The 115,343-nt window shown below is 62.3% G+C and carries 97 protein-coding genes and 2 pseudogenes (2 of these 99 only partly in view); 39 read left to right on the top strand and 60 right to left on the bottom strand.

The features are described 5' to 3' along the window. Both WDO72_13735 and WDO72_13730 read right to left on the bottom strand, forming a co-directional pair. On the bottom strand, positions 1-772 hold the 5' portion of the coding sequence (locus WDO72_13735) for a hypothetical protein (protein ID MEJ0086743.1). Its footprint begins 536 nt before the window's first position; the window shows 772 of its 1,308 coding nt (coding positions 1-772); it begins with the start codon at positions 770-772; its stop codon lies off the left edge, out of view. Beyond that, complete coding sequence (locus tag WDO72_13730; protein MEJ0086742.1) at positions 769-2,286, bottom strand: hypothetical protein; 1,518 nt, start codon at positions 2,284-2,286, stop codon at positions 769-771. The genes WDO72_13735 and WDO72_13730 overlap by 4 nt, the downstream gene beginning before the upstream one ends. 262 nt (positions 2,287-2,548) lie before the next feature. Between WDO72_13730 and WDO72_13725 the strand changes: the two genes are divergently transcribed. The 3 genes from WDO72_13725 to WDO72_13715 are packed head-to-tail and all read left to right on the top strand — an operon-like array spanning position 2,549 to position 6,710. Continuing rightward, positions 2,549-3,286, top strand: a complete 738-nt coding sequence (locus tag WDO72_13725) for a methyltransferase domain-containing protein (protein MEJ0086741.1) — start codon at positions 2,549-2,551, stop codon at positions 3,284-3,286. Positions 3,287-3,305: 19 nt separating this feature from the next. Continuing rightward, on the top strand, positions 3,306-5,258 hold the full coding sequence (locus WDO72_13720) for an acyltransferase family protein (protein ID MEJ0086740.1): 1,953 nt from the start codon (positions 3,306-3,308) through the stop codon (positions 5,256-5,258). A gap of 57 nt (positions 5,259-5,315) precedes the next feature. Beyond that, on the top strand, positions 5,316-6,710 hold the full coding sequence (locus tag WDO72_13715) for a glycosyltransferase family 87 protein (protein MEJ0086739.1): 1,395 nt from the start codon (positions 5,316-5,318) through the stop codon (positions 6,708-6,710). Here WDO72_13715 and WDO72_13710 read toward each other — a convergent pair. Next, positions 6,602-7,954: an amino acid permease gene (locus WDO72_13710; protein MEJ0086738.1), complete on the bottom strand. Its 1,353-nt coding sequence runs from the start codon at positions 7,952-7,954 to the stop codon at positions 6,602-6,604. The genes WDO72_13715 and WDO72_13710 overlap by 109 nt on opposite strands. 65 nt (positions 7,955-8,019) lie before the next feature. On the opposite strand from WDO72_13710, the gene WDO72_13705 reads away from it, so the two are divergent. Further along, complete coding sequence (locus tag WDO72_13705; GenBank protein MEJ0086737.1) at positions 8,020-9,189, top strand: P1 family peptidase; 1,170 nt, start codon at positions 8,020-8,022, stop codon at positions 9,187-9,189. A 6-nt stretch (positions 9,190-9,195) separates the two neighbouring features. Here the strand turns inward: WDO72_13705 and WDO72_13700 are convergent, their stop codons facing one another. From WDO72_13700 to WDO72_13665, 8 genes are all read right to left on the bottom strand, one after another. Then, positions 9,196-11,712: a CehA/McbA family metallohydrolase gene (locus WDO72_13700; GenBank protein MEJ0086736.1), complete on the bottom strand. Its 2,517-nt coding sequence runs from the start codon at positions 11,710-11,712 to the stop codon at positions 9,196-9,198. Then, positions 11,660-13,030, bottom strand: coding sequence for an acetyl ornithine aminotransferase family protein (locus WDO72_13695; protein ID MEJ0086735.1), 1,371 nt, complete (start codon positions 13,028-13,030; stop codon positions 11,660-11,662). Before WDO72_13695 ends, WDO72_13700 begins: the two co-directional genes overlap by 53 nt. Continuing rightward, a complete protein-coding gene (locus WDO72_13690; protein ID MEJ0086734.1) occupies positions 13,027-14,598 on the bottom strand; it encodes an aldehyde dehydrogenase family protein in 1,572 nt (523 codons plus the stop codon). Before WDO72_13690 ends, WDO72_13695 begins: the two co-directional genes overlap by 4 nt. Before the next feature lie 168 nt (positions 14,599-14,766). Further along, positions 14,767-15,597: a hypothetical protein gene (locus WDO72_13685; GenBank protein MEJ0086733.1), complete on the bottom strand. Its 831-nt coding sequence runs from the start codon at positions 15,595-15,597 to the stop codon at positions 14,767-14,769. Positions 15,598-15,705: 108 nt separating this feature from the next. Further along, positions 15,706-16,914, bottom strand: coding sequence for an aminomethyltransferase family protein (locus WDO72_13680; protein ID MEJ0086732.1), 1,209 nt, complete (start codon positions 16,912-16,914; stop codon positions 15,706-15,708). Beyond that, the gene (locus WDO72_13675) at positions 16,911-18,476 is read right to left on the bottom strand and encodes an NAD(P)/FAD-dependent oxidoreductase (GenBank protein MEJ0086731.1); all 1,566 of its coding nucleotides are present in this window, start codon (positions 18,474-18,476) and stop codon (positions 16,911-16,913) included. Before WDO72_13675 ends, WDO72_13680 begins: the two co-directional genes overlap by 4 nt. Further along, positions 18,469-20,091: an NAD(P)/FAD-dependent oxidoreductase gene (locus tag WDO72_13670; GenBank protein ID MEJ0086730.1), complete on the bottom strand. Its 1,623-nt coding sequence runs from the start codon at positions 20,089-20,091 to the stop codon at positions 18,469-18,471. Before WDO72_13670 ends, WDO72_13675 begins: the two co-directional genes overlap by 8 nt. 140 nt (positions 20,092-20,231) lie before the next feature. Further along, positions 20,232-21,536: an aminotransferase class III-fold pyridoxal phosphate-dependent enzyme gene (locus WDO72_13665; GenBank protein MEJ0086729.1), complete on the bottom strand. Its 1,305-nt coding sequence runs from the start codon at positions 21,534-21,536 to the stop codon at positions 20,232-20,234. A 42-nt stretch (positions 21,537-21,578) separates the two neighbouring features. Here WDO72_13665 and WDO72_13660 point away from each other — a divergent pair, with 42 nt between their 5' ends. Then, positions 21,579-22,409, top strand: a complete 831-nt coding sequence (locus WDO72_13660; protein MEJ0086728.1) for a 3-keto-5-aminohexanoate cleavage protein — start codon at positions 21,579-21,581, stop codon at positions 22,407-22,409. A gap of 104 nt (positions 22,410-22,513) precedes the next feature. On the opposite strand, the gene WDO72_13655 is transcribed toward WDO72_13660, so the two are convergent. Next, on the bottom strand, positions 22,514-23,020 hold the full coding sequence (locus WDO72_13655; GenBank protein MEJ0086727.1) for a DUF805 domain-containing protein: 507 nt from the start codon (positions 23,018-23,020) through the stop codon (positions 22,514-22,516). A 358-nt stretch (positions 23,021-23,378) separates the two neighbouring features. Here WDO72_13655 and WDO72_13650 point away from each other — a divergent pair, with 358 nt between their 5' ends. Next, a complete protein-coding gene (locus WDO72_13650; protein ID MEJ0086726.1) occupies positions 23,379-25,916 on the top strand; it encodes a discoidin domain-containing protein in 2,538 nt (845 codons plus the stop codon). Positions 25,917-25,994: 78 nt separating this feature from the next. Here WDO72_13650 and WDO72_13645 read toward each other — a convergent pair whose 3' ends face one another. The 4 genes from WDO72_13645 to WDO72_13630 form a co-directional block, all read right to left on the bottom strand. Further along, positions 25,995-27,047 carry a heme-binding protein gene (locus WDO72_13645; GenBank protein ID MEJ0086725.1) on the bottom strand — a complete coding sequence of 351 codons (1,053 nt, stop codon included), beginning with the start codon at positions 27,045-27,047 and terminating at the stop codon, positions 25,995-25,997. 460 nt (positions 27,048-27,507) lie between these two features. After that, on the bottom strand, positions 27,508-28,011 hold the full coding sequence (locus WDO72_13640; protein ID MEJ0086724.1) for a hypothetical protein: 504 nt from the start codon (positions 28,009-28,011) through the stop codon (positions 27,508-27,510). Positions 28,012-28,018: 7 nt separating this feature from the next. Continuing rightward, the gene (locus WDO72_13635; protein MEJ0086723.1) at positions 28,019-28,243 is read right to left on the bottom strand and encodes a hypothetical protein; all 225 of its coding nucleotides are present in this window, start codon (positions 28,241-28,243) and stop codon (positions 28,019-28,021) included. Between the two features lie 92 nt (positions 28,244-28,335). Then, entirely contained in the window at positions 28,336-28,989 is a 654-nt protein-coding gene (locus tag WDO72_13630) for an FHA domain-containing protein (protein MEJ0086722.1), read from the bottom strand. A 114-nt stretch (positions 28,990-29,103) separates the two neighbouring features. Here WDO72_13630 and WDO72_13625 point away from each other — a divergent pair, with 114 nt between their 5' ends. Then, the gene (locus WDO72_13625; protein MEJ0086721.1) at positions 29,104-30,084 is read left to right on the top strand and encodes a hypothetical protein; all 981 of its coding nucleotides are present in this window, start codon (positions 29,104-29,106) and stop codon (positions 30,082-30,084) included. Between the two features lie 25 nt (positions 30,085-30,109). On the opposite strand, the gene WDO72_13620 is transcribed toward WDO72_13625, so the two are convergent. Both WDO72_13620 and WDO72_13615 read right to left on the bottom strand, forming a co-directional pair. Continuing rightward, positions 30,110-32,776, bottom strand: a complete 2,667-nt coding sequence (locus WDO72_13620) for a protein kinase (protein ID MEJ0086720.1) — start codon at positions 32,774-32,776, stop codon at positions 30,110-30,112. Positions 32,777-32,916: 140 nt separating this feature from the next. After that, the gene (locus WDO72_13615) at positions 32,917-33,084 is read right to left on the bottom strand and encodes a hypothetical protein (GenBank protein ID MEJ0086719.1); all 168 of its coding nucleotides are present in this window, start codon (positions 33,082-33,084) and stop codon (positions 32,917-32,919) included. A 193-nt stretch (positions 33,085-33,277) separates the two neighbouring features. Here WDO72_13615 and WDO72_13610 point away from each other — a divergent pair, with 193 nt between their 5' ends. Together WDO72_13610 and WDO72_13605 are read left to right on the top strand one after the other, a co-directional pair. Then, a complete protein-coding gene (locus WDO72_13610) occupies positions 33,278-33,703 on the top strand; it encodes a hypothetical protein (GenBank protein MEJ0086718.1) in 426 nt (141 codons plus the stop codon). Positions 33,704-33,851: 148 nt separating this feature from the next. After that, positions 33,852-34,148, top strand: coding sequence for a hypothetical protein (locus WDO72_13605; GenBank protein ID MEJ0086717.1), 297 nt, complete (start codon positions 33,852-33,854; stop codon positions 34,146-34,148). A gap of 50 nt (positions 34,149-34,198) precedes the next feature. Here WDO72_13605 and WDO72_13600 read toward each other — a convergent pair whose 3' ends face one another. Beyond that, positions 34,199-34,867, bottom strand: a complete 669-nt coding sequence (locus tag WDO72_13600; GenBank protein ID MEJ0086716.1) for a TetR/AcrR family transcriptional regulator — start codon at positions 34,865-34,867, stop codon at positions 34,199-34,201. Between WDO72_13600 and WDO72_13595 the strand changes: the two genes are divergently transcribed. Then, positions 34,854-35,501, top strand: a complete 648-nt coding sequence (locus tag WDO72_13595; GenBank protein ID MEJ0086715.1) for a hypothetical protein — start codon at positions 34,854-34,856, stop codon at positions 35,499-35,501. The two genes, WDO72_13600 and WDO72_13595, sit on opposite strands and share 14 nt — an antisense overlap. Positions 35,502-35,624: 123 nt before the next feature. Here WDO72_13595 and WDO72_13590 read toward each other — a convergent pair whose 3' ends face one another. The 5 genes from WDO72_13590 to WDO72_13570 all read right to left on the bottom strand — a co-directional run bounded on the left by WDO72_13590 (position 35,625) and on the right by WDO72_13570 (position 41,191). After that, positions 35,625-36,815 carry an ABC transporter permease gene (locus tag WDO72_13590; protein MEJ0086714.1) on the bottom strand — a complete coding sequence of 397 codons (1,191 nt, stop codon included), beginning with the start codon at positions 36,813-36,815 and terminating at the stop codon, positions 35,625-35,627. A gap of 4 nt (positions 36,816-36,819) precedes the next feature. Next, positions 36,820-37,956, bottom strand: coding sequence for an ABC transporter permease (locus tag WDO72_13585; protein ID MEJ0086713.1), 1,137 nt, complete (start codon positions 37,954-37,956; stop codon positions 36,820-36,822). A gap of 108 nt (positions 37,957-38,064) precedes the next feature. Further along, positions 38,065-38,952: an alpha/beta hydrolase gene (locus tag WDO72_13580; GenBank protein ID MEJ0086712.1), complete on the bottom strand. Its 888-nt coding sequence runs from the start codon at positions 38,950-38,952 to the stop codon at positions 38,065-38,067. 114 nt (positions 38,953-39,066) lie between these two features. After that, on the bottom strand, positions 39,067-39,969 hold the full coding sequence (locus WDO72_13575) for a hypothetical protein (protein MEJ0086711.1): 903 nt from the start codon (positions 39,967-39,969) through the stop codon (positions 39,067-39,069). Positions 39,970-40,009: 40 nt separating this feature from the next. Continuing rightward, the gene (locus WDO72_13570) at positions 40,010-41,191 is read right to left on the bottom strand and encodes an immunoglobulin-like domain-containing protein (protein MEJ0086710.1); all 1,182 of its coding nucleotides are present in this window, start codon (positions 41,189-41,191) and stop codon (positions 40,010-40,012) included. 76 nt (positions 41,192-41,267) lie between these two features. On the opposite strand from WDO72_13570, the gene WDO72_13565 reads away from it, so the two are divergent. Both WDO72_13565 and WDO72_13560 read left to right on the top strand, forming a co-directional pair. Then, positions 41,268-42,101, top strand: a complete 834-nt coding sequence (locus WDO72_13565; protein MEJ0086709.1) for a dienelactone hydrolase family protein — start codon at positions 41,268-41,270, stop codon at positions 42,099-42,101. 6 nt (positions 42,102-42,107) lie between these two features. After that, positions 42,108-42,251, top strand: a complete 144-nt coding sequence (locus WDO72_13560; protein ID MEJ0086708.1) for a hypothetical protein — start codon at positions 42,108-42,110, stop codon at positions 42,249-42,251. A 14-nt stretch (positions 42,252-42,265) separates the two neighbouring features. Here WDO72_13560 and WDO72_13555 read toward each other — a convergent pair whose 3' ends face one another. From WDO72_13555 to WDO72_13545, 3 genes are all read right to left on the bottom strand, one after another. Beyond that, positions 42,266-43,735 (bottom strand): YdiU family protein, encoded by a 1,470-nt coding sequence (locus tag WDO72_13555; GenBank protein ID MEJ0086707.1) that lies wholly within the window; start codon positions 43,733-43,735, stop codon positions 42,266-42,268. A gap of 121 nt (positions 43,736-43,856) precedes the next feature. Beyond that, on the bottom strand, positions 43,857-44,525 hold the full coding sequence (locus WDO72_13550; GenBank protein MEJ0086706.1) for a hypothetical protein: 669 nt from the start codon (positions 44,523-44,525) through the stop codon (positions 43,857-43,859). A gap of 39 nt (positions 44,526-44,564) precedes the next feature. Further along, entirely contained in the window at positions 44,565-45,020 is a 456-nt protein-coding gene (locus WDO72_13545) for a DUF4440 domain-containing protein (protein MEJ0086705.1), read from the bottom strand. Positions 45,021-45,104: 84 nt separating this feature from the next. On the opposite strand from WDO72_13545, the gene WDO72_13540 reads away from it, so the two are divergent. Then, positions 45,105-45,932: an SDR family oxidoreductase gene (locus tag WDO72_13540; GenBank protein MEJ0086704.1), complete on the top strand. Its 828-nt coding sequence runs from the start codon at positions 45,105-45,107 to the stop codon at positions 45,930-45,932. A gap of 11 nt (positions 45,933-45,943) precedes the next feature. Here the strand turns inward: WDO72_13540 and WDO72_13535 are convergent, their stop codons facing one another. The 4 genes from WDO72_13535 to WDO72_13520 all read right to left on the bottom strand — a co-directional run bounded on the left by WDO72_13535 (position 45,944) and on the right by WDO72_13520 (position 49,082). Next, the gene (locus WDO72_13535; GenBank protein MEJ0086703.1) at positions 45,944-46,432 is read right to left on the bottom strand and encodes a hypothetical protein; all 489 of its coding nucleotides are present in this window, start codon (positions 46,430-46,432) and stop codon (positions 45,944-45,946) included. A 152-nt stretch (positions 46,433-46,584) separates the two neighbouring features. Beyond that, positions 46,585-46,878: a type II toxin-antitoxin system RelE/ParE family toxin gene (locus WDO72_13530; protein MEJ0086702.1), complete on the bottom strand. Its 294-nt coding sequence runs from the start codon at positions 46,876-46,878 to the stop codon at positions 46,585-46,587. Continuing rightward, positions 46,866-47,147, bottom strand: coding sequence for a hypothetical protein (locus WDO72_13525; protein ID MEJ0086701.1), 282 nt, complete (start codon positions 47,145-47,147; stop codon positions 46,866-46,868). Before WDO72_13525 ends, WDO72_13530 begins: the two co-directional genes overlap by 13 nt. Positions 47,148-47,279: 132 nt before the next feature. Next, positions 47,280-49,082 carry an RICIN domain-containing protein gene (locus tag WDO72_13520; protein MEJ0086700.1) on the bottom strand — a complete coding sequence of 601 codons (1,803 nt, stop codon included), beginning with the start codon at positions 49,080-49,082 and terminating at the stop codon, positions 47,280-47,282. A gap of 458 nt (positions 49,083-49,540) precedes the next feature. On the opposite strand from WDO72_13520, the gene WDO72_13515 reads away from it, so the two are divergent. Further along, positions 49,541-53,017 (top strand): tetratricopeptide repeat protein, encoded by a 3,477-nt coding sequence (locus WDO72_13515; GenBank protein ID MEJ0086699.1) that lies wholly within the window; start codon positions 49,541-49,543, stop codon positions 53,015-53,017. A gap of 226 nt (positions 53,018-53,243) precedes the next feature. After that, complete coding sequence (locus tag WDO72_13510; protein MEJ0086698.1) at positions 53,244-54,053, top strand: PEP-CTERM sorting domain-containing protein; 810 nt, start codon at positions 53,244-53,246, stop codon at positions 54,051-54,053. 110 nt (positions 54,054-54,163) lie between these two features. On the opposite strand, the gene WDO72_13505 is transcribed toward WDO72_13510, so the two are convergent. Continuing rightward, positions 54,164-54,361, bottom strand: coding sequence for a hypothetical protein (locus WDO72_13505; GenBank protein ID MEJ0086697.1), 198 nt, complete (start codon positions 54,359-54,361; stop codon positions 54,164-54,166). 624 nt (positions 54,362-54,985) lie between these two features. Here WDO72_13505 and WDO72_13500 point away from each other — a divergent pair. From WDO72_13500 to WDO72_13475, 6 genes are all read left to right on the top strand, one after another. After that, positions 54,986-55,843, top strand: a complete 858-nt coding sequence (locus WDO72_13500) for a hypothetical protein (protein MEJ0086696.1) — start codon at positions 54,986-54,988, stop codon at positions 55,841-55,843. A gap of 110 nt (positions 55,844-55,953) precedes the next feature. Next, complete coding sequence (locus WDO72_13495; protein MEJ0086695.1) at positions 55,954-57,456, top strand: hypothetical protein; 1,503 nt, start codon at positions 55,954-55,956, stop codon at positions 57,454-57,456. Between the two features lie 3 nt (positions 57,457-57,459). Then, positions 57,460-59,322, top strand: a complete 1,863-nt coding sequence (locus WDO72_13490) for a hypothetical protein (protein ID MEJ0086694.1) — start codon at positions 57,460-57,462, stop codon at positions 59,320-59,322. A gap of 5 nt (positions 59,323-59,327) precedes the next feature. Beyond that, positions 59,328-60,089 carry a M15 family metallopeptidase gene (locus WDO72_13485; GenBank protein MEJ0086693.1) on the top strand — a complete coding sequence of 254 codons (762 nt, stop codon included), beginning with the start codon at positions 59,328-59,330 and terminating at the stop codon, positions 60,087-60,089. 72 nt (positions 60,090-60,161) lie between these two features. Continuing rightward, complete coding sequence (locus WDO72_13480; GenBank protein ID MEJ0086692.1) at positions 60,162-61,217, top strand: hypothetical protein; 1,056 nt, start codon at positions 60,162-60,164, stop codon at positions 61,215-61,217. A 158-nt stretch (positions 61,218-61,375) separates the two neighbouring features. Next, complete coding sequence (locus WDO72_13475) at positions 61,376-63,019, top strand: patatin-like phospholipase family protein (GenBank protein MEJ0086691.1); 1,644 nt, start codon at positions 61,376-61,378, stop codon at positions 63,017-63,019. Positions 63,020-63,183: 164 nt separating this feature from the next. On the opposite strand, the gene WDO72_13470 is transcribed toward WDO72_13475, so the two are convergent. Beyond that, on the bottom strand, positions 63,184-63,393 hold the full coding sequence (locus tag WDO72_13470) for a hypothetical protein (GenBank protein MEJ0086690.1): 210 nt from the start codon (positions 63,391-63,393) through the stop codon (positions 63,184-63,186). Positions 63,394-63,425: 32 nt separating this feature from the next. Beyond that, the gene (locus tag WDO72_13465) at positions 63,426-65,384 is read right to left on the bottom strand and encodes a PQQ-binding-like beta-propeller repeat protein (protein MEJ0086689.1); all 1,959 of its coding nucleotides are present in this window, start codon (positions 65,382-65,384) and stop codon (positions 63,426-63,428) included. A gap of 393 nt (positions 65,385-65,777) precedes the next feature. On the opposite strand from WDO72_13465, the gene WDO72_13460 reads away from it, so the two are divergent. Next, the gene (locus tag WDO72_13460; GenBank protein MEJ0086688.1) at positions 65,778-66,512 is read left to right on the top strand and encodes a hypothetical protein; all 735 of its coding nucleotides are present in this window, start codon (positions 65,778-65,780) and stop codon (positions 66,510-66,512) included. Between the two features lie 41 nt (positions 66,513-66,553). On the opposite strand, the pseudogene WDO72_13455 reads toward WDO72_13460, so the two are convergent. From WDO72_13455 to groEL, 6 genes and pseudogenes are all read right to left on the bottom strand, one after another. Beyond that, positions 66,554-66,877 (bottom strand): annotated as a pseudogene (locus WDO72_13455) (TCP-1/cpn60 chaperonin family protein). 43 nt (positions 66,878-66,920) lie between these two features. Next, positions 66,921-67,721 carry a TonB C-terminal domain-containing protein gene (locus WDO72_13450; protein MEJ0086687.1) on the bottom strand — a complete coding sequence of 267 codons (801 nt, stop codon included), beginning with the start codon at positions 67,719-67,721 and terminating at the stop codon, positions 66,921-66,923. 80 nt (positions 67,722-67,801) lie between these two features. Further along, complete coding sequence (locus WDO72_13445; protein MEJ0086686.1) at positions 67,802-68,164, bottom strand: hypothetical protein; 363 nt, start codon at positions 68,162-68,164, stop codon at positions 67,802-67,804. Continuing rightward, the gene (locus WDO72_13440; GenBank protein ID MEJ0086685.1) at positions 68,161-74,298 is read right to left on the bottom strand and encodes a SpvB/TcaC N-terminal domain-containing protein; all 6,138 of its coding nucleotides are present in this window, start codon (positions 74,296-74,298) and stop codon (positions 68,161-68,163) included. Before WDO72_13440 ends, WDO72_13445 begins: the two co-directional genes overlap by 4 nt. A 26-nt stretch (positions 74,299-74,324) precedes the next feature. Beyond that, positions 74,325-77,327: a fibronectin type III domain-containing protein gene (locus tag WDO72_13435; protein ID MEJ0086684.1), complete on the bottom strand. Its 3,003-nt coding sequence runs from the start codon at positions 77,325-77,327 to the stop codon at positions 74,325-74,327. A 444-nt stretch (positions 77,328-77,771) separates the two neighbouring features. Beyond that, positions 77,772-77,975: pseudogene (gene groEL, locus WDO72_13430) on the bottom strand (chaperonin GroEL). Between the two features lie 370 nt (positions 77,976-78,345). Here groEL and WDO72_13425 point away from each other — a divergent pair. Further along, positions 78,346-79,335 (top strand): hypothetical protein, encoded by a 990-nt coding sequence (locus tag WDO72_13425; GenBank protein MEJ0086683.1) that lies wholly within the window; start codon positions 78,346-78,348, stop codon positions 79,333-79,335. Positions 79,336-79,487: 152 nt separating this feature from the next. On the opposite strand, the gene WDO72_13420 is transcribed toward WDO72_13425, so the two are convergent. The 6 genes from WDO72_13420 to groES all read right to left on the bottom strand — a co-directional run bounded on the left by WDO72_13420 (position 79,488) and on the right by groES (position 86,756). Next, positions 79,488-81,026 carry a DUF2779 domain-containing protein gene (locus WDO72_13420; GenBank protein MEJ0086682.1) on the bottom strand — a complete coding sequence of 513 codons (1,539 nt, stop codon included), beginning with the start codon at positions 81,024-81,026 and terminating at the stop codon, positions 79,488-79,490. A 157-nt stretch (positions 81,027-81,183) separates the two neighbouring features. Next, positions 81,184-81,387, bottom strand: a complete 204-nt coding sequence (locus WDO72_13415) for a KTSC domain-containing protein (protein MEJ0086681.1) — start codon at positions 81,385-81,387, stop codon at positions 81,184-81,186. Between the two features lie 25 nt (positions 81,388-81,412). After that, positions 81,413-83,182, bottom strand: coding sequence for an ATP-binding protein (locus WDO72_13410; protein MEJ0086680.1), 1,770 nt, complete (start codon positions 83,180-83,182; stop codon positions 81,413-81,415). An 8-nt stretch (positions 83,183-83,190) separates the two neighbouring features. Continuing rightward, a complete protein-coding gene (locus WDO72_13405; GenBank protein ID MEJ0086679.1) occupies positions 83,191-84,426 on the bottom strand; it encodes an SIR2 family protein in 1,236 nt (411 codons plus the stop codon). A gap of 387 nt (positions 84,427-84,813) precedes the next feature. Beyond that, complete coding sequence (gene groL / locus WDO72_13400; GenBank protein ID MEJ0086678.1) at positions 84,814-86,460, bottom strand: chaperonin GroEL; 1,647 nt, start codon at positions 86,458-86,460, stop codon at positions 84,814-84,816. Between the two features lie 2 nt (positions 86,461-86,462). Continuing rightward, positions 86,463-86,756 carry a co-chaperone GroES gene (gene groES / locus WDO72_13395; protein MEJ0086677.1) on the bottom strand — a complete coding sequence of 98 codons (294 nt, stop codon included), beginning with the start codon at positions 86,754-86,756 and terminating at the stop codon, positions 86,463-86,465. Positions 86,757-87,017: 261 nt separating this feature from the next. Between groES and WDO72_13390 the strand changes: the two genes are divergently transcribed. The 14 genes from WDO72_13390 to WDO72_13325 all read left to right on the top strand — a co-directional run bounded on the left by WDO72_13390 (position 87,018) and on the right by WDO72_13325 (position 101,735). After that, positions 87,018-89,228 (top strand): protein-disulfide reductase DsbD, encoded by a 2,211-nt coding sequence (locus WDO72_13390; protein ID MEJ0086676.1) that lies wholly within the window; start codon positions 87,018-87,020, stop codon positions 89,226-89,228. Positions 89,229-89,305: 77 nt separating this feature from the next. Further along, positions 89,306-89,962: a TlpA disulfide reductase family protein gene (locus WDO72_13385; protein MEJ0086675.1), complete on the top strand. Its 657-nt coding sequence runs from the start codon at positions 89,306-89,308 to the stop codon at positions 89,960-89,962. Positions 89,963-90,059: 97 nt separating this feature from the next. Then, complete coding sequence (aroQ, locus tag WDO72_13380) at positions 90,060-90,527, top strand: type II 3-dehydroquinate dehydratase (protein ID MEJ0086674.1); 468 nt, start codon at positions 90,060-90,062, stop codon at positions 90,525-90,527. Positions 90,528-90,551: 24 nt separating this feature from the next. Next, positions 90,552-91,016 (top strand): acetyl-CoA carboxylase biotin carboxyl carrier protein, encoded by a 465-nt coding sequence (gene accB, locus WDO72_13375; GenBank protein MEJ0086673.1) that lies wholly within the window; start codon positions 90,552-90,554, stop codon positions 91,014-91,016. Between the two features lie 10 nt (positions 91,017-91,026). Then, entirely contained in the window at positions 91,027-92,370 is a 1,344-nt protein-coding gene (accC, locus tag WDO72_13370) for an acetyl-CoA carboxylase biotin carboxylase subunit (GenBank protein ID MEJ0086672.1), read from the top strand. Positions 92,371-92,382: 12 nt separating this feature from the next. Then, positions 92,383-93,285, top strand: a complete 903-nt coding sequence (gene prmA, locus WDO72_13365) for a 50S ribosomal protein L11 methyltransferase (protein ID MEJ0086671.1) — start codon at positions 92,383-92,385, stop codon at positions 93,283-93,285. Next, positions 93,282-94,007: a suppressor of fused domain protein gene (locus WDO72_13360; GenBank protein MEJ0086670.1), complete on the top strand. Its 726-nt coding sequence runs from the start codon at positions 93,282-93,284 to the stop codon at positions 94,005-94,007. The genes prmA and WDO72_13360 overlap by 4 nt, the downstream gene beginning before the upstream one ends. A 1-nt stretch (position 94,008) precedes the next feature. Continuing rightward, a complete protein-coding gene (locus WDO72_13355; GenBank protein MEJ0086669.1) occupies positions 94,009-95,346 on the top strand; it encodes a zinc-ribbon and DUF3426 domain-containing protein in 1,338 nt (445 codons plus the stop codon). A gap of 13 nt (positions 95,347-95,359) precedes the next feature. Continuing rightward, positions 95,360-96,379: a tRNA dihydrouridine synthase DusB gene (gene dusB, locus WDO72_13350; GenBank protein ID MEJ0086668.1), complete on the top strand. Its 1,020-nt coding sequence runs from the start codon at positions 95,360-95,362 to the stop codon at positions 96,377-96,379. Positions 96,380-96,422: 43 nt separating this feature from the next. After that, complete coding sequence (gene fis / locus WDO72_13345; protein MEJ0086667.1) at positions 96,423-96,707, top strand: DNA-binding transcriptional regulator Fis; 285 nt, start codon at positions 96,423-96,425, stop codon at positions 96,705-96,707. A 7-nt stretch (positions 96,708-96,714) separates the two neighbouring features. Next, positions 96,715-98,280, top strand: coding sequence for a bifunctional phosphoribosylaminoimidazolecarboxamide formyltransferase/IMP cyclohydrolase (gene purH / locus WDO72_13340; GenBank protein ID MEJ0086666.1), 1,566 nt, complete (start codon positions 96,715-96,717; stop codon positions 98,278-98,280). A gap of 12 nt (positions 98,281-98,292) precedes the next feature. After that, the gene (gene purD / locus WDO72_13335) at positions 98,293-99,606 is read left to right on the top strand and encodes a phosphoribosylamine--glycine ligase (GenBank protein MEJ0086665.1); all 1,314 of its coding nucleotides are present in this window, start codon (positions 98,293-98,295) and stop codon (positions 99,604-99,606) included. Between the two features lie 30 nt (positions 99,607-99,636). Continuing rightward, positions 99,637-101,241 carry a CHAD domain-containing protein gene (locus WDO72_13330; GenBank protein ID MEJ0086664.1) on the top strand — a complete coding sequence of 535 codons (1,605 nt, stop codon included), beginning with the start codon at positions 99,637-99,639 and terminating at the stop codon, positions 101,239-101,241. Beyond that, entirely contained in the window at positions 101,241-101,735 is a 495-nt protein-coding gene (locus WDO72_13325) for a histidine phosphatase family protein (protein MEJ0086663.1), read from the top strand. The genes WDO72_13330 and WDO72_13325 overlap by 1 nt, the downstream gene beginning before the upstream one ends. 21 nt (positions 101,736-101,756) lie before the next feature. On the opposite strand, the gene WDO72_13320 is transcribed toward WDO72_13325, so the two are convergent. The 7 genes from WDO72_13320 to WDO72_13290 form a co-directional block, all read right to left on the bottom strand. Beyond that, positions 101,757-102,488, bottom strand: coding sequence for a hypothetical protein (locus tag WDO72_13320; protein ID MEJ0086662.1), 732 nt, complete (start codon positions 102,486-102,488; stop codon positions 101,757-101,759). Positions 102,489-102,556: 68 nt separating this feature from the next. Next, positions 102,557-103,426, bottom strand: a complete 870-nt coding sequence (bla, locus tag WDO72_13315) for a class A beta-lactamase (GenBank protein MEJ0086661.1) — start codon at positions 103,424-103,426, stop codon at positions 102,557-102,559. A 138-nt stretch (positions 103,427-103,564) separates the two neighbouring features. Beyond that, positions 103,565-103,822, bottom strand: coding sequence for a YheU family protein (locus WDO72_13310; protein ID MEJ0086660.1), 258 nt, complete (start codon positions 103,820-103,822; stop codon positions 103,565-103,567). Further along, complete coding sequence (locus WDO72_13305; GenBank protein MEJ0086659.1) at positions 103,819-104,538, bottom strand: DoxX family membrane protein; 720 nt, start codon at positions 104,536-104,538, stop codon at positions 103,819-103,821. Before WDO72_13305 ends, WDO72_13310 begins: the two co-directional genes overlap by 4 nt. Before the next feature lie 114 nt (positions 104,539-104,652). After that, entirely contained in the window at positions 104,653-104,745 is a 93-nt protein-coding gene (locus WDO72_13300) for a DUF2474 family protein (GenBank protein MEJ0086658.1), read from the bottom strand. A 28-nt stretch (positions 104,746-104,773) separates the two neighbouring features. Then, positions 104,774-105,781, bottom strand: a complete 1,008-nt coding sequence (gene cydB / locus WDO72_13295; GenBank protein MEJ0086657.1) for a cytochrome d ubiquinol oxidase subunit II — start codon at positions 105,779-105,781, stop codon at positions 104,774-104,776. After that, a complete protein-coding gene (locus WDO72_13290; protein ID MEJ0086656.1) occupies positions 105,774-107,204 on the bottom strand; it encodes a cytochrome ubiquinol oxidase subunit I in 1,431 nt (476 codons plus the stop codon). The genes cydB and WDO72_13290 overlap by 8 nt, the downstream gene beginning before the upstream one ends. A gap of 179 nt (positions 107,205-107,383) precedes the next feature. On the opposite strand from WDO72_13290, the gene WDO72_13285 reads away from it, so the two are divergent. After that, on the top strand, positions 107,384-107,809 hold the full coding sequence (locus WDO72_13285) for a fasciclin domain-containing protein (GenBank protein ID MEJ0086655.1): 426 nt from the start codon (positions 107,384-107,386) through the stop codon (positions 107,807-107,809). 18 nt (positions 107,810-107,827) lie between these two features. On the opposite strand, the gene WDO72_13280 is transcribed toward WDO72_13285, so the two are convergent. The 4 genes from WDO72_13280 to WDO72_13265 are packed head-to-tail and all read right to left on the bottom strand — an operon-like array spanning position 107,828 to position 111,485. Then, on the bottom strand, positions 107,828-109,333 hold the full coding sequence (locus WDO72_13280) for an FAD-binding oxidoreductase (GenBank protein MEJ0086654.1): 1,506 nt from the start codon (positions 109,331-109,333) through the stop codon (positions 107,828-107,830). Positions 109,334-109,388: 55 nt separating this feature from the next. Next, the gene (locus WDO72_13275; protein MEJ0086653.1) at positions 109,389-109,703 is read right to left on the bottom strand and encodes a chaperone modulator CbpM; all 315 of its coding nucleotides are present in this window, start codon (positions 109,701-109,703) and stop codon (positions 109,389-109,391) included. Then, positions 109,700-110,668: a DnaJ C-terminal domain-containing protein gene (locus tag WDO72_13270; GenBank protein MEJ0086652.1), complete on the bottom strand. Its 969-nt coding sequence runs from the start codon at positions 110,666-110,668 to the stop codon at positions 109,700-109,702. Before WDO72_13270 ends, WDO72_13275 begins: the two co-directional genes overlap by 4 nt. Positions 110,669-110,690: 22 nt before the next feature. Next, positions 110,691-111,485 carry a hypothetical protein gene (locus tag WDO72_13265; protein MEJ0086651.1) on the bottom strand — a complete coding sequence of 265 codons (795 nt, stop codon included), beginning with the start codon at positions 111,483-111,485 and terminating at the stop codon, positions 110,691-110,693. A 208-nt stretch (positions 111,486-111,693) separates the two neighbouring features. Between WDO72_13265 and WDO72_13260 the strand changes: the two genes are divergently transcribed. After that, complete coding sequence (locus WDO72_13260) at positions 111,694-112,575, top strand: alpha/beta fold hydrolase (GenBank protein MEJ0086650.1); 882 nt, start codon at positions 111,694-111,696, stop codon at positions 112,573-112,575. Positions 112,576-112,613: 38 nt separating this feature from the next. On the opposite strand, the gene WDO72_13255 is transcribed toward WDO72_13260, so the two are convergent. The 3 genes from WDO72_13255 to trxA all read right to left on the bottom strand — a co-directional run. After that, on the bottom strand, positions 112,614-113,501 hold the full coding sequence (locus WDO72_13255) for a hypothetical protein (protein ID MEJ0086649.1): 888 nt from the start codon (positions 113,499-113,501) through the stop codon (positions 112,614-112,616). A gap of 186 nt (positions 113,502-113,687) precedes the next feature. Next, the gene (gene rho / locus WDO72_13250) at positions 113,688-114,944 is read right to left on the bottom strand and encodes a transcription termination factor Rho (protein MEJ0086648.1); all 1,257 of its coding nucleotides are present in this window, start codon (positions 114,942-114,944) and stop codon (positions 113,688-113,690) included. A 242-nt stretch (positions 114,945-115,186) separates the two neighbouring features. After that, positions 115,187-115,343, bottom strand: partial view of a thioredoxin TrxA gene (gene trxA, locus WDO72_13245; protein ID MEJ0086647.1) — the 3' end only. 173 nt of this gene lie beyond the right edge of the window; 157 of the gene's 330 nt are visible here — the last part of the coding sequence; the start codon falls outside the window, past its right edge; its stop codon occupies positions 115,187-115,189.

The following is a 115,343-nucleotide window of genomic DNA, read 5'->3' as shown; positions in this document are numbered from 1 at the left end:
TACCCAGCAGCAATAAACCCCAGGCGGGCAACGAAGGCTGCAGTAGATAGTAGGAAACAAGGCTACCGTCGCCTCGTCCGATGAGCTTCTTTCCCTGCAGCAGAATTCCCGTCAACAAGTCCGCGGCCGGAAACGGATAGATCCAGAACAGCAGCAACACAGCCGCAATCCCACCGCCCGCGGCTGGCAGCCACTGCCGCAGCAGCTCCGGCCTTAGCAGCAGCATCGATACCGCATAGATTGCCGCGACGGTGGGTTGCGTACACGCCAGAATTCCCGCGATCGCACCGAACACCGCGTATTGCCGGTATTGAAGGGCAATCTCCGCCAGAACTATCAGCAGCACCGCAAGGGCTTCGGGCCTGAATCCAATCGCGACTTGCGCGGCGAGCGTCAGGAAAGCCATCCCGACGGCCGGCACGAATGACAAACCCCGCGCGCGCGCCAGCAGCAGCAGTACCGAGGCGCACGTCAGCAATTGAATACCCCAGGCGACTAGATAGTATCCGCGCGCCGAGCAGCCGGTATTGAGCGTCGAGTACAACATCGGCGACACGAAGCCGTGCCAGATCATGCGCGCCTGGCCCGTTGGGTCGATGGGATAGACGGTCGTGCCGAAGAACCCGTCAGAGCACAAATTGACGCTGGCCGTCAAAAAGAACTCGGAGTCGCCTACCGGCGAGGGCAGAAGGAACACGACGTCCAGCACGAAGCGCAGCAGCAATACTGCGGCGAGCGCCGTCGCCGCCGTCACGACCCGCCAGTTCATCATCGCAGCAGATTGGAAAAGCGCGGTGCGTGCACGCCCGTGAATTCCAGACCGAATGCCGGCGCCTCTGCCGGCTGCGAGCGCTTCGCCAACCACAAGTGCAGCAACCAGATCAACGCCAGTGTGCGCATCCACACCACGTACTCCACTTCGATCTGCCCACCTCTGCGCACGACCAGTTCGTAGAGTGTGACGATCAAGACGAGGACTCCGGTAATCGACGTCTGCCGCGATTGGTCGAAGCGTCCGCACACGCCTCCAAGCAGCAGACCTATCAACGTCATGCCGGTGATGACGCCGACCATGCCAAAATTCCAATACAGCTCGCCGATGTGTGTCGGAGAAATATAAGTATCGCGATCCGCGGAAAGGCGGAATTCACGGTTGAACAGCTGCGCGGAACTCTCCCCGGGTTTGTCGGACCACACCAGCCTTGGAATGAACGCGTACAGCATTGGCTCCAGAGTGCTGCCCATCCGGTAAGGATGGTCGACACCGACGTGGGCTACGAAAACCTCCACTGCCCCCTTGTCGGTGGCGCGTTGCAGAAATGTCTGGGTCTTTTGCTCGTACTTCTTACCCGTCTGGGCCACATTCCGTTCTGCAATGGCGCGCCACAGGATTTCACCGGTGCGCGAAAGCGCCTGCGCCCGGTTCAATCCAAGGCCCTCGGTCATGATGATCCGCTTTGCGGTCATCACCGGGAATGCCAGCGCCATGCCCAACGCTGCGCACACCAGCCAGCGCATCGGTACGCGGCCTGTTGTCACGAAGCGGGTCAGCAATATGACCAGCGGAGCGCTCAATGCCATTTCCTTCGTATCGATCACCCAACCCACCGCAAATTGCAGGCAGATGATGATGATCATGAGCGCACTGCCCCCGCGCGGCGCCCAGCGAGACCACCAATACGCAAGAATGACGATGCCCAGCGGCCCGGCGTAGTTCTGGATGAAGATGAGGGCTGTCGTATTCCAGACCCCCAAGCGGGAGAACCCCGCCGCGACCGCGGCGTTGCTGTTTTCGGGCTGGACCACCAAGGATAGATAGAGGCTTCCCGCGCACCCGATGGCCCAGATCACCAGGCCCACGGGCAGCAGCAGCGAACGTGGCCAGTCGCGCGCCTCCGCGGGGGTACGACCCGCGCCGAAAATGCGCACACCGGCATGAAAGCCTGCAATCTGCACGAGCGAGCCGAGCAGAATCAGGGCTTCTCCGCCGGTGAGCAGTGGGACGCCGGCCGGTTCGCGCGGCGACGGCGATAACATCGATACCGCGTCAGACATGGCGAAGGACAGGAAATAGACGCCGCACATCACCGCGAGCATCGCGTAGCTGTCGTTGAAGCGACGGATGTACGGAATCGGACTGGCGCAAACGGCGAACATCAAAGCGACGTACGGCAGGTGCTTGAAACTGCCACCGGCGGCAACCGCGCCACCTATGAGAATGACGAGAAGCAGCAGGTTGAGCGCCGCGTAGACGAGCCAGCCTGATTTTTCAAGGAATGACTTCAATCTGGTAGGTATCCGTCGGCAACGCGCAAAATCGGCGCCGTAGTTGAACGGCGGCACGTTACACGGACATGACACGTGCCCTGCGGGCCTGCGATCAACACCGCAACATCACATCCTCGTAACTTGCCGTCCATACGCTGCCACATCGACCTTCTGGCGACGGTTTCCCCACGTGAAAGCATCCGAATCGGTCAGCAACGCTCCAGGGGCCGCGGCGCTTCATCAAGTCCAAAAGACTTGGTCCCCGTACTCGAATGTATCCGTGGCCACGCGTGCGAAGTTGCGCCGTCTCTGGTCAGGCCTTGGATTCAATGACGATCTCGCATCCAAGCTCCGCTATGAAATCGACATGGTGTTGCTGCGCCTTCGATGCACGCTGAGCAGCAGCTACCGTGCACATATCCGGGAGTTGGCGGACAGGCGGGATCTGCTGGTGCATCTCGGATGCGGCAACGCGCTGCTACCAGGCTGGGTAAATCTGGATTGTTATCCGCCGCCACCTGCCAGGGATGTCGAGATCCTGACCCTGGATCTGCGGCACGGTCTCCCGCTGAAGGCGGCATCCGTTGCCGCATTGTTTTCCGAACATTTCCTCGAGCATCTGCCATTCGAAACCGTCAGCACCAAGGTGTTCCCGGAGATCAGGCGCGTGCTGCAGCCCGGCGGCAAAGTGCGCATCGGGGTTCCGAACGGCGAATACTTCGTCGACCAATACGTTGCCGCGCGGACTGGAAACAGCGAGGAGATCTTCGAGCGGCAGCGCCACGGCAAGACACGCATGACGATGCTCAACGAGATCGCCCACGGATTCGGACATTATTTTGCGTACGACTTTGAAACGATGTCGAACTTGCTCACGGCAGCGGGCTTCGTCGCGATTCGCCGGTGTGCGCCCTTCGATTCGACAGTGGAGCATTTCAAAGGCAAAGATCGTGTCGATGCGTGGCGCAATGCGATGACGCTGTACATAGAGGCTGAGGCCGCAGTTTCGAATCAGTAAGCGCGAAGGCTGGACGACCTTGCGCTATCGCACCGACATCGACGGACTCCGCGCAGTTGCGGTGTTGCCCGTCGTCGCATTCCACGCCCAGATACCGCAGGTACCCGGCGGATTCATCGGCGTCGACGTGTTCTTCGTCATTTCCGGCTATCTGATCAGTTCGATCATCTTGTCCGAAGTCGAATCCGGCCGGTTTTCCCTCGCTTCGTTCTACGAAAGGCGGATCCGCCGCATATTTCCGGCGTTGATCGCGATGCTGCTGGTTTCCAGCGCCCTGGCCTGCATCTATCTCCTGCCCACGGAACTCGAAGCCTTTGCGAAATCGCTGGCCGCGGCGATGTTCTCGGCCTCGAATTTCTATTTTTGGAGCGGTTCCGGATACTTCGACGTCGCCGCGGAACAGCAGCCGCTGCTGCATACGTGGTCGTTGGCGGTCGAAGAGCAGTTCTATCTACTGTTCCCGTTGCTGCTGATGTCGATCCGGCGAGTCTTTCCGGGCCGCCTCAGGTCAACAATCATCGCCATCGCCGTAGCTTCATTTGTCCTGAGTGAAATCGACGTGCGCACCGCCCCTGCTCGAGCTTTCTACTTCCCGCATGCCCGCGCATGGGAACTGCTGCTCGGCACGGTTCTCGCGATGAACGTCATTCCCACCATCAATGCCCGCTGGGCCAACAATTTGATATCCGCGGGCGGTCTGGGATTGATCGCTTTCGCCGTATTGACGTTTGAACCGGGCACGCCGTTTCCTGGCGCCTATGCGCTCATTCCGTGTCTCGGCGCCGCGATGATCATCCATGCAGGGCGTGATACCGAAACGGTGACGAGCCGACTGCTGTCCTGGAAGCCGCTGGTTTTCATCGGATTGATTTCCTATTCCCTCTACCTGTGGCATTGGCCGCTGATCTATTTTCAGAACAATTTTTCTATCTTGTTTGCCGGCCTTCCCGGACCTTTGGGCAAAGCGCTTCTGGTGCTGGCGTCGATTTTGATTGCCGCGATGTCATGGTGGTTCATCGAGCGCCCGTTCAGGGCCGGGCCGCTGCGGCCATCGAAACGTCTGCTGTTCGTCATGTCCGGAGCGGCTACTGCGGCGATATGCGGCATTGCCGTCGGGGTGCTGTCGTCGCAGGGGATGGGCTGGCGGTTTTCGACCGATGAGCTGCAGGCGGCGTCCTATCTAAAATATGACCCGTCGCCCGCCTTTCGCAAAGGCGACTGCTTCGCGACCAGTGACGCGGGCGATGACCCTTCGTTTGCTGAACTGAAGAACGATCCTTGTTTGCGGCGCGTCGAAGGCCGGAGGAATTTTCTCCTGTTCGGCGACAGCTATGCGGCGGATCTGTGGTTCGGTTTGTCGCACGCCATGCGAGATATCAATTGGCTGCAGGCGACCGGAGCCGGTTGCAAGCCGCTGTTCGATGCCGCAGCGCTTGATCTGCACTCATCCGAACGCTGCGCAAGATTGAGGCAGCTGATTTTTGCCGAGTACCTCGTGAAGAATCCGGTCGATGCCGTGTTGGTCGGCGGAAGCTGGACTTCGAGTGATATTCCCAAGCTCGCAAGAACACTGGATTGGGCGAACGCAGCCGGGATTCCAGTCGTGCTGCTGGGACCCAAGATTCAATATGACGCGCCGCTGCCGCGCTTGCTGGTTGCTGCGCTTGGGCAGCGCGATGTACGACTGCCCGACAGGCATCGAGTGGGCTCGTTTCGAGACCTGGACAATGCCATCGCAGGACTGGCGCGGGCGAAAGGCGTGATCTATGTGTCCTACTTCGATCTGCTGTGCGAGAACGACGCCTGCCAATATGCCGATGCCAATGGCCGCCCGTTAGCCTTCGATCGAGCTCACTTCACGAAGTGGGGATCGGTCGTTTTCGCGGAGAAGGTGCGGTCGATCGCTCTGCCTGGGCTTGTTAGGCCTGTTGGCGCGGTGGCGCTTCGGGCACCCGGCTATGAAAGCCGTTGAGGTTCGAATGAGTAGGATCGATGTAGATAGCGTCCGAGCGACTCAGGTCAAGCCAGTATGAGCAAATCCTTTGGCGTAAATTTTCTGGTGGCAGTGTTGTTGCTGGCCGGCATCGCTCTGTTCTTGCAGCGGGGCGTGTTGCGTACGTTTGATCCCGCTATCAACATGGATGCGCGGCTGGTTGCGATGGGCGCTCACGTCTGGCTGCGCGGGGAGAATCCTTATGACCCGCAAGCAGTGGCAAAGACATGGGCCGATCTGGGGGAGCCCGCGCAACGAAACCCAGGCGCTCGCGGTCGCGCGGCAATGGTTTATCCGCTAGGCACTTATGCCCTCACCTCCGGCATCGGGGCGCTGCCAGTAAACTTCTGGCGTCCAGTCTGGAACACATTAAATGTGATCCTCTTTCTTGTGACCATTTGGTTGGTGATGTCGGTATCGGACATTGCGCCGCGGTCCCGGGCGGGCGTTGCGTTCGTGGGCAGCGCGCTTCTCATGGCTCCATCGCACACCAACATCGCGCTTGGCCAAACGGGCGTGTTGGTTTGTTTCGCCATCGTACTGGCACAGTGGCAATGGTTGCGCGGCAACGCACGGAGTGCAGGGCTGGCTTCCGGCATCGCGCTCATCTTGAAGCCACAATCCGCGGCGGCATTTTTCGTCTACGACCTTTTGAGCCGCCGCACGTGGATGGTGATCATGGCCATCCTGAGCTTCGGAACCCTGATGGCGATTGGTCTCGGTGCAATGATGATTCGCGGAATCAATCCGATACCGGATTGGCTGCTCAACATTGCCGACCTTGCAAAAGTGGCTGCAAATCCCTTTGCAGCAGAAACTCCTCCCTATCAGCTGATCAACGTTGGCGCGTTATTGCATCGTTTTATCGGACCCGACGCGCAGCTCTTTGCAAGTGTGTTTGGACTTCTCATTTGCCTGGTCATTGCGTTCCTCTACGTTCTGGCTTCGCGGCGTGCGCGAACTTCGGCAACTGACAAACAGGTAATCCTGTGCGACCTGAGTATCACGGCGGTACTTTCGTTGATCCTGACCTATCACCGAATCTACGACGCCGTCGTGCTGTTGTTGCCGCTCGCCTTGGTATTTGTACAAAGGGCCGCGGGCGATCGCCGGTGGTGGATAACGCTTGCGCTATTGCTGCCCTTCTTTTTCCCCATTGCGTCGTATGTAAATATTCTGCAGGTTCAGTACGCGATCATGCCGCAGGCTCTGTACGAGAACCGCTGGTTTGTTTTGTTGCTGATGCATCAGAACTGGTTCCTGCTGTTGCTTTCCGGCTGGCTGATCATGCTTCGACGCCGACCCGCAGGATCAGTGGAATTTCATTCGCCGAACGAAGTCGACGGTTCTTCCCCTGCGCCGTCGCGGCGCAGCGTTTTCATGGCGACATACACGGGCACACCGGCGACTAACAAGCCGACGCCCCAATAAAACGCTTCCGCGCCTGCGCCGACAATCGTCCAGATCGAGTAGATCGCCCCGAGAATGGCGATCGTGGACAACACGCCGAGGCTCTTTCCCTTGACGCCGAGATCGCCCTGCCAGGCAAGCTTCAGGGTGGCCACTGAGCAGCACAGGTAGGTCACCAGGGTCGAGAGCGTGGCGATGAGCAGCATCTTGGTGAACACCACCACCATCGACGATGTGTAGTTGAACAGCACCACGATCGTGAGCAGCACGCCGGTGATGAACAGCGACGTGCCCGGTGTCCCGTACTTCGATTGCCGCGCAAAGATCTTCGGGAATACTCCCGCACGCGCCAGAGCGGCCGGCATTTCGCCGTGGATCAGGATCCAGCCGTTCAGCGCGCCGAAGCCGCTGATGAACGCGAACAGCGCGAGCAGCTTCGCGGCATTGCCGCCCCAGAACATGCGCACCACATCCGCGAACGGCGCGGTCGACTGCGCGAGCTCGGCGGTAGGCAGCAGCAGCACGACGGTCGAGCAGGCGAGGATGTAGAGCGCGGTGGTGATGGCGGTGCCCCAGAGCGTCGCGCGCGGAATCGTTTTCTCCGGATCGATCACGCTGCCTGCCGGAACCGTCGCCGACTCGAGCCCCAGGAATGCCCATAACGTCAGCGTCGCGGACGCCGTCACCGCGGCCAGGCTGAAGGGTTGCGGATCGACGCGAATGACCGACGCATCGCCTTTGCCGAGCAGCACGATCGCGAGCACGACGATCGCCAGCAACGGCATCACCTTGAGCACGGTGGTGACGATCTGCACGACACCCATCTGCCGCACGCCGCGCCAGTTGAGGAACGTCAGGATCCAGATGATTGCGCACGACACGATCGCGGGTCCCGCGACGGTCTGCTTGATCGCCGGAACGAGCTCGGCCAGGTAGGCGACCGTGCCGGTCACGATCGCGGCGTTGCCGATCCAGACCGCCATCCAATAACCCCAGGCCGTCAGGAACCCTGCGGCCTCGCCGAACGCCTTGCGCGGATAGACGTAGGGTCCCGCGGCGTCCGGATACGAGCGGGCCAGTCGGGCAAAAACAAACGCGAGCAGGACGCTGCCCGCCGCGGTGACCAGCCAGCCGAGGATGCTGTTCACGCCATAGGGCGCAAGCGATGCCGGCAGCAGGAACACGCCCGAGCCGATCATGTTGCCGATGACCAGCGCCAGGCACATCCAGAAACCGAGGCCGCGCACGGCTGACGATTTGCTCATGCCGGGAGTGTAGCGCGTGAGGCCGCGCTGCATTCATGATGGCGAGGCAACAAGGGAGAACGCCCGTGAAAACATTTGAGCGAGCCTGCTGGTCTGTCGTGGTCGCCTCGATCGGCTGCGCATTGTGCGCAACGTCGTTCGCGGACGGCGCCCGCGCCCGCGCGCTCGGCATCCCATTCGATGGCACGCCGGGCAGCTTCAACGCGATCACCGACGTCGAGGGAGTGACGGTCGGCTACAGCACGCTCATCGAAAGCGAAGGCAAGAGCGCCGTCCGCACCGGCGTGACGGCCATTCTGCCCCGCGGGCAAGCCACTACTAACAAGCCCGTGTTCGCCGGCGTGTTCAGCCTGAACGGCAATGGCGAGATGACCGGCGCGCACTGGATCGAAGAATCCGGCTTTCTCGAAGGTCCGGTGCTGATCACGAACACACACAGCGTCGGGGTGGTGCGCGACGCCGCGATCCAATGGCGCATTCGTCAGGGAGACGCGGACGCTTCCGGCTACTGGTGGTCGTTGCCGGTCGTCGCCGAAACGTGGGACGGCTACTTGAACGACATCAACGGATTCCATGTGAAGCCCGAACACGTGTTCGCCGCGCTCGACAGCGCGCACGGCGGCGCTATCGCCGAGGGCAATGTGGGCGGCGGCACCGGCATGATCTGCCACGAGTTCAAATGCGGCACGGGCACCAGTTCCCGTGCCGTGAAGATAGACGGGCACGAATACCGCCTCGGCGTGCTGGTGCAGGCTAACTACGGCATACGCGGCGAGTTGCGCATCGCCGGGGTTCCGGTCGGCAAGGTGCTGAAGAACGGCCTGCTGTGGTCGGAACCGAAGGATGACGGCTCGATCATCATCGTCGTGGCCACCGACGCGCCGCTGCTGCCGCACCAGCTGAAGCGCCTCGCGAGACGCGCGGCGCTCGGCCTGGCACGCAACGGCAGCTATTCGGGCAACGGCTCCGGCGACATTTTCATCGCGTTCTCGACCGCGAACGAGGCTGCAAACCAGTTGGCGATGAAATCTTTGACGGCGCTCGGCAACGAGCAGCTCGATCCGCTGTTCCTCGCGACGGCGCAGGCCGTCGAGGAAAGTATCGTCAACGCGATGGTCGCAGCCGAACCGATGACGGGTTACGCCGGCCACAAGGCAGCGGCGATCGACACCCAAGCGCTGATCAAGCTGCTGAAGGAACACAAGGCCATGCTGGAAAAGAAGACGGGTCGCTGACGCTGATCAGCGCCTCGCCTTCTCTTCGAACACCTCGCGACCGGCGCGTAGATAGTCCATCGTGTCCTTCTTTTCCTGCGCATCGTTGTAGTCCTGCCGCGCGTCGGCCGAGGCGATGGTCCGGTCGATCCAGCGCAGGAAGTACTCGGCATCCTTGGGCGACTTCGCGGGTCGACCGGCGATCGACACGTAGACAGGGCTCGTGCTCGCGTACGGATAGATGTCGAAGATCAGCGCATCGGGCGCGTCGTTCCACGCGCGCAGCAGGATCCAGCCGCTCTCGGTCACGGGGATCGTGCCGCTCAGATCGGCAGTGGTCGCGTCCTTCTTTCCATGGCGCGCGACGACGCGGCCGTTGTACAGCACCTCGACGTGATCGAGCGGCGCAAGCGAACGCATCGCCGCGCGGAAGTTCAGCTTGCGCCCCTGCGCGAGTTCGATCGTATCGCCGGGATTTCGTCCTTCGACCTGCAGCGCCAGCAGCGGCCCGTTGGTCGCGAAGGTATTTCCCTCTCGCAAAGCTTTGTGCAAAACCGCCGCGTTCGTGTCGCCGCCGGTCTGCAGGAACACGCGGTTCATCCCTACCGGTCCGCGCAGGCTCGCATAGTTAGCCATCGCGTCGGTGCCGGCGCCGGCCGAAAGGCGGAAACCCAGGTTCAACAGGCGGTGCCAGACCGCAGCCGTCGCCTTGTGATCCGAGAAGCCGACCACTTCGATGTAGTCCGCCTTGCCGAGTGCGACGTCCACCGGCAACGCGTTCGTCAGTGACTTCTCCTTTTCCGGCACGATCTCCCAATCGAACGGATGCACGTAACCGACGAGTGCGCCTTGCGCGTGCGCAAGGTCGGCCACAGCGCCGTTGTGCGGATAGGGAGATGTGAGCGCACTCTGTTGATAGGCGCTGAAGTCCGGCGTCAGGAAATGATCGCTCAGATCGAGAAGGCCGAGATGTCCCCAGTAGCTCGTGTGGTACTCCTGCGCCTGGAAGATCGTCACGCCCCCGTCGCGCGTCACGCTGCCACCGGCGTGGACAATGTCCGGAATGCGCTGCTCTTTGTTTACGATGGTGTTGTAGATGACGTCCAGATCCTCGGCGCGCGCCTGCGCGGACAACGTCTGCAACGTGCTTCGATAGTGGCCGCCATAGTTCATGTGCACGTGCAGGTCGGCCGAGACGCTCGCCGGTGTCCATGGCGGCATCGTGAGTCGCTTGAACGAAATATTCGCCGTGGCGCCCAGGAGGTCCTGAATTTTTTCCGTGTGCGTCGCCGCCGCGTAGCGCAGCCCGCGCCACGCGGTGATCTTCGCTTCCCCGACCGGCACATTCACGACGCATTCGCCGTGGCAGTGGAAGTAGCGCGTCTCTTCGATTTGCGTTGACGGATCGAAGCTATCGTCTGCGCTGACCCACGCATCGTTGGGCGCATACGCACGTGCATCGCCACCCCAAACGCTGACTCGCCCGGACGCTGGCTTGCCTGATTCGTCGGTCAGCTTGATCGAAAGCTGCGCGGTGGTGCGAGCATAGTGCCGGGTCTTGGGCGAGATCTGCCGTCGCGCTCCACCCGAAACCTCGCGTATCCACAGCGCAACATTGCCCGATTCGTTGCTGATGTACGCGACGCGCCGGCCGTCCGGCGACCAGCGGGCCTGCGTGACGTCGAACTCGCCGAACGTCAGCGGCAACGTGGCTTCACCCTTGAGCGTCGTCAACCACAGTTGATGCCATTGCCGGCCTTGATAGCTGCTGTACAACACCCGCCGGCCATCGGGCGCCACTTGCGGATTCGCGCGCCAGCTGGTCTCCTCGTCGATGAAACACGCCGACGCGCTGCCCGCCTCGAGCGCGACACTGCAGATCTTTCCCGAGCCGTAGGCAACCTCGCGATTGGACACGAACACCAGGCTCTTGCCGTCCGGCGCCCACGACGGATCGATCGCGTGATCGTGCGTCGAGTAGTAGTAGCGCGCGATCGAGCTCTCGCGGGGCGCGACGACGGCGCGCGGCGCCCCGAGTCCGGCCTCGTTGAGCTCCGCGACGTAGAGATTGAAGTGGCCGGTGCCCGCCGTGGAAACGAACGCGATGCCGCCGCCGTCCGGTGAATACCTTGGCTGGACCTGCACAGCCTTGGTCTGCGTGAGTTGCTGCGTCTTGCGGCTGCTCACGTCCACGCGCCACAACTCGATGGCATCGGCGTGATGACGCGCAAATACGATGAAGCGTCCGTCGGGCGACCAGTCAGGTTGATAGTCGTAACCCGGGCCGTAGGTCAGCTCGTCGGCGGAATCGGTATCGATCGCCTGCAGCCACAGCGATCCGCCCATGCTGTACACGACGCGCTGCCCGTCCGGAGAAAATGCCACACTCGACGGGCCGCTCGTGAGCTGCGGCAGGAACATCTCCCGGTAGTAATAAGCATGCGGCAGCGCGATCTGCGCGAGAACCGGGCCGCGTGCGGCGAGTGCAGGGTCAGCGACGCAGAGCGTCAACAGGCTCAGCAGCGCCGGAATCTTTCTTGTCATCGGCCAGCACCTCGTCGAGGCTCGCGGTGAGAATCGTCAATGCCTCGTCGACATCCGCGTTCGTGATCATCAGCGGCGGCATGAAGCGGATCGTGCTCTGCCCGCACATCAGCAGCAACATGCCGTTGTGATAGGCGCGAGTGACCAGCCGGTCGCACAGATCGGCGGCCGGTGTTTTGGTGGAGCGATTCTCCACCAGCTCCACGCCGAGCATGAGACCTTTGCCGCGCACGTCGCCGATGCATTCGTAGCGCAGCTTCAGCTCGCGCAGTTTGCCGATGAAATACTCGCCGACGCGCGCCGCATTGGCGGCGTACTCGCGCTCGACCAGGTCGACCGTCGCCCGCGCAGCCGCGCAGCAAATCGGATTGCCGCCGTAGGTGTTGCCGTGCGCGCCGCGCTGCCATTTTTCCATGATGGTTTTCTTCGCGACCACCATGCCGATCGGGAGACCGGAGCCCAATCCTTTCGCGAGCGTCATGATGTCCGGCGCGACGCCGAAGTGCTCCGCCGCGAACATCTTGCCGCTGCGGCCGATGCCCGACTGCACTTCGTCGAAGATCAGCAGGATGCCGTGGCGATCGCACAGCGCGCGCAAACCCTGCAGGAAACCGTCCGGCGGCACCAGATAGCCGCCTTCGCCTTGAATCGGCTCGATCAGGATCGCCGCGACTTCACTCGCCGGCACGTTCGACTTGAACAGCACGTTCTCGATGTAGTTGAGGACCGCCGCGCCCTGGTCGTCGCCCGCGAGCAGCGGGCGATAGTTGTTAGGGTAAGGAACATGCGTCACGCCCGGCATCGTCGGAAAGAAACCTTTCTGCTGGGTGTACTTGCTCGACGTGAACGAGAGTGAACCCATCGTGCGGCCGTGGAAGCCGCCGAGGAACCCGATGAAACGGCCGCGACCCGTGACGTATCGCGCGAGCTTGAGCGCGCCCTCCACCGATTCGGTGCCGCTCTGGCAGAAGAAGCTCAGCGTCGGTTCGCGCATCGGCGAAAGCGCGTTCATCTTCTCGGCCAATGCGATCTGGCCTTCGTGCCAGTAGTCGCTCGAGATATGCAGGAATTTGTCCGCCGCATCCTTGATTGCCTGGACGACCTGCGGATGCGAGTGTCCGGTCGAACACACGGCAATGCCGCCCATGAAGTCGAGGAAGCGATTGCCATCGACGTCCCATACCTCGGTGCCCTTGCCATGCGACATGACGAATGGATAGTCCCGCGGATAGGACGGCGACTCGACGCCAACGGAGCGTTTGAGCATGGCTTCGGCCTTGGGGCCGGGCAGCGCCGTGCGGATGTGAGGGGATTTCATGATTCGACCACCGTCTGGGATTGCTCGCGCAGATACTGCGCCAGGTAATAAAAGGATGCGATCGCCTTGCCCGTGTTGCCCGAGCCTTTCCAGCCGCCGAACGGCTGATAACCCGGCCACGCGCCGGTGGTCGCGCCCAAGGCGCGATTCGAATAGGTGACGCCGGCTTCGATGCGATCGAGGAACTCTGCGACGTCATCCGTCGAGCCGTAGACGCCGGCCGTCAGGCCGAGATCCGAATCGTTCGCGAGTCGGATGCCGGCGTCGAGATCCTTCACTCGATGCAGCATCAGGATCGGCAGGAACATTTCTTCGCGCCACAGCGGATGATCGAGCGCCGCTTCGGCGAGCGTCGGGGCCGCGTAGAACCCGCGCGCCAGATCGCCGCTCGAGAGCACCTCGCCGCCGAACAGCATCTTGGCGCCGCCCGTGCGCAATCGATCGACGTAGCCGCTGAATTTGCGGTGCGCGTTCTCGCTGACTACCGGACCCAGCCAGTTCTCCTTGCGCGTCGGATCGCCCACACCGATCGCCTGCATTCGCTGCACGAGTTTCTGGACCAGCGCGTCCGCGACCGACTCTTCTATATACAGACGTGACAGCGCCGAGCATTTCTGCCCGGAGAGGCCGAACGCGCTGCGCACGATGCCTGCGGCAGCCGAATCGAGGTCCGCCTTTGCGGTGACGACGCAGGCGTTCTTGCCGCCCATCTCGGCGATACAAGGTTTCGGATAGCGGCCGGCGGCGAGCTTGCGCACGATGCCCATGCCCGTGTCGTACGAGCCGGTGAACGTGATGCCGGCGGTTTGCGGATGCGCCACGAGCGCATCGCCGATCGCAGCGCCCGGTCCCATCAGGTAGTTGAAGACTCCATCCGGCAGACCGGCATCGCGCAGGCAATCCGCCAGCAGCCGGCCGGACCACGGCGTTTCGCTCGCGCCCTTGAGCACGACCGTGTTGCCGGTGACGAGCGCCGCGGCCACGGGCCCGCCAGCGAGCGCAAATGGAAAATTGAACGGATTGATGACGACCCACACGCCGTACGGTTTCATCACGCTGCGATTGCGCGACACGACGTTCGGCAGCGGATCGTCCGGCAGCACGTGATCGAACCCATTCTGCTGCTCGAAGCTGTCGCAGTAGACGTTGAAGAAGTCCGCCGTCTCCTGCACTTCGCCGAGCGCCTCCATGCGGTTCTTGCCGACCTCGAGCGTCACGGCGGCGGCGATGTGATAGACGCGCTCCTCGATGAGCTGCGCGACCCGGCGCAACAGGCGGATTCTTTCCTGCGGTGGTGTTGCACGCCACCGCGGGAACGCATCGCTTGCGGCTTGCATCGCGCGATCGACGTGTTCACTGCTCGCTTGGGCGAACGAGCCTAACAACCAGTCGCGATCGATCGGACTGCGCTTCTCTTTGAAGGCGCCCGTCTCGACGTCCTTGCCAGCGATGTGCAACGAGTGCTTGCCACCAAGGCCGCCGCGCACTTCGCTCGAGGCCGCATCGAAACGCGTGTGCATTTCCGGCGGCGGATCGAACATCGTCGAATACGTGAGCTTGTACGCCATGAAACTCCGGGCCCCGCGCAGGTCGGGTCGGAATTGTACTTCGGCCAGCAGCTCGTCGAGCAGGCTCAACGCATCGCCGAGCTCTCGTTCGCGCGTGCCGCGATCACGTACGAGCTCGATCACGGCAAAGAGGCCGGCTGCCGGCCGCGTGACCCGGCAGCCGAGCCTTCAGAGCACCGGCCTCACCGCTTCCGCGGCGCGTTTTTCCTTGTTCTGCCGATCGCGCGCGGCGTTCTCGACCATGGCGACGCTGGCCGCATAAGTCTTGCCGTGCAGCGCGCCGTTTGCGAGCGTGATCGACATGTTGAAGGCAAGGCCCGGCGTCATGCCGGCACCTGCAGGCGTCGGTTGCCACTGGGCTTGAATGAAGGTCCAGCGATCGCAGTGGAACCCGCCCGGAACCAGTAAAGAAGCGCGGCCCGCGGACACCAGCGCCAGCGGATCCTGTCCGGGCAGGTGAGCCTGGCGGCAGAGTTGCGCGTATTCGCGTGCCGCGGTGGGAGATACCCGCTTGCCTGCATCATCGAACAGCCAGTAAGCGTCGAGTAGTTCGACGCCCGCCGCCTGGACGCTCGCGGGCTGCTGCAACGAGCCGTCTTCCTTGCCGTACTTCTGACGCAGCGCCGCGATGATGTTCGTCACGGTCGGCCGGCCTTCCTCCGCATAAACCACACCGCGTCGGATGCCCCAGACGATCTTGGCATTGGGCTCCATCGCGGCCATCAGATCGATGTTTTCGCTTTGATTGAAATTGCGCATGTTCACGCCGTCTGAGAACACGACGCCCGGCAACAAGGCAGAAGATCCCACGCGCGGGTAGACATCGAGCTTGGGGTCATGGCGCTTGACGACGCCGATCGCCTCGTCCAGCGACATCCCCGCCCGGACGCCAATCACGTCGGGGGCCTCGGCCGCAAAGGCCGGTAGGCAGGCGCCGAGTAGTCCGATGGTGGCTGCCAGCGCCCGCAGCGACGCCGCAAATTTCTGGCTGTTGGTCATTCCCGCTCTCCCTTTTTTGGTCTTCGCCAGGAGAGACGGACGACATTCGTTTTTGTCAGGAGGCCCTGTCCTGCGCGGCCCTTGTTCGGGCAGGCCCGCGTAGCGTGATCAGAAATCCGCGGCCGGCGTGGCGCGACGACGCGGGGGATCGAAGAACGCGCCTTCGATCACCTTGCAGGGAACGTTGACACGAAACCACTGCAGCTCGCGCTGGTAGTAGATGTCGGCCCACAGTTCATCTCCCGGTCGGCCCCAGGGCATGTGCAGTGAAGCCAGCGCGATATTGGTTTTTGCGGAGGGCGACCACGCAGCGGTTGTCACCGTGCCGATGACCTCGCCCTTGCGCTCTTTGTTGTAGATGTAGGCGGCGCGCGCCACCTTGTTGCCGGCGATCTCGAGGCGGACGAATCTGTAGCGCGAACCGCGCTGCTGTTCCTCGAGCAAGGCCCGGCGGCCGTTGAAGTTGGGCTTCTTGAAATCCACCAGGCGCCCGAGGTCGAGCTCGAACGGCGAGCGTGAGCGATCCAGGTGGATGGCCTGGTCGGCGGGCAGGAAATCCACGTGCGCCTGGATGAATCCGGCCTCGATGCGCGCGATCTCCAGTGCATGCGTGCCCATGGGGCGGATCCCGTGAATGGCGCCCTTGTCGAACAGCGCGTCCCACAGCGGCACCGCACGCGAATTGTCGATCCACAGTTCATAGCCCAGGTCGCCGGTGAAACCGGTGCGCGACACCATCAACTCGCCGCCATGGAACGGCCAATAGCCGATGTCGAAGGGTTTGAGATTCTCCACGCCTGCGCAGCCAATGGCCTTCAGCACGGCGCAACTGGTCGGCCCCTGGAAGGCGAGGCAGGCAACGTCATGCGTTTCCTCGACGAGCTTCACGTCGAACCCGAACGCCGATCGGTCTAACCACTCGAGCTGGCGCTCCTGCGAGCAGAGCCGGTAATCGCCGGGCTTCAGATGGAAGATGGTGCCGTCATCGATCACGCGGCCGTTGTCGTCGCACCAGACGGTGTAGCCGACCCTGCCCGGCTTGATCTTCGACACGTCGCGCGTCATGAGACGATCGAGGAAGGCCAGCGCATCGGGGCCGGTGATGCGGTGCTTGGTCATCGGCGTGATGTCGAACACCGCGCAGGCATTGCGGATCGCGGCGTATTCGAGCGCCACGTTGTAGTAGGCATCCGAAACCGTGTAGTCCTTCCAGCGGTGCCACACGTTGAGCGTGTTCAGCGCGGAAGTGCGCTCGTGGAACGGCGTCGGGTACACCGCAGCCCGGAAGTGTTCCTTCTGATTCATGCGGTCATTCATTTGCGGCCCGCCTTGATCACGGCCTGCGCCGCGTTCTTGCCCGCGCAGCCCATGACTCCGCCACCCGGATGCGCTCCCGCGCCGCACAGGTACAGGCCCGTCACCGGCATCGCGTACTGCGCAGCGCCGGGCACCGGCCGCAGCATGAGGAATTGATCGAGCGCGAGCTCGCCGTGGTGCCAGTGCCCGCCGGTCAGACGGAATTCGCGTTCGAGGTCGGCCGGCAGCAGCAGCTGCGATGCGACCACCTTGCCGCGGATTCCCGGGGCATAGGACTCGAGCACGCTGAGGGTGTTCTCCAGCAACTGCGCGCGCGCTGCATCCGTGCTCGCGGCCGCGTCGTACGGCGCGTATTGAACCACCGCCGAAAGAACGTGTTTGCCCGCGGGCGCGAGCGAGCGGTCGTGCACGGTGGGAATGCTGATCTCGAGCGCCGGGTGCGGCGAGTTGTCGCCGTACTTCGCGGCGTCGAACGCATGCTCGAGATAAACGAGATCGGGCGCGACGATCAGACGCTCGCCCGCCAATGCGGCCGGCAGCCGCGAGAATTCGGGCACGGCATCGAGCGCGAGATGGAGCTTGGCCGCCATGCCCTTGCTGCGGAAATGCCGCACGCGATGCACGAAGCCGGTTTCCAGATGTCGCGCGCCGAGTAGTTCGAACAGCGTACGCTTCGGATCCGCGTTGCTCACGACCACATCGGCCGACAGCGTTTCACCGCTGGCGAGCAGGACGCCCGAGACGCGGTCGCCATTGAGCGTGATGTTCTTGACCGGTGTAGATAGACGAATGGTCGCGCCCGCGGCCGTGGCCGCCTTGGCGAACGCCTCGCTCACCGCGCCCATGCCGCCGGCCGGCAAGGACACGCCACCCGTGGTTCCGCTGGCGAGCCCCGAGAGCCGGTGCAGCAGCGCGAGCACGGAGTTGTTGGCGCGCGGCGAAAGGTTGGTACCGAGCACCGCATCGAAAGCCAGCGCGGCCTTCAGCGCCGGCGACTCGAAGGACTCTTCGACGACGTCGAAGATGTTGATGCCCGCGATGCGCATGAACTCGCGCATGTCGTCCCGGCCGAGACGGCGGATGTCGAGGCCGAGCAGCGCCGCACCGATGAAATCGGAACGTCCGCCACCCAGCAGCCGGGGCGGAATGCGGTTGTGCTGTTTGCCGAGCACGCGCGCGAACTTGAGCATCGTGGCGTGATGCGTGGCCAGCGCGGCGCGATCCGCTTCGCTCACGCGGCCGGCCTCGACGCTGCCGCCGTTCAATATCAGATGCTCGTCCGCACGCTGCAACGCAACGGTCTTGAGATTCTCGCGCGCAGACGCGAGGCCGTGGCGCGCGAGGTCGAGCTCGTTCGCAATGCGTGCGTCAAGTAGATAGGACAGATGCGCGCAGGCGGAAACCTTGAAGCCCGGTGCGAACTCGCGCGTCACCGCCGCGCCGCCGACCTGTGCCGCGGCTTCGAGCACCGTGACGCGTTTGCCCGCCTTGGCCAGATAGGCCGCGCAGGCCAGGCCATTGTGGCCGGCGCCGATGATGATGACGTTGCCGGCCTCAGTCATCGCGCCAGCCCTCGGGAACCAGGTTCGGGCGCCGCAGGTCGTGCAGGATTTCGCGTGCCGCGTTCGCGCCCGGCGCCGCCATCACGCCGCCACCGGGATGTGTACCCGAGCCGCACATGTAGAAGCCCTTGGTCGGACCGCGATACTGCGCGAAGCCGGGAAACGGCCGGTTGAACAACATCTGATCGAGTGAGAGATCGCCCTGGAAGATGTTGCCCTCGGTCAATCCCACCTCGTTCTCGATGATGTCCGGAGTGCGCACTTCGACGTGACGGATCAGCGATTTGAAGTTGGGGCTGTAGCGCCCGATCATGTCGAGCACCGTGTTCTTCCACGCATTGCGATCCTCGTCGGTCCAGTCGCGGCCGTGGATCTTCGCCGGCACGTACTGCACGAACACGCTCATCCAGTGTTTGCCAGCGGGCGCCATCGTCGGGTCGGTCATCGACGGAATCAGCAGATCTAGATAGGGCTCCTTCGACCAGGTGCCGTTCTTCCAGTCGTCGTAGGCGCGTTCGACCTGCGACAGCGATTCGAGGAAGTGCATGTCGCCGAAGCGCAGCGGATTGTCCCTACCCAGCGCCGGGAATTCCGGCAGACCGTCGAGCGCGATATTCAACTTGCCCGACGAACCGCGGATCTTGAAGTTCTGCGCGCGCTTGACGAATTCGGGCTTCAGATCCTTTGGATCGAAGAGTTTCGTGAAGGTGCGTTTGGGATCGAGATTCGACACCACGGTTTTCGCGTAGTACTCGTTGCCGTTCGCGCAGACCACGCCGGTGACGCGATTGCCGCTGACCAACACTTGTTTGACGTCCGCATCGGTGACGATCTCGCCGCCGAAGGACTTGAACGCATTGCCCAGCGCCTTCGACACCGCGCCCATGCCGCCGCGCGCAAAGCCCCACGAGCCGATCGATCCGTCCACGTCGCCCATGTAGTGATGCAGCAGCACGTAGGCGGTGCCCGGCGAATAGGGTCCCAGCGCCGTGCCGATGATGCCGCTGCCCGACAGGGAAGCCTTGATGAGATCGGAATCGAAGAACTCCGCCAGGTAGTCCGCGATGCTCATCGAATAGAAGCGGATGGTGTCGTAGATCACCTGCTCGCCGAGCTTCTTGAACTCCTTCGAGAGGAAGATCATTTCGCGGATGTCGCGCGGCCGCAGTGAAGTCGGGTCCGGCGGCGTGCGCAGCAGCAGCGGCCGGATGAACTTGCACTGGCGCATCACCTCGGTCGAGTAGCGGTCGTACGCGTCGCCGTCATGCGCATTGTGGCGCGCGAATTCGCGGCGCTTCAGCTCATGGTCGGCGTAGCTGCCGAGGATGTCGCCCTTGGAGGTGATGGTGACGCCGCCGCCGTACGGCACCACTTGCAGGCCGTGCCGCGCCAGTTCCAGGTCGCGGAAGATCTCGGGGCGCAGCAGGCTGCAGACGTAGGAGCAGTTCGAGTAGGTCCAGCCTTTCTCGATTTCCCGGCTCACCGCCGCGCCGCCGATCCACGGATTTTTCTCGAGCAGCAGCACCTTGAGCCCGGAGCGGGCGAGGTAGGTGGCGTTGGTCAGGCCGTTGTGGCCGGCGCCAACGACGATGGCGTCGTAATTCTTGTCGGGCACGATTGCTGCTGGATCCCGTGCGGAAGGCGGACGCCGGTATCCGCGTTTTTTATGTATCGCTGGACGCCGGTTGCGGTTGATTGCGCGACGGATTCTCGCTCAAGAACAGGCCGCTCGTCGACGTTTACCCACCAAACAGTTCAGAAGTGCACCGCGGCCAGCAATTCGTCGAGCAGGGTCAGCGCATCGCCGAGTTCGGTTTCGCCGATGACCAGCGGGGGCGCGAGCAGGATCAGATTGCCGCGGATGGCGAACGACACGTCGCGGTGCAACGCGTCGCGCACCAGGTGTTTCAGGGCGGGCGGTGATTCCGGCCACGCCGCCGGGGATTCGCGCGTCTGACGGTTACGCACGAGTTCGATCACTGCGAACAGGCCGTCGCCGCCGCGCACATCGCCGATGACGGAATGCTTCGCCTGCAAGGCTCTTAACCGGCCGATCATCGACGCGCCGAGCGAACGCGATCGCTCGATCAGGCGCTCGTCGCCGTAAGCTTCGACGGCCGCGACACCGGCCGCGCACGAAAGTGGGTGCCCGCAATAAGTCAGTCCGGTGTACAGCATCTCGTGCTCGAGCCGCTGGGACAGCTCCGACGAAAGCACCACCGCGCCGAGCGGCAGGTGCGCACCCGTCAGCCCCTTCGCGAGCGTCATCAGATCCGGCCGCCCCTCCTCGCCGTAGCGCTGCCACGCGAACCACTCGCCGCAGCGGCCGAACCCGCTCATGACCTCGTCGGCTATCAGGTAGACGTTGCGGCTGCGCGTCACGGCTCGCAGCGCCGGCCAGTAGTTAGCTGGCGCGACGATGCCGTTCGTTCCGGCGTTCGGCTCCATGATGACGGCGGTCACGTCCTGTCGTTCATCGATCAGCTCGCCAATGCGCGCGGCGCTGCGGCTGCCGCATTCGTCGTCGGTCGAGCTGCCGAACGGGCAGCGGTAGGCGTAGGGAGGGGGCGCATGCAGGACGCCGAACGCTTGCGGGTCGACCTGGTGCCGCGTGCGGCTGTCACCGGACATGGCCATCGTTGCGTAGCTCGCGCCGTGATAGGACCGGTCGCGCGCAATGATGCGGCCGCGCGGCTTGCCCGACGCCTGCCGCGCGAACTTCACCGCGTTTTCGTTCGCGTCGGCGCCGCCGAGCGTGAAGAACACACGGCCGCCGGTGAAGCCCGATTTCTCGAGCAGCATCTCCGCGAGCTGCGCGCGCGGCTCCGCACCCCAGGCGCTCGTGACGAAGCACAGCTTCTGCGCCTGCTCGCGGATCGCGGCGACGACCTTCGGATGCTGATGGCCGAGATTGCAGCACTCGGCGAGGCTGCTCATGTCGAGGATGGAACGGCCGTCGGCGGTGTGAATCCGCGCGCCCGCGCCGCCCACAATAGTCGGAGCGGCCCAGTCGGCCTGTTTGCACCAGCTGTGCAGGACGGTGTCGCGTTCGGAAACCATGCAGGATTGTAGCCCGCCCGGAAATTGGGGGATGATCGACACGTGACACGCCCAGCCGTCATCAGCGTCGCGATAACCGGTTCCCTGCCACAGAAGGCTAACAACCCGGCCGTCCCGATCACGCCCGAGGAGCAAATTGCCTCGACGCACGAAGCCTTCGAGGCCGGCGCGGCACTCGTGCACATCCACGTGCGGGACGACGAAGGACGGCCGTCGTCCGATCCCGAGCGCTTCGCCCGCGTTCAGGAGGGCGTCAAGAAGCATTGCCCCGGCATGATCGTGCAGTTCTCCACGGGTGGACGTGGCCGCGGGCTTGCGGAGCGCGGGTCGATGCTTTACCTCAAGCCCGACATGGCGTCGCTCGCGACCGGCTCGGTGAATTTTCCGACGTCCATCTATGAGAATCCGCCGGATTTCGTCGAGGACCTCGCGCGCGACATGATCGGCCGCGGCATCAAGGCCGAGGTCGAGGTGTTCGACGTAGCGATGCTCTACAACGCGGCGGAGCTCGTGAAGCGTGGCTTGTTGAAAGCCCCGGCACACGTCCAGTTCGTGCTCGGATTGAAGAACGCGCTGCCGGCGCGGCGGGAGTTGCTCGAGTTCCTCGTCAAGGAGCTCGAGGCGGTGCTGCCCGGAGCAACGTGGACGGCCGCGGGCATGGGCAAGAATCAACTGGTCCTGAACCGCTGGGCGCTCGAGCTCGGCGGCCACGCGCGGACGGGGCTGGAGGACAACCTGCGCTTCGATGAGCACCGGCTCGCGGCCAGCAACGCCGAACTCGTAGCACGCGTTGCGGCATTGACGAAGGAATACGGGCGCACCGTCGCGTCACCCGCGGAAGCTCGTGCGCTGCTGGGGCTGCCCGCAGCCTGAAGTGACTGCGCTGCTCGAGGATGCCCCGGACGAAAACCCCCGGCAGTTCCCGCCGGGAGTCTCCTATCTACCAGCCGGTGTCAGGACCTGGACTGGACGGATCCCTAACCACCCGCAGCGCGTCTCGTGTAGTCCGCGTACGCCGGGATGGCAATCGCCGCCACGATGCCGATGAAAAAAACAACCGGCAGCAAGAGCCCCAGGATTTTCACAATGAGGGTATTGGGCGGCGGCGGTGCTCCGTAGCGATTCGTTCCCCCGGATCCGCGCTTGAACACCCATATCAGGGCGACGAACGGAATAAGCGTGAGCAGGACCGTCCAGCCGTTCCATTCCATGTCGTGACTGCGCTGTATGGCGATGAGCACGCTGAACACGACCGCCACGAGATAAACCAGCAAGGTCACGCCCATACCCACGGACTGGCCCAGAACTCCGCTCATGACTCCTGCGACGACGCCGGCCAGCAGCGATGCGCCGGTGGCGTACGCGAGATAGCGCAACCTGCCGATGCGGCCACTGGCCGACCACATGCGAATCTCTTGATATTCCTGCACGCCTTCCACGTCGTTGACGGCGGCTCGCGGTGGCAAATATGGATTGTTAGACATGGTTTCTCCCTTGCTTCGTCTGGAAGTTCTTGTTCTGCCGCACGGCGAGGATCTCTGACAGCCGGGCGGTCGGCGCAGCTTAGTTCACTGATCCGACGCGGGCCAGAATGCGACACCGTCCCGTAGTCCCCGTACCCGCCCGTGCCCGCGTTCTGAGCGCGCGGACCCACTCCGTGGGATGATCCCCGTCGCCGAAAACTCAACATGGTTACCCGTGATGAACCACTCCGAGAGATCCTTCCGTCTCCTTCCGGCCATTGCGCTGGGTTTCCTGTTGGGGTCATGTTCGACGCCCACTGAATTGGCCCAGGCCTCGGCCGAAACTGCTGAGGCTCCGTCGCCCCCACCTCCCAAGGCCTTGTCGCCCGAAGCCTCCATCGCCACGATGCAGATGCCGAAAGGCTACCGGCTCGAGCCGGTGCTGACCGAGCCGCAGATCGCCGAGCCGGTGATGGTCGCCTTCGATGGCAACGGCCGGATGTACGTCGCCGAGATGCGCACCTACATGATGGACGCCGACGGCACCGGCGAGCAGGAGCCGTTCAGCCGCGTTTCGCGCCACGAGGATACCGACGGCGACGGCGTCTATGACCGGCACACTGTGTTTGCCGACAAACTACTCCTCCCCCGCATCATGCTTCCCCTCGATGACCGCATCATCATCGGCGAGACGAACACCGATGACCTCTACATATACCGGGACAGCGATGGTGACGGCGTAGCGGACGAGAAGACCCTGTGGTTCAAGGGCGGTCCGCGCGGCGGCAACATGGAACACCAGCCCAACGGTCTCGTGTGGGCCATGGACAACGGTCTCTACTCCACCTACTACGACTACCGCCTGCGCTTCGGCGCCGACGGCAAGGCGATCAAGGAAGAAATCCCGGTCAACGGCGGCCAGTGGGGGCTCACGCAGGACGACTGGGGCAAGGTCTGGTTCGTCAACGCCGGCAACGAAACCGGCCCGGTGCATTTCCAGCAGCACATCATCTACGGCCAGTTCACAGCGCCGGATGAGCACATCGGCCAGTACAAAGTCGTCTGGCCGATCGCCCGCATGCCCGACACGCAGGGCGGCCCCGGCCAGCTGCGGCCCGACGACACCCTCAACCATTTCACCGCCACCTGCGGCCAGGACATCTTCCGCGGCGATCGTCTGCCGGCCGACTTGCGCGGAAATCTGTTGTTCGCCGAGCCCGTCGGCCGTCTGGTCCGCCGCACGCTGATCAAAGTCGAGGATGGCGTCACCCGCCTTACGAACGCCTACGAAGACGAACACAGCGAATTCATCCGCGCGACGGATCCGCTGTTCCGTCCCGTCAACATGGTCACCGCGCCCGACGGCACGCTCTATCTAGTCGACATGTATCGCGGCATCATCCAGCAGGCCAACTGGACGCGCAAAGGCACGTATCTGCGCGAACAGATCGAGGCGCACGAACTGCAGAAGGAGATCGGCCGCGGCCGCGTCTATCGCCTGCGTCACGAGAGTTTCGAGCCCGGTCCGCAGCCGCGCATGCTCGATGAAACGCCTGCCCAGTGGGTGCAGCACCTGTCCCATCCCAACGGCTGGTGGCGCGACACCGCGCAGAAACTCCTCGTCCTGCGCCGCGATCTCTCGGTTGTGCCTGCTCTCGAGAAGCTCGCCAGCAGCGATTCCGCTGATTCCCGCCCACGCCTGCACGCGTTGTGGACACTCGACGGTCTTGGCGCGCTCAATGACAAACTCATCCTGCGCGCGTTGAAGGCCACGGATCCGCAGGTGCGGATCGCGGGTCTTCGACTGGCGGAGCTACGCGTCAATGCCAAATCCGCAGCCAAGGCGCCACTCGTAGTCGCCATGCGTGGCGCGCTGCGGGACGCCGATCCGCGCGTCGTCATCCAGGACATGCTTTCGGTGCGTCGCGCTGGGTTGCCGGACGCCCAGAAGGTTATTAGGGCAACCGCCGCAACGTCCGCATCCGTCGGAGTTTACGCCATCAACGAGCAGCTCTGGGACGAAGCCAACAATGAAGACCCGCAGCTCATCCGCCTGCTAGGGGTGAACGGACTCAAGTCCTATCGCGCGGGCCGTACGCTTTTCAACTCGGTCTGTTTCGCCTGTCACGGAACTGATGGCCACGGCGCGCCCATGCCCGACGGAGGCCGCACCATCGCGCCGTCGCTGGCCGACTCGCGGCGCGTGCTGGGCGACGAACGCGCCACCATTGCCATACTTCTCCACGGCCTGCAGGGCGCTGTGGATGGCGTCGACTACGGTGCGCCCATGGTGCCGATGAATTCCTACTCCGACGCGGAGCTGGCCGGCGTGCTCACCTACATCCGCAACAGCTTCGGCAACCGGGCGCCCGCGGTGGAGGCTGAAGCCATCGCCGCCCGGCGCGCCGCCGATGCCGGACATACTAACTACTGGACGCTCGAAGAGCTCACCGGCCAATTCCCCGCGCTCGGTGTGCCGCGCGAACGCTTCAAGCGGCGTTCCGAGTGGAAACTCACCGCCAACATGGCGGCGCGCGACAACTCCCCGCCCGAAGCCATGCTCGATGGCGATCCGAAAACCGGATACTTCACCCAGGATGTCAAACCATTTCCCCTGGAATGGCTCACGGTCGAGCTGCCAGCCCGCAGCAAGATCGTCGGCATCGACATCGATTCCCGCGGGGAGTTGTCCGAAAAGGGCAAAGACCTCGGCTGGGCGCCGTTCTACAGCGTCGAAGTGTCCGACGACGGCAAATCGTGGACGATGGTCGACCGGAAAGTGGTGGGTGAGCCCCACGCGCGCCTCAACTTCGCCGCGCCGATTGAAACCCGGCACCTGCGCATCGCCATCACGGAAAAGGAAAGTTGGCAGGCGTGGGTGATCAAGGAACTCAACCTCTACGGCGAGGAAAAGTAGGCGCGTTCCTTGGCTCGAGGTTGAGGCGAACCCCCGGCGGCATTCCACCGGGGGTCTTCTATCTACTACCAGACTCGGCTAATCCTTTCGACCTCCAATATCCGGTTTTGCCCAATCTCGCGGCGGTTCCTTCCTGAGAGTATTGATGCTGATGTGCGGCCAACGGATGAGACCCGGCGGTTGGTCGAGTCGAGGCAGGAAGTCGAGACTCACATCCTGGAGGTATTGCAGGACAAACCGGTTGCCGTCGGGCTCGGGCTCCTCGAGCTCGTGTATCCAGAATGTCGAGGTCACCTTCTCCGCATCGGCCTGACGTTCCACGAACGGGATGTTCCTGACGCCGCCACTCTGCACGCTGCTGTCGAGGGCAAGCACGGTCGTCCGCTTGACCTTCAGCCCCTGCAAGGCGAGCTGAAGCAATTCGCTTGGCCTCACGGGATCGAAACCCGGGAAACCGGGAAACGTCACATTCCCCTTGAACGGCGTACCGAGCGCCCTGCTGAATTTTTTATACGGAGCCAGCCAGGGACTAGCATTGAGATCCGCATCCGGCCCGACTCCGATCGGCAGCCCGCTGACGTGTTTGATGAGTGTGGCGGTGTCCGGGTTTTCGATGATGTCGGAAGTCCCGAGCGCGAGCACGGAGTTGCCATGCGGGATGCTCGCGAGGCGTCCCACGTCGATGTCGTCATCCACCTGGTTGGTGAGGTAGAGAAACAGCCCCGGCTCGTGATGAATGGCTATTTTTGGTGCACCCGCCAGCCCGCTGACCGGCTCATCCACCGCCTGCACCTGCTCGATGCTCTGCTCATAGTCGAGCGTCACGACGAACTGGTCCTTTACCTGCCTCGGAGGGCTGGTGATGCCGCGGTTCGGCACCTTTTCGTCCACGAAGGTGAACCGCAGCGTCTCCTTGTACTGGTTGAGCAGCAGCCGAAACGGCGGCCCCGCCGGGTTCGCGAATGGCAGCGCGATCATGTTCCACCCCGTCTCGCCGCTCACCCACTTGCCCGGCAAGGGATTCAACGGTCCGAGGTCGAGATCCGGCGGCAGAACGGGATAACGCGAGAAGCGGCGGCTCGGTTTCGATCGGACTTTTTCCTCTACGATCTCTCTATCTAACTGTTTCATTGTGTAACTCCTTGAGATTGTGACGGAAGGTGCTGCTGACCAACGGCGGTGTCGGTTCTTCTGTTTGCGTGGCGACCTGGCTGGCGCGGTAGATAGAGAAGTTCCACCTGCATGACCTCAATTGAATCGCCGCCGACTTGGCCGTTTCTCGGCGGCCCTCGAGATTCGGTGGCGTTTCTCCGCACCAAGTCGAGTCACGCCCGAATAAGGGGCAGCCACAGGGTCGTTAGTTGTTCTTCGAGACCCCTCGTCTATCTATCTATGTGTCGCGACCCGCGTAGTTCTCTCACTTCCAGAGCGAAAACCCGCCGAGAAGCGATTGATGCAACGCGATAGTTCTGCACTGGCAGACGCGGAGCCCTTACCGACAGCGTGCGGCAGCGGCTCTTCTATCTAGCGCGTAGGGATGCGAATGCCGACCGTTTGGAGTCACCCGGGTTGCCGGGATTCATGAGGAAGATCAGCGATTCCCGAGCGAGCGGCATTCGCGTTCCGCCTCGCGCTCGGTGAGCTCGCCAATCACCTGCAACTCGGGCTGATAGATCCACAGGTCACCGGGGCCGTCGAGGAGAAATCCGAAGCTCAATTTCTCCTGGTCGCATCGCACGGGGCCCATCGTCAGGCTGACGGGCGTCCAGCGGCGTGAACCGCGAAACTCGAAGCTGCCGCTCTCTGCCGCCATGTCGGCCTGGCGCGATACCTTGGGCAGCTTGCCTTCCTTTGCTTCGCGACCGCTGGCAACCCAGAACCAGACGCGGCCCGCTTCGCGAGATGCGGCCCACATCGTCACACGCACGGTTTTCCCGTGATACGGCGTCGCATCGACCACCTGCCGTAACTGGCCCCATCCGGGTGACTTCTTGCTTCGCGCGCCGATGCAGAGCGGCTTGCCGTCCAGCGGAACGCGAAACACGTATTGGTCCATACGCACGCCCGCCCGCTGCCAGACGCCCGGTCCCGTCACCGGATCGTCATCGGGAAAAAACGCCCATGGCACCCGTCGCCGGGTCGCGCTTGATGACCTGCTGCCGCGACTGAGCCGCGGCCGCTACCAGATCGACGCTGTCGAGCGGATCGCCTGGCGCGGGCCGGCAGCGCGGGATCCTGCCGACGACCACGATCTCGGGCAACGCCGGCTCTTCCGCAGGTGCGAACGCTTCTGCCTGCTGGAATGCCGCGGACTGAGCCACGGCCATGATCAGGAAAGACGCCAACATCAAACCCCCACAGCGCTGGGCGATAACCAGATTCGCAACGAAGACTGAACCGTCGGGAAGACTATCTACTTCTACGGATCAGCCGGTCCGGCCTGGGTGAGCGTGGGCATGCCGTTGCCCGATTCACCGTAAACGACGCGCACGGTGCCAAAGGCCAGCTGGACGCCGTTACGCAGCGGCCTCGGACCGGCGGAGATCTGCTGGCCATCGACGAACGTGCCGTTCTTGCTGCCGAGGTCCTCGACGAGTGCGCCCGAACCGCTCACCAGGATGCGTGCGTGCCGGCGCGACACCATCGGGTCGTCGAGACGTACGCTCGCGGCCTCGTCGCGGCCGACGATGTTCTCGCCGGTAGCTAGTGACAGCCGTCGCTGTCCAAGAGTGAGCCAGCGGGCGGCCACGGACGGCAGCGCCGGCTCGCGCTGCGCCAGCGGCATCTCCAGCGCATAGCCCACGCGGTGTACGGTGCGGATCAGCGGCGCAGTACGGTCACGGTCGTCGAGCGCCGCGCGCAGCTGCTTGATCAGCGCAACCAGCGTCGCGTCCGCCACCACACCACTTGGCCACAGCCGCGCGTGCAGTTCGCGTTTTGATACCACTCGCGGCGCCCCATCGAGCAGCGCGGCCAGCAGCTCGAAGGCCTTGGGCGTCAGGTGGATGTCCATGCCTTCGCGCCTGACCCGCCGTGTCACCGGATCAAACTCGAACTTGCCGAAACGCATCATGCCTCGCCCCGATTCAGTCCTGTTTCGGCCCGGGTTTCGCCCCGACTGATCTTACGCCGGGTGCAAGTATCGGCCGCAACACCCCCGCTCAAACATTTCCACGGTGAGGCAAGCATGAACAGGATTTTCCGGATTGGCCTGGTGGCGATGGTAACGACTGGTCTGCTGGCCGGCTGTGGGCACGACAATGATTCTGCAGCGCCCCCGGTGGTGGTACCGCCGCCCCCGCCCCCGCCGCCGGAATGGAGTTCGCCCGTCGCCGTGGCTCCGGGCGGTTGCCCCATCGAAACGCGCGACGGCAAGCTGCTGTACACCGCAGCGGGCCCCGCCGACACGAATGGTCTGGACATCTGGGCCTTGCGGCGCAACGCATTGACCAACACCTACGACCTCAGGACCAAGCTCGGAGCGCCGGTCAGCGTTGATGGAGCCAACGACTTCTGCCCGATGCCTGGCAAGGACGACTGGCTGATGTTCGTGTCCACGCGGGACGGGGCGGACAAGTGCGGCGCACCCGGAGCGATGCCTGGCCTCACCGGATCGGACATCTTCGTGACGCGTTACACCGTGCAGGTCGCTGGCGACGGCAGTGCACTGCAGATGCAGGGCCACGGCGATCCGCTTCGCCTGGCCTGTTATCCCGACGGTCCGAACACCGTGGGCACGAAATTCAGCCCGTCGCTGCTCGGCACCCCTGAAGGCAGCCTCCTCTACTTTTCGAACAATCACGATGGTGTGGCTGCCACCGGCAGCCAGGATATCTTCGTCAGCGAGCTGCGGCCCGACGGCACCTACGGTCCCGGCGTGCCGGTCACCGAGCTGAACACGACCTTCGAGGACCAGCAGCCGAATGTCAGCCGCGACGGCCTGATCATCGTGTTCGCCTCCAACCGCGACGGCAACATGGACATCTTCATGTCCACGCGCGCGACGACCACGGGCACGTGGTCCACGCCGCGCAACCTCAGCGCGGTGTTCCACTTCTCTACGGCCGGATCGGCCGAAACCAGGCCTTCGCTCTCCTGGGATCAGCAGCGCCTGTATTACGGCGCAGATGGACAGGTGTATCTCAGCCAGAAGGGAGCGCCTTTCTAACGGGCGCCGACTAACTACCGCCTGACTAGCGAACGGGGGCGAGCCGTTTGAGTTCCTCGAACCAGTTCAGCACGGCCACGAGCGGCGTGCTGAACTGCTCCCCGGTCTGGACCATCAGGAAACGGCTGCCGTCCGGCGAAACATCGTAGGTCCGGCCACTGCCTTGCGAGCCCGCACCGGTGTAACCGGTGCCTTCGAACAGCCGGACCGGACGGCCGGGCGCAAAGCCCGGACCGGCGGCCACGGGAACGGACATCAGCGCGCCGCTGAAATTGCGATAGAACAGCTCGCGGCCATCGCGCGACCAGACCGGCTGGCGCCCACCCGCGGCGGAAACCTGCCAGCGACTGCCTTGATACGCATTCGGGTAGGGCCGCACATACACCTCGAACTGGCCGGACTCGTCCGAGTCGTACGCGACCCAGCGCTCGTCGGGCGAGACTTCCGCCCACAATTCATTGGCCGGGCCGTGGATCAGCGGCTCGCTCTTGCGCTGGCCGTCGAGCGTCATGAGGTAAATGTCGCGCTGCTGGCCCGCCACGTCGACGGAGACCAGCAGCCGCCCGTCGGGTGTGTAGCTGATCGGCATCTGCAGCGCATCGCTTGCGAGCAGACGTTCGGGTTCGCCGCTGCCGTCGGATGCCTGGCGATACACGTTCGAGACGCCGCTGCGTTCACTGCCGAAGGCAAGATGGCTGCCATCCGGACTCCAGGTGACGATCGGATTGCCGGTGGGATCCTTGGTGAAGCGTTCGAGCGTGCGGCGGCCGATATCCCACATCCAGATGTCGCGATCCGCCGCGTCCATCACGTCGATCGCCACACGCCTACCGTCGGGCGAGACGCGCGGATAGGCGTAACTCATGGCAGGTGCGCCGAGCGATGTGGCGTGACCGCGCCGGTCGACCCAAGCCAGCTGCCGTTCTTCTTTCGTCAGCGCAGCCTGGTAGATCAGCGTCCCGTCGTCCGAGACGTCGTAATCCAGCAGCCCTTCGGTGACGATCACCGGCACCGCGGTGCCCCGCGTCCGCAGCTGACTGATATCGAAGGGAACCGCGTAAAGCGTCCCGCCATTCACGTACAACAGATGTCCCGTGCTGGTGTATCGCGGCCGACCGCCGCCGCGCACCACCACTTGCCGCCGGCCAGTGACCAGGTCCAGCGCCTCGATGCGCGCACTCGGGAGGCTGGCGGCCATGCCATACACATTGCCGCGCGTTGGAATGACCGTGAACAGCACCGCCCGCCTGGCGGGCAGCGCTTGCACGGAGACGATCTGTTCACCCGCGGCAGGTGCTGCCAGTGCCACCGGCGGCGCACCGCCGCGCGCGGAAGTGCGGAAAAGTCCGGTCGAGCCGGCGAAGAAGATGTCGTCACCGGCCCAGACGCCCACGGCGGCCGATTGCCGGTCTGCCACCGTTGCCACAGGACCGCCATTGGCCGGAACCGTCCTGAGCGCCTCCCAACCCCTGAAACCCACCCACTCCCCGTCCGGTGAGAAGAACGGGTTGCCCTGGACGATATTGCTGGTCGCGACCAGCTTGCTCTCCAGACGGTCGCGCGACCGCACCACCAATCCGCGGTCGTCGAGGTAGGCAATGCGCGTACCGTCGGCGGAAATCGCCAGCCCACCTCCGGCATAGTTCTGCTCGGTGATGGCGAAGCGCGTGACCAGGGGAGCTGGAGCGTTGCCCCGTTGCGCAAACCATGCAGCAGTAACGGCCAGCGCCACGGCGAACGTGACTGACGCGGCGAGCACGCGGCGCCGTACCCAAGGATTGCGCGACGCGGCCCGGGCAGTGAACGGTCCGGTCGCAGTCGGCTCGCCGCCGGGGTGGTCGAGTGCGTCGAGCAGCTCGAGACGTGCATCGCCGATGTCGCGCAGCCGTCGCCGTCGGTCCTTCTCCAGGCAGCGCTGCAGCAGCCGCTGGATGCTGCCCGGCAGTTCTGCCGGCAATGCGGCGAAATCCGGCTCGCGCTCGATGACTTTCGCGATCACATCCGAGGGTGCTTCACCGCCGAAGGCGCGCGCGCCGCTCAACATCTCGTACAGCACGCAGCCGAAGGACCAGATATCCCCGCGTTTATCGACGGCCATGCCGCGAGCCTGCTCCGGGCTCATGTAGGCGGGCGTGCCGAGAATGCGCGCAGCGCCTCCGGGCGCTTCGGCCGCGGTCAGGGTGACATCCGCCGGGTTGCCCGTTGTCGAGGTCGGGTCCAGCACCTTGGCGATGCCGAAGTCCAGCAGCTTCACGGTGCCATCCGGCCGCAGCTTGACGTTGCCCGGCTTGAGGTCGCGGTGCACGATGCCGCGCTCGTGCGCAGCGTCCAGCGCCGTGGCGATCTGGGCTGCGATACCGAGTGCCTCGGGCACCGGCAATGCGCCGCGTGCGATGCGCTCCGACAGGGTTTCGCCCTCGACCAGCTCCAGCACCAGCGCGTGGCTGCCCTCGAGCACCACGATCTCGTGCAGGGCGGCAATGTTCGGCTGGTTGAGCGAAGCCAGCACCTGCGTCTCGCGCTCGAAGCGCGCCAAGCGCTGCGTATCGCGCACGAATTGCTCCGGCAGCAGCTTCAGCGCGACCTCGCGCCCGAGGCGCGAATCGCGCGCGCGATAGACCTCGCCCATGCCGCCCGCGCCGAGCAGTTCCAGAATTTCAAAGCGGCCGAGGCGTGATCCGGGAGCAGGCATCGATTTATCGTGTCGCGGCGGTGGGGGAGATGTCTGGCATGCGTACTCCTGGAGCTGTGGTCGGCGCTCTGGGGCGCGATCCATGTTGGCGTTGCGACTCTACCGCGAACCCGTTCCCGGTTGCTTCTCCAGCGTGAAGATCACGCGCCGTATTCAACGCTGCGCGCGTTGTAACCGCAGGCACCCTTGCCCGGCTTGAGGGTCTTCAGGACCATGGCCGCGTCTTCGCCAGCATTCTCGACGATCTGACGCAGCGGAAAATCAGCTACGCCGGGATGCGAATGCAACCGTCCGGTCTTCGTTCGCACCTTCGAGCTTCTCGAGGGCCTTCAGCGCGCGGATCAGCGCAACGCCACCACCCGGGAACACACCTTCTTCAACGGCGGCAAAACACCAGCAGCTATCTATTCGCGCCTCGAATCACGATGCTGTGAACTGTCGATTGCAAGCTGTCGCACTCGGCCTGTATCGTGACCCTGCATCTAACAAGGGAGATCGTCCGTGAAGAAAGGCTCCAATATCCTTGCCTTGTTTGGTCTCCTGCTGATCAGCGCATTGCCTCGGTACGCAATTGCGGACCCGATCCAGGACTTCGTCGATCAGCCCATTACCACCAAGGCGAGCGGCGAGAGCTTCACGCCCGCCGAAGCCCAGGCGCTCATCATCAAAGCTTGCACGAACCGCAAATGGATACCGCGCCTGGCCGAACCCGGAAAACTTTCGGTGAGCATCCTGGTTCGCGGCGTGCATTACGCCGAGGTTTCGATCCCGTATAGCGGCACGAAATATTCGATTCTCTACGTCACGAGCCGGGAACTCGACGCGAATGAAAAGAAGCGCAAGATCCATGGCAACTACAACAAATGGGTTGCCTCACTCAATGCTGAAATCGCGCGCACATTCGCGTTGGCGATGAGTGCTCCTTGAGCACCCCGGTTTTCGATAATCATTGACCGCGGCCTTGGCTGCGCCCCCTCGCCTGCGGGCATGACCGCGCAGGTGTCAATCCGCCGCCTGAGCGCGCAGACTGTCGCGCCATACCCTCTGGAGCTCCGCTTTGCACAACCACATGCCCATGATTCCCGGTGAACTGTCTTCTGACTTTCGCGCTCGAATTGCCCTCGAGCAGGCGCACTCGGACGAGGTTCGTCGAACTGAACTGCTGGAGCTTTCGGCAACTGCCAATGCACCCGACGCGCGGATTCGCGCCTGGGAGCGAACGCATGGACTCACTCTGCCACGCGACGCCGCGCATCCCGTTCTGAACTCGGTGGCGGCAGCGACTCGCCTGACTCTCGAGCAGGTGCATGCCGAACAGCGGCGCCGCTTGATGCCAGCGTCGTCGCAAGCCCAATTGCCACCAGTCGGCTGACCGAAATCCGCGAACCCCGAGGCCGGAAAATGAGAAGCGGCGCGGCCGCTTCACTTCGCCGTGGACATCTCCCTCAGGTATCCCACGGCAAGCGCGGTGAGATGCAGCTTGAGTCTCTGGAAATCGGCAAGACCACCGCCGCTTTCAATGACCGCCCGAGTGGGCGTGACGATTGAGCCAACCAGCATCCGGCTGACCATCTGTACCTGCGCAAACTCCGCGTCGCGCGCTGTGACCAACATTTGCTCGACGGCCTGGGCGCATCGGATCGACTCTCCTCTCACGATGGCGTCGGCATTGACGGCCGCCGACGGCAGGTAAAGCGCGCGCGATACTTCGGGCCTGCGCGTCTTGGCGTCGACGAACGCAGCCATCATCGTCGCGCACATCTCGCGGATTCCATCGCCGTGGCATGACCGGCACGCCGCAATCGTGGAATCGACAACCTCACCCACGTGCCGCTGGACCACGGCAGCAAGCAGCGCGCTCTTGTTAGGGAAGTATTGATAGAGCGAGCCGACGCCCACTCCAGCCCGCGCGGCGATCTGGGTCGTGGTGATCGCATCGAGTCCGTTGGCCAGCAAAACCTGAATGGTCGCCTCGAAAATCGAGTCGACGGTCACGTGCGAGCGACGCTGCCGCGGCTTTTTTCTGGGATCTAGCGAGTCAGTCCGATTCCGCTTCATATGCGAATAGTCGCCGACGATGAATGTGCGCAAGATAACGCGCATGCGCAAACTCGACCATGGCGAAAGCGTCGCACTCCTGCTCGCCTGCCTGGCGTTTGGCGTTCCCGGATTGGGCTGTGAGCCGCCTGCAGGCTTCATTAATCCAGTGCGTCCCGACATCGCGCCACTCGACGAGCTGGTGAGCGTTACCGAAGAGAAGATCATCGACCAGCCGCTCGCGGCGGTCTTGCAGGCCGCGAACCGGCCGTTGCGCATCGACGCGACCAAGGATCTGGCCGGCGTCAGCGGCACGTTCAGACTTTCGGAAGGACCGTATGGCACCGTTGGCGCGCGCAGGCTCGTCTGCAAGACCGACGGTAACTTCGCCGTCGAAGAAGTGGTCTTCACCGAATCGAACGATGCGGGCTCACGATTCAGGTACTTGGTCTGGAACTACACCGGCCCGAAGTTTCGCGACGTTGCCTATGCCGTCGGCGAGTTCGCGCGCACGCAACCAGCGCCTGACAAGACCCTCGTCACGTGGACCTATCGATTCGCGCTCAAGAACGGGGTCAGCGCCGAAGACAAATCGCGATTTCAGGAGATATTCCTGGGACGCGAGTTCCCGACGTGGATGCGCACGCAGTTAGACCGTCCACCTGACAACTCCGCATCGCGCCCCTGATGCACAGCAGCAAGGTTGGATCGAGCGATCCGCTTCCACCACGGCCACCATTGTCACCGGCAGGAGGAGCCGGAGGTACGGGTGGCGCCGGGCCAGGCAGAGGCAGCGCTAGCCAACTCGCTCTCAAGTCTCGTGCAATGCCCCGGCGATGTTCGCCCGCGCGGCACGAATCGCCGGCAACAGCCCGCCGGCCAAGCCGACTGCGCAGGCGAGCAGAACGGCGCCGATCGTCAGCGCCGGGGGAATAGATAGTGAGTAGACCAGTTGCGAGTCCCACACCGCGCCGCCCAACGTGCTGATGGTTGCGCCATCAAACAAGAGATAGGCGAACGCGGCTCCAGCGGCCGCTCCGATAAAAGCCAGCAGCAGCGCCTCGAACAGCACTCCGAAGGCAACTGCGAGGGCAGAGAACCCCAGCGCACGCAGTGTTGCCATCTCGACGCTCCTCGCCGCAACGGCCGAGTACATCGAGTTGAGCGCACTGAACAGCCCGCCAAGCGCCATGATCGAGCCGATGGAATAAGCCACCAACCGCAGGACCCGGTTGACCGATTCCGACGCGGTCGCGAGATATTCGGGCTCGCCACGCGCCACCAGTATCGATTTCGAGCTGTGCTCCACGGCGTCGTTGAATGCCGCGAGCTCGCGCGGTGAGCGCAGCGTGACGGTAAGGGAATTGAAGTAGTTGAGCTTGTACGCAGACATCACGGTCAGCGCATCGGCAACCACTTCCGACTCGCGCGCACCGTTGCCTCCGGCAAATGTGCCTACCACCTTCCAGTCACCGTCCTGAAGCCGAATGTTCTCGCCGATGCCGAGCCCATCGAATTGTGAGACCGCGCCGGCACCCACCACGAGCTCCTGCTTGCCGGACTCGAACATTCTGCCGGAGCGCAGTTGCAGCTCCGGTCGCATCGCGAAGTATTGTTCACCTACGCCGCGCAACGTGACATTGACATCGCTGTGGTCGCGCTTGCGCGAGACGGGCGCGACCAGAATGACTTCACCCGACGCCACGGGTCTGCCACGCGAGTCTCTCGTGACCTGCGGGTAATCCATGATCGTCGCGATTTCCTGGCGAGACAGGGAGCTCTCGGATTCCGCGGTTGCGCGGTGCGTGAGCACAATGGCACGCGCGTCGTTAGCGTCGCCTTCGATCGTCGCCCTGAAGCTCGTCGACATGGCCAGGATCGGAATGAACACGCCCACCGCACCCGCGATGCCGATGACGATCACCAGCGAGTTGCCGAGCCTGCGCGGGATGTTCCGCAGGTTCATGGCAGTGATCGCAAATGTCTGGCTGAAGAAGTTCATGCGCTCACTGCCGGCGTAGTGCGGCGGCCATCGGCATGCGCGACAAGGTCCACGCCGGCAATGCCGCGCCGACAAATGCCAGGATGGCCGCGCATGACAGCCCCATCACCGCCACCTTCGCGGACACGACGATGGAGCCGAAGTCTTCCTGCCATTGAGGCGCGAGCAACCGCGCCAGCCCCAGGCCAACCAGTGCCGGCGGCAGGTAGAGCAACAGTGCTTCGGCAAACGCCAGGCCCAGCACGTGATTGCCGGAGTATCCCAATGCCTTGAGCACCGCGAACTCGCGGGAGCGATCCTGCAACGACTGTCGCAATGTGTTCCCGGTCAGGAAGGCCAGCGTGAACAGCACCGCCCCCAGGATGGCGTTGGTGAACAGCCTCACGTCACCCATCTGCTTGGCGCCAGCTTCGGCGCGTTCCTGCTGCGACCGCGTACGGGACTCGTGCGCCGAATTGGCGAAGATGCGGTCGATGGCTGCCGCCGTCGCGATGGCCCGGGTGGGATCCTGGATCTCGACATAAAATATTTCAGCGGTATTGCGTTCCGTCGCTCGACTGGAATCCAGGTAGTCGTAGTTGATCACGCCGAAGTAGGTAGTCTCCGGCATGGTGAATGTGCCGAGGATGTTGAAGGTCCAGTCCGGGTTGCCATTCGTCTGCAACGTGCGCGATCGAACGGTGACCGTATCGCCCACTTTCCATTTCAAGACTTGCAGCAGCTCGGGGGTCGCCAGCAACCCGGCGCGGGTCCGGCGCATGGCGTCGAGATTTTTGCGATCGACTTTCGCGCCGCGCAGCATGCGGAAGAACAAGTCCGGCTCGGTAGCGATCGCGGCAAGGGAGTATTCCGCGCTGCGGCTGTCGTCCTGCATGAAGTACGCGCGCGGCGCCACGGCCTTCACGCCGGGCACATTCCGTATCTTCGTCATGGCCGAGATCGGCATGTTCGCGCCACCGCGAACCCGTGTGCCCGTGACGAGGAAATTGCGATTGGCGGCGGCAATCGCCCGGTCGAAGCCCGCGTTCACGCCCTGCAGCAGGCCTAGCAACACGAACGCGATGACGATGCTGCTGGCCGTGAGAATCGAGCGAACTGGTCTTCGCCACAATCCAGCCCACACGAGAGGCATGAATTTCATGCCGCGGCAGTCTAGCGGGAACCGGCGCGGGATGACATCCAGCTCGAGCTCGCGTGATGCCCGCCGCCGGCCTCTATCTACAAAACTCTGAACGCCCGGATCTTTTTGTCAGCTCGACGTCAGAAAGTTATCCACCACCTCGGTGAATGCTTGTGGATTCTCGCGCGGCGACCCATGCCCGGCCGCCGGAATCGTGGCCGATCGGGCTCGAGGGATGCGTCGCGACAACTCTTCGTCGATGCGCCGGTGGATGGCGATGGTCTTCTCGCCCGTGATCACGAGCACCGGCATGCTGAGCCGGCGGAGACTCGCGCGCGGGATGTCCGGATAGGGATCCTGGCTGCGCGCCATCATCTTGAAGAAGCCGGCATTCTGCATGACGCCGAGCCGCGCTTCGGGCGGCAGCGCGTCGAAGCGCCCCGGCGTCGCGAAACCGTCGACGAAGAATCGCATCGCGCCCTCCTCATCACCTGCAGCGAACGCCGCGCTCGCCGGGTTCTGGATTCGTGTCATGAAATCCTGATACAGCGCGTCGCCTTCGGGAAATCGCTTCGCCATCGCAAGAATGGGCGGTTCGGCAATGATCAACCTGCGCACCATGCGCGGATTGTCGATGGCGAACGTCAAGGCCGTCGCCGCGCCCATGGAGGTGCCAATGAGATTGACGCGTTTGAGTCGCAAGGCCTTGATGAACGCGTACAGGTCTGCCGCTTCGGTCTTCGCGGAATGATCAGTCGCGGTTTGTGGATTCTGGTTCGGAAAGTTGAAGCGGCGGCTGTACGAGATGACGTGGTAGTAGCGCGAGAGCTCGGCCATCTGCGGCTCCCAGGAGCGGTAATCCCCCTGGCCACCGTGCAGCAGGATCACGGGTTCGCCGGTACCGGCACTGATGTAATGCAGGTCGACGCCGTTGACGTGGATCTTCGTGGGAGCGGGAGGTGCCGCATGTGCGGCCGCGGCCAACGAGGTGAGCAAGAGCGCCGCGATGCTTTTCAAAAGTTGTGCTCCAGGAGGTCGGGACCTCAACAGGTGTACCACGATCGCGGATCGCGCCTTGAAAGCCACGTATCCCCCCGCCCGCAAGGCAAAGGTACAGCTGTCGCAGTGGCGTCAACTTCCAGCTTTCATTCTCCTTCCCACCGCCGCCGCGAACCGCTCCACGCTCCCGGCGGCGAACGGAAAAAACAAGCTCGGCTCGATCAACTCCAGCTCGAGCACGACCGGCTCGCCGGCCTGATCTCGTATCAGGTCAACCCGCGCATAGAGAGGAACATCGAGGGGCACTGCTCGTAGCGCCCGGGCGCCCACGCTTCGCTCTGCCGCGTCCGGCGTTCGTGCCGTGATCGTCTCCTTCGCGAACAGTTCGGTCGTCGGGCCTTCCTTTCGCTTCAGGAGCGGGCCCTTCCGGATCGCGTGGCTGAATTCGCCCTCGAAGTAGATGAGCGCCGTTTCGCCATGCTCATCCACCCTGCTCAAGTACGGCTGCAGCAGCACACTTCGGTTCTCGTTCAACATTCGCAGGGCGTGCCGGGCTGCATCGGCCTTCTCTTCGCGCCCAAACCGCTGTGCATCGCGAGAGCCCGCGCCGATCGCCGGCTTGATGACGAACTCCTGGGTTTCGAACTGGCTCAACAGCTCCGCGATTCGCAGGTCCGCTCGCTCACCCGGCTCGATGAACTTCGTCGGCACCGTTGGCACCTCCTTTTTCGCGAGGTCGTTCAGGTAGTGCTTGTCCGAGCTCCACTTCACGAGCGGCAGCGGGTTGAGCAGCACCGTCTTCCGGCTAACTTCTTCCGTCCACCCGAGGAAATCCGTCAGCCGATCCGGGTAGTCCCATGTCGAACGCAGCAACGCGATGTCGAACCGGCTCCAGTCGTGCGGCCGGTCCCACTCCGCAATCGTCACGTCCGCGCCGGCGTTGCGCAGCGCGGATTCCAGCGGGGGCAGGTCTTCGTCAAGATCACGCGCGGCTACCGCGGTGACCAATGCAATAGTTGGTTTACTCATCTTCACGGATGTTCTCATCCGCAGCGACTACAGGGCCACCCTCGCTCTAGCGGCTGTACTGCAGTAGCCAGCTGTAGATGCTCTGGTCATAGCGATCGTATTGAGGCAACCCCTGAGCGCTACCTGTCAGACCGAGAATCGGTAGTTCGACATCGTTGTGGCCGATGCCATCCAGCACCGTGACCTTGGCCCGTACCGGCGGACTGCAGGCGTTGATCGAGGCCACGGTGTTGACCTGATCCATGTAGGGAACGGTGGCATCGAGCTTGCCGATGAAGGCCCATGATGGTGTCTGTCCGAGTGTGCAGCCCACGGAAGACCCATAACCTCCTGAGATCGGGAATATGGCCGCGAGCTGCTGCGGATAGTTGACGACATAGTCCCAGGTGTTTCCAGACCCCTGACTGTGTCCGCCCATGTAAATGCGCGAGGTGTCGACCTTGTAGGTGTTGATCGCGTAGTCGATGAATCGCTTGGTTTGCGCGGCCGTCTCGGTGAATCTCAGCGGGTCCAAGCAGCGCTGCGGCGAAAGAACGATGAAAGGCTGGGAATCATTCCAACGGCCGTCATTGATGATCTTCACCAGATTGCCGCCCGTGAGAATCGACAGTGGCGCCTGCACGGTCGAAGAATTCAGAAATCGGGCGTTGAACCAGCCATGTTGATAGATGATCAGCGGGAACTTCTGATTCGGATCGGCGCTGTAGTTCACGGGCAGGTGTTCGTAGTAGCCCATGTGCCCGCTGGTGGTGCCGATGTCCCTGGCGGTTGTTTTTCTGAACGCTCCGTCAGTGACCCGAACCATCCGCACGACTTCGGCGGCCGGCAGTTGTGCACCGTTCTTCACGTTGTAGCGGACGAGGTAGTCACCCACGACGTTCGTGTTGACACCGGTCAATCCGCTGACCTGAATCTGGTTGCTGATATCGCCCGCGCGCGGATCGAGTGCGTAGGCACCTGCGTCCATGTACTGGGTTCCCAAGGGGTGACTGACGACCTTGTCGCCTAACAACGTGATGACCGGCTGGTCCACGTTGTGGGCATCAATGGGCACGGTGGACATGCACTCCAGGTACAACGGATCCGCGGCTGCAGGCGCGGGCGCCGGATTGGACGGCGCGGCGGCGCTATCCCCACCGCCACCGCCGCAGCCGGCAGGTGACATGAGGCAGATCGCCACGAGCAAGGTGACAGCCAACCGCTTGGGTCCCAGTTCGGTGATACGCATGCCACAAGTGTACCCATCACCAACTGCGGGCCCGCTAGAATTCATCCTCACCACTTCTCTTTCCCCGGGGTCTGTCATGTGTGAGCGCGATTCGAATGACGATATCCTTCGCGGCAACGAACTTTCGCGCCGCCAGTTCGGCGCCTTAGGGTTAGGCGCGGCGCTGGCCACGATGCTGCCCCCGATCGCATCGGCCGCAGAAGTCTCCGAGTCCGAAGTGGAGATCAAGACTCCCGACGGCACCTGCGATGCGCACTTCGTGCATCCCGCCAAGGCCACTGCCGCCGTGCTGGTGTGGCCGGACATCTTCGGTTTGCGCCCCGCATTCCGCGCCATGGGCAAACGCCTGGCGGAATCTGGCTATGCCGTACTCACGGTCAACCCCTTCTATCGTTCCATCAAAGGAACACCTGCCAGTCGTGAGGACGCGTTCAGCTACGCGCGCACGCTCAGTGCCACCACACATGTGTCCGATGCGCAGGCCTTCGTGACCTGGCTGGATGCGCAGAAGGCAGTAGATAGACACCGCAAGATCGGCACCACGGGATACTGCATGGGCGGACCCATCGTGATGAGAACTGCGGCCACGCTGCCGAAACGCATCGGCGCCGGCTGTTCCTTCCACGGCGGTGGATTGACCACGACTAACGAGGACAGCCCTCACCTCCTGATCCCGAAGATGAAAGCCAGCATGCTGATCGCCATCGCGGACAACGACGATCAGAAAGACCCGACGTCGAAGGACATCCTGCGCAAGGCGTTCGACGATGCGAAGGTGTCGGCGGAGATCGAGGTGTACAAGGGCGCGAATCACGGCTGGATGCCGCCGGATTCGCAGAATTACAATGCGGAAGCGGCCGAGCGAGGGTGGGCACGCAAGCTGGAGCTGTTCAAGAAGGCGCTGGCGTAGCGATCGGTGAGCGCAGGCAATGCAGAACGGCTGACCCTCGAAAAGATTCGAAGTGACCCGTCGTCGAAAACCTGGGTCGTCGATTGCGGGCACGACATCATGATCGACAAGCCAGATGAGCTCACGAGCACTCTCGTGGGCCTGACCTGAGCGCCAATCCGCACTCAAGTGCCGCAGTACGTCCGAAGCACGCGTTCGGCCGGCGCTGGCGGCTGCTCGAACTCAGCGCAGCCAGGCTGATCGTCGTAAGGATGTTCGAGGATGTTCAGAAGCTTAAGAAACGGCCCGAAATCCCCGTGCGTGGAGGCTGCTTCGAGCACCGCCTCCACCCGGTGGTTGCGCGGAATGAATGCGGGATTCACGCGGCGCATGTTCGCGGCGCGCTCCGCGGCTTTCTGCGGCTCGCTTGCGAGGCGCTCTCGCCAGCGCCGCAGCCAGTCCGCGATGTCAGAGGAGGATGCGAACAGCTCGAGTAGTGAGGCGTCGTTGGCCGGCTCGTCCGCACACCGCGCGAGGCGGCGAAACGTCAGGGTGAAATCGGCATCGGCCGATTGCATCGCTGCAAGCAGAGTTCTGATGAGATCGACATCGCCTTCCTGTTCGCCAGCCAAGCCGATCTTGCGCCGCATGCGTGTCAGGAGCCGGGCATCGAACACCGGCATGAAGTCCTTGATGACCGCTGTCGCGATCTCGACTGCTTTCCCGGTGTCCGAATCGATCAGTGGTAGCAGCGTTTCGGCGAACCGCGCGAGATTCCATTGCGCAATGGCGGGCTGATTGCCATACACATACCGGCCGGCACGGTCGATGGAGCTGAAGACTGTGTTCGTGTCGTAGTTATCCATGAATGCGCACGGTCCGTAGTCGATCGTCTCACCCGAGATGGCCACGTTGTCCGTGTTCATGACGCCATGGATGAAGCCCACACTCATCCAATCCGTAATGAGCGCGGCTTGGCGCTGCGCGACGGCTTCGAGCACCGCCAGCGCGGGAACGTCGGTGCCGCGCGCTTGGCTGTAGTGCCGTGTGATGACGTAGTCGAGCAGCTGACTGACCGCATCGTGATCGTTGCGAGCCGCGAAGTACTCAAAGGTGCCGACACGAATGTGACTGGCAGCCACACGCGTCAGCACGGCGCCTGGCAGAAGACCTTCGCGGACAACTTGCTCGCCGGTCGTGACTACCGCCAGAGAGCGCGTGGTTGGAACGCCGAGCGCATGCATCGCTTCGCTGACGAGGTATTCCCGCAGCATGGGCCCGAGCGCTGCGCGTCCATCGCCATTGCGCGAGAACGGCGTCCGTCCCGAGCCCTTGAGCTGGATGTCGCGCCGCACGCCGTCGCGCCCCACCCGCTCTCCGAGCAGAATGGCGCGACCATCACCGAGTTGCGGCACGAAGCCGCCGAACTGATGACCCGCGTAGGCCAAAGCGATTGGATCGGCATCATCGGGCGTTTGATTGCCTGAAAACAATGTTGCGCCTTCGCGCTCGAGGACGGCTGGATCGAAGTCGAGCTCTTCAGCCAGACGGGAGTTGAATACGACTAGTCGTGGATCCTTCACAGGCGCAGGCGCGACCCGCGCGTAGAACCGCGAAGGTAGTACGGAATAAGTGTTTTGGAGACCGAGCCGCATGAGGGCGGCAGTGTATCTCGCTCAGCGCAATCTCAGCGCCGGCCCGCGCGCCCGCTAGAATCCACCTGGCTGAATGCAGTCCACCGGCAACTTCGGGCCCGAGTGACAAACTTCCGGAATGTCACTTGGCGGCCGAAGGCTCCACCGACGCGCTCGCGTCGCGGTAGTAAGCCTCGGCAAGCAACCCGAGCAGCCTGCCCTTGGAGAAGCGGAGCGTGTTGTCTTCATACAGGCATTGTCCATACACGTTCGCGAGCGCAGCCATCGCGTCGTCCTCATTCGGGGACCCCGCGGTGGAGAGGATCGCGACGCGCGCGTTCGTCGGATCTTTGTGGATGACGCAGCTCGCGAACTTCAGAAGCCCGGTTTCGCCGGGGAACCTCGCGCTATTTTCCTCCGGAGTAGTTTGGGGGCTGGCGCCGGGCGCCGTAGCCGGGAAAACATCTTTCCTGCCGAACTGTTTACGCACCAACGCTTTGTACAGGCTGCCGCGGAATGCCGGCCCGTTGAAGTGCAGCTCGGCGGACGCGATGCATTCGGTTTTCGCGAGGTAGCCGAATAGCTTGTACTGCTCCGGCGAGTCGGCCGGCATCGCCAGCGCCTCGAGCACCGGCTTGCGTCGACGGTCGAGCACGCACGCCGCGAATTGGTCCATGGTCTTGCGGGCAAGATCGCCCGAGAACTTTCCCTCGCGGTCGGCGGTGGCAGGCCCTTCGCGCGGGATGATGCTCTGGGCAGCGACGGGCGCGGCCACTACCAGGGCCACGAGAAATGCGGTGATGCTCTTCATCTGTTTGCCTCTGCTCTTGCCAGTCGGGGGGCGCCGAACTCACTGCGCGGGCACCCGGGTGCTGTGAAAAAACTGGATGCGCCAGGTGCCGGCTTCCTTCAGCAGCACGGCCGACTCCAGCCAGCTCACGTCCTTCTTCCCCGCGGGATCCTGCACGGAGCCGCGATTGAGGTAGGTGATCCACGCCACCGCGCCTTCGATGCGCACCTTGGCCTCCGTGACCGTCCAGACGAAAGTCTTGCCAGCCGCATGCAAGCTCTTGATGAGTGCCATGAGCTCATCGCCGGTCATCTTCTCGCCCCCGTCGAACGCATAGAAGTCCGAAGTTGTGACGGCTCGTAGCTGGGCGGTGTCCTCTTTGGTCAATGCGACGTACATCAGGCGAAGCGTCTGCGCCACGGCCTCTTCATCTGCGGGTGCCGGGGAAGCCTGTGCTGAGCCCATCAGGCAGAAGGCGATGGCGAGCAACCAGGTTGAAAACACTTTGTTTTTCATGGCGGCCAACTTACCAGCTCTGGCCTCGCGCACAAATGGCATCAGGCATACTGAATTCACACCCCTTTGCTTCCGGAATCTCCAATGAAGATCTGGACTCTGCTGCTGATCGCGCTGTCCCCCGCGGCATTGCTCGCCGCGGAATCGCCGCCCAACCCCGGCACCGCGTTCATCACCGGTTCCGACCGAGGGATCGGTTTCGCGCTGGTGCAGGAGTTCGAGAGCCGCGGCTGGCAGGTCATCGCCACGGCCCGGGATCCGGCAAAGGCCACTGAGCTCAACGCCTTTGCGAAAGCGCATCCGCGAGTCATCGTGGAGAAGCTCGATGTCACCGACACGGTGCAAATCGATGCGCTGGCGGTGAAGCTGAAAGATCGTCCCATCGATGCGTTGGTCAACAACGCGGGCATTGCCGGCACGGCCGATGGCCAGCGCCTCGACAAGCTCGATCAGGATGAATTCGTCCGCGTGCTGCGTGTGAACACTTACGGACCGCTGCGGATTTCGGCCGCGTTCCTCGACCACGTGGCGGCCAGCAAGCAGCGGAAGATCATCGGCATCAGCAGCGGCTATGGCTCGATCGCTTCGGTGGAATCACTGGCGAGTGCCGGGTATCCCAACTCGTACTTCTACGCCATGAGCAAGGCCGCGCTGAACATGGGCCTGCGGGAGTTCGCGCTGGACCCCGGGGCAAAACGCGGCGTCACCACGGTTCTTCTCTCACCCGGCGCGGTGGATACTGACATGCAGCGCACGATCCGTTCGGACATGGCGCAGGCGGGCAAGCCGATCACGTTGCCGACTCGCACGCCCGCGGAGGTCGCGCATGCCATGGTGCTGGCCATCGAGCAGCTGACGCCGGAGCAGAACGGCAAGTTCTATTCGCTGGCGGGGAAGGAAGTGCCGTGGTGAGCAGCTAAAACTCAAGTGTGGCGGCGCGCCGCCTTCACACAGAAATAGCCGAGCGCGATCGAAGCAAGCAGCACGATGCCCTGCGCAGCCGCGAACGGCGGTTCCTTCCCCAGCGGCGCGAGCGCATGCAGCGCGGGGATCTTCAGGAAGCTCTGCACGACGAGCACGAACAAATTGAGGTACAGGCTGATGGTCGCGGTGACCGCGAACACGGTGCGCGCGCCGCCCCGCAGCTTTGACTGGTAGAGCGCGAACAGCAACACGACCAGCACCACCGACGAGACGATGCCCGTACCGATCGCCGGCGTGAATCCGTTGAACGGAAAGAGGAACCCGGTGAGCGTCGTGGCGACCGTCGTCCACACGAAGATTTGCATGATGCTGCCGGCCCAGGTGCGGCGGGCAAAAGCGACCAGTGCGATGAGACCGGTGACGATGGCGATGAGGCTGATGATCGTATGCAGCTGCGTGAATGCCGCGAGTGAAAGTCCGAGAACCATGACGCCATCCTCCCGTGTTGTTATTAGAGATGCGCGACGAGGAATGTACTCTCAATTGATGCCGGTTGTCGCGCGCAAGCTTCGGCTGCTCCCCCGGGCTTCCATCGATTCACGCTCTCCCGCACGTGATAACGCGACGGCCCGTCATACGATCAAGGTAGATAGCCGATCTCGCGCTGGTGGCGCAGCGCCAGCACACGCACCTGGTCGCGCTGAATGTCGAAGCGATAGAGCGCAATGTAGCCGGTCGCGCCGTATGAAATGACGAGCTCGCGAAGGTCGCCTTCGACTCGTCGACCGATCAAGGGATGGGTCGCGAGGTTGTCAACCGCCGAGCGGATAACTGCCGCGCTTGCGATGGCGACCTCGGGATTCTTCTCCCGCAGAAGTTGCAGCGCGCGCTCGATGTTTTCGACTGCGTGCGCTGAATAAACTACTTGCGCCACGGCTTCGGCCGCGGGCTCGCGACTCCTTGCGCAAGGCGCTCGGCCCAGGCGTGCACGTCTTCCGCGCGATACACCTCGCCCGTGCGGTCGATCTGCGCATCCGCCGCCAGAGCTTCTTTCACGAGACTGCGCATCTGTTCTTCATATGCCGCGTGCTTTTCAACAGCTTCGACGATGAGGCTGTGGACGGAGCGGTCGGTCTCCTTCGCGATACTACGCAGACGGGCGCGAAGCTTGGGTGGAAGGCGGATGGTGGTGGTTTCTGACATGGCACAAACGTAGCACAGCGCTGCGGGCCCTCGCAATACGCCGCGGCGCAAGATGCCGCAACGGCGCTGTCGGTCACGAGAAAATTCATGGAGGGCGCCCGCACCTCCCGGTGCGGACGCCCTCACCCCGGCTTATCTAACTATCTGCCACCGCTGGCTGACCCAGCTGTTATTCAGCGTCTGCGACAACACGGCCGCATAGCTGCCGTTGTCCTGCACCGTGAGATATCGACCCGTCCAGATGTTTCGCAAGCGCACATCGCTGCTGCCCGCGACCGGCTCGGGGAACCACAGTTGCGCGCCCCACTCCGGCACCATGTCGTACATCACCACCTTGGAGCCTTCGGTATTGGCCTGCACCTGCAGGTAGTGGTCCGTGCCCTTGTTGCGGATGCGCACGAGGCCTCCCGTGCTGTACACGCCTTCGACGATCCAGTCCTGCGTGTTCCAGCCGGAAGTGATGGGTTGGGCGCGCGTCTCGGAATTGTTGGGCGTACCCGTGGCGGTGATCACTCGATTGGGCGACCAGGCGCTGCGCAGCTTCGCCGTGTACGCGTCCACGCATCCTTTGTATCGAACCACGTAGTTAGAGCACTGCCCGTTGGCCTGATCGGCGTGGTTGCAGGTGAGCCCCTGCGGCGTGAATTGCGCCAGTCGATCCTTCGGCAGGTATCCTGAAACCGTGATGCCATTGACCGTTGTCTGCGCACTCACTCTCGCCACGATGCCACCGTTCGGGCAAACGTTGCCGTGCCGTGACCGGCGCTCGTCGTCACCCGCGTCTCCGCCCACCGTATCGGCGTTGAATTCGGTCACCGTGCCGTCGGTGCACTCGTAGGTCACCTGGTAGTTGTTGCAGAGATTGTCGTTCTGCTTGCTGTTCTCGCAGACCAGGCCGTCATTGATGTTGAACGTGGTGAGGATGTCCGGGAATACGCCGGTGGAGATGGTTTCTGTCCGGCCGATCTCGCGCGCTTCGAGAATGCCCGGCGCGGGGCAGTTGCTGAGCAGGTCGGGATACGACTTCTGCGCCTCGGACCATTTCTCGATGTCACCGGTGAGGTCCGCGCTGTCACGATTGATCCAGCGGTAGTCGCTGGTCTCCAGGAAAGGCGGCATGGCGCCTGCCGTGGAAATCATCGTCAGGATCTCGTTGATGCCCGGCAGCAAGATGTTGCCCGGCGTTCCTTCGATCTTGATCGACGGCGGATTGACCGCGCGCACATGGCAATTCATCGCGCAGCCCGGCCGCGTTTGATTGACGCGCATGAGATTGTCCCAGTTGCGGAAGCTGGGGCCGAAGGTGGCGCCGATCGCGTGATACCGATTCCAGTTGAGATCGTTCACGTTGTCGAAGGTCGGATGGCCGTTGTTGAGCAGGCCGTACTTGGCGAGAAACGGCGCGATTCGCGGCGTCGCGATATACGGCCCGCTCACATGACAGTTCACGCAGCGCACATTCGCGTCCACCTCGGCCGGCGTGCGCCAGAAGGTGGTGGCCTCGGGACCCGTGGGCGATTTCAACAGGGAGCCGACGGAATTCCCGCCATTCTCCTTGGCGCTGAGGAAGCAGGTGCTGCCGGACTCGCGGTTGTGGATGATCATCTCGGCGCTCTGGGCCGATGGCTGCTTCCCGCCGCTTTGGAGCCAGCGGCACGCGAACGCCAGGTCCACCTTGTCGTTCACCTTGAGGTACCCGAACCAGTCGTCGGTTCTGGGCTCCGCGGCGCTCGGCGGCGCGAATTGCTCCGCGAAGCAATTCAGATCGGGAATGGAAACGCCCTGGAATCCGAGGTTGTCGCGGCACGCATTGACGTACTGGGTGATCGTTTCCGGCGGACTCTGCGCCAGCAACACACCGGGCACGAGAGCTGACAAACATGCGAAAGACAGCCACGCGCGGACCACGCCGCGGCGGCGAATTGAAATCCTCATTTATTTCTCCCCTTCGATTTGACCTGTGCAACCCGGCGCTGGTGCGCCGCCCGGCGCCGGGAGGATCCACCGCTCCTCTTCAGTGAATCCGCGCGCGCCTGGTGGGTAGATCGTACCTAACTAACTATCTGTTGCCAAAGCCAGTCGTGGCGCTACAGGGGGCAGCCTGGTTGCAAGACAGGTGTCATACCAAAAGCTCGGTGCGGCGCACCATCATCGCAAGGGGGCAGCGCCCCAACCCTGACGCTCATCGCGCCTACCCGTCTGTCCATTGCGGACTCCACGAGCGAGCTCTACGCCCTCGGTCGCGCGTACCAACTCACGGGCCGCGCAGCGGAAGCCGGCCGTACCGCGCGCACGCTGCATCGTTATGACGCGAAACTCGCCACGAAGCTCAGCGCGGAGATCGGTTCCGCTCACTAGACGGGGCGCGTCGATTCGCAGAGGATCCACCCCCTGTGGCGCTGAGAACCCTGCAAGTTTTCATCTCGTCTCCCGGCGATGTTGCCGAGGAGCGCCTGATCACGCGCCGTGTCATGGGCCGCATCAACTCGCAGGTCGGCGAGATGCTGCTTCTGAAACCCGTGTTTTGGGAGCATCAGCCCCTGCTGGCGACTGCCTCCTTTCAGGAGCAGCTCCCCAAGCCCTCCGAGACCGACATCGTGATCACGATTCTGTGGTCACGACTCGGAACGGTGCTGCCCGAACACATCCGCCGCGCCGACGGCACGGTGTACGCCTCCGGGACCGAATTCGAATTCGAAGACGCGATGAACGCGCATCGGAGCTCCGGCAAGCCCGATGTGTTGGTCTATAGAAAATCTGCCGCGCCGTCCTGGTCCGCCGATCCCGCTGCAGCCGCCGAGCAGATGGCTCAATCGCAATCGTTGAACCGGTTCATCGCCAAGTGGTTCACCAATGATGCGGACGGCAGCCTCAAGGCTGCGTTTCACACCTTCGAATCGCCGGCGGACTTCGAGGAGATGGTCGAGGCGCATCTGCTGCAGCTCATCGAGCCCTATCTACTGCCGGGGTTCCGCTCGCGGGTCAGCGCACCCACCTGGCGCAGCGGCTCGCCGTTTCGCGGCCTGGAGCCCTTCGAGGTCGAACATGCGCCTGTGTTCTTCGGACGAACTGCGGCGGTGGCGGCCGTGCTGGAACGGATCCGCCGGCAGATGGAGCACGGCCGGGCCTTCGTACTCATTGTTAGCAGCAGCGGTTGCGGCAAGTCCTCGCTGGTGCGCGCCGGCGTGCTGCCGCTGCTGTTGCAACCCGGCGTCGTGGGAAATGCCAGTCAATGGCGCCATGCCATCCTGCGTCCTTCCGATGGACAGGGCGACCTGCTCCGCGCGCTCAGCCGTGCCCTGCAGCAGCCCTTAGCGCTGCCGGGCGCGTCGGTCGTCGACGGCGCCAAGCTGACGGCGGACGTGATTGCCGCGCTCGACAGGATCGCACCAGTGCGGCCTGACGGATCCGACGGTGGCTGCCACCTGGCTCTGGTCGTCGATCAGTTCGAGGAAATTTTCTCCGATGAGCGCATCAGCGATGCCGACCGCCGCCGGTTCGTCGCGTTGCTGGCGGCTCTGGCCGGCAGCGGCCGCGTCTGCGTGCTGGCAACGCTGCGCAGCGATGCCTATCCGCGGCTGGCCGAACTACCTGCGCTCATGGATTTGAAGCAGGGCGATGGCCACTTCGACCTGCTGCCGCCGGCGACGCGCGAAATCGGCCAGATCATCCGTTTCCCGGCGACCGCCGCCGGTCTTCGGTTCGAGGTACGTGAGCACACGGGTGAACGACTGGACGACGTGATCCGCGATGCCGCGGCGAAGAACGCCGCGGCGCTGCCGTTGCTCGAGTTCCTGCTCGAGGAGCTGTACAAGCACCGCAGCTCGGAAGATGTGCTCACGTTTCGCGCCTTCGAAGATCTGGGAAGAGTCGAGGGCGCATTGGCGCAACGCGCCGAGCAGGTGGTGGCGGAGGTCAGCAGCGACGCGCAGTCCGCATTGCCCACCGTGTTCGGCGAGCTGGTGACGCTCGGAATCGACGATGAAAACAAGGTGCTGCGCCGGACCGCGCCGCGCAGCGCGTTCGTCACGGCGGGCGCCAACGAGATGGTGGATGCGCTGCTGGGTGCAAGGCTGCTGATCAGCGGCTCGGATGCGCAGGGCGCTGCGGTGGTGTCGTTGGCGCACGAGGCACTGCTGGAATTCTGGCCGCGGCTTTCTGATTGGCGCGAACGTAATCGCGAGAACCTGCAGATCCACGCGCGCGTCAGCGCCGCGGTCAGCACCTGGGAGAAGGAAGGCCGCTCACCGGACTTTCTGCTCGCCCGCGGCAAGCCCATCGCCGAGGCGCGTGGTCTGATCGCCGACGGCGTGCGGCTGTCGGGACCTGAATCCGATCTGGTGAACGCCTCGATCCGTCGCGCACAGCGTTTCGCCCGCCTGCGTGCAGGCGCGATCGCGTCGTTGGCGGTTCTCACGATCATTGCCAGCGCCGCTGCCTATCTAGCCAATCGTCAATCCGGACTCGCCCGCACGCAGGCGACCACGGCGCAACGCACCACCGACTTCATGGTGAATCTGTTCGCCATCGCCGATCCCGAAGAAAATCGCGGCGAAAGCGTGACGGTGCGCGAGATTCTGGATCGCGGCGTGACGGAGATGGAGCACGGTCTCTCCGGCGAAGACGCGGTGCGGGCCAATCTACTGCGCGCCATGGGGCAGGCTTATAACGGACTCGGGCTGTATCCCAAGGCGCAGGAGCTGCTGCGCGAAGCCGCGGGTGCCGCGAAAAAAAGCGGCGTGCCGCGCGACATCCTGGCCGCCGATCTTGCGCTTGGCGCCAACCGCGGCGTCGATGGTGATTACAAGGAAGCCGAACTTCTGTATCGCAAGGCGCTGACCGAAGCGCGGCAACTCCACGGCGATCTCGACCCGGCCGTGACCGAGGCGATGACGGGCCTGGCCGACAATTTATACGCACTGGAACGACCGCTCGAAGCTGAGCCGCTTTACCGGCAGGCGTTGGCCGTCGACATCAAGCTGCACGGCGAGAACCACGCCGACACCGCACGGTCGCTCAACGCAATGGGATGGTTCCTGTATTTCGAGGGACGTTACGCGGAGGCCGAACCGGTATGGCAGCGCGCACTGGCCGTGCGTCGAAACGTGTTCGGTGAGCGTCATGCCAAGACGGCGGAAAGCCTCAACAACCTGGGCTCGCTGTTCTACCAGGAAGGAAAATTCGACCTCGCCTATGAAGCGTGGATGAGCACTTTGAAGATCGAGAAAATCGTCTTTGGCGAAAACCATCCTGTGGTTTCACCCGTGCTGAACAATCTCGGCCGGGTTGCATTGCTGCGCGATGACCTCGTAAGCGCGGACGCTCATATGAATGCGGCACTCGCCCTCGATCGAAAATGGCGCCCGGCGGGTCACGATGATTTCGTCAGTGACCTCAACAGCCTGGCGATGATCCATCTCGAGCGCGGCGAATATGGCCCGGCGGAAGACAATCTCCGCGAAGCGCTCGAGATTGCGCGCCAGCACCACCATTTCATGCTGGACCAGGTGCTGGCAAACACCGGCGATTTGTACGTGCGAACCGGTCGATTGCAGGATGCGGATGATCTGTTGGCGCAATCGAAGAGTGCACTCGAAGCGCAGTACGGCGACGCATTGCAGACGACGGATTCCTGGCGCAGAGCAGTATTCAACAGCATTCTGGCCAGCCTCGAGTACGAGCGCGGCAACTTCCCCGCGGCCGAAAAACTGCTGCTTTCCGGCCGACCGGCCATTCTTCATCGATTCGGAGAACGTAGTCTGTACGCCAGACAAAGCGCTTACCGCCTGCACCGCTTGTATTCCAAGTGGGGTCGGGAAACGCAGGCACGTCGGTATGCCGAGTCCGCAGCGCCGGTTAAACAGCCCTGAGGCTTGCGCCTAACAGAGCCTGATCAGGCTTGGGTCTTCTCGAAAGGCAGTGGCGGGATTTCTTACATCCCGCGCGCCACGGCAGCGTGAGCGAGTCAGATCGCGCCGATAACACATTGTTCTGAGTACCGGGAAACGACTAGGGCACGTTTCTTGCTTTATCCAAGGCGTGACGCCCCCGCAGGCTGACGTTGACGACATATTTCATCGCTGTCGGAGAATGACCATGGGACTGCCGAATCGGACCTCTTGCTTCGCGCTGCTCGCGATATTGGCGGCGGGACTGTTTCAAACCGCGCAGGCGCGGCAAGTGAAGGTCGACTTTGACGGTTTGAGCTTTGACACCACCGGCGAGAATTTTGCTTTTGCCGACACGAGCTTTGGAGTCGGCGGCGGAACCATCAGCTTTCAGTTGAATTTCGGCTCCGGCGCGCAGCTTTACGACTATTGCATGAATGCCAACGGCTTCGTGGCCTTCGTCGCGTCCGGGAGTGGCTGCGGCGCCAGCGACACGCCTTCGGGTGATTACGTAGCGGCGTTTTTTGCCCCGTTGGCAGTCGGTGGCAATACGTTGCGAGGCTCCGGCCTGGTCGACAGCTCAGCTCCCTATGCCGCCGGTGATGCCGCCGCCGCGTATCGGTTCATCTGGGAAGCCTCTGATTCCACGAGCAGCGCGGTACTCGCCGAGCTGCTGCTCCTCGACCGCGGCGCCGGAAATTTCGATTTGCTGTTTGGCTACGGTAGCGACGCGTTTGGCGTAGATGGCACGCCGGGCGGCGGGACTCAAGTCGTCCAGCTTGGCAGCAATTCCAACAGCCTTGCCGGTCCGTTTTCTTCCACGACTGACTATGGATTCAGCTTCAGTGGCGGTACGTGCGCGGGCTGCGGTGGCAGCGGCGGCAATGGTGGTGGTACTGGTGGCGGCGGCGGATCAGTTTCGGTTCCCGAACCCTCCACGCTCGCATTGATGTTCGGCGGGATGTTCATGCTGATGTTCTCCCGCAGACTGCGCGGCGCAAATCGGCGCCTGCGATAGAGCGCTAGATCAGCGTCGCTGCCCAGGTTGTGGCGGCGACGGCGTGATCCGAAACGCTACTCTTTTTAAACGAAAAACCCCCGCCGTTTACCCGGCGGGGGTTTTTCTATCTACCAGTCGACGTCTGAACGTCGGACAGTAAAGAGCCTTCCCGCTCCTTGCACATCTATCCCGCGCATCCCGTCCATTCCACCCAGGGCTCCGCCACCATGCGCGTGCTCAACATCCTTCTGCGCTTCCGCGATCATGACTTCCGTCGTGAGCAACAGATCCGCAACCGACGCGGCCTTCTGCAGCGCCAGACGCATGACATTCGCCGCGTCGAGGATGCCTCTTCTCCAGCATGTCGCCGTACTCGTCAGTGCCCGCGTTGTAGCCATGGGCGCCCTTGTCCGCGTTGACAGCGTTCAGGACCACCGCGGCATCTTCACCCGCGTTCTCGACGATCTGACGCAGCGGTAAATCAGCTACGCCAGAATACGAATTCCGACCGTCTGGTCTTCGTTCGCACCTTCGAGCTTCTCGAGGACCTTCACTACGGCTTCCCAAAGTTCAGCATCGGTTGCTTTGCGCCAACTCGGTGCAAATAGAACCCTGCGCACTGCAACAAGTTAGGGCCTAACTCTCCGCACGGACGCGGCAACAAAGTTTTTTTGCCGGAGGTGAGAGAAATCGACCCTACGTGACACGTGTATAGGTAGGACCCGAAGAGCCTGCGCCGACCTAGGCGCATAAAAATAAGAATCAAGGCAGGCAAACATGTCGATGGTGCTATCCAGGCCAGTGGTGCAAATCACCAAGCCCTTGGCATTCAAGGATTTTGAAGTCGCTGCCCGCGCCGACGTGCTTCGCAGTGAGCCTGGCAATAAAAGACAGCCATTCAGTCGACGCTAACAAGAAATGGCTCTAGTCAGACGTGAAGGGAGCGTTTTGTGATCGCCGCTATCAAAAGTTTGCGGATTAAAGACAGCCACGTGCACACGAGCTCGCGGAACCAGAGCCAGTTCCGCCGCCTGTGTATACGAGGGGCGCCTCTCGCGTGCTTGCTCGTTGGTGCAACGCTCGGTGGTTGCTCGTTGGGGTCGACGCGCCTGGAGGAGACTCATTTCCTCGCGGTTCCCAGCGACGAAAACGTCAATTACTTCCGCATCCGGGTGGTCGGAAAGACAGACCTCGGAGATGCCGGGTTCCGCTCGGGCTGGTTTCCTGCGACCGCCATCGACAGCCTCTGGGGCGACGCGAGCAGCACCGGCGCATCCGCCGCACGCAAGGTCGAGGAAGACATCAAGACCAAGATCAACGAGAAAATTCTCGCGACGAAGCAAGGTTATCTCGAAGCCGCAGCAGATCCGAAGGCGGATCCCGCGGTAATCCAAGGTTGGCTGGCCGCCGAGCGGCGCGTACGCGCCACGGCCGGAGACGAAGTGGCGTTGCCAGACGGCGCGTTCGAAATTGAATATGACCCCGGTGCGAATCTCGTGCTTCGGCACGCCGGCGAAAAGTTGATCTTCGTGCTGTCGTCGGACCCGGACACGGTCATCGGAACGATCAGCAACTTCTCGGAGAATACGCAGACAGGAGCGACCGTCTTGCGGCTGGCCGACGTATTGCGGCAGCGATCAGTCGACGAGGTGGCCACCACCGAGGCGCGCAACGATGCACGCTCGAAGAGCGTCGACGCTGTCGTCGAGCGGCTCAACGCTGTGGCGGCGGTGACAGACACTGCAGCCCGCGACGATCTCGTGCGTGAAGTCGAGTCTCTGAGAATCATGCTGGAGAACTTGCGGTGAGGGCCTGCTTCGTCGCCCTGTGCTTCTCCATTCTCGCCGCTGGTTGCGCGACCTCGGAGATTCGCGTCTACGTCGATCTGTACGACGAGGATCCCCGATTCATCGCGCCGATGTCGCCCGAAGAAGTGGCCGAGCTCATCGCCAATCTGGAGCGGTTGCGCGCGGCCGCAAAGGACAAGACCGGCCAACGCAAATATCTCGCGGATGCGAGCGTCGATATGTATCTCGCAACCTACGACCAGATCAACATCAGTCCGTCTACTGAGCTAGAGAATGACGATCGAAGAGTGGTAGACAGGACTGAGCATCCGGAGTGCGCGATCGATGACTATCCGTTAGAGATCATATGCAAGCGCGATCGGTACAAAGACGCGGCAGACGAAGCCTTCAAAGTACAAGGCGCGCTGATCGACGCCGCGATCGATGAATTGCAGAAGTATGTGAAGCAATATCGCGCGGAATACAAGACGGCCCTCGACCAATTCGAAGCCTGCGAGCGCGAACGCCTCCAGCGATCCAACTGGTTTCGGAACGCGGACACCTATCGGGATTCCACCAACGCGAACTGTCAATTCAGCGAAAAGGGGAAGAAGAGGCTGCAGAGACTCGATGATGAGTGGGTCCTCAGGCGACTCCCCATCGTGCTGCGTGAACGAGAAGCCGACGCACGCGGCTTGATCGCAAAAGCAGTTGCCGGCTATCGCGGCTTTGCTGCCCCGCTCAAGGATTCCTTCGTGCTCGACTGGGTCGGCCTGCGCGCCCAAATCTACACGGTTCGCGAAAATTCGAAGTCCAGCAAGGCCCGCGAGAACAGGGCCATACGGGCGGCGCAAAGCATGAATGCGCGACTCGAGCTGATTGCAAAGTCGACGAATCTTATCCCGCAGAGCAAGATCGATCGGGCCGTTGAAAAAGATGCGCGCGCAGGCGCGACCGGATTGTTCGATGCGACGATAGAGATCGCTGTCGAGCTCGAGAGCCTGCGCACCGATCTGCCCGACGACGCGGCATCATTGACCGCGCTGTCCGGCTTGGTCCGCCGTTCGTCGCGCTTCGTCGAAATGATCGATCGGCTGCAGGACGCAGGCGACGCGGTCTGGCGCACCGTCACTAGCGAGCAGAACAAAAAGCACTGGAACAACAAGGTCGCCCTGACGCGTTTCTACGCCGAGGGCAAGTCGAATGTCGTGATCGTGCGCCAGGACGCGATGCGCTACGACATTCACGAGGGCACCAACAATCCCGCCGCGCTCATCAAGGGACAACTTGAGGTCACGCGTGCCATCGCCAATGCGGCCATCAATGTGGTCGGCGCCACGTCGGGGTTCAAGGTCCCGAGCGAAGGCACAAAGCCGGGAGACCCGGCAACCGACAACGCGGCCGCGGCCACGGCAAATCAGCAGGCTGCGGAAGCCTTCGCGCAGCGCAAGGCGAAGGCGGAGGAAGAAGAGCGCGCCCGGCAGAACGCGTTGCGCGGCTTGAGCGTGGAGCTGACCAACATCCTGCGCAATCTTGCGAGCAATTCGTCCGACGCAGCGCTCAAGGCGCAACGCGCGCAACTGGCTTCGGTACTCAAAGCTTACAAATCGTTGCTCGAAGTTTCCGGGAAGTAGACCGTGGCGACTCAGATTGATATTCCAGAGCAATTCGTCACCGAAGGCGTCACGAAGACACCGAAGCGGGTCGCGCCGCTCGACCATGCTTACCTGTGGATCGAGAAGCAGGCCGGATGGCTCGTTCTCTTCTCGACGATCCCCGTGGCGATCGTCATCTCGATCGCGATGGGTGCCGGAAGTCCCCAGGCGTGGTGGTTCGTGGCCGCGATGCCGCCTTTTCTCCTGTGCACGATCGTTCTGTTTACGCGCCCTCTGGTGGAGCCGTCGGACATCAATGCCGCATTCCGCTTCGGCTGGGCGTTTCTCCTTTCGCTGCTATTCGCAAGCGGCATCCTGCTGTACACGACGCTGCGCCCGCCCCTCACATCGGAGGAAGTCCTGAACCAGCAGCTCCAGAAGGAGCTGATGGAGAAGAAGGCGCAAGAAAAGCGGCAGGAATTGGGACTGGCAACTAAACCCTCCGGGGTCAGCGCTCCAGAAACTCAAGCTGCGCCAGAGGAATCGGACGAGAAGGCGCAGCTCTCAGATACGCCGAAGCCCGAACAGGAGTTGAGTCCGGCAGAGTTCAGCGCGCAGATGAATCGGCGGAAGCTCGAGATCGAGCGTGATCTCGCCGACAAACAGCGCCGCCAATGGACGCTCATCCGCGTCGTCTACGGCTGCGACTTTCACACCCCGACGTCACGAGACACCAGGCGCAAGGACAATCCAGCAACATCCGTCGATGAGTCGGTCATTCTGCCGAACGAGTTGCCTTACAACCCCGGCATGCCGGAAGGGATTTACTGCGGCGAACTGCCGCCTCAATGGGTGCTGAGTATTGGCGGCACGATCATGCGATGCCATTTCGACGGCACGTGCCCTCAGATGAAGCAGCCCGTCGTCGACGTGGCCGCGACCACCCGACAGCTCACGCGCGAACGCGCCAAACTCGCCCGACTTAAAGCCGCTCAAGCGCACGCGCAGACCGATGCCGAAGAGAACGCTCTGATCCGTGCCGACCGGCGCTTCAGGTCAAGGGACGCCGGAAACCGCCCCCTCACGAGCGGCATGCAGCCCGAAATCGATCGACTCGAAGAGCTCGTTTCGAATCTGCAGGCCGATCTCGATTCGATGAAGGGCTACGCCAGTCAGAGCTGGAACCTCGAAGGCGCACCGATCGTGGGCGGAATCGTCGTGCCTATCTATTTTGTCGTGCTCGCGCTCATCGGTGCGCTCGTGAGCATGATGCGAAAGCTTCCCGAGTTCCAGGAGCGTGTCGATCCAAACTACGAGGTGAGCATCAAGCTCCGCGAGGAAGCCGGTGACGCTCCGCCCGGAAAGATCACGATGGGCTACGCGCGCGATCTCCTCGTGTTCCAGATGTTGCAGGTGCTGTCGGCGCCCGCGATCGCGATCCTGGCCTATTCGTATGCGCAGCCAGACCAGGTTGCGACGACCGTGGTACTGGCTTTTGGCGCCGGCTTCTCATCCGAATTGATCCTGATCGGCGTGCGCGCCACGGTCGACCGCCTCGTGGGGATGGGACCGCGCCTGCTCCGATCGCGCGTGGCCCTGGATATGGCTGCGGGGCAGGCGAAGCAGGAACAACTTCCGCCAACCGGGCATCTTCCGCCTCCTGCTCCGGATCAGCTTGGTGGATTCAAGGTAGGCGATCGCGTCACGCTGGTGAAGCCGATCGACGACATGTTGCCCGGGGCGCAGGGTGTCGTCATGGAGATCAGCGCGGGCAATACGCTCAAGGTCCGGACGACCGAAGATCACACGGGCATGAGCGTCGAAGCCATGCTGTCACCAAAGACGCCGGAGTTCTTTCGCCATGCCACGGACATGAGCAGCGGCACGGCCGGACCGGCAGGGTAATTCCGATGAATGACCGCGTTCGAGTCACCGCCACGAATGGACTGAGGCTGCGCAATTCACCGCGCGACGGTGCGACGATCGCCGTCCTGCCGACCGGCTCCGAAGTGGAGTTGTTAGGCCGCGAGACCTGGTTGCGCGTGAGCGTGGGCGGGACGATTGGCTTCGTGCTCGCTGACTTCGTCGAGCCGCTGCACGGAATCGCCGCGCCGATAACGGACAGCGCGGAGCCATCGCGATACTCCGGCCGGGTCAAGATCATCGATTTTCATCCGGAGAACGACGTGTTTCGCGGTTCGCCGCTGCGAATTGACGAGGAGTTCGTCCCGAGCATCCGCGAAATCGGGCGGGTCGCGCTCGAGAGCGGCGTGAAAGTGTTCGTGACGAGTTCGCTGCGCGAACCGAAGAAACCGGTTGCCAACGCGATCGTGGTTCCCGCGGAGTATTCGAACCATCACGTTGGGCACGCGATCGACATGAACCTGCTGGTCGGTGACAAGTTGCTCACTTCGAAGGAGCTGGGCGAATTCGGCAATCTGCCGACGGAAGCGCGAAAGTTCCTGGAATCGATCGTCGCGCAGAAATCATCGTTCAGGTGGGGCGGCACGTTCACGAACAAGGATCCGGTGCACATCGATAACGGACTCAACGTCTGGCATGAGAAGCAGTACTACACGAAGTTGCTGACGCTGTGGGGAATCGCACCACCTGCGATCAGCGCTGCGACTCCAGTGCGGGTCGCGAAATGGGACACCCGGTACAAGCTCTGAGGCAGATGTTTTCCAGCGAGCCCGGCGTCCGCCCTCACACGTGGCGTGGCAAACAAGAAGAAGGATAGCCAAATGACAGGTGAAGCAATTTCCGCGTCTGCGCAGAGATCGCCGAGCGCGGGTGACAAAGTCGTTCTCATCGGTACCGTCTTTACATTTTTCTTCGCAGCAATCCTGGCCGCGGTTCTTCTGGGTCACTGGCTTTCTGAGTGGCTCATCGGGTTGCGTGGCAAGACGATCCCCTTCCTGGAGGTTCGCATCGACCTTGGATCGGGCGCGCTCGCGCTGGCGGTGGTCGTGACGACGGCGCAAGACGTGCTCACTGTGCTCGGGAATGTTCCCGGCTATTTTTCCCAGCTCAAGCTTTTCGCCGTCTTCCAAGACTCGCTGAAGCTGTTTTGCTCGGTGCTTGCGCTCATCGTCGTCGCTAGCGTTCTCGGCCCCAAGGACGATGAGCCAGATCGAGGTTCATTGAACGTCGTCGCACAGATCTCGTTACCGGGTCCCGAACCGGTCATCACATTTCCGGTGTTGTTTGGCGAGAACGGGGCGGGAGTTCTCAAGGCCGTAGAAAACACACGTCCGATTAGATACGAGAGCACGTGGACTGAGGGGGTGACTCCCGACGATAGTCCGTTGCAGGACATCGTTACGCTCTTGAGCTCATGTGCCGACGGCCCGAACTCAGTTCGCTTGCAGGTGGTTGGTTTTGCAAGCTCTCTTGAATACGGGGATGCGCAGGCCGCCGAAGCAACGTCGGACGCGATTGCCTACTCGAATAATTTCAACACACTCCTCGCGAATGAGCGTTCAGAGAACGTCGCAGCGCGACTGCGGCATTTTGTCGGAATAGCGGGGCTTGCAAACCAGATTGTCGTGAGTCGATTCCCGGACTTCGCCTCGTATGAGGAGATGGTCTCGCTCCGACCGGTACTCGATCGATTCGGCAGCGCGAACAGCAAGAGTCGTGATCAGCTGGAAAGCTGGTCACGACGTGCCGACGTACGCGTAATGGCGGCCGGCAATTGTGATCGCATCCAGATTTTGAGGAAGAGCAAGGTCCTTCGCTCGGAGGGTGACGGCGGAGTGCCCGCGGACGTGCGGCAGATCACCGCCGCGACTGGCTAGCAAGCTGTCGCGCCCGGTGTCCGTCTTGTAGGCCGTACCTTGCAATCGAGATCATCCGGGGGGCGACGCGGACGTTATTAGTTAGCTGCGCAAAGAGCGTGTCCGCAGTGTTATGGAGTGTTAACTGAAGAATCTCGGGTACTAACAATAAGAAGCCAATGATGCGCTACATAAATCTCGTTTTGCAGGGTGGAGGCGTAAAGGGAATTGCTTATGCGGGCGCGCTACAGCATGTCTCGGCAGACGTGAAGTTTCACACGATCGCAGGAACATCTGCCGGCTCCGTGGTTGCGGCGCTGCTGGCAACAGGGACAGAACCGTGCAAGCTGGTGGACGTCATGCGCACCATGCGGTTCAAAGAGTTTCTGGATGCCGAAGATACCGAACGCAGTCAAAGACTTGCCAGATTCGCGAACGTGCTGGGACAAGCCGTGAGGTCGAAGTCTTGGCGGCATCGAATCTGGAATCTTAGAAGTTTGCCGATGTCGCTTGTAGGGAAAGCGTCGGTGCCACGAGACCTCAGTCATTTGATTGAAGCAAAGGGAATGTTCAGCTCGAATCGGCTCGGCATGTGGCTGCGCCACCAATTTGGCGACAAGACGTTTCAGGATATCGTCTGCGATGAGTTGCGTATTGTTGCCGCGGATATTGGAACGGGGCAGTACAAGGTTTTCTCGAAGAAGACAGACCCATCAATGCGTATTGCCGATGCCGTTTTGGCCTCAAGCAGCATTCCAGGATTCTTTAAGCCATTTCGTTTTGGTGATGGCGCGTATGTAGATGGTGGTTTGCTCAGCAATTTCCCATCATTTTTAGTCGAGCGGTGTTCGTATCCCTCAGTTGGTCTTAAGCTCTGCGCGTTCGAAAACAGTCCGTCGCTCGATACGCTTGGCGGATACTTACAATCTATCTTAAGCACAGCTCTCGAGGCGCACGATCGCGGTCGGCAGAGCAATCACTACTTGAGTTGCTTTGAGATTCACGTCGGAGATATATCTTCAACCAACTTCGATCTTTCTGAAAAGCACGTCAATGATTTGGTCGCCGCAGGAAGTTCTGTGGGTCGTTCGATCCCGTGGGCTGAGTTGGCTCGTCCAGTTCCGATTTCAACATTCGTGGACGCGCGCGCAGACGAACTTCTTGAGCAAACATTGGAGGGTGTCGAAGAACTAACGGGCACGTACACCAGCCCTTCCGAGTGGCCCCATCAACTCGGTGAAAAATTGGAACTCGACTATCGGCTGCAGAAGGACTGGTCTATTTGCGTCAACATGAAGAACATCTACGAGGTGACCGGTGATCGCGCATTCCGGTGCCGAAGATTGAAGCTAACAAGTATCGACTATGACCGTAGTTTTCTTGATCGCGTACCGGTGATCAGGACCATATCTCGAGCGAATAAGGACAAGATAATTACCATTCCATGGCGAAACAAAGATGATCAAAAAGGAATTAGTGTATTTTTTGATCCACCTATTCGCGAAGGCGACCAAGATCGCGGCATGGAGATGACCATTCAATTTCCGGACGGTCTTCGAAAGTTACGAAAAGACGGCAGGGACGAGTTTCCCCTCACTCTTCGTCAGCAAGCCAAGATTCACCTGGTGAACGCATCATTGCGATTTAGAGTTGCCTCGTCGCTTGGCAAGATCAATGTCACCTGCGACGACGGCCAATGCGAGTGCGATGGAGCGAGTGAGGAAGCTTTCGAGGGAGAGGTATTTCGCGTCTTTCATTTTTCGGTGAAGGACTGGTCCTTAACCAATCGGGCGCAGATGCGATTTGCATGGCAGGCCTTATGAAGTTGGCCGCGCGCACGATCTCGTCGAGTTTGAACTCTTGACGCGCATCGCGCCGACGTTCGTTGACAGATAATTTGGCATAAAAAAGAAGATACCGGCGGTTTCCTGCTAACGGCCTTCTATCTTCTCTAGCTAGACGCTGGGCGCCCGGTAGTAACGAGCGTCTACGCTCCCTGCATATCCGGTCCGCGCATGCCACCCGGCGCAGCGCCGCCGTGTGCATGTTCGTCGTTCTTCGGCGCCTCCACGATCATGACTTCCGTCGTGAGCAGCAGTCCCGCATGGTCTTCGTTCGAACCTTCGATCTCCTCGAGAGCCTTCAGCGCGCGGAACAGCGCAACGTCAATACCTTGTTCACCCTCTTGGGGAGACACCGAACGACTCGTCACGGCGAAAAACTGCGTCTTCAGAAGAGGCTGAACGCCTCGATCGCGCTCGGCTTCACGATGTAGAGCACCTTGTTTGACGAGATCGCGAGCGAGCCGACATTCGCCGTGCTCCACACTGGTTGATGCGTGGCGAGGTCGATGGCGTAGGTCGAAAGGTTCGTGCCCACGAATATCAGGTTGTCCGTCACCACCAGGTTGCCGACCGGCAACGTTTCCTGCGCATTGCCGACAACCCACGTCCAGCGGATTGCGCCCGTCGCGAGGTCTCGAGCCTCGAGCTGGTTACTCGTGGAATTGAGCACGTACACCGTGTTCCCGGAGACCACGGGATTGCTGGTGAACGTGCCGTCGACCCGCCACCACTCCCCGCCCTGGACGGGGTCGTAGCGGATGAGGTGGTTGGAGTGCACGTTGCTGAAGACACCATCGACGACCAGCACGGAGCCGTCACCGGGCAGGACAGGCGACATGTTGAGTGAGTAACCCATCCAGTTGAACGTGCTGTTCTTGATCGTGACGGTGCGCTCTCCGGTCAGACGATTCACCGCGAAGAAGTTGTATCCCGTGTACGCGTAAGCCTGGGTGTCGTCGACTGCGGGCGTCCACAGATCGTATTGTTCGAGGCCGGCAAAGAATCGCTGGGCGCCGGTGGTGCCCTTGAAGGCGTACATGCCGCCGTAATAGCCGCCGTTCGTGTACACGTAACCATTCTTGACCGTAGGAGCGAGGTAGTGCTCCCACTGGGCATCGAAATCAGTGCGGAATTTCACTGTGCCGTCCGCGATGTCGAGACTCCACATCGCCGTGTCCTCGTGACCCGACGTCGCGACGAACACCCGACCGCCCCACGCGGCCGGATCATTGAGCGCGAACACGTCACCGAAGACGTGTTGCCAGGCGAGACTTCCGTCGGACTCGTTGAGTGCATACAGCGTGCTGGCGATGAAGTATCCGCTTGCAGATACGAACACCTTCCCTGATCCCGCCGTCACCGGACGCAGCGTGGTCGTGCTGCCGGGAGGCAACTTCCAACTCCAGCGCGGAGCGAATCTGCTCGCGTCGAGCGTCACCGGGACGTGGCCCGTATGGCCCGCATTGCCCTGGAAAGTCTCCCATTCTGGCAGGCCCGTAACCGTCGGTACCGGTTGCAGCAACACTTCGGGAGTGACGGTGATGGTGTAGCCGACTGTCGCTGCCGAATGGTTGCCTTGCGTGCCCGAAGTGCACGGCGACCAGTCGCACACCCACAAGGTGAGCGTGCCCGTGTAGTTGCCGGGTGTCGCAATCGCCAACGTCCGCAACTTGATGTTGTAGGCGCTGCCTACTTGGGACAGGAATTCGGTGTCGTTCTGGAAGCGGCCCTGGGGATCGCTCACGCCGAAATACACCGCAGCCGTCTCGGACACCTGCGCCCGGATCGAAACTTCGCCCTGGTCGTTTGCTTCGACCGAGATCAGCAGCGGATCGGGCGTCACGACCGGCGCCGGCGGGGGCGGTGGTGGTGGCGGAGGCGGCGGTGCGGGGTCCACCTTGATGCTGTACGGCAGCGCGAACGGCGATCCGTCCACGGTCGTTCGACAGCTGGAATCCTTGCATAGGTACAAGTTGAGCGTGCCCGAGTATTGCCCCCGCGTCAGGCCGTAGGAATGAAACTCGACGGTGGCCGACAGATTGCCGTTCGACTGCACGAGGTAGGCATCCGCGATCTGGCCGTCGCCGATATCATCGAATTCGAAGTGATCCACCGCGTCGAATGCGGCCTGGGTCAGCCTGTACGTGACGGTCAGCGTGGCGGTGGAGCCCTCGGTGATGGTCGCGGAAACGGACTTCGGCGACAGCGTCATCGCAGCCGGTGGCGGGGGCGGGGTGGATTTGCCGCCGGAACCGCCGCCACCGCCGCCACATCCACACAGGTGGAGGGCCAGCAGGATCGAGGCCAGCGTCGGAGCAAGAATGGAACGGATGTGGTTAGGCACCTGTACCTACTCTGCCGTGTGTTCTAGTTATATGACGGCAGCGAGCGACCGAACTATCTCATAAGCCGAAGTGGAAACGCAGCGAAATCCCGGCGGCCACCGTATCGCGCCTGGAACGGTAGTTGCGATACACCACGACTCGACGAATTAAGTATGTTCAACCATGGGCGAGCGGCACCGGAACTCCCGGGCTCGACTCCTGAACCTTCGCAATCAATAAGTTGCCGCGGGCTCTGCCGGGCAAAATCTTTGCGAAAGAAATGGCGATTTGGATGTTTCGAGCAAATACTCGCTCCCACTGCGGCTCGCTGCGTTTCGTCGTCGCAGAGCCAGGCTTGAACCTGCTCGCGCCGATTCACGCAGATTCCCGTCATCGTTCCAAGGAACCCGCCCATGAAATTCAGGCTGACCGCCGCAACCCTTGTTTGCGCCATGACGATGATTGCCGCGCCTGCCTTTTCTCAGAACTTCGATGCGGCCGCAGAAGCAAAGTGGTCGAAGGTCGAGATCGTCCACTTCGAGGTCGTCGGCGAAATCGCCGACAAACACGTTCAGATTCCGCCAGTCGATGCGGATCTCTATGCGGACGTCAGGGACCGCGTGACGCTGTCTTTCGATTGGAACCGGAAGAAGAATATTTTTGTCGGCCTTCCCAAGTTCCAGAATCTTCCCGGCACTGCGACCAACCTGTCCGGCATGGAGCTCCGCTGCAAGGACGGAAAGATCAACGGCCCGTATGAACATTTCGACATCGTCGAGATCAAGCAAACTGCGCCGGGCGAAGCTGTCGAACTGATCGGCAAGCGCGTTCATCCCGAAACGCTTGTCTCGGAGTCCTGTGGCCCGAAACTTCGCCCGTACAAAGGAGGCGTGACGGCGCAATCCGAATACATCGCCCCGCCGGATCCGCAGATGCTCGCCATGGCCGGGATGCTTCCCGCGAACAGCCCGATTAAAGCGACGCCGGATGGCAAATCGATCGTCATGAAAGCCCTCAACAACAATTGGGTTTGGACGTACACGCCGACTGCGAAGTGGTCGCCGACGCGGCCAGCCCGGCTCGATGCCCAGCGGACCGAAACAAAAAATCCCCGGCAGTTTCCCGCGGTGACTTTCCATCTTCTCTAGCTAGACGTAGAGCGCCTGGCTGTAACGAGCGTTTCCGCTCCTTACATATCCATTCCGCCCATTCCACACGGCGCACCGCCGTGTGAATGCTCATCGTACTTCGGCGCTTCCGCGAACGTGACTTCCGTCGTGAGAGGCAGACCCGCAACCGACGCCGCATTCTGCAGCGCGAGACGCGTGACCTTCGCCGGTTCGAGGATGCCCTCTCCCAGCATGTCGCCGTACTCGCCGGTGCCCGCGTTGTAGCCATAGGCACCCTTGCCAGCCTTGACGGCGTTCTGGACAACCGCGGCATCTTCGCCAACGTTCTCGACGATCTGACGCAGCGGCTCTTCGATCGCGCGCGCTAGGATGCGGATGCCCGACGGGGTTGTACGCGGCCAGTTTGCCGACGTGCGGCGCGGCCAGCTATTGCGCGTAGCGCGCTTGGACGAACTCCGTTCCCGCCGGCTCGTACTCATCCTCCCGATAGCCAGGCGTGTACGCTCTTGCTTCGAACGACAGCGTCAACACGTTTGTGAATACCGTTGGACTCGGCGGCGACGGCAATGGCGACGCGCGTTGAATTGCTTGCACGAGCGAGAGCTGCCATGCCGAACTGCCATCGCATTGCATGAACTCGACCTCGGTGACATTGCCATCGCGATCCTGGGAAATTCGCGCCTGACACTCGAATTCGGTTTTCGTGTGAATGCGGCCTTGCTTGTCCCCGGTTGGCGACGCAATGGGGCTGCGCGGCTTGCGCCACGCACGCTGGATGCGCGCATCGATCTGCTCGGTATAGCGCCCGAACATGATTGACTGGATTGCCGGATCGCCGGCGGTATGCGCGGCCTCTTCGCTCACTTCTTCCTGCTCGAATTGATTTGGCTCCAAGAGAGGCGCGGGATCGGCACTGGCGATCTGAATGAGCAGGTCGGATTCTGCAGCGCCTACTGAAGCGAGATCGTCAGTGACTTCGGATTGCGATTCGGACGGCACGCTTACCATGACAAGAGTCATGTAGTTAGCATCATCGGATGCAGCCGCGCTGGCGCCCGGGCCCGATTTCTCAGGGATCGGATGCTTCGCAGATTGCGAACCCAGCAATATCGGCTGAATGAAGAGCCAATGAAGAAGCACAGCTGCGCTGGCGCATGAAAATTTACGTAGCTTGGCCAATTGGCATCCTGAAGTTGACTCAGCCGACAACTCTTCGTCGGTGCTCAAATAACAGCTCGCATGTCAAATTGCACGCCTGCTCGAAACAACTCGCTCAACTCACGTCTCACCAATCGCTGCCGCAGATCCTAGCCAGGTTGCGTCAGCAACGATTTTCTTAGCCAACCTAGATGACCCAGTTCCGGTTCGACGGTCAAATCGAATATGCGCTTATATAGCTCAGGCCCTAGGTCTGCTCTAATCGGAAGCCTTCCCGAAGTCTCAAATACTTCGAAGAGAGCATCAGTGAGCCTAGCTATGCCGATTTCAGAAGAGAGCGCCGCAGGACGGTACGTGCGAATTGCTCGTTCCAGTCCCTTCAGGTTATTTCCGACGCCACCGTCGAGAAGTTCCCAAAAGGAGTCGCAAATCTGAATATCTACCGGATTCGCTTCCAACTCTCGTTCGGCCTGACGGAGACGGTCCGACCAACTCTTCAATCCGGTATTCATGGGCCTGTTCCAGAGAAAATGACTCGATAGTTTCCGGCGGCGTCGCCCAAGTCGTATCCAACTTTGATATCTCGAAAGCCAGCTTGCTCAAGCCCGCTCCGAATTGCGGCGAGATTGGCAGCTGGACCAGTGCTTCCTGTCAGTCGCCCTCCAGCACCCAGGACGCGCGCTGCCTCCCGGAATGCCTGTGGGCCCAACTCAGTGAACGGCAAACCTTCGAGCGACACACTGCTCATGCTGCCAGAACGAAAAGGGAGCGATTGGACGCGACCCATGACGTTTGGAGTTCCAGCGAGTGTATCGCGCGCAACCGTAACTACGCCCTGGCGCGCGCCACTCCCCACGACAAGTTCGGCACCCCTTGCGGCAGTCGCCTCGGCCGCCCGAGTAAGGGCTGGGGCGCCGCGACCAAGGCCTTGGACAGCGCGCAACAATCCAGGCGACGGGCCGACGCCAATCTCCCTTGATATCGCAATGTCGTTTCTTCGCTGTTCGGCATAAGTTATCTGCTCGGCCAGTTGCTCGTCCGTTTTCGAGGCGTAGATGTCCTCAGTAATCCTATTTCGCAGCATCGCCCACTTACCAAAAAACCCTAACTCGTCCCAAGCTTTTTTCGGACCTTCTTCCGCAATAACCGCCGGACCCTCTGCGGCCGCCGGCGTCGCCCTGCTCATCGGAAGCAGGTTTTGCCGTGCAAAACGCGGTTGCTTCCAGACGTATCGGTTGCAGTACACGCACGTTGTTGGCCAAGCCCATCCAAACGAAATCGAAAAGCCACTGTCGTACTCGCGTTCGTTCCACCCGCTTCTGTAGTCTCCGTATTCACCAGCAAAGCCGGACGGATCCGTGGCCGACAGCGGATTGTTGAGGACGTAGCTATACCGATTGAGCGACTGACCATTGAACGGGAACTGCACAAGGGGGTCGGCTGACAAGAATCGCCCAGTCACAGAGTCCATGACGCGCCCATTCATGTGAATGAGACCCATAGAGTACCCGCCGATCATTTCGTGACCGGTGAACCCATGGCGAGTGATCGATGCCATCTGTGCCAGGGTCGAGCAGGCACACCCGGGATCCCACTCTTCGGCATCGCGCCGTGCGCCGAACGCTTCGAAGCTTTCCCTGACGATCTGCGCTCCGCTGCTGTCGAGAATGCTGGCGATGCTGCCAAGATGGTCGTTAAGCAGGTAACGCGTGGTCGTGGTTCCGCCCGTGCGGCTCACTACCGCAATCGTCGCCCCATTGGCCCGGATGTAGTGGCGGTAGTCGTTAACTCCGCTGAGCGACACCTTTTCGAGCGCCGCGCCGATGTAGACCGTGGTCTCGATGACCCCGCCGTTCTCGTAGACCTGCTTAAAACGTCCACGATCAGGCCCATAACTGAAAGTGAGTTTCTTGTTAGGCCCGTTGATGGCGGTCGGGTAGTTGTAACTCGTCCAGCTGATGGTCTTGCCACTTCGTGTGACGGCGTTGCCGTTCGCGTCGTACGAGTACGTATTTGTCCCGGCCTTGGTGACGGCGTGTTTGTGGGCGGGATCGGCGTACTCCCAGGTGGCACCATTGGCGATATCGCTGCGGGAAGTGACGTTGCCGATGTCATCGTAGGTCGTAGTCAGGTTGCCCACGCCACCCAAATCCGAGGACGTGAGCCGCTGGAGCGCATCGTAGTGAAAGTTCTCGGATAGCGTGACGAGGCTACTGCTGTATTTCTGTCGCTGCGTCACGTTGCCCGCATCGTCGTAGAGATAATTCTCGTTCCGGAGCGCGGTTCCGCCGTTGAGTCCGGAGGTGACGTTGGACGCTCGCCCCGTAACCGCGTCAATCGTCCGATTGGTGATCACACCGTTGCCCAGTAGTTCCTGGGTCACCTGGCCCAGCGGGTTCACCGCGTTGATGTGCCAGTACGCGGTATTGGTGGTGGAGTCCTTGACCTCCTGCAGCATCGCGTTTTGATAAACGTACTGCAGAGATAATCGATACCCCGGAACACTGGGATAACTCACCGAACTCTGCAGGCCAGTGAGCGCGTCGTAGCCGTAGTCGTACTGATAGGTGGCGTCGCTCTGAATCTGCTGCGAGCTCAAACGGCCCTTGGCGTCATAGCCATAGGTCTCGGAATACAGCAGCGATCCGCCTGGAGTGAGTTGCTCGACTTTGGCGAGCTGACCGACGTCGTGCGAGGCTTGAGTTACACCGTAAGTGAAGACACTGTGAGCCTCGAGCTCCAGGCGTTTCTTGAGTCTGGACAGCGCGTCGTATTCAAAATCGGTAATTTGGCCCTTTGCATCGGTCTGACGCCGCAGCTCGCCGAGCGGATAGTAGTCGTATGTCCAACTACCCATATCCGGATCGTTCGAGCTCATCTTCATGCCGCGCACGTTGTAGGTGAGCACGGTATCGGTGTCGCGGTAGTCGCGAACCTTGGTGGTATTGCCGAAGGCGTCGTATTCGTAGTCCGTGTCGTGATCGAGCGCATCGAAAGACTGCACGATCAGCCCTAGCGGGTTGCGCCGTAACTTGCTGGTGTGTCCCAGCGAATCGGTCGTGATGGTAGTTGGCCCCTTGTAGGCAATGGAAGTACCGACGAGTGTTCCAGGAGTTGCCTGGTTGACCGGCCGGCGAACCTGCGAAGTCCGCCCCAGCAGGTCATACAGATAGCTGACGTTGTGCGAAGCCGCGTCCTTGGAGTGCGGAATGCTCCGGGCGGAGAGGCGGCCGTATTGATCAAAAGAGTTCGTCACCTCGCTGATGACGCTCCCCAGCAGCGGCTGCAAGGTGCGAATCGGGCGATCGAAGATATCGAGTTCCTGTGTATCGATGCGCATTGGGCTCGCGCCGGCCCCGACGGGAAACAGCTTGACGTCGACTTTCGTTTTGGCCGCGGTAAAACACTCGTTGCCCGCGCCGCAGGCACTCAATGCATATTCGGTGTGCGTTTGGTCCGGACGGTCCTCGCGAAGCAGTCGCCCGAACGTATCGTACGTCCACGACGTGGTCAGTCCATTGGGATCCGTCACACTGTTGCGTGTGCCGAATCGATAGTCCCAGCCGGTGTACGAAACCTGGTTCATTGCATTGGTGACGGATTCGGGTTTACGACCGGTCGCACCCCAGCCGACATAGGCGGTTCTCGCAGTCTGGTTCTGGCCCGAAACGGGCGTGACGGCAATCTGATTTACGTTGCCGAAGCCGTCGTATCCATAACCGGTCGCCACCTGCCAGCGAGGGTCACCAGGCTCGACCGTCTCGGCGTTGATGCGGCAATTGACGTAGTCGGGCGTGAATGAGGTGGTCCGTGTCGTCGCAGCACTGCCGGGAGCAGTCTTGGTCACGGATGTTTGAGTCGGTAGATTCAGACACCAATTGACCACGTTAGGCGTCACGGTGTGCGTGACGGTGGTCGTCCACAAAGCGCCAAACAGCGGTGAGCCCGGGAATGTGTCCTGAACGGACGTGACGATGGTGGTCGCATTCCCATACGCATCGTAGACCGTGGGATCAACCGTCGTTTTTCGGAACGACACACCATTTACTGTGCTGCCACTGACGGCGGGCTCCGCCTCGAAGACCTCGGTGACCGAGGAGTCGAGGTATACGAAATGGCGCCAGTTGTTGTTAGCTGGGTCAACCAAGATGTCTCCGTACAGGTTTTCGGTACGGGTTATAGGCGTTCCGTCACCCTGCAGAAGCTCATCCGTGGTAACCATCCCCGTGTATGGAAAGTCCGTCGCCCGGTAGATGTTCCTGATCAGCTGATTGCGCGTGTCCGTGATTCGGACCCGTTTGAAACCTTCGAAGCCACGCCCGTCGAGATTCTCGCGGCCCTCGTAGTACCAAAAGTTCTGCGTATACGTGCCCGGCGACCCGTCGGTCGCGCCGCTCGTGGAAGTCAGCGACGTGACGACATAAAGCGCCCGGGCGAAGTCCTGCTCCGGCGACACGGCCGTCGTGCCGATGGTGTAGTTGCCGTTGAGAATCGAGCCGTAGGTCGGACTGACGTTTACACCAAAGCCATCGGTAATCGATGTGACGAGATCAGGCGGTGTGCTCGGCAATGCATGGCGATAGACGGAGATGCCGGAGCTGCTCCAGGTGCCCAAGTCCATTAATCCATCGCCATCGAAGTCGAGCGCGAACGCGTTGGCTGCGGCACTCGGGCTGATGGGGACGCCGGTATCTACGACGGCGCCAAACCCCGCTTCCGTCGACACCAGCGCACCAAAATTCGAGCCGTACTGGATCAAGACGTCGGTGCGTGAATCGCTGTTCCAGTCAATCGATGCGAGCGGCGTCCCGGAGACACTGATGGCTTCTCCGGCCACTCCGCCGCAGGCAGAAGTGATCACGCTAGCAGGCGACCGCATCAGCACGTCCGTACAACTATCATCGTTCACGAGCGCGAAGCCAGCGATCTGCGGCAGCACGGCGGCGCCCTGCTGACCCGAGAGTCCCCCGATGTCCGCGAATGTCGTGCCGTTGAATGCCAGGAATCGAACGTAGCCGATCGACGCGCCGATGGCCGCGGTGGGAAGAAGCATTCGCATGACGACGTTGCTGACGCCATCGCCGTCGAAGTCGAGACGCGGACCGGGTCCGAATTCAGTGCCCGTCAAAATGTCGGCATCGCAGGGCGTGGCGGGAGATGTCGGACAGCTCACGGTCGTCGAATATGTCTTCACCGTGCCGAAGCTGATGGAGTTCTTCGCCTGGCTCGAATTCAGGTAGGTATGCGCCGTCAGCGTGTAAAGCCGCGTCGAGGCGTTGTATGCCTTGATGATCGCCATGAAATCGCCGCGACCGTCGCCATTGACGTCGACCAGGCCGTACTTATTAGGCGAGCCTGGCGGCGCTACCGTCAATGAGACGGTCGTGACTGCCCCGCCGATCCAGGAATAGGCGACGAAGCTCGAACCTTGCTTGATCACGACGTCGTCGAAACCCTTGTTCGACAGGTCGGCATAACCCACCAGGCCATTGCCGATGGCACCCAAGGAGATCGCAGGAAGGAATCCACCGGACGAAGTTCCTCGCGCGACCTTCACCGTACCGCTCTCGACGTACATCACGTCGCTGCGCCCGTCACCGTCGAAGTCTGGCGAACCTAAATAGGTCGAGCCGGACGCCGCCGGAATGGCGGTGGTTGTCATGCCAGCCGCGCCGTTCTGATACCCGAGGGTCGTGGCCGCCAGGCAATTCGTCGCATCAGCGCTGGCGCATTCCGTGATGGTCGAAATGCGCGGCCTCAATGTGGTTGGCGCCAGCTCGTACCCGAGCGCATATCGTTTGACGAGGGATCCGGAGTGCGACACCTTCACCGCTTTGAGCAGGTTCGTGTTGACGATGAGATTGCCCGCCACGTAGCTGCGCGTGCCGGGATCGGTCGTATTGGGAAATTCTGCGGCCTTTGCGGCGTAGTCGAATGTCACTGAGTAGAGATAGGTGGAAGCGCCCGCCGAAGTCGGCGAATACTCGATGCTGATCGGCACGGCGGTATTCGATGTGCCCGCAGCCCCGAGCCCGTAGGTCACCTTGTAACTGTTGCCCGCACGATCAGTAACCTTGTTCACCAGCCACATGTAGTGAAACAAAGATGAAGCCGATGGCTTCACTCGCGAGTCCGGCGTATTGCCGAACTCGTAGGTCAAGCCGTCCTTGGTCTTCGCAGTGAAATAATCGGGATCGGTGTTGGTCGTGCTGACCAGAGTAATTTTCGAAAATTCGGCGAGCTCAGTGTCGTATTTCGTCCCCGGTTGACCGTAGTAGCCGCTGGAAATGTCCACGCGCAGGTGCTTGCCATCCAGGCAGAGGATGTCCGAATAGCCCAGTAGCACCTGGCCCACGAATCCATCTTGCGCCACGGTACGATTGCAGCGCGTGATGGCGGACAGCCCGTTGAGCGCCCAACCGGGACCGGTGATGCCGGTTCCGCGCTGACTATCGTAGGTCAGCGTGAGTTTCGGCTGAATGCCTCCCGCTCCTGGCGGCGTCCACAGCGGAATCTGGTACGTGAAAGAACCCGTTGGAGATACGGCGAATGAACCTTCGGTTCGGCCCACCGCTGCGGTGGAGACGCCCGGCAGACCCGCGATCAGCGTCAGGATCAGCAGTGCGCGATGGAGATAAGTTTTCATGTTTTTCATCTCTGGATCTCGCCTCGTTAGTCGCAGTCGGCGCTGAGCGCCGAGCCCACGGTCGAATAGGTGCTGAAGTTTCCCTGCGCGTCGCGCGCCCGCACCCTGTAGCTGTAGTTAGTTGCGGAGCCTACCGTCGAGTCCGCAAATGACAACGAGGTGACGCTGGCTACCTGCGTGTATGTGCAGCTGGCCGTGTTGCAACGTTCGACGAGATAGGCGGTGACGCCAGCGTTGTCCGTTGACGCGCTCCAGCTCAATGAGATTTGTCCGAGGTTGACGGACAGCGTGAGATTTCCGGGCTGGGTCGGCGCCTGCGTATCCAGCGTCGTGATGGTGAAGATCGACGAGTAATTACTGTTCAAGCCCGCTGCGTCGTTCGCCCGCACCTGGTAGCGGTAGGTGGTGTACTGGGTCAGCAAGGTATCGTTGAACGTAGTTGCCGTGGGGGTGGCGATCTGCGTTGAAGGCGAACATCCAGTACCCTGGCAACGTTCCACCTTGTATCCCGTAACGCCCACGTTGTCGGACGATGCATCCCACGCGAGATTGGCCTGGGTGCCTGAGGTCATCGTCGAGCGCAGGTTTGCGGGTGTACTGGGCACCTGTGTATCGGCAGGCGTGGTGGCAGTGACTACCGAAGACACCGCGCTCCAGTTGGGCACGCCGTCCCTTGCACGCACCTGGTATCGATACACAGTATTTGGCGCGCGGCCCGTGTCGTTATAGGCAGTGCTTGTTGGTGTCGCGATCGCCACTGAAGGGGAGCAGCCCGCTCCCTGACATCGCTGCACCTCGTAGCCGGTAACCGCGACGTTGTCGTTCGAGGCCGTCCAGCTTAGGCCGACCTGGGTTGTCGAGGTGGAGGTCACGGTAAGGCCGGTTGGCTGTGACGGCGCCTGCGTATCCGCGGGCGTCGTTGCCGCAACGACCGCCGAAGCAAGGCTGACATTCGGCACTGCGTCGCGTGCTTTGATCTGGTATCGGTAGATAGTGTTGGGAGTCAGCCCCGTATTGTTGAAGCTGGTCGTCGTCGAGGTTCCGGCCTGGCTGAATGATGCGCAACCCGTTCCCTGGCAACGCTCGATCACGTATCCCGTGACCGCCACATTGTCCGTGGACGCAGTCCAACCCACATTGATTTGGGTCGGTGAGATCGCGGAGGCCGTCACGCCGGTCGGAACCGTGGGTGCTTGCGAGTCCGTTGCCGTCACGGCACTCACGACGGCAGAGTAGCTGCTGTACAGCGGCACAGCGTCACGCGCACGCACCTGAAATCTATATGTCGTTCCAGGTATAAGGCCCGTACTATTGAAAGACGCGCTAACTGGTGTGCCCACTTCGACAAAGCTGGTGCAGCCGGCTCCCTGGCAGCGCTCCACGGAATAGGCAATCACACCTACGTTGTCAGTCGATGTTGTCCAAGTGAGATTGATCTGCGTGGACGAAGCCACGGTTGCGGCCAGACTGCCAGGCTGGCTTGGCGCCTGAGTGTCGGTGGTCGCCACCTCGACTATCGAGGAATAGGTGCTCCAGTTCGGCACGGCGTCGCGCGCGCGCATCCGGAAGCGGTAGGTCGTACCGTTCGTCAGACCTGTGCTGGAGTAACTGGCGGTTGCCGGAGTCCCGACCTCGAGGAAGTTCGTGCATGACACGCCCGCGCAGCGTTCGACCGAGTAGCCAGTGACGCCGACGTTGTCCGTCGATGCGACCCAACTCAGGTTGATCTGTGTGCCGGAGACCGTCGGAGCGCTGAAACCAGTGGGCGCCGACGGCGCCGTGCCATCCGGGGTACTCGCGGCGGCGACCGCCGAATAGGCGCTGTAGTTGGGGACCGCGTCGCGGGCGCGGATCTGATAACGATAGGCGGTCGCGTCAAGCAGTCCGGTATCGCTCCAGCTAGTAATGGAAGTGGAAGACATTTCGGCAAAATTCGTGCAACCCGCGCCCTGGCAGCGTTCGATGTGATAGGCCACGACGCCCACATTGTCGGTGGCCGCGTTCCAGTTGAGGTTGATCTGGGTGGACGAGGCCGCAGTCGCGGACAGGCCGGTCGGTACAGTCGGCGCGGCATTATCCTGCGTGGTCGCCGACGCGGTGTTTGAATAGTTGCTGTAGTTAGGCCGCGCATCGTACGCGCGAACACGGAACGAATACGCAGTCGCCTGCGAGAGCCCCGTCGCGCTGTAACTCGCGCTTCCAGCGCCTCCCAGCGCCGTGAAATTCGAGCAGCCGGACCCGGCGCAATACTCGACGTCGTAGCCGGCGACTCCTATGTTGTCGGTCGATGCGGCCCAGCTGAGATTGATCTGCGTACCGGAGGCCACTACCGCGCTGAGCCCTGTCGGCTGGCTCGGTGCCGAGGTATCCGGGGTTACCGCCGTGGCCGAGTTCGAGTACGCCCCGTAGTTTGGGAATGCATCGTATGCGCGGACGCGGAACGAATACGACGTGCCCTGTGACAGTCCGATTGCGCTGTAGCTGGTCCCAGCCGCATTTCCCAGTGGTGAGAAGCCGGAGCAACCCGTGCCCCCGCAGTATTCGATGGAATAGCCAGTGACACCCACGTTGTCCGTCGCGGCGGTCCAGGTCAGATCGATTTGCGTACCGGATGATGCAACCGCGATCAGGTTGGTGGTCTGCGAGGGCGCAAGGGAGTCCTGAGTTGTGGCGCTCGCCGTGGCGCCTTCGCTTTGGTTGCCTGCCAGGTCAAAAGCAACGATCCCGTACGTATAGGTCGTACCGGGAGTCAGGTTTATGTTGTTCAGACTGTGTTGGCTGGGAGGCGTGGTGAGAATGGTCGTGCAGGTGCTGCTTTGACAACGTGTAATCGTGTATCCAGTGACTCCACGGTTGTCGGTTGACGTGCCCCAGGCGAGATTGATCTGGGTGCCCGAAGCAGTTGTGGCCGTGAAATTGGGGGGAGTACTGGGTGGCGTCTCGTCAAAGGCTGCCCATGCCGCCCGGCTACCGAAAATCAGAAAGGCAGCCGCGAGCCAGCGCCAATTCCACGCTTGGTAACTAGTCACCTCAGTCTCCCTGCGCAGGTCTTTAATCCCGCGACGTCTTTTTTGATCTCTCGGAACTACGCAGTCCGCGAGCGCTATTCGCCTCGGGCGCCCGACAATTGATCCATCACGAAGCTATTTCTGTCGCGACCCGCAGTTTTCTCTCACTGAGTTGAGAGAGAAATGCGTATATCTCTGCAAATGCAGCAATTTATTCTGTTGAGTAGTCATAGAGACCGGGACTCGGTTGTTTCTCGATCTCACGGTGACTCACGCTCCCTACGCTTGGACGAGTTCGAGATCTAGCGTTCGCATGATCGCTGTCCAGTTGCTTTCCCGGCCGGGAAACGTCATTGCACAGACAGCCAAATAAAAAAGTCCCCGGCGGTTTCCCGCCGGGGACTTTTTATCTTCCAGTCGACGGCTGAACGACTGATCGTAGTGAGCGTCTCCGCTCCTTACATATCCATCCCCGCCCGTGCCACCCGGCGCACCGCCGTCGTGCGCATTTTCGTCGTGTTTCGGCGCTTCAGCGATCACGACTTCCGTCGTGAGCAACTGACCCGCAACCGACGACGCATTCTGCAGCCTCAGACGCGTGACCTTCACCGAGTCGAGGATGCCCTCTTCAAGCATGTCGCCGTACACGCCGGTGCCGGCGTTGTAGCCAGAGGCGCCGAGGACCTAGCGCCCTCCGGATATACCGCGGCGCAGCTCATTGCTGGCAACGAGCCGCTCCCGGAGTGGAGGGCCGTCGAACGAGAACTAGCCGAACGCGCGATGAAGCGCATCAAGCTCACTTCCAAATTGGCCTCACGTACCGGCAGTAGATAGGCGACCGCCGCGATCTGACGCAGCGGCACTTCTGTCGCGCGCGCAGGGACGCGAATATCGGACGTCTGGTGAGCCGGCGCTTACACTCTCGCGCCGTTACCGGCAAACATCCTGCCGCGCAATAGATAGCAGTAGTTCACATATTCCGTGCGAATCCCTTTGTTAGCATCCGCGCCTGCGCCGCCGCGTTCGCTCAGAGTCCCGCATGAAATTTCCACTCATTCTCCTGCTGACGATCTTCTGCTCCGTTCTGGCGCAAGCCGCGTCACCCACCGACACGCTGGCGCAGATGGAAGCGGCCGTCGTCAACGAAGATGCTGAAACAGCGCAGAAGCTCTGGAAGGAGCTGTCACCGCACTTCGAGCGTCTGTCGACGGCCGATCAGGGGCGCTACCTGGTAGTGCAGGGACTGATTCAGGAAGACGTCCTCGGCGACATCGGCAGTGCCGAACAATCCTTCAACCGCGTCATCAGCCTGCTCGATGGCGCGACCGTTCCCACCCAGGCGCTGGCCGATGCTTACTACGAGCGCGGGTACATCAAGTACATCCGGACCCACAACACCGCCGTTTACTGCCCGGATCGAGAGAAGGCAGTCGGCCTGACACGCAAGCTGAACACGCTCGCCAAACTTCCCAGGTACCTGACGTCCCTCTCGTTCTGCTACACGGATTCTCCGCAGCGCTTTCAACAGGGCCTGGCGGTGTTGAACGAGGCGATGACGCTGGCGGAGTCCATGCAGTTAGGCCCGTCCGACCGCGGATTCATATACAACGCCACCTCCTTGCTGTATCGCACCAACCAGCTCTTTGCGCAGGTTCATGCGTATTCCGAACTCGCTTACAAGGAATACAAGAAGACGAAGGCGCCTGTTAACGCCGGGAGCCTGGACACCCAGCTACACAACCTGGTGATCAATTCGATCGGCATGGGAGACCTGGATAAGGCGGAATACCATGGCAAGGAGATGTGTGCCCTGGCTGAAGCTTCTCCCGAGCGATTCGGCACGTCGCGACGCACGCTAACAACTGCCTGCGCGAGGGAGATGTGTTCGGACGCATCGGCGGCGAGGAGTTCGCGGCCCTGCTGCCGGCCACCGACGAGCGGACGGCATGGACGGTGGCGGAACGCCTGCGTAAAATTATCGAGCAGACTCCGCTCGAGCGTCATGGCGATCGCATTCCGATCACTGTGAGCATAGGGCTCATGAGTGGCACGCTCACGGGCGATAACATCGAGACGATGATTCAGTGTGCAAGTTAGCGCCCGGCGAAGGGTACGGGGCGTGACTTGTGCGTAAAACAACAGGCATATTCAGATACCCGGATTCGAAATCGTGCATCGGGATCAACCGGGGCGAGTAGGTCGAGGTCTACCTGCGAGGAAATACGCCACTTCAACCATTGCCCACGTGTCTTGAGCGCAATACCTGAGCAGCTCAGATCGAATTCTTGTGCTCTCTTCCTCGTTGCACTTTCCGGAGGTCGCGTGGAGATAGGCGATCTGCGCATCCGTCCCACCACTCACGCCCTCCAACACTTGATAGTTAAGATCCGGCGCGATCACCGGCAGCACTTTCTTGATGGAGAACGAGCCGCGCATGCTTGGATGATAGAAATGAGCTTTGACTACCGGCAGCAGGTCGAAGATTCGCGCGGTATACGAGTCCATAAGCGGCACGAGTTCGGGATGCCGTTCGCCTAACTCTCTGAATCTTGTCTTCTCATAGGTAGCGTGATAGACAATGATCGGTCCATCTACAGTCCCCAGGACTTCTCGCATACGCTCCGCGCATGCCAGCGAGGGATCACCGCCGCTGAGATCGAGAAACGCCGCGTGCTCGAATACGCCGGGACTGCGCTCGACATGGCAGGACCACTGGAAAACCACTTGTTCGTAAGGCCTTGTGCCCGCCCACCGCGGAACCGGCAGATCGATACCTTCAAAATCGAAATAGAAGCGTGGATAGGAAAGCGCCTCCACTATGGCTTTAGCGCCGACCTCCAGCACAGGCTTGCCGGACCTGTGTGCGAGTTGGATGCGTTGGTAGAGCGCACTTTGCGCGCCAACCAGCTCCGTCGACGCCGGTTCGAGAATAGATAGGTATCCCTTCTGCGCCCGCAGCTTTCCCGCAAGCTTCTTGCCGGCGGAGTCGGGCAACAACTCGACAGGATGTTCTGGGCGGGGCGGTTCAGACGCGGCGCACGATTTCTTGAACGGACACTCGTAGGGTCGGTCGCAGTGGGGCCCGGTCGTGGCATGAGGTATTTCGCCCGCGACGGCGTGAAGAGCGGACTGCAATATTATCGGAATGTCTTTCACTCGCTGCGAGACGGCTTCGGTGACGTCCAATTGCCTAAACAGACCCGAATAGTCACCACCCCCCGGGTAGCGCCACCGCCCATTCAATAGATTGAGTTCGGTGCGAGCGAGTTGCTCTCCGCTTCCTTCCATCGCCCACGCCTGGATCGCAAGATCATCGACATGGTGAGACTCGGGACCCGCAGGCGTCACCTTGTCAGGTTTGAGCGGAAACGAGCTCGCTTTGGTTTCGCGCAACACGAAGCCGCCCTGTGTCGGCAATACCGCGTCCGCGCGCGCATACAGATCGCCGTTGACCATCGGTACTTCAACCGCGGGCTTACCGCCGCCGGCACGAATGTCCGCCCAAGCTTTTGCCGCCGATGTCGCCATGTCACCGGTCGACTTTGGCCAGAGTTTCGCTTCGCCCAGAAGTTCGCGAGCCTTCTCACCAACCAGGTTTCCGTCGGTAGCGCGTCTCAACATGTCCTTATCCGGGGGCGGAATATCGTTCGCTCGATGCTTTTCCAGCCAAAGACGTTTCGGACATTGGATATAGGAAAGCAAGTCCGACTTCGTGAGCATGGATGCGGTCCTTACGATCGTCTGACTACTCTTTGAATACGACGTCTGAGCGTGCCTATCCAAGCGTTGTCATCGTGAGACTTGCGAGACTTTCGGTTCTGATTTCTTCCCAAGAAATTTACTGCGCAACGGCGGTCGACACTCTCGCAGATTGCATCTAACCGCGCTCGTAGGGATAGACATTCTTAAAGTAGCGATTCAAATACGACCCTACTGAGCCTGCGCTGCGCAAGTTTTTAAATTCATGCTCCGGAACGCCTTTGTACAAATATGTAGAACCGTTTAGAAACCTTACGTAAACGGTTTGATTGTCGGAATCGTAGCCGACCGACTCGATATTTGAGGAGGCGACCTGATGCATTTCTGGAGGCGGCATAGTGAGTTTCCTATTCGAATGACTGATTTCGCCAATTGCGAATACAAGTCTCGTATTCGGCATTCCCGGGCTTCGCTATCGTCCACCGCTTGGATGGAACTGGATCGGCGCTGTTTGCAGCGGAGTTGGACTTAAAGAACTTTATACGAGATGGAATTCGAACTGCCTCGCCGCTAACTATCGCTTCTCCAGTGCGCAAACTCGACAGCACTTCTCCCATCTCACGCAGCTCATCCTGCATAGCAGAAACAACGTGTTGCTTATCTCTGGAGTTGCTCATTCGCAAAGCAATAATTGATCCGCATTGACTCAAGACAGTCTCATCCAGCTCTGACGGCCGCTGAGTTACGAGCAATAGACCTACACCGTATTTGCGTCCTTCTTTCGCGATTGTTTGCACGGTTCGCGAGGAGATTGACTCTTCGCCAGCGCGCAGATACGCGTGCGCCTCATCTAGCACGATCAATAGCGGCTGCAGCTTTCCACCAACCGGAGTGGTTTGACCCCAAAAGAGAGCGTCGTAGGTAATTTTCAGAATGCTGCCAGAGATTGTTTGGACGATCTCAGCCGGGATCTCGGAAAGGTCGAGTATCGACACCGGATGTTTGTGGCCAAACCACGAGGCGAGGAGCAGCTCCAAACCATTCTGCACCGCGCCATCTAGATCAGGCGTATAGGTAGGAGGCTCGAAAAGGAACGCATAGCGTCTGTCCAGCATCCGCGACCGCATGCCCTCGAGAAATCCTAGGATGCCCTTCGCTTTGATATTTAAGAAGGGCGCAGCCGATCCCATGGCAGCAGGCGGGTACTCGTTTGATCTCATCTGCATCGGATCGCCAGCAACAGTTACCGCCTGCGCCGTGACACGATCTGCAAGAAGGGTCATTCGCTCGAAATTGTCGAGTTCAAACCAAAGTCGCTTCAATGAGAATGGAATTGGACTGTCGGCTGAAATCGCCTCTGCACGAACCCCACTGAGAGCCACGGCTGAGTGCCGCTTCAACTCCAAGACCTTCGCGCGTATGTAATCCTCGTTTTGGTCTGACAAGGAGCCCGGGAAAATTGCTAGCAACTCTTTGAATGGCAGTGCCCAGAATGGAACGCAGAGTTCCTGCTCCAGCAATGCGGCGTCGCTTCCAACTCGAAAAACAGCACAACTCCCGTCCAAAGCGCTCGCATATTCTCCATGAGGGTCAATTACTAATATGCGGCTGCTGGGCAGCCCCTTCTTCGCTACCGCTTTTACCACGACGCTTACAGCATTCGACTTGCCGCTCCCTGTCGCGCCGAGAATTGCGCAATGTCGGGTAATCATTCTGTCCATGTCGAGATGCGCCGAGAGACCCTCAGACGCCGATTGCTTTCCGATCACTATTGAAGAGGCCGAGTCGTAGCCGCCGTAAACGACCTTTAAGTCCGAATTAGTAACGAGGTGAACTTGATCACCTGAAGTGGGTGATTGAAGAACGCCTCGCTCGAACGCGTCGCCGATTTGTTCTCCCACCAAAACCAACTTCAACCAACGATGTGAATCAACAATCGTCGGATTGTCCAAATACGCGATTTGCATGGCTTCCGGCATTGCCAAGACTCCCGCCTGAGTCACCAAGCCGTAGAGATTTGCGTAGCCGAGCGGGATTTTTAGGAACGAACCAATCTGGCCTATTCGATATACGGTTCCATCAATAATTGGCATGTTGGACGCGTGTGTCGCGTTCATTCTGACGGTAACGGTGCTTCCGCTGACGCTTTCGACCTGGCCGACGTAGGTTGGATTCATAGTCAGGACTATGTCGTTGCAGCCGTTTGAGACCCGACCGCCATATCGTTCAAAAAGGCAGACAGCTTTCCGAAATCCGGCAGCAGGAAACGCCCGGTGCCGGCCCATCTTTCATCACCTATGCCACTCGCACTTGCCGCGATCGGCTGGGCCGCGTCTTCATCGAAGTAGGCGTCAATGCGACTTGTCTCGAAGACGCTGGGCTCATCTCCCAAGCGCCATTCGCCAAACTTTCCACCTATAACGGCATGTCGGCGGCCATAAACCGACAATCTTCCTGCTGTGTCGCGTTCAGCCATCTTCCGAACGGAGTTTTCTGGATCGACGAGTGCGTACGTTCGAGGTGTCCCGCTTTCGTCGAAGTAGAGTGCGACGACATGTGAGCTCGAACTCCTTCGCAGTGAAGTTAGAATCCTCTCGTTAATGTGTTCGTCTCCAAATGAATACCCGCACGTGATCAAGACTGCATCGTCTTGCTGTAGGAATGAGCAAAGCCTATCAATCAGTCCAACGTACGGCTGCTTCTTGGATGTGCTGTATTTGAGGTGAGACGGATAAATGAGGATCGAATCGTCATCGACTTTGCCCTTTCGAATAACTGTCTTGTCGCTAGCCCGGTGCGTCCAACCTAACGATCCGTGCATTTTCCAAAGCTTTGCGAGCTGAGCGTAGGAAGCCAAGTCTTCGACTGCTTCTGGACAGAAGAACGGCTCAAATGCGCCAGAGAATCCATCGAAGTACGGTATTCCGCTGCCTTCGAGTGCTATCTCGAAAAGGTAGTCGTAGTTCGTCGTGAAGATTTCCGCAGGATGCCGACGCCGCGCCTTGCTTACCCAAGTTGAAAACTGCGAGTGTGCTAATCGGTGCCGATCTTCGGGCTTTAACACCTCGTGAACTGACACGAGTTGAACTATGGCCTTCTTTAGGGCTTTGGAGAGTTCGCCGTACGACTTCGCATCTAAGCCGTTAAGATTCCCCTTACCGATTGCCGCCCGCTTTCCTTCAATGCATGAAAGTAGTGATTCGACATTGAATTTGCTTGAGCCAATTTCGACTTCGATCTCGGCGATCGCAGTCTTGTAATCCTTCGATGCAGCTCCTAGTTCAGTCGACACAATCTTCGTCATCTCGGCTATCGCGGGAACCTTTACCCCCGGCACAGACGTCGCAAGGGACGTCCCAGCGCCGAATAGGAAGCCCAGGCGCTTTTTGTCAGAGATCAAAATCTGATGCAGTCCTCGCATGTACTCGCGAGGATCATGATTACTCGCACGCATATGCATTTCGCCGCATGTTTTGCCTACAGATTTGTTTCATGCCAATTGCTTTAATCCTGTACTAACAGGATTTCGCGCGTCCCAAACTTAATCGAAGCTATTCGAGAACAATTCCGTGTACCTAGCTATGTGTCGCGTAGACCGATTTCCTCTCACCTATAGCGCAAGATGTTTGCGTTGGGTTCCGTGCGGCGCCGCAACATTGGCTCTTAATCCGATAGCAAATAGGTGCCACAAGGCAGCAACTCTGGGTTTCATCCGGAAAAAAAAGACCCCCGGCAGTTTCCCGCCGGGGGCTTTCTATCTTCTCTAGCTAGACGCTGAGCGTCAGACAGTAACGAGCCTTTCAGCTCCTTACATATCCATCCCGCCCATCCCGCCCATGCCACCCGGCGCACCGCCGCCGTGAGCATGATCGTCGTCTTTCGGCGCTTCCGCGATCATGACTTCCGTCGTGAGCAACAGACCCGCAACCGACGCCGCATTCTGCAGCGCCAGGCGCGTGACCTTCGCCGGATCGAGGATGCCCTCTTCCAGCATGTCGCCGTACTCGCCAGTTCCCGCGTTGTAGCCATACGCGCCCTTGCCCGCCTTCACAGCGTTCAGGACCACAGCGGCATCTTCACCCGCGTTCTCGACGATCTGACGCAACGGCTCTTCAATCGCGCGCGCCAGGATGCGAATACCTACCGTCTGGTCTTCATTCGCACCTTCGAGCTTCTCGAGGGCCTTCAGCGCGCGGATCAGCGCAACGCCGCCGCCCGGGACCACGCCTTCTTCAACGGCGGCACGGGTCGCGTGCAGCGCGTCTTCGACGCGGGCCTTCTTCTCTTTCATCTCGATCTCGGTGGCAGCGCCAACCTTGATCACGGCAACACCGCCGGAGAGCTTGGCAACGCGCTCCTGGAGCTTCTCTTTGTCGTAGTCCGAGGTGGCTTCTTCAGCCTGCTGACGGATCGACTCGATGCGCGCCTTGATGTCGGTGGCCTTGCCGGCGCCATCGATGATCGTGGTGTTTTCTTTCTCGATGACGACTTTCTTGGCGTCGCCGAGATCGTTCAACGTGGCTTTCTCGAGCTGCAGACCGACTTCATCGGAGATGACCGTGCCGCCCGTGAGGACTGCGATGTCCTGCAACATGGCTTTGCGGCGATCGCCGAAGCCCGGGGCCTTCACGGCAGCAACCTTGAGGATGCCGCGGATGTTGTTGACCACGAGTGTCGCGAGGGCTTCGCCTTCGACGTCTTCGGAGATGACGAGCAGCGGACGACCCTGCTTCGCAACCGCTTCGAGCAGCGGCAGCATTTCGCGGATGTTCGAGATCTTCTTGTCGGCGAGCAGGATGACCGGCTTCTCGAGCTCGACCGTCTGGTTCGCCTGCTGGTTGATGAAATACGGCGACAGATAGCCGCGGTCGAACTGCATGCCCTCGACGACGTCGAGTTCGTTCTGCAGGCCCGAGCCTTCTTCAACCGTGATCACGCCTTCTTTGCCGACCTTCTCCATCGCTTCGGCAATGGTCTTGCCGATCGACTCGTCGGAGTTGGCGGAGATCGTGCCGACCTGCGCGATCGCCTTGTTGTCCTTGCAGGGCTTGGACAACTTCTTGATCTCTTCGACAGCGGCGATGACGCCCTTGTCGATGCCGCGCTTGATGTCCATCGGGTTGCGGCCCGAGGAAACGGCCTTGAGGCCTTCGCGGATGATCGCCTGCGCGAGCACGGTGGCGGTGGTGGTGCCGTCGCCGGCTTCGTCAGACGTGTTGGAAGCGACTTCCTTCACCATCTGCGCGCCCATGTTCTCGAACTTGTCTTTCAGTTCGATTTCCTTCGCGACCGAGACACCGTCTTTGGTGATCGTCGGAGCGCCGAAGCTCTTGTCGAGAACAGCATTGCGGCCCTTGGGGCCGAGCGTCGCCTTGACGGCGTTGGCGAGGATGTTGACGCCGCGGAACATGCGGATACGCGCGTCATCGCCGAAACGTACTTCTTTAGCTGCCATGATTATTTGCCCTCGATGACGGCCATGACGTCTTCTTCACGCATGACCACGAGATCATCTCCATCCACCTTCACTTCGGTGCCGGAGTACTTGCCGAACAGGATCTTGTCGCCGACCTTCACGTCGAGCGGGCGGACGTTGCCGTCCTCGAGGATCTTGCCCTTGCCTACCGCTACGACCTTGCCCTGTACGGGCTTCTCGGCGGCCGAGTCCGGAATCACGATGCCGCCGGCCGAGACACGCTCTTCTTCGAGACGTTTCACGATCACACGGTCATGAAGAGGACGAATCTTCATGGGTTCGCTCCTTAACTAGTTGAGTTGGTTGGATAAAAAGCGAAGACTGTGCGTTAGCACTCTCCCCGCGAGGGTGCTAATTGTATGGGGGGAACGTCTTTTATCAAGCTCGATTTGGGTTTTCGGACCTCCGAGGACGCAAATGGGCACGCCGGGCGGCCGAACTGAGGGGTTTTTCGCCGTCCAAGGGCTCGACCGGTGTGACAATTCGCCGGTTCGAGCGGTCTCATGTGTCGAATCACGATCAAGATGAGGTGTTGAGTGAGCGCGAAGACTTTTCTGCTGGCTGCCGTTTCATTGCTGGCACTGCTGGGCGCGGACCGCGCACTGGCGATCGGCGAAGACGAATTCCTGCCGCCCGAAGACGCGTTCAAGTACACCGCCACCGCTGATGAACAGAACGTCACCATCGAGTGGCAAGCCACCAAGGGTTACTACCTCTACAAGAAGCGCATGGGCCTGAGCGCAGCCACTCCCGGCGTGACGGTCGGCGAGTCCGTCTATCCAAAGGGCGAAATCCACAAAGACGAGTACTTCGGCGAACAGGAGGTTTTCCGCGGCGCCTTCAAGGTGAGTGCGCCGCTCACGGGTGCCAAGGCCGGCGATACCGTGGCGCTCAAGCTCAAGTGGCAGGGCTGCGCGGATGCGGGCCTGTGTTATCCGCCCAGCGTGTGGGACGCGAACGTCAAGGTGGCCGCGGCTACGCACACCACCACCGCCGACAAGGTTTTCGAGAAGGCGAAGCCGGTCGTCGAGGGCGAAGAAGAGTTCCTCGACCCCGAGGTGGCGTTCGTACTCACGGGCGAGGCGCAGTCGGCTAACAACATTCAGCTCAACTGGCGCATCGCCGACGGCTATTACCTCTACAAGCAGCGCATCAAGCTCGAGCCGGCGAATGCGGCGCAGCCGGTGGGCGCCATCGTGTTGCCCAAGGGAGAGGCGCATCACGACGAATATTTCGGCGACCAGGAAGTGTATCGGGGCAGTCTCGATGCCAGCTTCTCGGTGCCGCCTTCCGACGCGAAGAGCGTCGACGTCAACGTGACCTATCAAGGTTGCGCGGATGCGGGCCTGTGTTACCCGCCGATCACCAAGACCCTATCTATTTCGCTGGACGGCGCGCCGACGACGGCGGCCTCGGCAACCCCGGCCAGCGGCGGCTACGTATCGGAGCAGGACAGCTACGCGGCCAAGATCAAGAACGGCAACATCTTCCTGGTGCTCGCCACGTTCTTCGGCGCGGGGTTGTTGCTGGCCTTCACACCCTGCGTCTTGCCCATGGTGCCGATCCTGTCGGGCATCATCGCGGGCAGCGGCGAGAACGTGTCGACGCGCCGCTCGTTCCTTTTGTCGGTGGCCTATGTGCTGGGCATGGCATTCACGTACACCGCGGCCGGTATCGCCGCGGGCGCGATCGGCCAGGGTTTCAACCTGCAGGCGACGTTCAACCAGCCCTGGATCATCACCGTATTCAGCCTGCTGTTCGTGGTGCTGGCCGCCTCGATGCTGGGCCTGTTCACCATCGAGATGCCGGGTTTCATCCAGACGCGTCTGAGCAGCAAGAGCAACGAGCAACAGGCGGGCACCTATCTAGGCGTCGGTGTCATGGGTGCGTTGTCCGCGCTGATCGTGTCCGCGTGTGTGGCGCCGCCATTGATCGCGGCGCTCACGGTCATCAGCCAGACCGGCGACGTCGTGCGCGGCGGCGCCGCGTTGTTCGTCATGAGCATCGGCATGGGCACGCCCTTGTTGTTAGTGGGCGCCTCGGCCGGAAAACTGTTGCCGAAGGCCGGCGCGTGGATGGACACGATCAAGAACCTGTTCGGCGTCCTGTTCCTGGCGGTTGCCGCCTGGATGTTGTCGCGCATCGTGCCGGGATGGTCGATCCTGATCCTGTGGACGGTGCCGGCGCTGGTCCTGTGCTGGGTGCTGTTCCGCGCGCGCGCGAAATCGGCGCCGGGGAAAATCCTGTTGCGTGTGCTGGGCGTCGCCGCCGGCGCCTACGCGCTGCTGCTGATTGTCGGCGCCGTGCGGCACGGGACGAATCCGCTGGCGCCGATCGCGGAATTCTCGGCGCAGCAGAAGCAACTCGAGTTCAAACGCATCAAGACGCTGGCCGATCTCGAACGCGAAGTCGCCGCCGCGAAAGCCGCCGGCAAATCCGTGATGCTCGATTTCTACGCCGACTGGTGCGTGTCCTGCAAAGAAATGGAACACAACACGTTCACGGAGGCCGAGGTGCAGAGCGCGCTTGGCAACACCGTGCTGCTGCAGGCGGATGTCACGGCGAACAACGAGCAGGATCGTGAGCTGCTCAAACACTTCGGGATATTCGGACCGCCGACGATCGCCTTCTATGGCGCCGACGGTGAGGAACGGCGAAACTTCCGCGTCGTCGGATTCATGAAGGCCGCGGAGTTCGCGGCCGTGGTCCGCCAGGCCGTCGCACCCGCGACCCCACCGGCAACGTGAACAAGATGTCTGCTTCACCGCCGCGAGCGCTGCTCGCGGTGCTCGTCGTCTGTGTCGCCGGCGTCGGCGGCTTCCTGTTGTTCCGCGCGTTTCAGACTTCGCCTGCCGAAACCATCAAGCCGGTTGCGGCCGGCGTCGCACCGGAATCGAAAGCGCAGGTCATCGCCGATCCAGGCGCGCCGGTATCGAAGCGGTCGGTTCCCGACACGCTCCCAGAGATCATGCTGGCGGATATCAGCGGCAAGCCCACGAAGCTCGCGAGTTTCGGCGGTCGGCCCCTGATGGTGAATTTCTGGGCCACCTGGTGCGCGCCCTGCCGGCGCGAGATTCCGCTGCTCAATAAGATAAGAGGGGAACGAAAAGCTCAGAACGCCGAGATCGTCGGAATTGCCGTCGACTTTCGGGAAGATGTCCTCAAGTTCCTGCAGAAAGTGCCCTTGAGTTACCCCCTGCTGATCGGCGAAGAGGACGGTTTGGCCGCCGCCGAAGCATTCGGAATGGGCATGGCATTTCCGTTCTCGGTGTTCGTGGACAGCCAGAACCGCATCCTTACGATCAAGGTGGGCGAGTTACACGAAGATGAAGCCAATTTCGCGTTCGATCGGCTCCGTGATATCGATAATGGCGTTTTGACGCGCGAAGCGGCGCAAGCGGCGGTTTCCGATGCCTTCCGCGAGATGGCCGCGCATCGCGCGCAGGAAGAAGCTGAATCCGAGGCGAAAAGCGCCAAATAGCGCCGATTCCCGCCAGATTGCCGAAAACTGCTCCCGATCCCCGCCGATTACGGTAAATTCGCCGCCTTCACGTTTCCTGGGAAGGCTTTCAAGCCGTATGGCGCGACTCTTATTACTCAACGGCCCGAACCTGAACCTGCTGGGTCAACGCGAACCCGAGGTGTACGGCTCGGACACGCTCGCCTCCATCGAGGAACGCGCGAAAAACGCGGCGTCCAAACTGGGGCACGAACTGGTGGCCTTCCAGAGCAACGCGGAACACGAGCTCATCGATCGCGTCCAGACGGCGAAGGCCAATGGCATCGCGTTCGCGATCATCAATCCAGGCGGCTTCACCCACACCAGCGTCGCGCTGCGCGATGCACTGCTCGGCGTGAAGCTGCCGTTCATCGAGCTGCACCTGTCGAACACCTTCTCGCGCGAGAAGTTCCGGCATCACTCGTATTTCTCGGACATCGCGGTGGGCTGCATCGTCGGTCTGGGTGCGCACGGCTATGAGCTGGCCATCCTCGCGGCCGCCGAACGTCTCCGCACGCAATCGGACGCGCGTCCCGCGCGTCAATAGTCAATCTGGAATAAGGGGTCCACATTGGACATTCGGAAAGTAAAAAAACTGATCGAACTACTCGAAGAATCGGGCATCGCCGAAATCGAGATCAAGGAAGGCGAGGAATCAGTTCGTATCAGTCGCATGCCCACGGGCGGCATGGTCACCCACGTGGCGCCCGCCATGATGCAGGCGCCGGCCGCCGTGGCCGCTCCCGCCGCGCCGACGACGGTGACCGGCGGCGCGCCCGCCACCGCGCCGCGCCGCGCCAATGAACACGTGGTCGCGGCCCCGATGGTTGGCACGTTCTACGGCTCCGCTTCGCCCGGCGCCAAGCCGTTCGTCGAGATCGGCACCGAAGTAAAGGAAGGCCAGGTGCTCTGCATCATCGAGGCGATGAAGATGATGAACCAGATCGAAAGCGACAAGGCCGGCAAGGTCACCGCCATCATGGCGACGAATGGCGACCCGGTGGAATTCGGCCAGCCGCTCTTCGTAATCGAGTAACGCGCCCGACATGCTCGACAAAATCGTCATCGCCAATCGTGGCGAGATCGCACTCCGCATCCTGCGCGCCTGCCGTGAGCTCGGCATCAAGACCGTCGCCGTGCACTCCACGGCCGACTACAACCTCAAGCACGTGTTGCTGGCCGACGAGTCCGTGTGCATCGGCCCGCCGCAGTCGCAGAAGAGTTACCTCAACATGCCGGCGATCATCAGCGCGGCGGAAGTGACCGACGCGGTGGGCATCCATCCCGGCTACGGCTTCCTCTCCGAGAACGCGGATTTCGCGGAGCGCGTAGAGAAAAGCGGCTTCACGTTCATCGGCCCGCGCGCCGACGTGATCCGCATGATGGGCGACAAGGTTTCGGCCATCAACGTCATGAAAAAGGCCGGCGTGCCCTGCGTGCCGGGCTCGGGCGGCCCGCTCGGCGATGTGCCGGAAGAGAATCACCGCATCGCGCGCGACATCGGTTATCCCGTGATCATCAAGGCTTCGGGCGGCGGCGGCGGCCGCGGCATGCGCGTCGTGCACACCGAAGCCTCGCTGCTGAACGCCATCGCCGTCACCAAGAGTGAAGCGCTGGCGGCGTTCAACAACGACCAGGTCTACATGGAGAAATTCCTGGAGCGCCCGCGGCACATCGAATTCCAGGTGCTGGCCGACAACTACGGCAACGTCATCCATCTGGGCGAGCGCGATTGCTCCATGCAGCGCCGCCACCAGAAGGTGGTCGAGGAAGCGCCGGCCCCCGGCATCACCGAAGCGCAACGCGAGAAGATGGGTGCGCGCGTGGTCGAGGCCTGCAAGGCCGTCGGCTACCGCAGCGCCGGCACGCTCGAGTTCCTGTACCAGGACGACGAGTTCTACTTCATCGAGATGAACACGCGCATCCAGGTCGAGCATCCGGTGACCGAGCTGATCACCGGGATCGATCTGGTCAAAGCGCAGCTGATGATCGCCTCGGGCGAGAAGCTGCAATTCATGCAGAAGGACATCAAGCTCACCGGCCATGCGATCGAGTGCCGCATCAATGCCGAGGACGCCAAGACCTTCATGCCCTCACCGGGCCCGATCAAGCTGTGGCACGCGCCCGGCGGCCCCGGCATCCGGGTAGATAGCCACATCTACTCGGGCTACAACGTACCGCCGCATTACGACTCCTTGATCGCCAAGATCATCGCCTATGGCGACACGCGCGAAACGGCCATCGCCCGCATGCGCAACGCGCTGGCCGAAATGGTGATCGAAGGCATCAAGACCAACACGGCGCTGCATCAGGAAATTTTCACGCACCAGGCGTTCCGCACCGGCGGGCAGGACATCCACTACCTGGAGCGCCGCCTCGGCCTGAAGTAACCCGGGTATCGAGTGCCGCAGCTAGCTCTCACCTTGTCTCTGGATGGGCTCGATGCCGAGCGCGTCGAGGAGGCCTGCTTCGAATTCGGCGCGCTGGCCGTTTCGTACACCGACCAGCGCGACGACCCGATCCTCGAGCCCGCACCCGGGGAATTCCGGCTCTGGCCGCATTCGCGCCTGCAGGCGCTGTTCTCGTTCGACTGCTCGCCGCAGGAGATCGTCGCAGGGCTCTCGCACGTGCTGCGCCTCGAGCCGCAACGCATCTCGGTCGAGACACTCGCGGATCGCGTCTGGGAGCGCGAGTGGCTGCGCGATTTTCATCCCATGTCTTTCGGCCGGCGGCTGTGGGTCGCTCCGCATCACTCGCACGTCCACACCGAGGGCGCAGTGATCGTGCGGCTCGATCCCGGACTCGCCTTCGGTACCGGCACACACGCCACCACCGCGATGTGCCTGAGCTGGCTCGATGAGAACGCGCAGACCGGCGATCTCGCCATCGACTACGGCTGCGGCTCGGGCGTGCTGGCGGTCGCGGCCGTGAAGCTCGGCGCGCGCGAAGCGCACGCCTACGACATCGACCCGCAGGCGTTGACTGCGACCCACGACAACGCGGCGGCGAATGGCGTCGAAACGCAGGTGCGCGTCGTCGACGCGGACGCGAAACTTCCCGCGGGCGGCGTCGACATCCTGCTGGCTAACATCCTGTGCGGCCCGCTGTGCGAGCTGGCGCCACGCTTCGCCGCACTGACGCGCCCGGGCGGAAAAATCGTGCTCGCCGGCCTGCTCAGCAACCAGGCCGACGAGGTGACACGCGCGCACGCGCCGTGGTTTGATATCGAGCCTTTCGCGTCCCGCGATGGCTGGACGGCTCTCGCCGGCACCCGCGTGATGGATAAAACCGGACACCGCGCATGAATGGCATTCTGCGGAAGATCGCCGCGATGATTCCCGGGCTCGCAGTCAGTGTCGCTGCCGCGCCGGCCACCGACGATGTGGACCGGCGCTGGCAGGCGGCCTACTCCGCACGCGAGCGTTATTACCAGGCCGCGATCGGTGACTTCCCCAACGACATCCTCAAACTGCCGCACATGACGGGCGTCTGGCCCGGGGGCGGCCTGTTCGTCATGCGTGCCGACAAGTTAGGCAGGGACGTGTGGGCGTACAGCACCTTCGGCCTCTCGAATGTCGGCATGCCAGCACCGGTCAATCGCCTGGCCGCGGCCCCGCCGGATGACGCGGCGGGTTACGGCTTCGAGCTCATGGTCGTGGCGCGCGAGAACGCCGAGTGGCCGCTGTGGATACTGCAGTGGGCCACCAATGCCGAGATTCTCGCCGAGGCCGGTTTCATGGATCGCGTGGAGAAACACCGGGGCGTCACGGCTGCCGAGGTCAAGGTCGGCCCGCAGCCGGCTGACAGCGTGAACCTGCTCATATCAAAAGCGCAGCCGCCGCTTCCACAGGGCACGCGCCTGCCGAATGGCATGATGGAAATGCTCATCGCCACGGTGATCACGGACGACGAAATGAACTGGTCCCTGTCGAACGGCCGCGAAGCACTGCTGAAGAAATTGCTGGCGGCGGGTATCGGCCAGATCAGCACGCGCGTCCGCTCGTCAGTGTTGGCGGGGAGATACTGAGTTGTTCACCATCTGTCCGAAATGCACGCTGACGCTGGTCGTCACCACCGTCGATCTGCGCGCCGGACAGGGCTACGTTCGCTGTGGCCGCTGCGCGAATGTGTTCAACGCGTTGATCGCATTGCGCGAAGGCGAGCCGAACGGCGGCACGTCGGACACTGCCAATCGCCGCCTCCAGGAGACGACGCCGAAACTTCCGATCGAGCCCGCCTTCGGTGCCGGCGTGGCGATAGAACCGGAATCCGTGCCGCCGGCGCAGGAACCTGCCCCCGAACTCGATCTGAGTTTCATCGCCAACGCCGGAAACATCGAAGAAGGTTCGATGGAATTCGATCCGGTTGCGACCGACGTTTCCGAAATCTTCATCGATCCTCCCGCGCGCGACACCGACATCGCCTCGGGCACCTACGAAGCCGTAGTGCTTTCCGAAGATCCGCAAGAGCCGGCGACCGAACCCGAACTCGAACCGGTCGAACCGACATTCACCGACACGATCGCATCCGACGACTGGTCGCTGCTGGACGATACCGAGGACGGCGCACCGGCGGATTCCGCCGCCGCAGATCCTGCGACAACGGACGAAACGATCGAACAGAGCGGTGCCGCGGATCCGCCGTGGGTCGAACAGATGTTCGCCGAAGCGGAAGCCGTCGCGACGCGCAGCCGCACGGGCGAACGCGAAGCGCTGCGCCCCGCAGCGAATCTCGACGATGAGCCCGTGGAGGTCCGCGCAGCGCGCGACGTCGCCGGCGTTTCCGCGTCGAGTGGCGATACGGCGCTCGAACCGCTGTTCATGCCGGCCGCAAGCGGGCGGCCGGCGTGGCAGTACGTGAGCGGCGCCGTGTTGCTCGCACTGCTGCTCGTCGTCCAGCTGCTGCACTACAACCGGCAGAGCCTGGCGTTGAGTCCGACACTCGGGCCCGCCGCCTCGAAGGTCTATGGGTGGTTTGGCGTGGTGCTCGTGCCGCGCTGGGACCTGCTGGCGTATTCGGTGAAGCAGCTCGGCGCCGATGCCGAGGGCAGCGATGGCACACGCCTGCGGGTGCGGCTGTCGGTACATAACGAGAGCTCGCGCGTGCAGCCGCTGCCGCTGGTGCGCCTCACGCTGCGCGACCGCTACGGTAACGCCGTGGCGACGCGCGACCTTACCCCGCGGGACTATCTGCCACCGCGGGCTGCGGATCAGCGGCTGCTCGAGCCGGACCAGCGCATCGATGCTGAATTACACGTTATCGACCCGGGCAAAGCCGCCATCGGCTTCGAGATCGACGCCTGCCTGCGCGACGAGAGCGGCGCTATCGGTTGTGCGAACGACGCCCGGCGCCGCTCCGCGGGCTGAAGTACCAAGCGCGATGCGTATTGGCCCCTACGAGTTGAGTTCGTCAATCGTGCTCGCGCCGATGGCAGGCGTGACCGATCGGCCATTCCGACAAATCGCCAGGACATTTGGAGCGGGTCTCGCCGCGTCGGAAATGATCACCAGCGATGTGCGTCTTTGGACCACGAAAAAAACACAACTGCGCATGGATCATTCCGGCGAGCCCGAGCCGCGCGTCGTGCAACTCGCTGGTGCAGATCCCGAACCACTCGCCGAAGCCGCACGCCGCAATATCGATCTCGGTGCGCAGATCATCGACATCAACATGGGCTGCCCGGCGAAGAAAGTCTGCAACCGGCTGTGCGGTTCCGCGCTGCTCACCGACGAAACGCTGGTCGCGAAAATTCTTTCCGCGGTGGTCGCCGCATCGAGCGTACCGGTAACCCTGAAGACGCGCACCGGATGGAGCCGCGATCAGCGCAACGGTGTGCGCATCGCGCAACTCGCTGAATCGTGTGGCATCGCAGCGCTCGCGATTCACGGGCGCACACGCGAAGATTTTTACGACGGCGACGCGGAGTACGAAACCATTCGCGAAATCAGATCGCGCGTGAAAATTCCTTTATTCGCAAATGGTGATATTGATTCGCCGCAAAAAGCGCGCGCAGTGCTTGATTTCACCGGAGCAACAGGAGTAATGCTCGGCCGCGCAGCGCATGGCTCACCGTGGATCTTTCGTGATGTCAATTATTTTTTGTCGCACGGAAAAATTGCGCCCGCACTTCCACTCCAGAAAGTGCGTGATACCATCCTCGCGCATCTCGAATCCCTCTACGCTTTTTACGGCGAAGAAACCGGACTTCGAGTCGCACGCAAACACCTCGGTTGGTATTTTGAGAAGTTGCAGGACGCGCCCGATGTTCGTCGGGAGTTGATGGCAGCTTCAACGTCGGCGTCGCAGTTTGCGTTGTCGGAAAAAAGTCTGGATAGCTGGTTGCAGACCAGCGGCCAGGCCACCGTTGCAGCCTGGGGAGGATTTGCAGCGAGTGTTTAAGACGAAGTGTTCAGGCTCGAGCACAGACGACGGGGCATCGGTAATGACGGCGAAAACTTCACGGACCAGAAAAGATTCCGGCCGCAATGGCGCGCTGGAAGTGCCGCTCAGAAATCACGCCGAGCGCGCACTCTCCGACTACTTCTCCAATCTCAATGGCCACAAGCCGGCGCACCTGTACGACCTCGTGTTGCGCGAAGTCGAAGAGCCGCTGTTCCGCGCCGTGCTCGACTACTCCTCGGGCAACCAGTGCCGCGCCGCCGCCATCCTCGGTATCAACCGGGGCACGCTGAGAAAGAAACTGCGACAGTTCGGCCTCTCGGGCTGACGCTTCCATGCTCGTCACGATTCGCAGGGCCCTGCTGTCGGTTTCCGACAAGACGGGGCTGATCGACTTCGCCAAGTCGCTCGTTGCGCGCAAAGTTGAGTTGCTGAGCACTGGCGGTACAGCCCGGGCGCTGCGCGACGCGGGCCTGCCCGTGATCGACGTAAGCACCTACACGGGTTTCCCCGAGATCATGGACGGCCGCGTCAAGACGCTGCATCCGCGCGTGCACGGCGGCCTGCTGGGCCGTCGCGGCACCGACGACGAGGTGATGGCGAAGCACGACATCCCGCGTATCGATCTGCTGGTCGTGAACCTCTATCCGTTCGCCCAGACGGTCGCGAAACCCGACTGCACGTACGCCGATGCGATCGAGAACATCGACATCGGCGGCCCGGCGATGGTGCGCGCGGCTTCCAAGAACCATGAATCGGTGACGGTCATCGTCGATCCGGCCGACTACCCGCTGGTCGCCGCCGATCTCGACGCCAACGCGGGCGCCACCAGCATCGACACGCGTTCGCGGCTCGCCGCCAAGGCGTTCGCGCACACCGCGAAGTACGACACGATGGTGTCCAACTATCTGTTGAATCGCGAAGGCAATCAGGCGGAAACGTTCCCCGCCACGCTGCCGCTGGTCTACGAAAAAATCCAGGACCTGCGCTACGGCGAGAACCCGCATCAGCAGGCGGCGTTCTACCGCGAGCCGGGCGTCAAGGGCTCGTGTGTGGCCAACGCCAGGATGCTGCAGGGCAAGGAACTGTCGTTCAACAACATCGCCGACACCGACACCGCGGTCGAATGCGTGCGCGTGTTCAACGAACCCGCCTGCGTGATCGTCAAGCACGCCAACCCCTGTGGCGTGGCGACGTCCATGTCGTTGTCGGATGCCTACGATCGCGCGTACCGCACGGATCCGACCTCCGCGTTCGGCGGCATCATCGCGTTCAATCGTGAGCTCGATGAAGCGACTGCCACCGCCATCACGGGGCGGCAGTTCGTCGAAGTCATCGCAGCGCCCAGCGTTTCGGCCGCGGCCGCCAAGGTGCTCGCCGGCAAGGCCAACGTGCGCGTGCTGGTCGTGGGCCCGCTCGCAAACCCCAACCCTTCCGAGCTCGAATACCGCAGCGTGGTCGGTGGCCTGCTCGTGCAGAGCCGCGACACGGCGCTCGCGGATCCCGACACTTTCAAGATCGTCACGCAGAAGCAGCCCACGCCCACGCAGTACGCGGACCTGTGGTTTGCCTGGCGCGTGTGCAAGTACGTGAAATCGAACGCGATCGTGTTCGCGCGGGACGGCATGACCATCGGCGTGGGCGCCGGGCAGATGTCGCGCGTGTATTCCACGCATGTCGCCGCGCTCAAGGCGAAAGACGAAGGCCTGCCGGTCGAAGGCAGCTCGATGGCCTCGGACGCCTTCTTTCCGTTTCGCGACGGCATCGACGCGGCGGCCGCGTACGGCATCAAGGCGATCGTTCAACCGGGCGGCAGCAAACGCGACGATGAAGTCATCGCGGCGGCCGATGAACACGGCATGACCATGGTGTTCACCGGCATGCGCCACTTCCGGCACTAGCCGCCAGGTTTCATGAAGATCCTGATCGTAGGCTCCGGCGGACGCGAACACGCGCTCGCATGGAAGTGCGCGCAATCCGCGAAGGTGTCCGAAGTACTGGTCGCGCCGGGTAATGGCGGCACCGCGACCGAACCGCGCGTCCGCAATGTGAACGTGGCCGCCGAAGACATTCCGGGGCTGGTAGCGCTGGCGAAATCCGAGCAGGTCGGGCTCACCATCATCGGCCCCGAGGGCCCGCTGGTCGCCGGCGTGGTCGATGCGTTCCAGGCCGCGGGGTTGCGTTGCTTCGGTCCGACGCAGGCCGCGGCGCAGCTCGAAGGCTCCAAGGCGTACACCAAGGAATTCCTCAAGCGGCACGGCATCCCCACCGCGGCCTATGCCACCTTCCGCAAGGAGACCTTCGATCCGGACTGGGTGCGCGCCCAGCGCATGCCGATCGTGGTGAAGGCCAGCGGGCTCGCCGCCGGCAAGGGCGTGCTGATCCTCGACACGGCTGAAGAGGCCATCGAGGCCGCGTTGTCGATGTTCGGCGGGCAGTTCGGCGCCTCCGGCGATGAAGTCGTCATCGAGGAGTTCCTGCCGGGCGAGGAAGCGAGTTTCATCGTCATGGCCGACGGCAAGAACATCCTGGCGTTCGCCACCTCGCAGGACCACAAGCGGCTGAAAGACGCCGATGCCGGCCCGAACACCGGTGGCATGGGCGCCTACTCACCCGCGCCCGTGGTCGACCGCGCGATGCACGAACGCATCATGCGCGAGGTCATCGAACCTTCCATTCGCGGGCTCGCGAAAGACGGCACGCCCTACACGGGTTTTCTGTACGCCGGGATCATGGTGCATCCCGACGGCACACCGAACGTGCTCGAGTACAACTGCCGCTTCGGCGATCCGGAGACGCAGCCGATCATGATGCGGCTCAAGAGCGATCTGGTGGAGCTGTGCGAGGCGGCACTCGACAAACGGCTCGCGGGGTTGCACGCCGAGTGGGACGAGCGGGCCGCGCTCGGCGTGGTGCTGGCGGCGGAAGGGTATCCGGACAACGTGCGCAAGGGCGATCCGATCTCGGGCCTCGAGGCCGCCGCCAAACTACCCGGAAAGGTGTTTCACGCCGGGACGCTGCTCGACGGAAGCACCGTCGTCACGAATGGCGGCCGCGTGTTGTGCGCGGTGGGCCTGGGCACGAGCGTTTCCGCGGCGCAGGCGCAGGCTTACGCACTGGTCGATGCGACGTCGTGGAAGGGCATGCAATGCCGCCGCGACATCGGCTACCGGGCGATCGCGCGCGAGCGGGCGCGCGAAGACGCGCGAGACGATCCGCACCGTTGAATTCGCGCGCGTGCCGGTGGTCACAAGGACATGAAAAGTCACACCGAGCTCGAATGGCAATTTGCGACGGCCGACCTGGCGCCGGCGCGTGCCTGGCTCGCGTCGCAGCCCACGGAATCTTCCTCGCGGCGACTGGCCGCAGGTGCACCGCTCGAGATTCTTGACACCTATTACGATTCCTCCGACTGGATGATCTATCGCGCGGGCTTCGCGCTGCGGCTACGCCAGTCCGCCAACGCAGACGCCGCCAATGCCGGCGGTTTCGAAGTGACCCTCAAGTCGCTGCATGCGGCGAGTAGCGGATTCGCGCGCCGCACCGAGATCTCGGGGAAGGTGGCGAGCGCGGACATGACCCGCGTGCTCGCCGCCGAAGACGCCATCGCGGCACGCATCCGCGAACTCGTTGGCACGCGCGCGCTGGCGGCTCTCTTCCAGGTCCGCACACACCGCGAACCGCTACGGCTGCTGGAGGCGGATTCCGACCTGCCGCTGGCCGAGGTCGCGCTCGACGACACTGCCATCGACACGCCGGCCGGCGCCGCCCAGCAATTCACGCGCGTGGAAGTCGAATGCATCAATGCCGAACCGGCAGCGCTCGATTCCTGGGTCGAGGATTTTCGCGCCGGCGCGCAGCTGCAAGCCGTGCAGCTCTCCAAGTTTCGGGCCGGCCTCGCGGCCGCCGGACTCGACCCGGAGAAACGCCTCACGCTCGGCAGTCTCGAAATCTCGCCGCGGCAGGATTTTCCCGCGACGCAGCGGGCACAGTTGCGGCGTTACCTCGGGATGGTGCTCGACGCCGAGCCGCGCGTGCGGGTGGGCACGGCGGACAGCGTCCACGAGATGCGCGTCGCCGCGCGGCACCTGGACGTGCTGCTGCGCTCCTGGCAACGACGCGGACCCGACTGGGCGGTGCGCGAGCGCCGCACCGTGCGCCTGCTGGTGCGATCGCTCGGCGCCGTGCGCGACCGCGACGTGCAGATCGCCCATCTCGACAGCTCGCTCGCCGCGCCCGGCGATGACGAGCAGCACGCGCTGCGCCCCATGCTCGACCGGCTGCGCAATGAGCGCTCCGCCCTGCGCGGACGGCTGCTCACGGTGCTCGACTCGGAGCGCGTGCGATTCTGGGTGCAGGGCTGGCAGGAAAAGTTGCGCGAGGAACCCGTAGCCGCCGCCGGCCTGGCGGAACCGACGGGCGCCATCGCGCGCGAACTGATCCGGGAGCAGGCCCGCAAACTGCGCAAACGCGCGCGCAAGATCGGCGCCGAGTCCGGTCCCGACGATTTCCACGAAGTGCGTATTCGCGCGAAACGGCTGCGCTACACGCTCGACGCCTTCGCCGCGCTGTACGGCGAGGCCGCGCACATCTACACGCGTGCGCTCGGACGGCTGCAGGACATTCTCGGCGCATTCCACGATGCCGCCGTGCGCGAGCAACACTTCGTGGCGCTCGCGAACGATGCGCAGCCGCTGCCCTCGTCTACCTACTTCGCCATGGGGCGGCTCGTCGAACGCGACCGGCGTGCGTTCGAGCGCTGCCGGCGCAAGTTCCCGAAGGCGTATTCGCGCGTTCGCGGCCGGCGCTGGCGCGCGCTCGCCGACGCGATGCGCTCCCACTCACCTCCGGAGACATCCTGATGCAGGTCATCCTCGTCCGTCACGCGATCGCCCACGAACGCAGCCGCGCGCGCTGGCCGAAGGATGCCTTGCGGCCGCTGACCCCGGCCGGCATCCGCAAATTCGAGAAGGCCGCGCGCGGCCTGGCGCGCCACCTGCCGCGCAACGCCACGCTGCTGACCAGCCCGTTCATGCGCGCGCTCGAAACCGCGACCATCCTGCAACGCGTCGCGCAGCTGCGGGATCTCACCGAGTGCGCAGAGCTCGCCGCAGGCCAGCCGGTGCGGCACGCGATCGCGCTGCTGCGCAAGCAGCGCGGCCGCTGCGTGGTGCTCGTGGGACACGAACCCCACCTCTCGCTGCTGCTGTCGCAGGCGCTCGGCGGCGTCGCACGCCTGAAATTCTCGTTCAAGAAGGGCGGCGCGGCGTGCATCGATTTTGGCAAGACGGTCGAGCCGGGCGGCGCGACGCTGATCTGGATGATGCCGCCGCGCGTGTTGCGCGCGCTGGCGTGAGGCATGCAACGGTGCGCTTGTCTATTGCTCTTCGGCAGTGCGCGTATATGAAGTGACGGTGGCCGGCAGCACGTCGTAGCGGTACGGCACGAAAATCGTCACCTCGAGCATCCCGTCGCGCACCCACTGGATCGGCGCATCGATGCCACGCGCCACCACCTTGTAGTCAGGCCCGAGCGCGGCGACGACTTTCTTGACGTCCGCGGCGAACAGCTCGATGACACGGTCGCGATACTGCGCCGGGTTCACGATGCTGATTTCGAATGCGCCGTCGTCGTCGATGATGGTCCGTCCCACGGGCTTGATGCCGGCGGCAAAATCCTTGAGCTTCGCCACCAGCGCCGAACTGTTGCCGACGGTCTTCGGAATAGCCGTCTTGACGCTGATGGTGGTCTCGGACGTGTCCGCACGTTTGCCGCCGACGAGCCTCAGCGTCGCCGAATCGAGCTTGAGCGGCAGCACGAGATTGTTGTCGCCTATGACCGATAGCTCGATGGATTTGTCTTTCGCCGCGGCCGCGAGCATCGCCCGCAGCGTCGCTTCGATCTCGCTCTGGCGCGTCTTCTCGTCGCGCGAATCGTTGCTGACCTCCACCATGAGCAGGATGAAGTCGCCGGGACGCTTGAGGCTGGTGCCGGGAACCGCTACGTCCGCGCTGCGCATGCCGGTGACCACGACTTCCTCGAGATCCTGGCCGAACGCGGCGCTCGCACCGCAGCAAACTAACAAAGAGAACAATGATGCACGTTTCATGCTGGCCTCCCCTTGCGCCGAATACTAGCAAGATCGCTTGATGGCGGGGCGCCGGTGGCTAGGGGCGGTCAGTCCCGGCCGAGCTCTTTGGCGACCAGTGCTCCTATCTGCGCGTGCGCGGCGTTGAGCTGCGCGAGCGGCAGCTGCGAACCGCTCATGTAGACGGCGACCAGCACCGGCCGCCGTTCCGGTGGAAACGCGATGACGAGGTCGTTGACCGCGCCGTTCTCGCCGGTGCCGGTCTTGTCGCCGACCAGCCAGGACTTGGGAATACCGGCATGGACGCGCTCGAGGCCGGTCTTCGCCGCCGTCAGCCAGTCGATGAGCAAGGCGCGCGACGGGATCGACAACACATCCTGCGTGAAGATCCGCAGCAGCGAATCGACCATGGCGCGCGGCGTGGTCGTGTCGCGCGGATCGCCGGGCATGTTGCTGTTGAGCGCGGTCTCCATGCGATCCAGGCGCGTGACCTCGTCGCCGATATTGCGCATGAAAGTAGTTAGCGCCTGCGGGCCGCCGATGCCGGTGAGCAGGATGTTGGCGGCGGCGTTGTCGCTCACCGTGATGATGGCGACGCACAGCTCGCGCAAGGTCATCGAGTCCGATCCGGCGGCGAGCGCCGCCTCCACCGAAGGCGAATACGGCAACAGGTTGTCGCGCGAGATCGGCAGCGTGCGATCGAGCTTGAACGCGCCGCGGTCCACCTGCCACAACAAGGCGGCGGCCAGCGGCAGTTTGAAGGTCGACGCCATGGCGTATCGCGAACGGTCGTCGATGCCGAATCGTTTGCCGCTCTGCGAATCGAGTGCGTGCACGCCGAGGCGGCCTCCGACGCGTTTCTGGATGGATTTCAGTTCACGATCGGCGCGCGCGGCGGCCGCGGGTGTGGCCAGCGCCGCCGCCAGCGCGAGACTCACGAGGTGGCGCCGCGTGATCATCGATGCCGCGCCAGGACCACGATCTGCTCGTTTTCCGCGAACAGGTATTTCTCGGACTTGCAAAGTTTGACGTAGTCGGTCATGGGGCGGAAATAGATCCCGGAGCCTTCGCGGAGCAGCTGGGGGCGAGTCTAACTGCTAGCGAGGCAGACCTGCGGGCCGGCGCACCACGATGTCGATGCTCTCGGTGTTCTGATCGTAGACGATCTCGGCTTCCCGGCGTTCGAGCTGGCGGCGTACCTGCATCACCTTGGTTTCGAACGATACGTCGCGCTCGCCGTAATCCGTGCCTTCGCGCAGCACGAACGACTGGATCACGCCCTCGAGCGCATCAGGCGACAACTCGGTATGCGGGATGACAACAGGCGGCAGCGGGCGTTCGGAGTCTTCGTTCAAGTCGCGTATTTCCTGATGAGCCATGCGGCGCCGGTCAGCGAAGTCGACACCGCCAGCATGATCCATTCCGCGTGCAATTCCGGGTGCGCGATCACGCGCGGCACGTGCAGCAGCACGACGAACGAACCCATCATCGCGGCGAGCAGGGTGGCCGCGACCCGCGCCTGGATGCCGCTGATCAATGCCGCGCCGGCCGCCAGGTGGCCCGCGCCGGTAGCGTATGCCCAGAACAAGGGATAGGGAATCCAGGACGGCACCATGCTCGCGGTGAAGTCCGCGTAGTTGAAATGTGCGAAGCCGAAGACGACGGCGCTGGCACCGGCCAGCAGGCGCGCGGCCAATGAAATTGTGCCACGCAGCTGGCCCGTGCCGGCGGCGAACAAGGCGACGCCGCCCATGGTCATGAAGGTGAGCTCGGCCGGGCCGTTCCATGCGCCGATGTGGCGCCAGGAGGCGAGCGCTGCGGGCAGGTGCAAGGCGAGCACCCAGAAGCCGTAGAACACCGCCAGCAACAGCGCGCCGCCGCGTTCGGCCCTGCGCGTCAGGATGGCGCCGCCGCCGATGATGAGCAGCAGACCGCTCAGGTAGGCGAGCGGCGTGTGCATCGCGATGCCCTTCGGCACCGGCTGCCACTGCAACGCGAAATCGTGGAACCAGATGCCGACGGCGCCTAACAAGATGGCGCCGAGCGCGTACAGAGCGGAGTTGCGGTTCATGGATGTCTCGCAGATGAGTGGTGCCGGGGTGCAATTGTCGTAATTACGCGGAAGTGAATGGTGCCGGGGCGCAATTCACTTCCGCGTAATTGCGACAATTGCACCCCGGCACCGCTACTTCAACCACCAGCGGATCATCAGGCTCACCGCACCTAACAAAGTCACGCTCATGGCCCATATGAGGGCCATCCAGCCCATCCGCCGCAGCAGGGGCGCTTCGCGTTCGTCCGGCGTTTTAATGATAGCCCTCGTGCGCCACCTTGCCGCGGAACACCCAGTAGGACCACGCGGTGTAGGCGAGGATGAGCGGCACCAGCAGTCCCGCGCCCCACAACATGAATGCCTGGCTGCTCTCGGGCGCCGCCGCCATCTGCAGCGTGATGCTGTTGGGGATCAGGTACGGATACATGCTGATTCCCAATCCGACGAAGCTCAACCCGAACACGGCGAGCGTGATGACGAACGGCGCGAGCTCATAATTGCGGCGCAGGCTGCGCGCGAATCGCCAGGTGAGGATCGCGATGATCAGCGGCACCTGCGCGGTGAACAACACCCGCGGCATCGTGAACCAGCGGTCGAAGTATTCGCGGCCGAGGAACGGCGTCGAGAGGCTCACCGCCAGAATGGCGCACAACGTGACGGGCGCGAGAATGCGCATCAGGCGGCGCGCGTGATTCTGCGCCTCCCCTTCGGTCTTCCAGTTGAGCCAGCAGGCGCCTAACAAGGAGTAGCCGGCCACGACGCTCACCCCCGTGAGCAGGCTGAACGGCGTCAACCAGTCCCACCAGCCGCCGCCGTACGCCCTGCCTTCGACCGCGATGCCCTGCAGCAGCGCACCGAGCATGATGCCCTGCGTGAGCGCGGCGACGAACGAACCGGCCGTGAACGCGAAATCCCAGACAGCGCGGTGCGCCGGATCGCGCCAGCGGAATTCGAAGGCGACGCCACGGAACACCAGCGCCAGCAACATCGCGATCAGCGGTGGATAGAGCGCCGACATGATGACCGCGTATGCCAGCGGGAACGCGGCCAACAATCCGCCGCCACCGAGCACCAGCCAGGTCTCGTTGCCGTCCCACACCGGCGCGATGGAGTTCATCGCGCTGTCGCGCTCGCGGCCGACACCGAATACCGGAAACAGGATGCCGATGCCGAGATCGAAGCCATCCATCACGACGTACATGAACACCGCGAAGGCGAGGATCGCAGCCCAGATGTTGGTGAGCACGGTGCTGTCAGTCATGCGGCCGCTCCTTGGTCGAAGAGGGACCACCGGCCGCCAGCGCCGGCCCCGGCGTGATACCCGCAGCGTGCGCGGGCGCATTGGGTGGATCGCTCTCGTGCGGATGCGGCGGACGCGACATCAGCTTGAGCAGATACCAGCTGCCCATGCCGAACACCGCGAAATACACGACGACGAATGCCACCAGCGACGCACCGACCGCCGGCGCGGCCAGCGGCGAAGCGGAATCCGCGGTGCGCAGCAGCCCATAAACGGTAAACGGCTGCCGCCCGATCTCGGTGGTCATCCAGCCCGCGATGACGGCGATGAATCCTGACGGTCCCATCCACACCGCGAAACGCTGCAGCCCGCGCCACTCGTACAGCTTGTGCCTGGCCCGCGCCAGCAAGCTCCACGCGCCGAGCGCGAACATCAGCAGACCGAGACCCACCATGATCCGGAATGTCCAGAACACCACTTTGACCGGCGGGCGATTCTCGGGCGCGATGCTGTCGAGGCCGGCGAGCGGCGCGTCCGGATCGTGCTTGAGGATGAGCGACCCGAGCTTCGGAATCTCGATCGCATGCTCCATGCGCTGTTCGGCGTCGTTGGGAATACCGAACAGCAGCAGCGGCGCACCGTCGGGATGACTTTGATAGTGCCCTTCCATCGCCATGATTTTCGCCGGCTGATGTTCGAGCGTATTGAGGCCGTGCTGATCGCCGACGAAGATCTGCACCGGCGCGACCAGCGCCGCCATCCACATGGCCATCGAGAACATCTTGCGCGCGTGCTGATGCGTCGAGTCGCGCAACAGGTGCCAGGCGCCGACCGCACCGACCATCAACGCGGTGGTCAGATAGGCGGCGATGACCGTGTGCACGAGGCGGTACGGGAAACTCGGATTGAAGATGATCGGCAGCCAGCCGTCGGCCGGCACGAACTGCCCTTCCGGATTGATGGCGTAACCGCTCGGCGTCTGCATCCAGCTGTTGACGCTCAGGATCCAGAACGCGGAGATGGCCGTGCCGACCGCAACCATCAGCGTGGCGAAGAAGTGCAGCCGGCGCCCGACCTTCTGCATGCCGAACAGCATCACGCCGAGGAAGCCCGCTTCGAGGAAAAACGCCGTCAGCACCTCGTAGGCCATGAGCGGACCGATGATCGGCCCGGCCTTGTCGGAGAACACCGCCCAGTTGCTGCCGAACTGGTAGGCCATGACGATGCCCGACACCACGCCCATCGCGAACACGACCGCGAAGATCTTCAGCCAGTACTTGAACAGATCTAGATAGATCGTCTTGCCGGTCTTCAGCCAGAGCGCCTCGAGCACCGCGAGAAAACTCGCCAGCCCGATCGAGAAGGCCGGGAAGATGAAGTGGAAGCTGACCGTGAACCCGAACTGGATCCGCGCGAGGAGCAAGGCGTCTGCGTCGTGAAACATGCGCGCATTTTAAACCGCGGGTGCCATTTGCGGGCATTTGAATGCGCAAGAAAGGCGGCAAATCGACGCGCCCGCGCACCACTTCGGCGATATGGGTATCTTTCTCGGGCCGTCGGTTTGAGCTGTTTATTGCGCGCATACTCGCGCCACAAACAAACCAGTCAAACGAATCGGGACACATGAAGAACATCATCGACGTCGCGGCGGAAGCCGACAATTTCCGGGTCTTGCTGAGCGCCTTCAAAGCGGCTTCGCTCATCGACATGCTGCGCTCGCCCGGTCAATACACCGTATTTGCGCCGACGGACGAGGCCTTCAAACGCCTGCCCGCCGGTTCGCTCGACGCGCTCTTCAAGGACGCGCGCACGCTCAAGCCTTTCCTGTGCAATCACATCATGAAAGGTCAGCTCGCGGCGAACGACATCCTGCCGGGCGAACTCAAGCCGATGGAAGGCCGCGCGCTGCGCGCCTCGCTCGATGGCAGCCGCATCAACATCAACGGCGCGACCATCGTGCAGGCGGATATGCGCGCCACGAACGGTGTGCTGCACGCCGTCGATGACATCCTCATCCCGCTCAATCCGATCCTGGCTGCGGTGGCCTGACCCCCGTTCGTACTCTCGCTAACTGCGCGCCTTCGGCGCGACGTTGGCGTTCAGCCGGAACAGGTTCCCCGGGTCGAACTTCGCCTTGAGCGCCACCAGGCGATCGAAATTCGGGCCGTAGGTCTCGCGCATGCGATGCGCGTCGTCGTTGTATTCGTTGACGTAGAAACCGCGCGTGTGCGGCTCGAGCTTCTTCCAGGCGCCGCGCGCCCAGTTGCCGACGGCCTCACTCTGCGCCGGATCTTCCCAACCGCTGAACACGAACATGTTGAACGGCGCGGTGCGTTGCGCGAACGCCGTGGCGTCGACCTTCACGCGTGCATAGGCGCCGCCGCCCTGGGGCATCGAAACCGCCTGCACGATGGGTAGATTGGCCTCGGCGATCGTTGCGACCATGGCGTCGGTCAGGCCCTGGCTTGGCTGCTGCACGAAACCGCCCTTGATGTAGTAGCGGCGGCCGGCGGCCGCACCTTCGTCGCCAGAAGCCTGCAACTGTACGTACGGCGTGGGCGCGACGGTGTCGCGGATCGGCTTGCGGAAGCTGCGCAGCGGCGCGAGCACCTTGTCGATGTTGCCGCGCGGCCCGCAGTAACAGACATCGATCGTGAAAAAGCGCACGTCGTTCGGCAGGCGGACCAGCGCGGCGTCGAGATTGAGCTCGTCGGGCGCCTGCATCGCGAAGTCGAAGAAGAATTTCAGCATGTCGGGCGCATCGGCGAACGAATACGCGAGCTCGCCGCCCATCATGATCGGGTCGACCGGGTGCAGCTGGAACTCGAACGACGTCGCCACGCCGAAGTTGCCGCCGCCGCCGCGCAAACCCCAGAAGAGATCCTTGTTCTGCGTGGCGCTTGCGGTGACGAACTTTCCATCGGCGGTGACCAGATCGATCGAGCGCACGTTGTCGCAGGTGAGGCCGAAGCGCCGTCCGAGCCGGCCGAAGCCGCCGCCGAGCGTGAGTCCACCGACACCGGTGTGCGACACGGTGCCGGCCGTGGTCGCAAGCCCATGCACCAGCGACTCGCGATCCAGCGCGCCTAACAACGCGCCACCTTCGATGGTCGCGACCCGCCTGGCGGGGTCGACGTGCGCGCCGTTCATCTGGGAAAGATCGAGCATCAGCCCCTTCTCGCACACCGATTGTCCCGAAAGGCTGTGGCCGCCGCCGCGCACCGCCAGCAGCAGCTGATGTGCTGCCGCGAACTTCACGGCTTCCATCACGTCCGCGGCGCCGCTGCAACGGGCGATGAGCGCCGGATGGCGATCGAATGCCGCGTTCCAGATGCGCCGGGCCCCGTCGTAGCCTGTGCTGTTGCGCAGCAACACGTCGCCGCGCATGCGCCCGGCGAACTCTTTGACGTCGGCGCCTTTCAGGACGATCTGCTTTCCATCGTTGGTCAAGGCCTCGACATCGTCGAAGGCAGCGGCTTCGCTCGCCGCGAACAACTTGCCGAACGGCAACGTGGCGGCGGGTAATGCGGCAAGGGCGGTGCGGACGAATTGGCGGCGTTTGATGACGCTCATGGTTTTTCTTCTCCCCTAAAACGTGGCGGCTAAGTTAACAGCTTTCAGCGATCAGTCACTCCCGTGGCAGCTGCGCACGCAGCCGCCCTATCTCGCGCTCCAGATCCGACACACGTTCGAGCAGGCGCAGCGCCACGCCCAGGCCGCGCGTGTCGAGCTCGAAGTCGTTGCGCAGCCGGCCGGCGGTCCGCGCGACGGTGACCACGCGCGCGCTGAAGGTGTAGGCCGCGCCGCGCGCTTCACGCACGGGTATGGCGCCCACCTGTACCAGATCGAGCAATTCGGGCTCGCTCAGCCCGGACACCTCGACCAGTTCCGCCAGGCTAACTACCCGGTGCTCGTCGAGCCACAGGACTTCGTCGTCGGTCATGTACTCTCCCCGCCAAAATGCCGGCGCGGATCGAACTGCGACTGGTCGCGCAGCTGCTCGTACAGCGCGCGTTCGCCTTCGCCCGGCTGCGCGGGGACGACGATCTGCGTCACCGCGAAAAGATCGCCCGCGCCGCCGCGCGGCTTCGGCAATCCGCGTCCCGACAGGCGCAGCTTCTGGCCGGTCGAGGTGCCCGCCGGCACCTTGAGTTTCACCGCGCCACCGAGCGTCGGCACTTCGACCGTCGCCCCCAATGCGGCTTCCCAGGGGCTGAGCGGCAGATCGAGATACAGGTCGTGATCGGTGGCGCGAAACAGCCGGTGTGTTTTCAGCGAAATATCGAGATAAAGATCCCCGTCGCGCCCGCCATTGAAGCCCTTGCCGCCCTTGCCCGGCAGCCGCAGCCGCTGGCCGTCGACGGCACCGGGCGCCACGCGTGCCTTCACGACGTGCGGCACGCGCCGCAGCTGTCCGGACGCGTCGTATTCAGGCATCGAGAGATTCAGCTCGAGAGTGGTCCCGCGATACGCATCCTCGATGCTGATCTCGACCGGCACTTCGAAGTCCTGTCCGGGTAGTTGGCCGTTCCCCGCGCCGAACGGGCCGCCACGCGCCCCACGCCCGCCGCGCGCGCCGAAGCGCTCGAACAGATCGCCGAAGTCGACGCCGTCGAAGGAGAAGTTCTCGGCGCCGCCGGCGGCGCCATGCTGCCGGGCCCAATCGGGCGGTGGCCGGAATTCCTCACCCTGCGGCCGCTGGCCCAACGCGTCGTAGGCGGCGCGTTTTTCCGGATCTTTCAGCGTCTGGTACGCCTCGGCCACTTCCTTGAAGCGATCCTCGGCACCGGCTTCCTTGGAAACGTCCGGGTGATACTTCTGCGCGAGTTTTCGATACGCCTTCTTGATTTCGTCAGGCGAAGCGCCGCGCGCGACTCCGAGCGCGGCGTAATAGTCGGTGTACTTCATCTCTCTCCGTGGCGGGTCTGGCTCAATTCCCGCCCGGCCCCGTGGGCATCTGCTTGAGCTTGTAACCGGCGGGAATCTCGAACATCGACGCGGGGACCGCTTCCTCGCGCCACACTTTCATGACGGTCTCTTCGGGGGCGAGCTTGCCGTTCTCGTAGCTGCGCAGCCGCACCGGATATCCATTGGTTTTGACGTGCGCGCTGAATTCGTTGCCCAACATGCCGGCCAGCATGGGGACGGATTTCGCCATTTCGTCGAACACCTTCGCGAAATTGCCGAACACGGTCTGGAAGTTCTCCTTGCCGGGTAACGAGGCGAACGGCACCACGCAGACCTGCTCGTCGAGCTCGTCGTTGCGTTTGATGTCCCACAGCCTGCAGGCACGCCCATCTACCTTGTCCGACTTGCCGCTGTCGAGCGCCTCCACCGTCCATTTCTGGTCGTTGCCGCCCATGCCGGGAATCTTGCCCATGGCCGCTTCCATCTGCTCGCGTTGCTCGGGCGGCAGTTTGGCGAGCTGGTCTTTGACCTGCGCCATCTCGTCGTTCATCTTTTTGGAGAGCTTCTCCATCGTGGCCTTGTCGAACACGACGTAACTCTTGTCGGCGTCGTCGACGATGTACATCGTGTTGCCCTTGATGATCGACACGTGCCCGCTGTCGTCGACGATGCGTCCCGAGCCGTCCTGCAGGTACATCTTCTGCGCAGGCGCGGTCGTGTTCGTCGAGAGGTTGTGATTGACCATCTCGATGTAGACGCCGGCGCCCGCCGTCTGCGCGACCAGCAAGGCCGCGACGCTGCCGTAAATCCGCTTCATGGAGCCCCTCTCGAGTTTTGCGTGACGGAGACTGTAGCACCGCGTGTCAATGCCTGTATTTTGTCGACGATTTTCATAGACTTGAACGCATGCTCACTCCCTGGGACTTTGCCGCGCCGCATTTCGTATCCGTGGCCGTACAGCCGGACGACATCGACGCCTGCACGCGGATGCCGGCGGAATTTTCGGCGACGTACGTGGCCACCTGATGGAAGAGCGTCGCAAGCCGGTACTGGGCCGCGTCGTGCCAGGCGTGTCGCCCGACCTGCAACGGAGGCTGCGGCGCTTCTTCGCGCTGGCGCAGGCGTTGGGCACGCGGCTCGCCGGCTGGCTGGCGTTTCGCATGTTCCTCACGCCGCCGCGGCGCGCCATGGACGCCACCGACGCGCAGGTCAGTGCGCAGGCGCAGAAATCCACGCTGCGGTTCGGGACGGAGGAGTTCACGCTGTGGCGCTGGGACCATGGCGGCCCCACGGTCGTGCTGCTGCATGGCTGGGGTTCCCGCGCCTCGCGCTTCGGCAATTTCATCGCGCCGCTGCGCGCGGCGGGGTTCACAGTGATCGGCATCGACGCGCCGGCGCACGGGGATTCACGCGGCCGCAGCGCCGACCTGCCGCGTTTCCGCGAAAGCCTGGCGCAGGTGCTGCGCCTGCACGAGCCCATTCACGCCGTGATCGGGCATTCGCTCGGCGGCGGCGCGGTGCTCACCGTGCTGGCCGAAACCGCCGAACATCATCCGAAGAAGATCTGCCTGTTCGGCGTACCCGGCGACATGGACTACATCCTGGAATCGTTCGCCATGATGCTGGGATTGAAGCCGCCCGCGATGGCCAACCTGCGCGCGCGGTTCGCGGCGAAGTTCGGACGCCCGGCCCGCGAGATTTCCGTGCGGGCCGCGGCGCCGAGCGTGCGCGTGCCGGTGCTGGTGGTGCACGACGAGGACGACAACGTCGCGCCGTTCGCGCAAGGGTCGGCGCTCGCCGCGGCCATTCCGGGCGCGCGGCTGCTGGCGACGCGTGGCTTCGGCCACAGCGGCGCATTACGCGACGCCGCGACGATCGAACGCGTCGTGGCATTCCTCAGGGAGTGAACGCGCCGCGGTACTAACTACCGGCCGGCGCGCGGGAATCAGAAGCTGACGCGGAAGAACAGCTCCGGGCCGCTCACGTCCATGTTGAACAGCAACGGCTCGTCGTCCGTGACCAGCAGCTCGGTCACGTACTTGTTGTAACCCAGGCCGATCGCGAGATTCTTGCGCCAGCGGTACTGGATGTCGGCGTGGTAGTCGGACATCTTGCCGTCGAAATCCTCGGGGCTCGCCGAGAAGGACTGGCCACGCGCGGTGATCGCCCAGCGCTTCGAGATGCGAAACGCCGCGTTCACGGCGATCGTCGGGAAGATGCCGACCTGGTCGGCCTTCTCGAAATTGGTGGTGCCGGGCTCGCGGCCCTCGGCGTGCGCTTCGATGATGTGGATGCCGAGCCCGGCGCCCGCCTCGAAGCGTTCGAACTTGAAGAACGAGTAGGTATAGGTGAACGACAGGACGCGCCAGTCGAGCTTGCTGCGGAAATTCGTGCCGGCATCGAAAGTGAAATTGCCGAAGTTGATGTCTTCGGCCAGCGGCTGCTCGTGGAAGCGATTCAGTTTGAAATAGTCGACGCGCACGTGATTGCGCTCTTTCATGCGGATGTCGAATTCCAGGCGGCCCTGGTTGATCTCGTCGTCGAGTCCGAGATCGTCCTCGGCGTTCAGCAACGAACCCTGGTTCAACGCGCCCTGGTCGAGGCGCAGCTCGGTGGTGACCGACGGCTGGAAATAGATGCCACGCATGTAGAAGTGGTCGCTGACCGGGCTCGCGAGCTCGAGATGCTTCGGTTTGAGCACGTCGCTGGGCTTGAGCACCGGCTCCGCCTTTTCCTTGCGCGGGCCATTCTCGACCGGCTCTTCCCGGTCCCTGCGCCACAGGGCGCATCCGGTACTCAAAAGACACAGCAGAACGATGAGCCCCAGGCGCATTCGCGACTCCCTATCGACCAGTGGCGGAAAGCACAAAACAAGCGGCCCCGGAATGCGGGGCCGCGCCATGATCTAACAGGTTTGGAAGCCGCGCCAGCGTCGGCTTAAGGAGACGGGCCCGGTGTGACGTACCGCACACCGGGCCTTGGGTTCGTGCGGGGACAGACTGAAGTCTGCCCCACGCGTCTACCTCTTCATCGCGTCGAAGAACTCGGCGTTGGTCTTCGTATCCTTCATCTTGTCGAGCAGGAACTCGACCGCGGCCAGCTCATCCATCGGATGCAGCAGCTTGCGCAGGATCCAGATCTTCGCCAGTTCGCCCGGGTCGGTGATGAGCTCTTCCTTGCGGGTGCCCGAACGATTGATGTTCATGGCGGGGAACACACGCTTTTCAGCGATGCGGCGATCCAGGTGGATTTCGCAGTTGCCCGTGCCCTTGAACTCCTCGTAGATCACGTCGTCCATCTTCGAGCCGGTGTCGATGAGCGCGGTGGCCAGGATAGTTAGGCTGCCACCCTCCTCGATATTGCGCGCGGCGCCAAAGAAGCGTTTCGGCCGCTGCAACGCATTGGCGTCCACACCACCGGTGAGCACTTTGCCGGAGCTCGGCACCACGGTGTTGTAGGCGCGCGCCAGGCGCGTGATGGAATCGAGCAGGATCACGACGTCTTTCTTGTGTTCGACCAGGCGCTTGGCCTTTTCGATCACCATTTCCGCGACCTGCACGTGGCGGGCGGCGGGTTCGTCGAACGTCGAGGAGACCACTTCGCCCTTCACGGTGCGCTGCATCTCGGTCACTTCTTCCGGGCGCTCGTCGATGAGCAGCACGATGAGGTGCACTTCCGGGTGGTTAGCCGTGATGGAGGTGGCGATGTTCTGCAGCAGCATGGTCTTGCCGGCTTTCGGCGGCGAGACGATGAGGCCGCGCTGGCCCTTGCCGATGGGCGAGACCAGGTCGATGGCGCGGGCGGTGAGATCTTCCGTCGAACCATTGCCCCGCTGCAGCTTGAGCCGCTTGGTGGGATGGAACGGCGTCAGGTTCTCGAACAGCACCTTGTTGCGCGAAGAATCGGGAGAATCGAAATTGATCTCGCCGACTTTCAGCAGCGCGAAGTAGCGCTCGCCATCTTTCGGCGGGCGGATCAGGCCCGAGATGGTGTCGCCGGTGCGCGCGTTGAAGCGGCGGATCTGGCTGGGCGATACGTAAATATCGTCCGGACCAGCGAGATAACTGCCGTCGGACGAGCGCAGGAAGCCGAAGCCGTCCTGCAGGATTTCGAGCACGCCATCGCCGTAGATGTTCTGGCCGTCGCGCGAGTGGGCCTTGAGGATGCCGAAGATGATGTCCTGCTTGCGCGAGCGGGCCATGCCTTCGACGCCCATGGACTCGGCCATCTTGACCAGTTCGTAGATCGGCTTGGCCTTGAGCACCGACAGATTCATCGAGCTCTTGGTGGCCGCGAGATCGGCCTGGCTGATGATTTCCGAGGCGTCTACTTCGAACGCCTCGGGCGGCTGGTCGTCGGGGCGCGGGCCGCCATTGTTGCCGGGCCGGTAGTTCGGATCGCGGTTGCCGTCGCGGTCGCGTTGTCCGCCACCGCCGCCTCCACCGCCGCCACGGCCACCGTCGTGACGCGGACCTTTGTTAGGGCGATTTCGGCCGCCTTGATTTCCCAAATAGCCTCTCACAGGTGTGCGTCCAGAAAGGACTTCAGGTCGGGCTTGCGCACCGAGCCGACCTTCTGGGCCTCCACCGTGCCGTTCTTGAAGAGAATCAGCGTCGGGATGTTGCGGATGCCGTATTTCGGCGGCGTTTGCGGATTCGACTCGATGTCGATCTTG

The organism is Pseudomonadota bacterium (assembly GCA_037200975.1).
Lineage (GTDB): Bacteria > Pseudomonadota > Gammaproteobacteria > Steroidobacterales > Steroidobacteraceae > CADEED01.
The sequence above is the reverse complement of the archived record's forward strand: the minus strand, read 5'-3'. Positions and strand labels throughout refer to the sequence as shown.

Excerpts from the sequence above, each read along its gene's own strand:
- WDO72_13715 (MEJ0086739.1), top strand. The coding sequence starts at position 5,316 with ATGAGCAAATCCTTTGGCGTAAATTTTCTGGTGGCAGTGTTGTTGCTG.
- WDO72_13710 (MEJ0086738.1), bottom strand. The coding sequence starts at position 7,954 with ATGAGCAAATCGTCAGCCGTGCGCGGCCTCGGTTTCTGGATGTGCCTG.
- WDO72_13700 (MEJ0086736.1), bottom strand. The coding sequence starts at position 11,712 with ATGACAAGAAAGATTCCGGCGCTGCTGAGCCTGTTGACGCTCTGCGTC.
- WDO72_13695 (MEJ0086735.1), bottom strand. The coding sequence starts at position 13,030 with ATGAAATCCCCTCACATCCGCACGGCGCTGCCCGGCCCCAAGGCCGAA.
- WDO72_13690 (MEJ0086734.1), bottom strand. The coding sequence starts at position 14,598 with ATGGCGTACAAGCTCACGTATTCGACGATGTTCGATCCGCCGCCGGAA.
- WDO72_13685 (MEJ0086733.1), bottom strand. The coding sequence starts at position 15,597 with ATGACCAACAGCCAGAAATTTGCGGCGTCGCTGCGGGCGCTGGCAGCC.
- WDO72_13680 (MEJ0086732.1), bottom strand. The coding sequence starts at position 16,914 with ATGAATGACCGCATGAATCAGAAGGAACACTTCCGGGCTGCGGTGTAC.
- WDO72_13675 (MEJ0086731.1), bottom strand. The coding sequence starts at position 18,476 with ATGACTGAGGCCGGCAACGTCATCATCATCGGCGCCGGCCACAATGGC.
- WDO72_13665 (MEJ0086729.1), bottom strand. The coding sequence starts at position 21,536 with ATGGTTTCCGAACGCGACACCGTCCTGCACAGCTGGTGCAAACAGGCC.
- WDO72_13655 (MEJ0086727.1), bottom strand. The coding sequence starts at position 23,020 with ATGTCTAACAATCCATATTTGCCACCGCGAGCCGCCGTCAACGACGTG.
- WDO72_13645 (MEJ0086725.1), bottom strand. The coding sequence starts at position 27,047 with ATGAAACAGTTAGATAGAGAGATCGTAGAGGAAAAAGTCCGATCGAAA.
- WDO72_13635 (MEJ0086723.1), bottom strand. The coding sequence starts at position 28,243 with ATGGCCGTGGCTCAGTCCGCGGCATTCCAGCAGGCAGAAGCGTTCGCA.
- WDO72_13630 (MEJ0086722.1), bottom strand. The coding sequence starts at position 28,989 with ATGATGCGTTTCGGCAAGTTCGAGTTTGATCCGGTGACACGGCGGGTC.
- WDO72_13625 (MEJ0086721.1), top strand. The coding sequence starts at position 29,104 with ATGAACAGGATTTTCCGGATTGGCCTGGTGGCGATGGTAACGACTGGT.
- WDO72_13620 (MEJ0086720.1), bottom strand. The coding sequence starts at position 32,776 with ATGCCTGCTCCCGGATCACGCCTCGGCCGCTTTGAAATTCTGGAACTG.
- WDO72_13605 (MEJ0086717.1), top strand. The coding sequence starts at position 33,852 with ATGATTCCCGGTGAACTGTCTTCTGACTTTCGCGCTCGAATTGCCCTC.
- WDO72_13595 (MEJ0086715.1), top strand. The coding sequence starts at position 34,854 with ATGAATGTGCGCAAGATAACGCGCATGCGCAAACTCGACCATGGCGAA.
- WDO72_13590 (MEJ0086714.1), bottom strand. The coding sequence starts at position 36,815 with ATGAACTTCTTCAGCCAGACATTTGCGATCACTGCCATGAACCTGCGG.
- WDO72_13585 (MEJ0086713.1), bottom strand. The coding sequence starts at position 37,956 with ATGAAATTCATGCCTCTCGTGTGGGCTGGATTGTGGCGAAGACCAGTT.
- WDO72_13570 (MEJ0086710.1), bottom strand. The coding sequence starts at position 41,191 with ATGCGTATCACCGAACTGGGACCCAAGCGGTTGGCTGTCACCTTGCTC.
- WDO72_13565 (MEJ0086709.1), top strand. The coding sequence starts at position 41,268 with ATGTGTGAGCGCGATTCGAATGACGATATCCTTCGCGGCAACGAACTT.
- WDO72_13555 (MEJ0086707.1), bottom strand. The coding sequence starts at position 43,735 with ATGCGGCTCGGTCTCCAAAACACTTATTCCGTACTACCTTCGCGGTTC.
- WDO72_13550 (MEJ0086706.1), bottom strand. The coding sequence starts at position 44,525 with ATGAAGAGCATCACCGCATTTCTCGTGGCCCTGGTAGTGGCCGCGCCC.
- WDO72_13545 (MEJ0086705.1), bottom strand. The coding sequence starts at position 45,020 with ATGAAAAACAAAGTGTTTTCAACCTGGTTGCTCGCCATCGCCTTCTGC.
- WDO72_13540 (MEJ0086704.1), top strand. The coding sequence starts at position 45,105 with ATGAAGATCTGGACTCTGCTGCTGATCGCGCTGTCCCCCGCGGCATTG.
- WDO72_13535 (MEJ0086703.1), bottom strand. The coding sequence starts at position 46,432 with ATGGTTCTCGGACTTTCACTCGCGGCATTCACGCAGCTGCATACGATC.
- WDO72_13525 (MEJ0086701.1), bottom strand. The coding sequence starts at position 47,147 with ATGTCAGAAACCACCACCATCCGCCTTCCACCCAAGCTTCGCGCCCGT.
- WDO72_13520 (MEJ0086700.1), bottom strand. The coding sequence starts at position 49,082 with ATGAGGATTTCAATTCGCCGCCGCGGCGTGGTCCGCGCGTGGCTGTCT.
- WDO72_13510 (MEJ0086698.1), top strand. The coding sequence starts at position 53,244 with ATGGGACTGCCGAATCGGACCTCTTGCTTCGCGCTGCTCGCGATATTG.
- WDO72_13505 (MEJ0086697.1), bottom strand. The coding sequence starts at position 54,361 with ATGCGTCTGGCGCTGCAGAAGGCCGCGTCGGTTGCGGATCTGTTGCTC.
- WDO72_13495 (MEJ0086695.1), top strand. The coding sequence starts at position 55,954 with ATGTCGCCCGAAGAAGTGGCCGAGCTCATCGCCAATCTGGAGCGGTTG.
- WDO72_13485 (MEJ0086693.1), top strand. The coding sequence starts at position 59,328 with ATGAATGACCGCGTTCGAGTCACCGCCACGAATGGACTGAGGCTGCGC.
- WDO72_13480 (MEJ0086692.1), top strand. The coding sequence starts at position 60,162 with ATGACAGGTGAAGCAATTTCCGCGTCTGCGCAGAGATCGCCGAGCGCG.
- WDO72_13475 (MEJ0086691.1), top strand. The coding sequence starts at position 61,376 with ATGATGCGCTACATAAATCTCGTTTTGCAGGGTGGAGGCGTAAAGGGA.
- WDO72_13460 (MEJ0086688.1), top strand. The coding sequence starts at position 65,778 with ATGAAATTCAGGCTGACCGCCGCAACCCTTGTTTGCGCCATGACGATG.
- WDO72_13445 (MEJ0086686.1), bottom strand. The coding sequence starts at position 68,164 with ATGAATACCGGATTGAAGAGTTGGTCGGACCGTCTCCGTCAGGCCGAA.
- WDO72_13440 (MEJ0086685.1), bottom strand. The coding sequence starts at position 74,298 with ATGAAAACTTATCTCCATCGCGCACTGCTGATCCTGACGCTGATCGCG.
- WDO72_13425 (MEJ0086683.1), top strand. The coding sequence starts at position 78,346 with ATGAAATTTCCACTCATTCTCCTGCTGACGATCTTCTGCTCCGTTCTG.
- WDO72_13420 (MEJ0086682.1), bottom strand. The coding sequence starts at position 81,026 with ATGCTCACGAAGTCGGACTTGCTTTCCTATATCCAATGTCCGAAACGT.
- WDO72_13415 (MEJ0086681.1), bottom strand. The coding sequence starts at position 81,387 with ATGCATCAGGTCGCCTCCTCAAATATCGAGTCGGTCGGCTACGATTCC.
- WDO72_13410 (MEJ0086680.1), bottom strand. The coding sequence starts at position 83,182 with ATGAATCCAACCTACGTCGGCCAGGTCGAAAGCGTCAGCGGAAGCACC.
- WDO72_13405 (MEJ0086679.1), bottom strand. The coding sequence starts at position 84,426 with ATGCGAGGACTGCATCAGATTTTGATCTCTGACAAAAAGCGCCTGGGC.
- groL (MEJ0086678.1), bottom strand. The coding sequence starts at position 86,460 with ATGGCAGCTAAAGAAGTACGTTTCGGCGATGACGCGCGTATCCGCATG.
- groES (MEJ0086677.1), bottom strand. The coding sequence starts at position 86,756 with ATGAAGATTCGTCCTCTTCATGACCGTGTGATCGTGAAACGTCTCGAA.
- aroQ (MEJ0086674.1), top strand. The coding sequence starts at position 90,060 with ATGGCGCGACTCTTATTACTCAACGGCCCGAACCTGAACCTGCTGGGT.
- accC (MEJ0086672.1), top strand. The coding sequence starts at position 91,027 with ATGCTCGACAAAATCGTCATCGCCAATCGTGGCGAGATCGCACTCCGC.
- WDO72_13360 (MEJ0086670.1), top strand. The coding sequence starts at position 93,282 with ATGAATGGCATTCTGCGGAAGATCGCCGCGATGATTCCCGGGCTCGCA.
- dusB (MEJ0086668.1), top strand. The coding sequence starts at position 95,360 with ATGCGTATTGGCCCCTACGAGTTGAGTTCGTCAATCGTGCTCGCGCCG.
- fis (MEJ0086667.1), top strand. The coding sequence starts at position 96,423 with ATGACGGCGAAAACTTCACGGACCAGAAAAGATTCCGGCCGCAATGGC.
- purH (MEJ0086666.1), top strand. The coding sequence starts at position 96,715 with ATGCTCGTCACGATTCGCAGGGCCCTGCTGTCGGTTTCCGACAAGACG.
- purD (MEJ0086665.1), top strand. The coding sequence starts at position 98,293 with ATGAAGATCCTGATCGTAGGCTCCGGCGGACGCGAACACGCGCTCGCA.
- WDO72_13330 (MEJ0086664.1), top strand. The coding sequence starts at position 99,637 with ATGAAAAGTCACACCGAGCTCGAATGGCAATTTGCGACGGCCGACCTG.
- WDO72_13325 (MEJ0086663.1), top strand. The coding sequence starts at position 101,241 with ATGCAGGTCATCCTCGTCCGTCACGCGATCGCCCACGAACGCAGCCGC.
- WDO72_13320 (MEJ0086662.1), bottom strand. The coding sequence starts at position 102,488 with ATGAAACGTGCATCATTGTTCTCTTTGTTAGTTTGCTGCGGTGCGAGC.
- bla (MEJ0086661.1), bottom strand. The coding sequence starts at position 103,426 with ATGATCACGCGGCGCCACCTCGTGAGTCTCGCGCTGGCGGCGGCGCTG.
- WDO72_13305 (MEJ0086659.1), bottom strand. The coding sequence starts at position 104,538 with ATGAACCGCAACTCCGCTCTGTACGCGCTCGGCGCCATCTTGTTAGGC.
- cydB (MEJ0086657.1), bottom strand. The coding sequence starts at position 105,781 with ATGACTGACAGCACCGTGCTCACCAACATCTGGGCTGCGATCCTCGCC.
- WDO72_13290 (MEJ0086656.1), bottom strand. The coding sequence starts at position 107,204 with ATGTTTCACGACGCAGACGCCTTGCTCCTCGCGCGGATCCAGTTCGGG.
- WDO72_13285 (MEJ0086655.1), top strand. The coding sequence starts at position 107,384 with ATGAAGAACATCATCGACGTCGCGGCGGAAGCCGACAATTTCCGGGTC.
- WDO72_13280 (MEJ0086654.1), bottom strand. The coding sequence starts at position 109,333 with ATGAGCGTCATCAAACGCCGCCAATTCGTCCGCACCGCCCTTGCCGCA.
- WDO72_13275 (MEJ0086653.1), bottom strand. The coding sequence starts at position 109,703 with ATGACCGACGACGAAGTCCTGTGGCTCGACGAGCACCGGGTAGTTAGC.
- WDO72_13270 (MEJ0086652.1), bottom strand. The coding sequence starts at position 110,668 with ATGAAGTACACCGACTATTACGCCGCGCTCGGAGTCGCGCGCGGCGCT.
- WDO72_13265 (MEJ0086651.1), bottom strand. The coding sequence starts at position 111,485 with ATGAAGCGGATTTACGGCAGCGTCGCGGCCTTGCTGGTCGCGCAGACG.
- WDO72_13260 (MEJ0086650.1), top strand. The coding sequence starts at position 111,694 with ATGGAAGAGCGTCGCAAGCCGGTACTGGGCCGCGTCGTGCCAGGCGTG.
- WDO72_13255 (MEJ0086649.1), bottom strand. The coding sequence starts at position 113,501 with ATGCGCCTGGGGCTCATCGTTCTGCTGTGTCTTTTGAGTACCGGATGC.
- rho (MEJ0086648.1), bottom strand. The coding sequence starts at position 114,944 with ATGAATCTGTCGGTGCTCAAGGCCAAGCCGATCTACGAACTGGTCAAG.